This window comes from Heterorhizobium halophytocola (genome assembly GCF_017873095.1).
GTDB lineage: Bacteria > Pseudomonadota > Alphaproteobacteria > Rhizobiales > Rhizobiaceae > Allorhizobium > Allorhizobium halophytocola.
In genome coordinates, this window is the sequence record NZ_JAGGJU010000010.1 from 57,672 (window position 1) to 165,857 (window position 108,186).

Annotated in this window: 120 protein-coding genes and 1 tRNA gene (2 of these 121 running past the window's edge); 48 read left to right on the top strand and 73 right to left on the bottom strand. The window is 61.1% G+C overall.

What is annotated here, in order from left to right:
• From J2Z17_RS17545 to J2Z17_RS17590, 10 genes are all read right to left on the bottom strand, one after another.
• Positions 1 to 443: the 5' portion of a hypothetical protein gene (locus J2Z17_RS17545; protein ID WP_209946943.1), read on the bottom strand. It extends 187 nt beyond the left edge of the window; only the first 443 of its 630 coding nucleotides appear in the window; the start codon lies at positions 441 to 443; the stop codon falls past the left edge of the window.
• Positions 443 to 3,292 carry a glycosyltransferase family 4 protein gene (locus J2Z17_RS25545; protein WP_209946944.1) on the bottom strand — a complete coding sequence of 950 codons (2,850 nt, stop codon included), beginning with the start codon at positions 3,290 to 3,292 and terminating at the stop codon, positions 443 to 445. Before J2Z17_RS25545 ends, J2Z17_RS17545 begins: the two co-directional genes overlap by 1 nt.
• Entirely contained in the window at positions 3,289 to 4,029 is a 741-nt protein-coding gene (locus J2Z17_RS17555) for a motility associated factor glycosyltransferase family protein (protein WP_209946945.1), read from the bottom strand. The genes J2Z17_RS25545 and J2Z17_RS17555 overlap by 4 nt, the downstream gene beginning before the upstream one ends.
• Before the next feature lie 147 nt (positions 4,030 to 4,176).
• Positions 4,177 to 4,485, bottom strand: coding sequence for a hypothetical protein (locus J2Z17_RS17560; RefSeq protein ID WP_209946946.1), 309 nt, complete (start codon positions 4,483 to 4,485; stop codon positions 4,177 to 4,179).
• An 80-nt stretch (positions 4,486 to 4,565) separates the two neighbouring features.
• Positions 4,566 to 5,150 carry a hypothetical protein gene (locus J2Z17_RS17565; RefSeq protein WP_209946947.1) on the bottom strand — a complete coding sequence of 195 codons (585 nt, stop codon included), beginning with the start codon at positions 5,148 to 5,150 and terminating at the stop codon, positions 4,566 to 4,568.
• Positions 5,151 to 5,326: 176 nt separating this feature from the next.
• The gene (locus J2Z17_RS17570) at positions 5,327 to 5,635 is read right to left on the bottom strand and encodes a hypothetical protein (protein WP_209946948.1); all 309 of its coding nucleotides are present in this window, start codon (positions 5,633 to 5,635) and stop codon (positions 5,327 to 5,329) included.
• The gene (locus tag J2Z17_RS17575; protein WP_209946949.1) at positions 5,614 to 6,015 is read right to left on the bottom strand and encodes a hypothetical protein; all 402 of its coding nucleotides are present in this window, start codon (positions 6,013 to 6,015) and stop codon (positions 5,614 to 5,616) included. The genes J2Z17_RS17570 and J2Z17_RS17575 overlap by 22 nt, the downstream gene beginning before the upstream one ends.
• Positions 6,015 to 6,296 carry a hypothetical protein gene (locus J2Z17_RS17580; protein ID WP_209946950.1) on the bottom strand — a complete coding sequence of 94 codons (282 nt, stop codon included), beginning with the start codon at positions 6,294 to 6,296 and terminating at the stop codon, positions 6,015 to 6,017. Before J2Z17_RS17580 ends, J2Z17_RS17575 begins: the two co-directional genes overlap by 1 nt.
• A 3-nt stretch (positions 6,297 to 6,299) precedes the next feature.
• Positions 6,300 to 7,115, bottom strand: a complete 816-nt coding sequence (locus J2Z17_RS17585) for an N-acetylmuramidase domain-containing protein (protein ID WP_209946951.1) — start codon at positions 7,113 to 7,115, stop codon at positions 6,300 to 6,302.
• 386 nt (positions 7,116 to 7,501) lie between these two features.
• Entirely contained in the window at positions 7,502 to 7,960 is a 459-nt protein-coding gene (locus tag J2Z17_RS17590) for a MarR family winged helix-turn-helix transcriptional regulator (RefSeq protein ID WP_209946952.1), read from the bottom strand.
• Between the two features lie 165 nt (positions 7,961 to 8,125).
• Here J2Z17_RS17590 and J2Z17_RS17595 point away from each other — a divergent pair, with 165 nt between their 5' ends.
• Entirely contained in the window at positions 8,126 to 8,323 is a 198-nt protein-coding gene (locus J2Z17_RS17595; protein ID WP_209946953.1) for a hypothetical protein, read from the top strand.
• On the opposite strand, the gene J2Z17_RS17600 is transcribed toward J2Z17_RS17595, so the two are convergent.
• The 12 genes from J2Z17_RS17600 to J2Z17_RS17655 form a co-directional block, all read right to left on the bottom strand.
• Positions 8,320 to 9,345 (bottom strand): phage late control D family protein, encoded by a 1,026-nt coding sequence (locus J2Z17_RS17600; RefSeq protein ID WP_209946954.1) that lies wholly within the window; start codon positions 9,343 to 9,345, stop codon positions 8,320 to 8,322. The two genes, J2Z17_RS17595 and J2Z17_RS17600, sit on opposite strands and share 4 nt — an antisense overlap.
• Complete coding sequence (locus J2Z17_RS17605) at positions 9,345 to 9,572, bottom strand: tail protein X (RefSeq protein WP_209946955.1); 228 nt, start codon at positions 9,570 to 9,572, stop codon at positions 9,345 to 9,347. The genes J2Z17_RS17600 and J2Z17_RS17605 overlap by 1 nt, the downstream gene beginning before the upstream one ends.
• Entirely contained in the window at positions 9,572 to 10,003 is a 432-nt protein-coding gene (locus J2Z17_RS17610) for a phage tail protein (RefSeq protein WP_209946956.1), read from the bottom strand. Before J2Z17_RS17610 ends, J2Z17_RS17605 begins: the two co-directional genes overlap by 1 nt.
• Positions 10,003 to 12,327 (bottom strand): phage tail tape measure protein, encoded by a 2,325-nt coding sequence (locus J2Z17_RS17615; RefSeq protein WP_209946957.1) that lies wholly within the window; start codon positions 12,325 to 12,327, stop codon positions 10,003 to 10,005. The genes J2Z17_RS17610 and J2Z17_RS17615 overlap by 1 nt, the downstream gene beginning before the upstream one ends.
• A 186-nt stretch (positions 12,328 to 12,513) precedes the next feature.
• The gene (locus tag J2Z17_RS17620; protein WP_209946958.1) at positions 12,514 to 12,816 is read right to left on the bottom strand and encodes a phage tail assembly protein; all 303 of its coding nucleotides are present in this window, start codon (positions 12,814 to 12,816) and stop codon (positions 12,514 to 12,516) included.
• 3 nt (positions 12,817 to 12,819) lie between these two features.
• Complete coding sequence (locus J2Z17_RS17625) at positions 12,820 to 13,344, bottom strand: phage major tail tube protein (RefSeq protein WP_209946959.1); 525 nt, start codon at positions 13,342 to 13,344, stop codon at positions 12,820 to 12,822.
• 20 nt (positions 13,345 to 13,364) lie between these two features.
• On the bottom strand, positions 13,365 to 14,573 hold the full coding sequence (locus J2Z17_RS17630; RefSeq protein ID WP_245224192.1) for a phage tail sheath protein: 1,209 nt from the start codon (positions 14,571 to 14,573) through the stop codon (positions 13,365 to 13,367).
• Between the two features lie 158 nt (positions 14,574 to 14,731).
• On the bottom strand, positions 14,732 to 15,325 hold the full coding sequence (locus J2Z17_RS17635; protein ID WP_209946961.1) for a DUF4376 domain-containing protein: 594 nt from the start codon (positions 15,323 to 15,325) through the stop codon (positions 14,732 to 14,734).
• Positions 15,326 to 16,882, bottom strand: a complete 1,557-nt coding sequence (locus J2Z17_RS17640) for a hypothetical protein (protein WP_209946962.1) — start codon at positions 16,880 to 16,882, stop codon at positions 15,326 to 15,328.
• A 15-nt stretch (positions 16,883 to 16,897) separates the two neighbouring features.
• Positions 16,898 to 20,089 carry a DUF4815 domain-containing protein gene (locus tag J2Z17_RS17645; RefSeq protein WP_209946963.1) on the bottom strand — a complete coding sequence of 1,064 codons (3,192 nt, stop codon included), beginning with the start codon at positions 20,087 to 20,089 and terminating at the stop codon, positions 16,898 to 16,900.
• Between the two features lie 13 nt (positions 20,090 to 20,102).
• Entirely contained in the window at positions 20,103 to 21,197 is a 1,095-nt protein-coding gene (locus tag J2Z17_RS17650) for a phage tail protein (RefSeq protein ID WP_209946964.1), read from the bottom strand.
• Complete coding sequence (locus tag J2Z17_RS17655) at positions 21,197 to 22,066, bottom strand: baseplate assembly protein (RefSeq protein ID WP_209946965.1); 870 nt, start codon at positions 22,064 to 22,066, stop codon at positions 21,197 to 21,199. Before J2Z17_RS17655 ends, J2Z17_RS17650 begins: the two co-directional genes overlap by 1 nt.
• A gap of 148 nt (positions 22,067 to 22,214) precedes the next feature.
• Between J2Z17_RS17655 and J2Z17_RS17660 the strand changes: the two genes are divergently transcribed.
• Both J2Z17_RS17660 and J2Z17_RS17665 read left to right on the top strand, forming a co-directional pair.
• On the top strand, positions 22,215 to 23,993 hold the full coding sequence (locus tag J2Z17_RS17660) for a methyl-accepting chemotaxis protein (RefSeq protein WP_209946966.1): 1,779 nt from the start codon (positions 22,215 to 22,217) through the stop codon (positions 23,991 to 23,993).
• A gap of 121 nt (positions 23,994 to 24,114) precedes the next feature.
• A complete protein-coding gene (locus J2Z17_RS17665; RefSeq protein ID WP_209946967.1) occupies positions 24,115 to 24,396 on the top strand; it encodes an ArsR/SmtB family transcription factor in 282 nt (93 codons plus the stop codon).
• A 48-nt stretch (positions 24,397 to 24,444) separates the two neighbouring features.
• Here the strand turns inward: J2Z17_RS17665 and J2Z17_RS17670 are convergent, their stop codons facing one another.
• The 14 genes from J2Z17_RS17670 to J2Z17_RS17735 form a co-directional block, all read right to left on the bottom strand.
• Positions 24,445 to 24,840, bottom strand: a complete 396-nt coding sequence (locus J2Z17_RS17670) for a GPW/gp25 family protein (RefSeq protein WP_209946968.1) — start codon at positions 24,838 to 24,840, stop codon at positions 24,445 to 24,447.
• Positions 24,827 to 25,036 carry a hypothetical protein gene (locus J2Z17_RS17675; protein ID WP_209946969.1) on the bottom strand — a complete coding sequence of 70 codons (210 nt, stop codon included), beginning with the start codon at positions 25,034 to 25,036 and terminating at the stop codon, positions 24,827 to 24,829. The genes J2Z17_RS17670 and J2Z17_RS17675 overlap by 14 nt, the downstream gene beginning before the upstream one ends.
• 11 nt (positions 25,037 to 25,047) lie before the next feature.
• Complete coding sequence (locus tag J2Z17_RS17680) at positions 25,048 to 25,566, bottom strand: baseplate assembly protein (RefSeq protein WP_209946970.1); 519 nt, start codon at positions 25,564 to 25,566, stop codon at positions 25,048 to 25,050.
• Positions 25,556 to 26,356, bottom strand: a complete 801-nt coding sequence (locus J2Z17_RS17685) for a hypothetical protein (RefSeq protein ID WP_209946971.1) — start codon at positions 26,354 to 26,356, stop codon at positions 25,556 to 25,558. Before J2Z17_RS17685 ends, J2Z17_RS17680 begins: the two co-directional genes overlap by 11 nt.
• Entirely contained in the window at positions 26,353 to 26,736 is a 384-nt protein-coding gene (locus tag J2Z17_RS17690) for a hypothetical protein (protein ID WP_209946972.1), read from the bottom strand. Before J2Z17_RS17690 ends, J2Z17_RS17685 begins: the two co-directional genes overlap by 4 nt.
• A 2-nt stretch (positions 26,737 to 26,738) precedes the next feature.
• The gene (locus J2Z17_RS17695; RefSeq protein WP_209946973.1) at positions 26,739 to 26,951 is read right to left on the bottom strand and encodes a hypothetical protein; all 213 of its coding nucleotides are present in this window, start codon (positions 26,949 to 26,951) and stop codon (positions 26,739 to 26,741) included.
• A gap of 81 nt (positions 26,952 to 27,032) precedes the next feature.
• Positions 27,033 to 28,061: a major capsid protein gene (locus J2Z17_RS17700; RefSeq protein WP_209946974.1), complete on the bottom strand. Its 1,029-nt coding sequence runs from the start codon at positions 28,059 to 28,061 to the stop codon at positions 27,033 to 27,035.
• A 15-nt stretch (positions 28,062 to 28,076) separates the two neighbouring features.
• On the bottom strand, positions 28,077 to 28,448 hold the full coding sequence (locus J2Z17_RS17705; RefSeq protein ID WP_209946975.1) for a head decoration protein: 372 nt from the start codon (positions 28,446 to 28,448) through the stop codon (positions 28,077 to 28,079).
• Between the two features lie 33 nt (positions 28,449 to 28,481).
• Positions 28,482 to 29,552: a head maturation protease, ClpP-related gene (locus J2Z17_RS17710; protein WP_209946976.1), complete on the bottom strand. Its 1,071-nt coding sequence runs from the start codon at positions 29,550 to 29,552 to the stop codon at positions 28,482 to 28,484.
• Positions 29,553 to 29,564: 12 nt separating this feature from the next.
• Positions 29,565 to 29,819 carry a hypothetical protein gene (locus J2Z17_RS17715; protein WP_209946977.1) on the bottom strand — a complete coding sequence of 85 codons (255 nt, stop codon included), beginning with the start codon at positions 29,817 to 29,819 and terminating at the stop codon, positions 29,565 to 29,567.
• A complete protein-coding gene (locus J2Z17_RS17720; RefSeq protein WP_245224193.1) occupies positions 29,812 to 31,473 on the bottom strand; it encodes a phage portal protein in 1,662 nt (553 codons plus the stop codon). Before J2Z17_RS17720 ends, J2Z17_RS17715 begins: the two co-directional genes overlap by 8 nt.
• Positions 31,470 to 33,587, bottom strand: coding sequence for a terminase gpA endonuclease subunit (locus J2Z17_RS17725; protein ID WP_209946978.1), 2,118 nt, complete (start codon positions 33,585 to 33,587; stop codon positions 31,470 to 31,472). Before J2Z17_RS17725 ends, J2Z17_RS17720 begins: the two co-directional genes overlap by 4 nt.
• Positions 33,584 to 34,207: a hypothetical protein gene (locus J2Z17_RS17730; RefSeq protein WP_209946979.1), complete on the bottom strand. Its 624-nt coding sequence runs from the start codon at positions 34,205 to 34,207 to the stop codon at positions 33,584 to 33,586. The genes J2Z17_RS17725 and J2Z17_RS17730 overlap by 4 nt, the downstream gene beginning before the upstream one ends.
• Positions 34,208 to 34,387: 180 nt before the next feature.
• Entirely contained in the window at positions 34,388 to 34,987 is a 600-nt protein-coding gene (locus J2Z17_RS17735) for a hypothetical protein (RefSeq protein ID WP_209946980.1), read from the bottom strand.
• A gap of 63 nt (positions 34,988 to 35,050) precedes the next feature.
• Between J2Z17_RS17735 and J2Z17_RS17740 the strand changes: the two genes are divergently transcribed.
• Positions 35,051 to 35,413 (top strand): PRC-barrel domain-containing protein, encoded by a 363-nt coding sequence (locus J2Z17_RS17740; RefSeq protein ID WP_209946981.1) that lies wholly within the window; start codon positions 35,051 to 35,053, stop codon positions 35,411 to 35,413.
• Between the two features lie 225 nt (positions 35,414 to 35,638).
• Here the strand turns inward: J2Z17_RS17740 and nusG are convergent, their stop codons facing one another.
• Complete coding sequence (gene nusG, locus J2Z17_RS17745; protein ID WP_245224194.1) at positions 35,639 to 36,334, bottom strand: transcription termination/antitermination protein NusG; 696 nt, start codon at positions 36,332 to 36,334, stop codon at positions 35,639 to 35,641.
• A gap of 4 nt (positions 36,335 to 36,338) precedes the next feature.
• Complete coding sequence (locus J2Z17_RS17750) at positions 36,339 to 37,490, bottom strand: helix-turn-helix domain-containing protein (RefSeq protein ID WP_209946982.1); 1,152 nt, start codon at positions 37,488 to 37,490, stop codon at positions 36,339 to 36,341.
• A gap of 86 nt (positions 37,491 to 37,576) precedes the next feature.
• Between J2Z17_RS17750 and J2Z17_RS17755 the strand changes: the two genes are divergently transcribed.
• Entirely contained in the window at positions 37,577 to 37,828 is a 252-nt protein-coding gene (locus J2Z17_RS17755) for a DUF982 domain-containing protein (protein WP_209946983.1), read from the top strand.
• A gap of 11 nt (positions 37,829 to 37,839) precedes the next feature.
• On the opposite strand, the gene J2Z17_RS17760 is transcribed toward J2Z17_RS17755, so the two are convergent.
• The 5 genes from J2Z17_RS17760 to J2Z17_RS17780 all read right to left on the bottom strand — a co-directional run bounded on the left by J2Z17_RS17760 (position 37,840) and on the right by J2Z17_RS17780 (position 40,900).
• Positions 37,840 to 38,133 (bottom strand): hypothetical protein, encoded by a 294-nt coding sequence (locus J2Z17_RS17760; RefSeq protein ID WP_209946984.1) that lies wholly within the window; start codon positions 38,131 to 38,133, stop codon positions 37,840 to 37,842.
• Positions 38,130 to 38,432, bottom strand: coding sequence for a hypothetical protein (locus J2Z17_RS17765; protein WP_209946985.1), 303 nt, complete (start codon positions 38,430 to 38,432; stop codon positions 38,130 to 38,132). Before J2Z17_RS17765 ends, J2Z17_RS17760 begins: the two co-directional genes overlap by 4 nt.
• The gene (locus J2Z17_RS17770; protein WP_209946986.1) at positions 38,429 to 39,733 is read right to left on the bottom strand and encodes a hypothetical protein; all 1,305 of its coding nucleotides are present in this window, start codon (positions 39,731 to 39,733) and stop codon (positions 38,429 to 38,431) included. Before J2Z17_RS17770 ends, J2Z17_RS17765 begins: the two co-directional genes overlap by 4 nt.
• Before the next feature lie 109 nt (positions 39,734 to 39,842).
• Positions 39,843 to 40,310: a phage regulatory CII family protein gene (locus J2Z17_RS17775; RefSeq protein ID WP_209946987.1), complete on the bottom strand. Its 468-nt coding sequence runs from the start codon at positions 40,308 to 40,310 to the stop codon at positions 39,843 to 39,845.
• Between the two features lie 326 nt (positions 40,311 to 40,636).
• Entirely contained in the window at positions 40,637 to 40,900 is a 264-nt protein-coding gene (locus J2Z17_RS17780; protein ID WP_209946988.1) for a carph-isopro domain-containing protein, read from the bottom strand.
• Between J2Z17_RS17780 and J2Z17_RS17785 the strand changes: the two genes are divergently transcribed.
• The 8 genes from J2Z17_RS17785 (at position 40,899) to J2Z17_RS17820 (ending at position 45,384) form a co-directional block, all read left to right on the top strand.
• Positions 40,899 to 41,693: a LexA family transcriptional regulator gene (locus J2Z17_RS17785; protein WP_209946989.1), complete on the top strand. Its 795-nt coding sequence runs from the start codon at positions 40,899 to 40,901 to the stop codon at positions 41,691 to 41,693. The genes J2Z17_RS17780 and J2Z17_RS17785 overlap by 2 nt on opposite strands.
• Before the next feature lie 456 nt (positions 41,694 to 42,149).
• A complete protein-coding gene (locus tag J2Z17_RS17790) occupies positions 42,150 to 42,332 on the top strand; it encodes a hypothetical protein (protein WP_209946990.1) in 183 nt (60 codons plus the stop codon).
• Positions 42,333 to 42,404: 72 nt separating this feature from the next.
• Entirely contained in the window at positions 42,405 to 42,941 is a 537-nt protein-coding gene (locus J2Z17_RS17795; protein WP_209946991.1) for a hypothetical protein, read from the top strand.
• A complete protein-coding gene (locus J2Z17_RS17800; protein ID WP_209946992.1) occupies positions 42,941 to 43,129 on the top strand; it encodes a hypothetical protein in 189 nt (62 codons plus the stop codon). Before J2Z17_RS17795 ends, J2Z17_RS17800 begins: the two co-directional genes overlap by 1 nt.
• Positions 43,126 to 43,746 carry a hypothetical protein gene (locus tag J2Z17_RS17805; RefSeq protein ID WP_209946993.1) on the top strand — a complete coding sequence of 207 codons (621 nt, stop codon included), beginning with the start codon at positions 43,126 to 43,128 and terminating at the stop codon, positions 43,744 to 43,746. The genes J2Z17_RS17800 and J2Z17_RS17805 overlap by 4 nt, the downstream gene beginning before the upstream one ends.
• Positions 43,743 to 43,991: a helix-turn-helix transcriptional regulator gene (locus tag J2Z17_RS17810; protein WP_209946994.1), complete on the top strand. Its 249-nt coding sequence runs from the start codon at positions 43,743 to 43,745 to the stop codon at positions 43,989 to 43,991. The genes J2Z17_RS17805 and J2Z17_RS17810 overlap by 4 nt, the downstream gene beginning before the upstream one ends.
• Positions 43,991 to 45,070 carry a tyrosine-type recombinase/integrase gene (locus J2Z17_RS17815; RefSeq protein ID WP_209946995.1) on the top strand — a complete coding sequence of 360 codons (1,080 nt, stop codon included), beginning with the start codon at positions 43,991 to 43,993 and terminating at the stop codon, positions 45,068 to 45,070. Before J2Z17_RS17810 ends, J2Z17_RS17815 begins: the two co-directional genes overlap by 1 nt.
• Before the next feature lie 80 nt (positions 45,071 to 45,150).
• Positions 45,151 to 45,384 (top strand): hypothetical protein, encoded by a 234-nt coding sequence (locus J2Z17_RS17820; RefSeq protein ID WP_209946996.1) that lies wholly within the window; start codon positions 45,151 to 45,153, stop codon positions 45,382 to 45,384.
• A gap of 30 nt (positions 45,385 to 45,414) precedes the next feature.
• Here the strand turns inward: J2Z17_RS17820 and J2Z17_RS17825 are convergent, their stop codons facing one another.
• The 4 genes from J2Z17_RS17825 to J2Z17_RS17840 form a co-directional block, all read right to left on the bottom strand.
• A complete protein-coding gene (locus tag J2Z17_RS17825) occupies positions 45,415 to 45,831 on the bottom strand; it encodes a MarR family winged helix-turn-helix transcriptional regulator (protein ID WP_209946997.1) in 417 nt (138 codons plus the stop codon).
• Between the two features lie 360 nt (positions 45,832 to 46,191).
• Complete coding sequence (locus J2Z17_RS17830) at positions 46,192 to 46,608, bottom strand: MarR family winged helix-turn-helix transcriptional regulator (protein ID WP_245224195.1); 417 nt, start codon at positions 46,606 to 46,608, stop codon at positions 46,192 to 46,194.
• A 537-nt stretch (positions 46,609 to 47,145) separates the two neighbouring features.
• On the bottom strand, positions 47,146 to 48,177 hold the full coding sequence (locus J2Z17_RS17835) for a helix-turn-helix domain-containing protein (protein WP_209946999.1): 1,032 nt from the start codon (positions 48,175 to 48,177) through the stop codon (positions 47,146 to 47,148).
• A gap of 685 nt (positions 48,178 to 48,862) precedes the next feature.
• Positions 48,863 to 48,947: transfer RNA gene (locus tag J2Z17_RS17840), tRNA-Leu, on the bottom strand.
• 190 nt (positions 48,948 to 49,137) lie between these two features.
• On the opposite strand from J2Z17_RS17840, the gene J2Z17_RS17845 reads away from it, so the two are divergent.
• Both J2Z17_RS17845 and J2Z17_RS17850 read left to right on the top strand, forming a co-directional pair.
• The gene (locus tag J2Z17_RS17845; protein WP_209947000.1) at positions 49,138 to 49,728 is read left to right on the top strand and encodes a YqaA family protein; all 591 of its coding nucleotides are present in this window, start codon (positions 49,138 to 49,140) and stop codon (positions 49,726 to 49,728) included.
• A gap of 12 nt (positions 49,729 to 49,740) precedes the next feature.
• Positions 49,741 to 50,250, top strand: coding sequence for a disulfide bond formation protein B (locus tag J2Z17_RS17850; RefSeq protein WP_209947001.1), 510 nt, complete (start codon positions 49,741 to 49,743; stop codon positions 50,248 to 50,250).
• Between the two features lie 40 nt (positions 50,251 to 50,290).
• On the opposite strand, the gene J2Z17_RS17855 is transcribed toward J2Z17_RS17850, so the two are convergent.
• Together J2Z17_RS17855 and J2Z17_RS17860 are read right to left on the bottom strand one after the other, a co-directional pair.
• A complete protein-coding gene (locus J2Z17_RS17855; RefSeq protein WP_209947002.1) occupies positions 50,291 to 50,848 on the bottom strand; it encodes an HNH endonuclease in 558 nt (185 codons plus the stop codon).
• A gap of 87 nt (positions 50,849 to 50,935) precedes the next feature.
• Entirely contained in the window at positions 50,936 to 51,613 is a 678-nt protein-coding gene (locus J2Z17_RS17860) for a DNA-3-methyladenine glycosylase family protein (RefSeq protein WP_377300140.1), read from the bottom strand.
• Between the two features lie 47 nt (positions 51,614 to 51,660).
• Between J2Z17_RS17860 and gluQRS the strand changes: the two genes are divergently transcribed.
• Positions 51,661 to 52,542: a tRNA glutamyl-Q(34) synthetase GluQRS gene (gene gluQRS, locus J2Z17_RS17865; RefSeq protein WP_209947135.1), complete on the top strand. Its 882-nt coding sequence runs from the start codon at positions 51,661 to 51,663 to the stop codon at positions 52,540 to 52,542.
• Here gluQRS and J2Z17_RS17870 read toward each other — a convergent pair.
• The gene (locus J2Z17_RS17870) at positions 52,507 to 53,412 is read right to left on the bottom strand and encodes a YihY/virulence factor BrkB family protein (RefSeq protein ID WP_209947003.1); all 906 of its coding nucleotides are present in this window, start codon (positions 53,410 to 53,412) and stop codon (positions 52,507 to 52,509) included. The two genes, gluQRS and J2Z17_RS17870, sit on opposite strands and share 36 nt — an antisense overlap.
• 84 nt (positions 53,413 to 53,496) lie before the next feature.
• Between J2Z17_RS17870 and J2Z17_RS17875 the strand changes: the two genes are divergently transcribed.
• From J2Z17_RS17875 to J2Z17_RS17900, 6 genes are all read left to right on the top strand, one after another.
• Entirely contained in the window at positions 53,497 to 54,330 is an 834-nt protein-coding gene (locus J2Z17_RS17875) for an SDR family oxidoreductase (RefSeq protein WP_209947004.1), read from the top strand.
• Between the two features lie 29 nt (positions 54,331 to 54,359).
• Positions 54,360 to 54,557: a twin transmembrane helix small protein gene (locus tag J2Z17_RS17880; RefSeq protein WP_209947005.1), complete on the top strand. Its 198-nt coding sequence runs from the start codon at positions 54,360 to 54,362 to the stop codon at positions 54,555 to 54,557.
• A 12-nt stretch (positions 54,558 to 54,569) separates the two neighbouring features.
• Positions 54,570 to 55,148: a cob(I)yrinic acid a,c-diamide adenosyltransferase gene (locus tag J2Z17_RS17885; RefSeq protein WP_209947006.1), complete on the top strand. Its 579-nt coding sequence runs from the start codon at positions 54,570 to 54,572 to the stop codon at positions 55,146 to 55,148.
• Positions 55,149 to 55,323: 175 nt separating this feature from the next.
• Positions 55,324 to 56,073, top strand: coding sequence for an electron transfer flavoprotein subunit beta/FixA family protein (locus tag J2Z17_RS17890; protein ID WP_209947007.1), 750 nt, complete (start codon positions 55,324 to 55,326; stop codon positions 56,071 to 56,073).
• A 27-nt stretch (positions 56,074 to 56,100) separates the two neighbouring features.
• A complete protein-coding gene (locus J2Z17_RS17895; RefSeq protein ID WP_209947008.1) occupies positions 56,101 to 57,030 on the top strand; it encodes an electron transfer flavoprotein subunit alpha/FixB family protein in 930 nt (309 codons plus the stop codon).
• A 110-nt stretch (positions 57,031 to 57,140) separates the two neighbouring features.
• Entirely contained in the window at positions 57,141 to 58,034 is an 894-nt protein-coding gene (locus J2Z17_RS17900; RefSeq protein WP_245224196.1) for a 3-hydroxybutyryl-CoA dehydrogenase, read from the top strand.
• 13 nt (positions 58,035 to 58,047) lie between these two features.
• Here the strand turns inward: J2Z17_RS17900 and tlpA are convergent, their stop codons facing one another.
• Positions 58,048 to 58,719, bottom strand: a complete 672-nt coding sequence (gene tlpA / locus J2Z17_RS17905; protein ID WP_209947010.1) for a thiol:disulfide interchange protein TlpA — start codon at positions 58,717 to 58,719, stop codon at positions 58,048 to 58,050.
• A 21-nt stretch (positions 58,720 to 58,740) separates the two neighbouring features.
• On the opposite strand from tlpA, the gene argH reads away from it, so the two are divergent.
• From argH to J2Z17_RS17925, 4 genes are all read left to right on the top strand, one after another.
• Positions 58,741 to 60,144, top strand: coding sequence for an argininosuccinate lyase (gene argH, locus J2Z17_RS17910; protein ID WP_209947011.1), 1,404 nt, complete (start codon positions 58,741 to 58,743; stop codon positions 60,142 to 60,144).
• 98 nt (positions 60,145 to 60,242) lie between these two features.
• The gene (lptM, locus tag J2Z17_RS17915; RefSeq protein WP_209947012.1) at positions 60,243 to 60,419 is read left to right on the top strand and encodes an LPS translocon maturation chaperone LptM; all 177 of its coding nucleotides are present in this window, start codon (positions 60,243 to 60,245) and stop codon (positions 60,417 to 60,419) included.
• Between the two features lie 13 nt (positions 60,420 to 60,432).
• The gene (gene lysA, locus J2Z17_RS17920; RefSeq protein ID WP_209947013.1) at positions 60,433 to 61,701 is read left to right on the top strand and encodes a diaminopimelate decarboxylase; all 1,269 of its coding nucleotides are present in this window, start codon (positions 60,433 to 60,435) and stop codon (positions 61,699 to 61,701) included.
• Between the two features lie 150 nt (positions 61,702 to 61,851).
• The gene (locus tag J2Z17_RS17925) at positions 61,852 to 64,509 is read left to right on the top strand and encodes a TIGR02302 family protein (RefSeq protein ID WP_377300139.1); all 2,658 of its coding nucleotides are present in this window, start codon (positions 61,852 to 61,854) and stop codon (positions 64,507 to 64,509) included.
• Between the two features lie 86 nt (positions 64,510 to 64,595).
• On the opposite strand, the gene J2Z17_RS17930 is transcribed toward J2Z17_RS17925, so the two are convergent.
• From J2Z17_RS17930 to J2Z17_RS17940, 3 genes are all read right to left on the bottom strand, one after another.
• Positions 64,596 to 64,958, bottom strand: coding sequence for a response regulator (locus J2Z17_RS17930; RefSeq protein ID WP_209947014.1), 363 nt, complete (start codon positions 64,956 to 64,958; stop codon positions 64,596 to 64,598).
• Positions 64,959 to 65,089: 131 nt separating this feature from the next.
• Complete coding sequence (gene hpt, locus J2Z17_RS17935; RefSeq protein WP_209947015.1) at positions 65,090 to 65,644, bottom strand: hypoxanthine phosphoribosyltransferase; 555 nt, start codon at positions 65,642 to 65,644, stop codon at positions 65,090 to 65,092.
• A 67-nt stretch (positions 65,645 to 65,711) separates the two neighbouring features.
• A complete protein-coding gene (locus J2Z17_RS17940; RefSeq protein WP_209947016.1) occupies positions 65,712 to 66,389 on the bottom strand; it encodes a hypothetical protein in 678 nt (225 codons plus the stop codon).
• A gap of 189 nt (positions 66,390 to 66,578) precedes the next feature.
• Between J2Z17_RS17940 and ftsE the strand changes: the two genes are divergently transcribed.
• The 4 genes from ftsE to J2Z17_RS17960 all read left to right on the top strand — a co-directional run bounded on the left by ftsE (position 66,579) and on the right by J2Z17_RS17960 (position 69,910).
• Positions 66,579 to 67,238 (top strand): cell division ATP-binding protein FtsE, encoded by a 660-nt coding sequence (ftsE, locus tag J2Z17_RS17945; RefSeq protein WP_209947017.1) that lies wholly within the window; start codon positions 66,579 to 66,581, stop codon positions 67,236 to 67,238.
• 58 nt (positions 67,239 to 67,296) lie between these two features.
• Complete coding sequence (locus J2Z17_RS17950) at positions 67,297 to 68,247, top strand: cell division protein FtsX (RefSeq protein WP_245224206.1); 951 nt, start codon at positions 67,297 to 67,299, stop codon at positions 68,245 to 68,247.
• A 79-nt stretch (positions 68,248 to 68,326) separates the two neighbouring features.
• Positions 68,327 to 69,028 carry a YdcF family protein gene (locus J2Z17_RS17955; RefSeq protein ID WP_209947019.1) on the top strand — a complete coding sequence of 234 codons (702 nt, stop codon included), beginning with the start codon at positions 68,327 to 68,329 and terminating at the stop codon, positions 69,026 to 69,028.
• 78 nt (positions 69,029 to 69,106) lie between these two features.
• Positions 69,107 to 69,910: a lysophospholipid acyltransferase family protein gene (locus tag J2Z17_RS17960; protein WP_209947020.1), complete on the top strand. Its 804-nt coding sequence runs from the start codon at positions 69,107 to 69,109 to the stop codon at positions 69,908 to 69,910.
• A gap of 9 nt (positions 69,911 to 69,919) precedes the next feature.
• On the opposite strand, the gene J2Z17_RS17965 is transcribed toward J2Z17_RS17960, so the two are convergent.
• Complete coding sequence (locus J2Z17_RS17965) at positions 69,920 to 70,453, bottom strand: gamma-glutamylcyclotransferase (RefSeq protein ID WP_209947021.1); 534 nt, start codon at positions 70,451 to 70,453, stop codon at positions 69,920 to 69,922.
• 45 nt (positions 70,454 to 70,498) lie between these two features.
• Between J2Z17_RS17965 and J2Z17_RS17970 the strand changes: the two genes are divergently transcribed.
• On the top strand, positions 70,499 to 71,506 hold the full coding sequence (locus J2Z17_RS17970; protein ID WP_209947022.1) for a DUF2125 domain-containing protein: 1,008 nt from the start codon (positions 70,499 to 70,501) through the stop codon (positions 71,504 to 71,506).
• A gap of 26 nt (positions 71,507 to 71,532) precedes the next feature.
• On the opposite strand, the gene J2Z17_RS17975 is transcribed toward J2Z17_RS17970, so the two are convergent.
• From J2Z17_RS17975 to J2Z17_RS17985, 3 genes are all read right to left on the bottom strand, one after another.
• A complete protein-coding gene (locus J2Z17_RS17975) occupies positions 71,533 to 72,465 on the bottom strand; it encodes a prephenate/arogenate dehydrogenase family protein (RefSeq protein ID WP_209947023.1) in 933 nt (310 codons plus the stop codon).
• The gene (locus J2Z17_RS17980) at positions 72,465 to 73,571 is read right to left on the bottom strand and encodes a pyridoxal phosphate-dependent aminotransferase (RefSeq protein WP_209947024.1); all 1,107 of its coding nucleotides are present in this window, start codon (positions 73,569 to 73,571) and stop codon (positions 72,465 to 72,467) included. Before J2Z17_RS17980 ends, J2Z17_RS17975 begins: the two co-directional genes overlap by 1 nt.
• An 84-nt stretch (positions 73,572 to 73,655) precedes the next feature.
• Positions 73,656 to 74,417 carry a class I SAM-dependent methyltransferase gene (locus J2Z17_RS17985; protein WP_209947025.1) on the bottom strand — a complete coding sequence of 254 codons (762 nt, stop codon included), beginning with the start codon at positions 74,415 to 74,417 and terminating at the stop codon, positions 73,656 to 73,658.
• Between the two features lie 85 nt (positions 74,418 to 74,502).
• Between J2Z17_RS17985 and gloB the strand changes: the two genes are divergently transcribed.
• Both gloB and J2Z17_RS17995 read left to right on the top strand, forming a co-directional pair.
• On the top strand, positions 74,503 to 75,273 hold the full coding sequence (gene gloB / locus J2Z17_RS17990) for a hydroxyacylglutathione hydrolase (RefSeq protein WP_209947026.1): 771 nt from the start codon (positions 74,503 to 74,505) through the stop codon (positions 75,271 to 75,273).
• Entirely contained in the window at positions 75,273 to 75,710 is a 438-nt protein-coding gene (locus J2Z17_RS17995) for a cupin domain-containing protein (protein WP_209947027.1), read from the top strand. Before gloB ends, J2Z17_RS17995 begins: the two co-directional genes overlap by 1 nt.
• Here J2Z17_RS17995 and yddG read toward each other — a convergent pair.
• On the bottom strand, positions 75,695 to 76,612 hold the full coding sequence (yddG, locus tag J2Z17_RS18000) for an aromatic amino acid exporter YddG (RefSeq protein ID WP_209947028.1): 918 nt from the start codon (positions 76,610 to 76,612) through the stop codon (positions 75,695 to 75,697). The two genes, J2Z17_RS17995 and yddG, sit on opposite strands and share 16 nt — an antisense overlap.
• Positions 76,613 to 76,643: 31 nt before the next feature.
• Positions 76,644 to 77,420: a DUF3108 domain-containing protein gene (locus J2Z17_RS18005; protein ID WP_342454427.1), complete on the bottom strand. Its 777-nt coding sequence runs from the start codon at positions 77,418 to 77,420 to the stop codon at positions 76,644 to 76,646.
• A 233-nt stretch (positions 77,421 to 77,653) separates the two neighbouring features.
• Between J2Z17_RS18005 and rpmB the strand changes: the two genes are divergently transcribed.
• Both rpmB and J2Z17_RS18015 read left to right on the top strand, forming a co-directional pair.
• Entirely contained in the window at positions 77,654 to 77,944 is a 291-nt protein-coding gene (gene rpmB / locus J2Z17_RS18010) for a 50S ribosomal protein L28 (RefSeq protein WP_209947029.1), read from the top strand.
• 116 nt (positions 77,945 to 78,060) lie between these two features.
• Positions 78,061 to 78,699 carry a queuosine precursor transporter gene (locus tag J2Z17_RS18015; RefSeq protein WP_209947030.1) on the top strand — a complete coding sequence of 213 codons (639 nt, stop codon included), beginning with the start codon at positions 78,061 to 78,063 and terminating at the stop codon, positions 78,697 to 78,699.
• 63 nt (positions 78,700 to 78,762) lie between these two features.
• Here J2Z17_RS18015 and J2Z17_RS18020 read toward each other — a convergent pair whose 3' ends face one another.
• Positions 78,763 to 79,755 (bottom strand): esterase-like activity of phytase family protein, encoded by a 993-nt coding sequence (locus J2Z17_RS18020; protein WP_209947031.1) that lies wholly within the window; start codon positions 79,753 to 79,755, stop codon positions 78,763 to 78,765.
• Between the two features lie 145 nt (positions 79,756 to 79,900).
• Between J2Z17_RS18020 and J2Z17_RS18025 the strand changes: the two genes are divergently transcribed.
• Positions 79,901 to 80,323 carry a hypothetical protein gene (locus tag J2Z17_RS18025; RefSeq protein WP_209947032.1) on the top strand — a complete coding sequence of 141 codons (423 nt, stop codon included), beginning with the start codon at positions 79,901 to 79,903 and terminating at the stop codon, positions 80,321 to 80,323.
• 40 nt (positions 80,324 to 80,363) lie between these two features.
• Here J2Z17_RS18025 and cobT read toward each other — a convergent pair whose 3' ends face one another.
• Genes cobT through J2Z17_RS18040 form a run of 3 tightly spaced genes read right to left on the bottom strand, consistent with a single transcriptional unit; the run spans position 80,364 to position 83,943 of the window.
• A complete protein-coding gene (cobT, locus tag J2Z17_RS18030; protein WP_209947033.1) occupies positions 80,364 to 82,250 on the bottom strand; it encodes a cobaltochelatase subunit CobT in 1,887 nt (628 codons plus the stop codon).
• A gap of 13 nt (positions 82,251 to 82,263) precedes the next feature.
• Complete coding sequence (gene cobS, locus J2Z17_RS18035; protein ID WP_209947034.1) at positions 82,264 to 83,256, bottom strand: cobaltochelatase subunit CobS; 993 nt, start codon at positions 83,254 to 83,256, stop codon at positions 82,264 to 82,266.
• Positions 83,257 to 83,316: 60 nt separating this feature from the next.
• The gene (locus J2Z17_RS18040) at positions 83,317 to 83,943 is read right to left on the bottom strand and encodes a J domain-containing protein (RefSeq protein ID WP_209947035.1); all 627 of its coding nucleotides are present in this window, start codon (positions 83,941 to 83,943) and stop codon (positions 83,317 to 83,319) included.
• Positions 83,944 to 84,037: 94 nt separating this feature from the next.
• On the opposite strand from J2Z17_RS18040, the gene J2Z17_RS18045 reads away from it, so the two are divergent.
• Positions 84,038 to 84,319, top strand: coding sequence for a BolA family protein (locus J2Z17_RS18045; RefSeq protein ID WP_209947036.1), 282 nt, complete (start codon positions 84,038 to 84,040; stop codon positions 84,317 to 84,319).
• A 19-nt stretch (positions 84,320 to 84,338) separates the two neighbouring features.
• Here the strand turns inward: J2Z17_RS18045 and J2Z17_RS18050 are convergent, their stop codons facing one another.
• Genes J2Z17_RS18050 through J2Z17_RS18060 form a run of 3 tightly spaced genes read right to left on the bottom strand, consistent with a single transcriptional unit; the run spans position 84,339 to position 87,356 of the window.
• Complete coding sequence (locus J2Z17_RS18050; RefSeq protein WP_209947037.1) at positions 84,339 to 85,643, bottom strand: HlyC/CorC family transporter; 1,305 nt, start codon at positions 85,641 to 85,643, stop codon at positions 84,339 to 84,341.
• On the bottom strand, positions 85,640 to 86,767 hold the full coding sequence (aroB, locus tag J2Z17_RS18055; protein WP_209947038.1) for a 3-dehydroquinate synthase: 1,128 nt from the start codon (positions 86,765 to 86,767) through the stop codon (positions 85,640 to 85,642). Before aroB ends, J2Z17_RS18050 begins: the two co-directional genes overlap by 4 nt.
• Positions 86,757 to 87,356 carry a shikimate kinase gene (locus J2Z17_RS18060; RefSeq protein ID WP_209947039.1) on the bottom strand — a complete coding sequence of 200 codons (600 nt, stop codon included), beginning with the start codon at positions 87,354 to 87,356 and terminating at the stop codon, positions 86,757 to 86,759. Before J2Z17_RS18060 ends, aroB begins: the two co-directional genes overlap by 11 nt.
• A gap of 152 nt (positions 87,357 to 87,508) precedes the next feature.
• On the opposite strand from J2Z17_RS18060, the gene J2Z17_RS18065 reads away from it, so the two are divergent.
• The 5 genes from J2Z17_RS18065 to J2Z17_RS18085 all read left to right on the top strand — a co-directional run bounded on the left by J2Z17_RS18065 (position 87,509) and on the right by J2Z17_RS18085 (position 91,264).
• Positions 87,509 to 87,661 carry a hypothetical protein gene (locus J2Z17_RS18065; protein WP_209947040.1) on the top strand — a complete coding sequence of 51 codons (153 nt, stop codon included), beginning with the start codon at positions 87,509 to 87,511 and terminating at the stop codon, positions 87,659 to 87,661.
• Between the two features lie 26 nt (positions 87,662 to 87,687).
• Entirely contained in the window at positions 87,688 to 88,635 is a 948-nt protein-coding gene (gene xerD / locus J2Z17_RS18070; protein WP_209947139.1) for a site-specific tyrosine recombinase XerD, read from the top strand.
• 62 nt (positions 88,636 to 88,697) lie between these two features.
• Positions 88,698 to 89,651 (top strand): acetyl-CoA carboxylase carboxyltransferase subunit alpha, encoded by a 954-nt coding sequence (locus J2Z17_RS18075; RefSeq protein WP_209947041.1) that lies wholly within the window; start codon positions 88,698 to 88,700, stop codon positions 89,649 to 89,651.
• Positions 89,652 to 89,807: 156 nt separating this feature from the next.
• Positions 89,808 to 91,016 (top strand): L,D-transpeptidase family protein, encoded by a 1,209-nt coding sequence (locus J2Z17_RS18080; protein WP_209947042.1) that lies wholly within the window; start codon positions 89,808 to 89,810, stop codon positions 91,014 to 91,016.
• A complete protein-coding gene (locus J2Z17_RS18085; protein WP_209947043.1) occupies positions 91,013 to 91,264 on the top strand; it encodes a sulfurtransferase TusA family protein in 252 nt (83 codons plus the stop codon). Before J2Z17_RS18080 ends, J2Z17_RS18085 begins: the two co-directional genes overlap by 4 nt.
• A 74-nt stretch (positions 91,265 to 91,338) precedes the next feature.
• Here the strand turns inward: J2Z17_RS18085 and J2Z17_RS18090 are convergent, their stop codons facing one another.
• Both J2Z17_RS18090 and J2Z17_RS18095 read right to left on the bottom strand, forming a co-directional pair.
• A complete protein-coding gene (locus J2Z17_RS18090; RefSeq protein ID WP_209947044.1) occupies positions 91,339 to 92,466 on the bottom strand; it encodes a CobW family GTP-binding protein in 1,128 nt (375 codons plus the stop codon).
• 34 nt (positions 92,467 to 92,500) lie between these two features.
• The gene (locus tag J2Z17_RS18095) at positions 92,501 to 93,610 is read right to left on the bottom strand and encodes a D-alanyl-D-alanine carboxypeptidase family protein (RefSeq protein WP_377300138.1); all 1,110 of its coding nucleotides are present in this window, start codon (positions 93,608 to 93,610) and stop codon (positions 92,501 to 92,503) included.
• A 142-nt stretch (positions 93,611 to 93,752) separates the two neighbouring features.
• On the opposite strand from J2Z17_RS18095, the gene J2Z17_RS18100 reads away from it, so the two are divergent.
• The 3 genes from J2Z17_RS18100 (at position 93,753) to dxr (ending at position 97,990) form a co-directional block, all read left to right on the top strand.
• The gene (locus tag J2Z17_RS18100) at positions 93,753 to 94,916 is read left to right on the top strand and encodes a M20 aminoacylase family protein (protein WP_209947045.1); all 1,164 of its coding nucleotides are present in this window, start codon (positions 93,753 to 93,755) and stop codon (positions 94,914 to 94,916) included.
• A gap of 1,254 nt (positions 94,917 to 96,170) precedes the next feature.
• Positions 96,171 to 96,578: a hypothetical protein gene (locus tag J2Z17_RS18105; protein WP_209947046.1), complete on the top strand. Its 408-nt coding sequence runs from the start codon at positions 96,171 to 96,173 to the stop codon at positions 96,576 to 96,578.
• Positions 96,579 to 96,805: 227 nt separating this feature from the next.
• The gene (gene dxr / locus J2Z17_RS18110; RefSeq protein ID WP_209947141.1) at positions 96,806 to 97,990 is read left to right on the top strand and encodes a 1-deoxy-D-xylulose-5-phosphate reductoisomerase; all 1,185 of its coding nucleotides are present in this window, start codon (positions 96,806 to 96,808) and stop codon (positions 97,988 to 97,990) included.
• A 94-nt stretch (positions 97,991 to 98,084) separates the two neighbouring features.
• Here dxr and hemA read toward each other — a convergent pair whose 3' ends face one another.
• The 4 genes from hemA to J2Z17_RS18130 form a co-directional block, all read right to left on the bottom strand.
• On the bottom strand, positions 98,085 to 99,299 hold the full coding sequence (gene hemA, locus J2Z17_RS18115; protein ID WP_209947047.1) for a 5-aminolevulinate synthase: 1,215 nt from the start codon (positions 99,297 to 99,299) through the stop codon (positions 98,085 to 98,087).
• A gap of 210 nt (positions 99,300 to 99,509) precedes the next feature.
• Positions 99,510 to 100,310, bottom strand: a complete 801-nt coding sequence (locus J2Z17_RS18120; protein ID WP_209947048.1) for an FAD binding domain-containing protein — start codon at positions 100,308 to 100,310, stop codon at positions 99,510 to 99,512.
• Between the two features lie 16 nt (positions 100,311 to 100,326).
• Positions 100,327 to 102,675 carry a xanthine dehydrogenase family protein molybdopterin-binding subunit gene (locus J2Z17_RS18125; RefSeq protein ID WP_209947049.1) on the bottom strand — a complete coding sequence of 783 codons (2,349 nt, stop codon included), beginning with the start codon at positions 102,673 to 102,675 and terminating at the stop codon, positions 100,327 to 100,329.
• 92 nt (positions 102,676 to 102,767) lie between these two features.
• On the bottom strand, positions 102,768 to 103,256 hold the full coding sequence (locus tag J2Z17_RS18130; RefSeq protein ID WP_209947050.1) for a (2Fe-2S)-binding protein: 489 nt from the start codon (positions 103,254 to 103,256) through the stop codon (positions 102,768 to 102,770).
• Positions 103,257 to 103,530: 274 nt separating this feature from the next.
• Between J2Z17_RS18130 and J2Z17_RS18135 the strand changes: the two genes are divergently transcribed.
• The 3 genes from J2Z17_RS18135 to J2Z17_RS18145 form a co-directional block, all read left to right on the top strand.
• Positions 103,531 to 103,794: a YMGG-like glycine zipper-containing protein gene (locus tag J2Z17_RS18135; protein WP_209947051.1), complete on the top strand. Its 264-nt coding sequence runs from the start codon at positions 103,531 to 103,533 to the stop codon at positions 103,792 to 103,794.
• A gap of 151 nt (positions 103,795 to 103,945) precedes the next feature.
• A complete protein-coding gene (locus tag J2Z17_RS18140) occupies positions 103,946 to 105,871 on the top strand; it encodes an autotransporter assembly complex protein TamA (protein ID WP_209947052.1) in 1,926 nt (641 codons plus the stop codon).
• Positions 105,872 to 105,907: 36 nt separating this feature from the next.
• Positions 105,908 to 108,186, top strand: the 5' portion of a protein-coding gene (locus tag J2Z17_RS18145) for a translocation/assembly module TamB domain-containing protein (RefSeq protein ID WP_209947053.1). 1,894 nt of this gene lie beyond the right edge of the window; only the first 2,279 of its 4,173 coding nucleotides appear in the window; its start codon is at positions 105,908 to 105,910; the stop codon falls past the right edge of the window.

Consider the following 108,186-nt stretch of genomic DNA (forward strand, 5'->3'; position numbering starts at 1 on the left):
CCGCGACCGTTCAGAGAGAACAGCACCTGCGCAGTTGCAGCTTGCTCAGCTGTCGCAAATCGACCTCTCAACCTGCACCATATTGTAGACTGATCGATTGGCAAGATCAGTGTTGCAGTCCTCATTGACCCTGACCACGCGCGACGTTCGCCATTTCGCTCGCTTCCCGGATACCAGCCTACGCCTTCGAGCTCCGGCAAGAAGCTGGAAATCACAGTGGTTATTGAGACCGGAGATTTCGCGATTTTTTTCTCAAATTCGGCTAATGAATCTTCGATGTCAAGAACAACTGGTCCAGGCATATTGCTATCTGCCTCCGACAAAATCTCTCTCCGCAGCGAGTCTAACTCAGGGAGCGCGTCAACTAAATGAGAAACTCTCCGTTCGAGATTAGTCAACAGCTGAAGAAGACGCTCTTTCCTATTTTCTTCAAGAAGGGCCATCAAAATACAATTCTTTCCATATCGTTTCTTAGCTTTGATCCATCTAAGTTTTCCCTCGCCCAATCGAGCGTAGCTCTTCCCAATTCCATACGTGCGTCGTCATCCTGCATGAGCAGTCGCACCTGATGGTAAAACTCCTCAAGCGAGGTCGCGATCAGACCATTAACCATATGCTTGACGCCACTTGTCTCCGCCACCCCGGCAAATGCAACAACGGGGCGACCAAAAGAGAGGCTCTCGGAGATTTTGATATTCTGCCCCGTCCCTAACGGTAGAGGGCAGACAGTGAACGAATTATTTTTGTACACTTCCCCCAGATCCTCTTGGAATCCAAGGATCTCAAGAGGCGCGTTCGTCCCGGCCGCGAGACCTACATCCCCTGCGACTTGAAAGCGCGCCTCCGGGATAAGTGCTTTAAGACGAGGAGCGATATGCCGCTCCAGAGCAGATAATCCGATTATGTTCAGCGGATTTCGTGAGCCCACAAACAGACATGTGCGGCCGTTGTCTTGCACATGCGAGGAATTGAAAGGGGGTACGAATGGGACCACCGAGCGGGGAGTTCGACAGCCAGCACCTTCAAGCAATGCGTCTTCATAACTTGAGATGCAGATAATATGGTCGAACGACTCACAATGTCTACTCTCGCGCTCCAACGCGCGCCCTGCCGATGCACGAAAGCGGGATAATTCAAACACCCGCTCATCAACCTCGTTACTTTCGTTAGGGAGCTTACCGCATATCAACTTGAGCTGAGCGAATAGAGCGCTGCGACGAGAAATAAGATCATGGGTATCCACCACGATCTTCGTGCGTTCCCGATCTGCCACATTGGCAAGCCAGCCGAAATATACATAATTCAAATGGATAGTATGAGGCTGAAAGTAGTCCACAAACCGTCGAAAATCCGCTGCGATATCGTTATCGTAGGTGTCGAAATAACCAGGATCCCCCGACTTGAGTTCAGCTTGGTATCGTTTTAAACCGACTGAAGAAGCCTCACTCAGTCGATGAAGCCATATGTCGGCTCCGAATTTCTGCCTGAATGCCGAAATGTTCTCGGCATCAAGACCAGCGCCACTCGGCATGGGACTGGCAAATACCTCCACTTCGCAACCTAATTCAAGGTAACCTTTTATCATTTGAAGCATTCGATTGTGACTCCCGTTCCTCGGGGGATACGAGAAATACGGAGCTACGAATGCCACCCTGTGTTTTGAGCTTGGACGCGGAGTGAGAGAGAATTTCGCATGGTGACTTGCATATTCAGTTGCAATGTCCGGGCGCCCTAGAAGGCGATGTATCTCAGCTAGCGTATTGCCAATTTCAGGGTCGCGACTTACTTCGAATTGTTCAGTCAATATTCGCGTAATTCGCTGAGACCCACCGACTATATTTTCAATCAACGAGGGGGATGCGCACACGTCCAGAATTATATGACGCCGGACGCCGTGCCGGCCTCGAAGAAATCGGCTTATCAGATCTAACCACTGATCGACAAAGTGTTCGTTGCCGACAAAATTGACACTGACTGTCAGGACTTTGCTAAGATCACCTGGCGCGGCATCGCTTCCAAACTTCGTCAGCCACTCAATAAGCGGCTGCCCGTTTTTGCTGTCGGAGCTGGCGATATCGAGTGCTGAAAGGCAAACCTCGAGCGTTTCGACCGATGGATTATCTATCTGGTAGTCAACATTATTACTTTGAATTTTTAAAGGCGCACAAGCATCAAGAAGGCCGATATATGCCTCCCTCATACGTTTAATATCATAGGTGGCTGACAGGGCCCTAGCAGCTTTCCCCATGTCCTTGCTCGCTGAAGGATCGGCCAATGCCTTGATTATACCTTGCGACAGCCCACCGACGTCGTTGACGGGAACAATTATACCGCTGCTTCCCTCCGCCAGGATCTCATCCTGCATTGCTGCGTTAGTCGTCACAATTGCGCAACCCAGAGCCATCGACTGCAGCAGTGTGAGCGACAAGCCTTCGCCCCTCGTGGGCAAAACAACTAATTCGGATTGTGCCAGATAAGTTTGTGGGTCGGGGACATGTCCAACGAACGAAACACTGGGGACGATATCCAGACTTGCCACTCGCCGCTTCAATTGGTCTAGCTCGGGACCGTCTCCACACCACACAAAATGTGCATTGGGGAAACGTTCCAGCACGGCTGGTATCGCCTCAAGGAGAATGTCGTAGCCCTTCTGTCGATGTAGCCTTCCCACGGTGACAACAAACGGTCCGCTTCGGCCAAGTTCTTTACTAAGCGAACGTGCGGAGTTCTCTCTGACATTTAAGTCAGTTCCATTCGGAATGACCGAGAAAATTGATGCATCCAGCTTGAACGCTCGAGCTACCTCGCGGCGGGTATGTTCAGAGATACATACGAATCTGACATTCTTCGCGGACGAGTAGAGTAGCTTGCGTTCCGTAATCGTTGTTGACAAGTTCATCGACGGAAAATGGAAAATGCATATGAACTTCGCTGTCGACCCATCCGCAGCCGAAAGAAGGCCCAGTGCAGTTTTCGGCGAAGGAGACGCAATAATTACGTGCGTATGACGCCCGCCAGCTTCAGTTCCAAGATAGTGCCGCAGTACGCGTTCCTGGGTAACGAACTCTTCCGCACCGGCCGGCTGACGATTAGGTGCTATATCGAGGTCAAGCGTCTGCAAATTTTTTTCGGCACAACCAGTGTAAAAAGCGGCTGTCGGCAACTGAATAGGGAAGGCGATAGTTACAGAGCAGCCACATTTCTTGAAATGCTCAGCTATATCGAGCGTATGCATTTCAGTGCCACCGTATGCCGATGAGGGCACGACAAAAAGAATATTGTACGTAATCACGGAACCTCACTCAATGCCGGAAGAAAATCGACGCTCCCTAACGCATATTCCCGTTTCACCGAGGCTCCCCCGCAGTTTAAGTTACGCACACAGACTTTGAGGTGCCCCTCCGCATCTTTCTCGTAATCAAACTTGTTCCAGTGAGATCGAATATCCGTGGAAAAATATTCGCCTTTGGAATTGGTCATATCTATTCCTGCGAGCAATATCTCCGAGGCTCCGAGATGTCCTGCGATCTGAAGAGCCGGGATCAGCACGGTTTTTCCCAAGTACACGCCTGCGATTAGGTCTGTTGAGAAGCCTGTGTGAGTGTCAATCCCCATAGCAAACTTACCCGCGCTAATCGTTCTCGTAAGCTTTGGCATCAAGAAGATTAGAGGCGTGCCGAAAAGCGCTGATGACACATCAGGATTTAACACTTTATCTGTACTGCAAAAAGTTGTCACAGAGGATCTAGCGCTTGCGTCCGCCCTCAATTCAGCGAGCCGAATATGGTCTGTAATCACACTGAAAGCACGCTCGGGGCGCACCTTTTCGTGCAACATTATTGCGTTATTCAGATAAATAACGTTCTGCGATTCGAACCGCGCAACATCCTGCTTCACAAGAGATGGCCCAGTGCCGACAATCCACAGCCTCTCCCCGATCAAACTATTTTTTAAGGCTTCTATGTTTTCAACGCAAAGCTTCTGAAGTCGCGTATATTCTGCAATATTCTGACTGATTTCCGAATTCAATGCTTACCCCCTAGGTGCAATTCCCCCATTCGTGAATCAAAATTTGCAGCGCACCGACTCTTAAAGTCAAGCATGTATGGAAATATCCAGCATCCTGCGACCATCCGATTTCAGTGATCCATTGTTTGGCCCAGAGATAACTACGGGTTACGGCTCGATTTTGATCTTGGCGACGACCTTGGTCGCCTTGACGCCGGAAAGCCGCTCCTGTGTTGTCTGGCAGCCAGCCAGCGCCACGACCAGGATCAGCAATGTGAGTCGAGCCATCGCAGTTCCCCATACGTTGGAGTAGCCAAGCCGGCAGATTTGGCCGTCGGCGCCTCGATCGCCGCCGGCTGCTTGGCGCAGCCGCGCGCGGGGGGCCGCCTCAGTCGCTGCCTTCGTTGCGGCATCACGCAACTGCCGCTCTCGCTCGGTCACGGCATTAGCCGAGTCAAGCTCGGCCTGGACCGCCATGATTGGGGCCTCAGCATTAACCGCATTGGAGATCCGACCATTAATAGTTGGCCCGGCAGAAGAGCGAGGGAAATTATGCCCTAATCCACCTTGAAACTCATTCGCCGCTCGATCTTGTCGATCCGATCCCGCAGATCCAGCAGAATATCCCGCGCCCCATACACGCTCCCCTGCGCCTGCTTGATGTCGTCAACCTGCCGCTGCTGATTGGAAAAGCGCTGATCGTAGCTCTGCCAGACGCGATCGAGCTCCTCACGCGGCACCTGCGCGTCACGCACTTCCTTGATCGAGGCATCCATGCGGGCGCGATCTTCGGCAGATCGCGCCTGGCGCCATTCCATTTCCTGCCGGGTGATCGCTGCCTTGGTGAAGTCAGCGAAGGCAGTCTCCATCCGGTCCTGCCGACTGCTGAGCGTACCATAGACGAAAGTGCCGGCGGCAATCAGCATGGCCGAACAAACGCCGGCAGCCGACCAGATCACCGGCCATTGGGTCTTGCTGTTGTTCCGGAGCTCGTTCGAGAGCTGGGAAATCGCAGAGTTGATCGTCTGAAACCCGGTGTTCATGTTGGACCGGAGATCGACGATATCCTTGCCCTGATTTTCTACCCGCTCGCTCAGGCGCGCATACTGGGCCATGGGATCAAAGCCGTTAGCGGTTGTCATGTCTTGCTGGTCTCCAGATGCCATCTACGCCACTGCCCTTGCACGTTCGTATCTTTCTTCTGAGCCAACTTTCGAGATCGAAAACTTGCACTCCAACAAATTCACCCTATGTCAGTGGTCCTGCCGACTTGGACGCCGGCGGGGCCCTCTGGCCCGCGTGCCGCCCTCTCATAACTTCATGGCGCGCGGGCTTTTTCGGCCCCCGCGATCGCCGCCCGGTAATCGTCCCACCATTTCTGACAATCCGCCGACAGCCGGTCGCGGTTGTCGGCCAGGATTTCCCATCGCTTCTGCAGAACCACCCACGGCTCAGCAGCTTTCGGATAGGCGCGGCCCGTCTCGGCCACACAGGCCTCAGGAAGATCCGGAAGATCGATCGACATCTTGGCGACGGCCTCGGTCACTTTTGCCTCTGAGAGCCGGCCCTGCGTCGTTTCGCACCCGGCCAGGGCTATAAGCACGATCAAGGATGCGAGCCGTACCATTGCAGGTCCTCCTCCGATGGTGTGGAAAGGTTGCCGGCGGCCCTCGCCTCGCCGGCCAACCGCTCGATCTCGATCTGCCGATCGCCGGCAAGCTGCGCCGCCGCCTCGGCCCGCTTCCTGGCTTCCGTCGCGGCGCTGGTCGCAGCATCTCGCAGCGTTCGCTCCCGCGCGATCACGGCCTTTGCCGCATCGAGCTCGGCCTGTGTGGCTAGCGTCGAGGTCGCGGCGTCGACCGCATTCGCCACCCGCCCGTTGATGACCTGGCCGACCAGCGGCAGGCTAACACCCTCATAGAGAAGGATCAGCACCAGTGCCGCCATCGTCATCCCGATCAGCAAGGCGGCCGGGATCTTGATGATATCGGAGAGATTGGCGAACATCAGCGGACCTCCGGCGAGCCGTCAGATCGCGCAGCGTTCGTGTAGGGCAGAGCGCTCCTTGTCCTCCATATCGCGATCGCGTCCTGCACGGTGGCAAGTCCGCTGTAGCCCAGCACCAGGACGATCGTCACCCAGAGCCAACCTTCCGTGAGCATCTCGTTGACCCGCGTGTCCGCGTCCGAGCGCAGCAGATGCAATTGCCAGCAAGCAAAGGCGACGACAGGGAAGATGATCCAGCGCCGCCACTTCCAGCCGGGTTCTCCGCTTTTCTTGGCTTCCATGGCTCAGCTCCAATAATCAAGGTTGAGCATACGGCCGGTCTGTTTGCCGACTTTGCCGTCGACGACGAGGCCGTGCTCGCGCTGGAAATCGCGGACCTTCTGTGCCGTCATCGGCCCGAAGTCGCCGTCGGCATGGGCGCCGATCGCGATCTGAAGAACCTTCACCACGTCGCCTTTGTCGCCGACAGAAAGCAGACCGTCGGCCAGCGGGTCGTAAGCGGCAGAGGCGCCGATCGCGAGGCGTCGATAGGCACGATCGAGCTTCAGATCGTATTGGTTCTTTGCATAGGCCGCGCCATTGTAGCCATGAGCAAAGCCGGCCCAATCCTTGCGCCGCAACTTGCTGCCTAGTCCCTTACCAACGATGAAGCCGACCATGACATCGAGTTGCCCACCCTCGCTTTCCATGCATTTCTCGACCAGCGCCTGCGCAGACTTGAAGCCGCAAAGCTCGGCATTCTCGCCGAGCACCTGGCCGATGCCCCAGGACGGGGCCTTCAGTCCTGCTTCAAGATTGATAGCCGTCATCCTGCCAAGCTGATCGTAGCGGGCATCCTGCGTTGCCGGGTAGCGGCCGGGCTGCCAGGATGACCAGGCGAGACCGGCGTTGACCGCCCTCGCCCTCTCCTCCCCCTTCAGGTTGCGATAAAGCACGTGCGGTTCCGGCAGAATCACCGGCCGGTTCTTCGCATCGAAGCCCTGCCCCCGGGCTTCAACGACGGTCACGGCGCGGATCGCCGCCTCCTCGCAGCCGATAAGCGTGGCCGCACGCGCAAAGTCCTCGCCGGACAGCGTCCGGCCAGTGCCAACAAAATTCATAGCGATGTCCTTTGGGGAATGCGCCTCAGGCGCGGTGGTGATGCAGCGGAGCAGCCGCGGTTTGGATGCCTGTTGCCAAGGCAGCAGGATCTATTTCCGTTCTCCTGTGCCCGGCGTGATCTGAAGCCGCTATGGCCGCAATTAGAGGCAATAAGGTCGCCCACGCTCCGGCTGAATGCCTGGAGAGTATCGTTGAACTCAGAGGATGTGGGAGAGCAAGTACATGGTTTTCACTACCATGATCGGAGAGTCGATGGACTATCGAAAGCTGGCCGTATTCGCCCTGGTAGGCAGCACCTTCAGACTCAAATTCATGGATGTTCTGCGCCGCGCCTCCAGGCTAGCGGTCGCTGGAAGCCTGCAAGCAGTTTGCCAAGGCCTAAGCGCTATTCAACTTTCAGGGGGGCACGGCTGTGTAGATTCACAGCATCGGTTGCCTTCACGAGTAGCTTTTTGAACAGGGCCTGCTCTTTTAGATCCAAGCCGCCCAGGAGTTCAAACTGAACGTGATTGAAGATCTTTCGCACTGTCCCCAAGACCACGAGCCCGTCATCGGTCGCATAAAGGCGCCTTGAGCGCCGATCATGGGGGCTGATCAGGCGTCGTACATATCCCTTACTCTCAAGCCGGTCGATTGCCCCTCCAACTGTGACACGAGTGTAGGCAATGCGGCCGGACACCGTGGCCTGATCCAAGCCAGGATCTGACTCGATGGCCGTTAGAGCTTCGTACTGAAGCGGCGTTAAATCGTAACCGGCAGCAGAAACCGCCTCCAGGAATATTGCGATGGATGCCTGGTTCATCCGGCGGACAAAATGCGCCGGCATGTCATAAATATCGTGCATGAAGCTTTTCGGGAAAGAGGTTTAAGGGAGATTGGAGCCCTATGCTCGCAACGCAAAATAGCAAGCATCCGATCAAGTTCAATCCTCATTCATTGCATGGCAACCATGCAAGGCGCTACATTCACCTCCAGACTGAACCGCGAGTTCACAAAAAGGAGCCTGAGTATGGAGAGCGTCCAACTCAGCGACGATGAGCTGACTTGGCTTCGCGCCCTTCTCAAGGGAGGTGGCCAGATCATGCCTGAAGAAATCGCGAAGAAACTAGAAGAGGCAGGCCTGATCGAGCGCCGGATCATTGGAGAAGCGCCGAACACGCGTCAGGTCCTGATCATACGCCCCGCCCGCCGACGTAGCGTAAACTAGCCGGATCCCCGATTGTCCGAGCCCGCCCCACCCTGCGGCTGCTTCAGCTCCAGCGACGTCGTCGATCCGCCACTGCGATCGCATCTATGCGTCACCCCTGTGATCCGATAGACACCGTCGACACCGGGCCTGGCGCCGCCGAGCACAAACGTGCCTTCGGCCTGCGCCTCCGGCTCCAGATCGAGCTCGACTGAACCTTCGCCGCCGCCGCGTTTTGAGGCCGCCTGTTTCCCCTTAGCGATGTCGCTCGCCTGTCCCTCATCCGCCGCCACCGTGCGCGCTTCATCCTCCGCCTCGGCATCGAAATCGGTGTCGACCTCGATTTGCCTGAACGTCGCGCTCTTGCGATCAAAATACCGTGCCTTGGCCTTTTTGAACTTCGCCCGACCGGTCACCGGCGAGATGTCCCAGGAGATGACGTTTTTCCCAATGGTGCCTGCGATCGTCGGCAGAGCACCGCCGGCGGGTGATGCCCCTTCGCCGCGCTCGGCCAGCACCGCCTGGTCGCCGCGGATCTTGAACGTACCGCCGAGCTCGCGCGCCAGTTTCTGGCCAAGATGCAGAAAGCTCTCAGCATCGGCCGACCAGTAAGACCGCGTGATCGCAGCAAATGCCGGCGCGATGGTAATCCCGGCAAGCCCCGCTTTCTCGGCCGCCTTGCCGAGAAAGTCCGACAGACTGGCCTCATCCATATGATGCGATTGCAGCTGTTTGGCCTTCCCTTTGGTGTCGAAGCCCTTGGCGGTCACCGCGAGCTCGCGGCCACCACCTCGCGATCCTGATGAGCGAACACTGTCGATCGTTCCGTCGAATACCGCGACCCCCTGCAGGAAGACCTTCACCGAGGCCCCCTCGCCCGGCAGTTTCAACTGACCGCCGGTATCATCCAGGCTGAGGCTGCAGCTGTCGCTCGCCGTGCCATCCTTGTCCGTTACACTGATCTGCAACAGGTAGGGCCGCATGGCTGAGGTCATGTTCCGGCCATCGATGAAGACGGCCCAATCTACGGTCCAGGGCATCATCAGGCTCCAAACAACGAGACGACGCGGCGTTCAGCGAACGCATTCTTCACGGGCTTGTCGGGAACGGCGATGACCGTTCCGAGCGGCAAATAGGCGCCGAGCTCGGAAAGGCCCGGATTGTCCAGCAGTGTCTGCGCCAGAAGTGAGCGCCCCTCGACACCGTAGAGCTGATGCAACAGGAGTTCGACGGTCATCCCCTCTCGACGAATGGTGAATGTCTCTGACATCAAAGCGCTCCAAACAGCGAGAGGATTGTGCTGATGACGGATGTCGAGGCGCCCTCCGGCGACACCTTCACCAGGCTGATCTCGTGCGCCACGGTAAACCCGACGCCGTCGCGCATGATATCCCGGTGGTTCTCGCTGATGCTGTCGATGACAAACCAGCCCAGCCGCTTGCCGTCGCCCCGCAACACCGGAAGACGCTGACCGGACTGACGCAGGCCATGGGCCATTTCCAGTTCGGTCAGGCCACCCAGCCGATAGGGCAGAAGCTGACCGGACAGCGTCAGGGTGTCATCGCCCTCCCCCATGAACTCACGCGATGGCATGGCCCCGATCAGAGCCTTTGCCGCGAAGTCGGCGCGGGCGCTGCGCTGAACGTCGGTCACCGAAAACGGCTGTGTATCGATGGTGAGTGCTCCTATGCTGTACAACATCACGCCACTCCATAACCGAGGTCACCCTGCAGCCCATTGATCTCGCTTTTGAGCCGCCGGTTCAGGATCGCGATCAGTTGATCGGCGATCTGGCCCGGATCGGTGATACCGTTCAGGATCATCTTGATATTGACGGTCGGGCCGGAGCCGGGTGGCATCATGCCGGCGGTCTGCCGGGCATTATGAACGTAGCCGCTGCGTGATGCCGTGATCATCTCCGGCCCTTCCTCACCCACCAGGTATGTCCGTCCACCGACGATGGGGCCGCCGGCAGCGCGCGCACCGTGGGCCACGGGTGGCGCCGGCGGTGCCGGCCGGCCGCCAAGCCATGACGGCAGCTTTGGCAGGGAGATGACATTCGACAGGTTGATGCTTCCAATCGCATCCCGGATGCGTCGGGGAATGGCGCCAACCCAGGCTATGAACGCGTCGAACTTGGCCACCGCACCATCCCAGAGCGACTGGATTAGGCTGGCACCTGCCGCGGCCATATCTTGCGCGACCGCCAGGATCTTTGCCGGCAGGCCGACGACGGCAACTATGACATCGCCGACAGCCTTGCCGGCAGCCGCACCCCAGCCTGCCCAGGATCCGCTCATCTGGTCGACCGGTCCAAGCAGGTCGCCGATCCAGTTGAACAACTCCGACAGGCCATCGATGACGGGCTGGATCATCGGCATGACCGGCTCGATCGCTTTCATAAAGGCCTGCCCGAAGGCCGCAAATGCCGACGAGATCCCCTGCCAGTTGTTGTAGATCCAGGCGCCGGCAGCACCGATGGCCAGCAGTGCGATGCCGATACCAGAGCCGATCAGCGCCACCCGAAGGCCGACCAGGGCAAGCCTGACCAGTCGCAGCGGGTTGAGGGCGCTCATCAGGCCGGTCGCCATGATCTTCAGCGTCGGGCCGATGCCTGCGACAGACGATGCCGCAGCAAAGCCGACCAAACCGGTGCGCGCCGCCTTCATTGCCATGCCGAAGGGTGCCGCCACCAGGCCGACGCCGGAGATGGCAAGCTTGAGCGCCCGCAGACCACCGAGCCCGGCCAACAGCATGCCACCACGCATCCAGGCAAAGGAGAAGCTGGCGGCAAGAGAGGCAATGCGAAAGGCGACCAGCGCCGCCGTGGTGGCGACGATTGCCGTTGTCAGATGCGGATAGCGCTGCGCCAGATCCGACAGCGTGGTCACGATCGGCCCGAGCACGTCGACGATCTGATTGAGCGCCGGCAGAAGTGCGTCCCCGATAGAGACGGCCAGATCCGTCATGCGATTGTTGAACAACGCCATGCTGTTTGCCGTCCGCTTCGAGGCCGTCTCAAACTCCTGATTTGCAGACCCGGCATAGTTTGCCTTGTCCGCGACCATGGCCAGTACATCCGACAGTAGCTTGCCATTGGAGATCAGCGGGCCCAATGCCCGCGCCTCATCCCCGAACAGGTCAGAGATTGCAGCCGCCCTGGTTGCCGCCGGCAGCTTGTTGATCTTGAGGAGCACATCCTGCAGCGTGCCGACGGCATCCTTTTGCATACGCTTGGCGACATTGGTGGCCGAAAGTCCGAGTTTGTCGAAGACAGCCTCTTGCCGTTTGGTGGCACTGGCACCCTTGGTGAGCGCGCGGCCGACATTCAGCAGTGAAGTGCTCGCGACTTCCGCCTCGAAGCCGGCGCCTGTCATGGCAGCCCCGATTGCCGCCACCTGTTCGGCCGTCATGCCGAACTGGCTTGCCATCGGCGCCACGCGCTTGACCACCTGCAGAATCTGCGGCGCGCTGGCAGCCGAGTTGTTGCCGAGATAGTTGATGGCGTCGGCAAGGCTCTCGGTGTCGGCCACCGATCGCCCGAGCGCCGTCTTCAGCTTGGCGAGCGCCTCGCCGGTCTCACTGGCCGAGATATCCCAGGCCGTGCCGACCTTGGCTGCGACCTCGGCGAACCGCAACAGCTCGTCATTGGCAACTCCCGACTGGCCGGCAGCTGCAACAATCTGCGCAATGCCGTCGGCCGTCATCGGCATGCGAAGCGATAAAGCCCGGATCTGCTCGCCCATTGCCTTGAAGCTGCCTTCGCCGTCGAAGTCCACCACCTTGCGGATATCGGCCATGGAGGATTCGAAGGCCATGGCCGCCTTGACGGGTGCCGAGATCGCATGTGCCAGTCCATAGGCAACGGCACCTGCCTCCACCATCCGGCCGCGCATCTCGCCGATCCGCTTGTTGTTCGCCTCGATCCGGGAATGCATCCGGTCGATCGACGTCGCCACTGCACGCGCCGGCGCCGAGGCGCGGTCGAGCAAGGATATGATGAGCCTGGAAGTCAGGACGGACATGGAAGATCTCGCTCAGTGCGGCCGCAGGGGGCAAAACCGGGCCGCTCTATCGGCCCGGTGAACTGGTCGTTGGTGCTTCGGCGTTCAGAACCCGTGCGATCGAGGTGCGGTAGGATACGAGCTGATCGATATCCCACTCCTCGATGACATCGATCGGCGTATTACCGTGTCTGGCGATGCTGATGATTATGTCGCGCCATCGGACCGCGTGGCCCTCAGCTTCTCCTCGCTGAGCGCCTTGGCTGCAGACTTTCCCATAAGGGGAACGATCGCCTCCGAGATTGTCTCGAGATCCTCGATATCCAGTTCCTCGATGACCTTCAGGTCGACACCCGCCAGGGCCGCGAAGAGCAGATAGCCGGCTCGCGTCTGGTTGGCCTCGCCTTCGGCGATCAGCGCATCCTTCGCCTTCATCCGGCGAAAGCTGAGTGTCTTGATCTCCCGGCCATCAAACTGGACCGGGAATGAGAGATCGACAGATACACTCATGGATCAGGCCCCCAGTGCCCGGCGCTGGCCGGCATAGAGATCGTTGCCACCCACCCTCAGCACCCGCTCGAAGGCATCCACGTAGAAGAGTTCGGTACCGTCGAGCGTGAGCTCGTAATGGGTGACGTTCGCGAAGGTATGGGTGCAGCCCTGGAACTCGGCTGGATCGCTTTCGTCGGGCTCCCAGGAGGTGATTGCTCCTTCGATCACGGCGCGCGCTGCGACCACCGACCCACCGCCCGGTTCGCGCCGGGTATAGGCGCCGGCAAAGACCCAGCGTTCCGTCTCGCCCATGCCGGTAAAGATCTCGGTGTCGATGCCCTTGGCCGAGAAGGCAGGCTCCGGTGCCTCGATGCGCGGTAGTGCGAAGTTGACCGCCATCACACCGCCGCCCGGATTGTGTTCGGCGGTCGCAAACTTCAAACCGGGCATGGTGAGCTTGGAGATCGTCATTGCACGCGAGGTGTTCGACTGTGTGGCGCGCCGCACATCGACGGCCGTCAGAAGATAGAGAGAGGACTGTGCCATGTTAGGTGATCCTTTTTTGATCAGTTGACGGTCGCGAGGCGCGCGATGACGTCGGCCACGAGACCATCGAGCGCTGGCGCATAGCGGCGAACCTCGTGGCGTGCGAGCTTGAAGGCCGGAACCGGCTCGATGCCGAGGTTGACCGTGAGGTGGCCGAGCCGGATCTGTTCCGGACTGTTCTTGTCGGCACGGAACTCGACCTTGTATCCGAGGATGTCATCATCGGCCTGGTGATCGCGCAGCATGAACTTGATGCTGTTCAGCCAGGCCTCGACGATGCTCGGCGTGATGCGTTGACCGAGGAACTGACGGGTGATCTCCATCATCTTCACTGTCAGATAGTCAGCACCGCGCACCTGGTGGATCTGCTTCCACAGCTCCCCTGTCGTGGTGTTATCGGTGCCGATGAAGACGAAGCCGCCATCTGCGACCGCGCCATCGACGCCGCTCTCGCCGGTCGCCACGATCGACACCTCGCTTTCCAGCATCTGCTGTCCTTCGGTCGACCCGTCGAGCAGCGAGAAGGGAATGGTGCGCGACAAACCGGCCAGGCCGTAGATCGCCCGGTTGGCGAAGGGATTGAATGGTTTGCCGTCATTCTCATTGTCGACCCGCTGCATCAGGCCGATGACCCGTGGGCCCATCGGACGGGTGACGAGAACGTCACCGGAATACACGCGGGCCGCGACACCGACCGGCATGATGCGCTCGGAATTGAGGGTCTCGCGGGCATCGATGGCATTGGCAGCCGAGGTGTCATCGACATCGAGTATGCCGACGGCCAGCAATCGCTCGCATGCGGCATGGAGGGCTACAGCCACCGGCCCGACCGTGTCAGCATCGGCACGATAGGCGCCACGGCCGGCCCAGATAAGCCGTGGCGTGGCATTCACCGCAGAGGGAATGGCGGCAATCTCGGTGGGCGACAGGGCAGCTGCGATATTGGCCGCAGTGGCTGCAGCGTCCGCGCCCTCGGCCACCCGATAGATGGTGACGTCAGCGCCGGCATTGAGGCCGCTCAACTGCTGATTGATCGCGTCGACCGCATCGCGCAGCATGCCGAACCCGAGTTTTGCGACCATGGCTGCGTCACTGGTCGAGATCCGCACCGGCTCGCCGATCGGAAAGACAGCTGCGTCTGCGTCGGATGAAGTCTCGATCAGCAGCGCCTTGGAAAAATCCGCGCCGAGAGCCGGGACGGGCTCGTCGTCGGGACGCGAAAAAGTCATCCCAAAAACCGGGTCCGACATCATATGCTCCTATAAGTCATGGATGCCTTGCCGAAGGGCGGAACAGGCGGGAACGCTCTGCCAGGCGGATGCCGGCAGTCGAGATGGCCATCGGGCCGTCAGGGTATGTCAGAAGGCTCGGTGCTGACCGATTTCGTTTACGGCCAGTAGACGTCGTTGGTGGCGTAGTCGGCCGGTATCGGGTCCATGTTTTTCAGCGCCCGTCCTGCAAAGATATGCGCCTGCTTGTGCGCCATGGCGGCTTTGGAAAAGGCAAACATCGTCTCGGCGTCCATCGGATGCAGGCTGTTGTCTTCGGCAATCCAGGCGAAGTCGTGGTCCAGATCAGCCCATCGCAGGTCGCCGGCTTCGGCTCCGGCCGCGATTGCCAAGCCTGCCAGAGAGCCGGCGCCGGTGATGTTGGCCTCGTCTTCCGGACGGAATTGATACCGCACACCATCAAAAGTGAAGCCGAGGGCAATGCGCCGATCACGCTCCGCGTCGACGCTCTCGCCCCCGATTGGCGGCTGCACATATGGCTCAATCGAAAAGGTGCCGGCATTGTCCGCAAGCCACTTCCGAATGTTGGGGTTAAGGCCGAAGGTGTCGTCAGGCTGGCTAACGTAGAACGTTCGGTATCGGTCCCCCAATAAATCAATCAATTCAAGGTCAATTTTAAAGCATTCGGCTTCTTTCATCGCTGATACTGAAAAAACTTCAATGATTTGCGGGGCTGGGGTGTTTTCGATCATTTAGGCCACCCTTTGCGCTATATAATAATAGTCTCCGACCGTTCCCCGCGTCCGCCACGTACCGGACAAAGCAGAACCCGCATCTCCGTGACTGGCGTCCACGAATAGATAATTTTTATTGGTGTTCAGGCAGGGGATAAGTGTCGCGTTAATTGCGTTAGCCGCGCTTTTGTACACCGCTATAAAATGACCAACGGGATAGTTGGTGACAGTGGATGAAGACCCCGTGTAAACCTCCGCAGCAACGAAACCGAGCGCGTGGGAATGTGTCGTCGATGACACGCTGTTCGATGTGCTGTTTGTGATGCTGCTTGGCGTGCCGAGCGTGAACGTGCGGTTCGCCGCGAGATTGCCGCCACCAGACAGGCCGTTGCCTGCGGTCAGGGTGCGGGTGTCATAGACCACATCGTTGCCGGAGGCATCGAGATAGCGCCCCGCACGAATGATAGTGCCGGAAACAGAGCCATCGGAGAAAAACGAATAGGAGTTGTCCCCGTCATCGTAGGTGATGCCATCATAGTTGCTGCCGCCATTAAACCGCACACCGCCGTTTGCGATTATCTCCCCCGAGAGTGTCAAATTGCCGAAAGAGTAGTCGCCGGACAGACGGGCGTTATTGAGGGTGCCGGTCGCATTGGCGAGCGCCAGATAATAGCCCGGCGCCTGCCCACCGAGCTGGCTGGCATTATCTGCAAGTTGCTTTGCGGCATTTACCGCCCCTGTCACAAAGGCCGTATTCGCGATCCGCGTCGAGTTGTTGCCGGCCGCCTGTGTCGGGACAGTGGGGTTGCCGGTTAGTCCTGGTGAAGCCAGTTTGGCGTAACTACCAAGGGTAGTGGCAAGAGAGGTCGAGAAGTCATCCAGCGCATTCTGGACGAAGGCGGTGTTTGCAAGTCGGGTGCTGTCTTCGCCAAGGCCTTGCGTTGGCGCGCTCGGAGTGCCGGTGAACACCGGTGACGCCAATGGTGCCTTCAGCGCCAGTGCCTGATTGAGCGTGGTTGCGAAGTTCTCGTCCCCGCCCATCGCTGCCGCAAGCTTGGCAAGGGTGTCGAACTTGGCCGCCACTGGTCCAAGCACCGCCGCCTTGACCGCCTGAACGAATGCCGTGGTGGCGATGATGTTGCCATTGTCCGCCGTATCGGGCGTGGGTGCTGTCGGTGTGCCCGTCAGCGCCGGGCTTGCGAGCGGCGCCTTTTCCTGCAGCTGTTGTGTCAGGGCATCGGCAAGATCGTTGTCCCCGAGTGCTGCCTGCAGGTCCTGGACAACCTGGATGGCCGAGCTTGCCTCGTTGACAAAGGCATTGAGCGCCAGCTGCACATGGCCGGTGGTCGCGATCGTATTGTCGTTCGACCCGGCAGGCTGGGTGGGGGCCGTCGGTGTCCCGGCCAGGTTGGGCGAGTTGACACCGGCCTTTTGAACCAGCTGCCCGAAGATCGTCACGACATCGATGTCGATTGCCTGCAGGGCGTCGATCAGGTGCAGCACATCGTCCGCCGTCGCATTACTCGGATCTGGCAGGGGATAATGCTGGTTTACCGTTACATTCTCGACGGTCATCGTCTTGTCCCTCTTTTAGAAGCTGAAGGTTCGCAGATCGGCAATGGCCGGTCGGCCGGCCGGCGTGCCCGTCAGATCAAGACGTACCCGCCCACCCTGAGATGCCGTGTGCTCTTCAATCCGGTAGGTGTATTCGGTGAACCCGTCGTCGATCGGCACCGCGTTGACCAGCGTCGCCGCAGTCCAGGCATCGTCTTTTGCATCAGCTGCGACAGCCACACCGGCTCCCGGCGGGAGATACCCCGAGAACATGATGTCGATCCGGGCCGGGTCGCCCATGGTAAACGGCAGCCCGACATAGCGCCCGGAGCTGCGCAGCGTCCCAAAGATCACTGCAATATCGCGCGACAGGACGGGTGACGCCCGTTCACTACCGATCAGCACCGCGCTCACTTTGACGGTGCCGGAGTATTTGGCCGTCAGCTCAAGGGTCTGGTCTGCCTGGACCGAATAGGTCTTGGGGCCTAGTTGCACCTTGAAGATCACCGAACAATCGCTCTCCGGCAGGATCATGTCGGCCCTGACCAACAGGTCCGTCAGATCCTCCGCCGAGAAGGTGCCGACCTGGATGATCTTCTGCGTCGGGTTGAACTTCGCCGCATAGCCCCGGAAGGTCAGATCGCTATCGGGATGCACCAACCAGCTGACGCCGTTCGAGCCATCGAACCGGTCGCCGGTAATGTAGGGCTGGGCCGCCACCCATTTCTGGTTCGCCTTATCGAAGTCGCCGAGGGTAGCCGCTGCAATCGAGTGGTTGGCATCAGACGTCTTGATCACGAACGCGACGAACGTGTCCTTCGGCACGTAGCAGGGAAAGTCAAAGGCGATCTTTGTCCACGTGTTGGCGATCACACCAACCATGTTCAAGCGGGCGGTTGCCAAAACCGTGGTGGTCGGGACACCATTCTCCATGGTCACCAGGTCAACATCGACCGGAATGCTACGGGTGCCGATCTTGCAGAACTTCGCAGCAAACGCCGTGATGAAGCGGCCCTGGTTGACCGTGAAGCTCTGCGCCTGCGGATCAGGATTTGCCCCTTCGCCGACATCACTCTGTCGCCGCCAGCTGCGGTCCGGCATGGTCGAGAACCGCTCGAGCACCGTGGTGGTCTGCAGTGTCGTCGTCTCAAGACGCCCTTGCCCGCGGAATGCAGCACTTGTGCCAAGGCCCGCCGCGCCCACCGCATCGACCTTTTTAAGGCCGGCCGCGACATTCGCCGGGATGACGAAGGTTCCCGTTACCTTGCCTTCGCCATTTGCGACCGGCGCTGCAGCCGGGCGAACGCTGATACCATCGAACAACAGGGTCTGCAGCTTTTCCCCGGGCCCGAGGCCTTCGACCGTGTAGGCAACAGTGATCTGGCGGAGAAACGCAAGCTGCTCGCTCGATACCGTCTGCGATGTCGTCGACGAGCGGATGCGGGTCTGATTACCCGTGCCGAACACCTGGGTTATCGGCGACAGCGTCTGGGTATCGCTTTCGGTCCAGTAATCTTCCGTCGGCGTGATCTTCAGGGTCGGACCCGCCGGCGAGTAGTTCGCATAAGGGTTGATCAGTTCGCATGACGTCGAGAGATCCTGCGACACGACGACAGTGTCAGAATAGTCAAGCATGCCGATCGACGGCAGCCGAACGCTATGGATGGTCGGATCGATCGCCAGCTGCAGCGAGCCGTCAAAAGCAGCCGCATCCTGGGGCTCCCCGAGATCCCGGTAACGATCGTCCCAGAACGGATCGGTAAAGATCCCGAGCGTCGGCCCCGGTGCCCGCGAATTGGCATCGGACTTCAGGCGCTCGAGCAGCACCATGTCGATCGTCTGGGCAAGCCGGTTCTCCAGATAGTTGAGCCGCTTGAAGTCGAGCGCCCGCGTGCCATCGTTGTCGACGACCGGACGCCCGACCCAGGTGTTCTTGACCACGCAAAGCGCCAGCGCATCCGCAGGTTCGCGCGGTGGAGACGGATGCTCCGGCGATGGCTCACCCTTTTGATAGATAAAGCCCCCTTCGCCATCGACGAGGATCCGGTCGTGGCGCGGCAGCTTATAGCTGTAGGAGACGAACATGTCCGATCCCTGCACGCCGCCCGACACGGTGATGGAGGTATCGGTAAACCCGCCGGGTTCAACTGTCTCGAAGTAGCGGTATTTTACCGTGTAGGAAGAGCCGGTCGCAGGCTCGGCACCGCCCGGTGCCCAGCTGATGCTGTCTCCCTGCCGGGTATAGTCAGCAGGGGCGCCGTAGACCGTGGCGCCTTGCGACACCGAGACGATCGTCGTCACGCTCTCGTCAGGCAGCAGATCGGCCCCGCCGCCGGTCCCCTTGTTGATCGTAACAGTCTTTTCCTTGGTGATCGTGACGGTCGCAATCACAGCTATCGGCGTGTGCCGCGGGAAGATGGTGGTCGTGCCGGCAACCGAGAAGGTGTGCGGCTCCAGATCGACGGTGGCCAGATCCGGTTCCTCCTCGACCTCATAGCGGATATCGGCCTCGCGATTGATCTTCGCCCCGAGCACATTGCACACGCCAGCTGCAATCGAGAACACGCGTTTCGTGCCGTTCAGATTGAGTGCCTTCACCTCGCAGCCGCGGACAATGTAATTGCCGTGGGCATCGTAGTCGTAGACGCCAATCTGCTTTTGTACGCCCGTCAGGCTGGGAGGGGCGGCTTGAGAGATCACCACGCCGTCACGCAACAGCGCATAGCGGTAGAAGTCGCCTTCGGCTTCGTCGAATTCCGTCCCCCATTTGAGAGAGACGACAACCCGGATAGCGCCCTCTTCGCCGTAACTCTCGGTACCGGGAACAAGCCCATAATATATGTCGTCGTCGGCGGCCGTGACCGGCACTTCCGTCAACCAGACACCGAGTTCGACATCGCCGGCCATGGCAACGTCGTTGAGTGTCCTGGCATCGACCGTTCTTGGGGCACCTTTGATGTACAGGGTGCCATCCGAGATGAAGACACGGCCGGCGCCGGCGCTGACGATAATGTCACCGCCGGCAAGCCGGTCGCCGTCCTTGGCGATCAGATCGCCAATCTGCTTGCGCTTGCGCTCTTGCGTCGACAGGGCATCATTCAGGTCCGCCGCCTGGGCAACCGCGCCCTCGGCAAAATAGACACGATCGACATCAGGCCGATCGGCAGTGCGATCGCGCACGTTGACAAATTCCGGATGGAGGTCCGGATCGAAGACATTGGTGCTCATAAGAGGGATACCTTCAGATAAAGGTCAGTGTCAGGGTCAGGGTTTCCCTGACGGTCTGCTGGAATGTGTGTGCCCATGGGTTCGGGCCGGCATCCACGCCGGGGCCGGTGACGACGTCATCAGGCGTAAGCCAGGCCTTGAACGGCTTGACGCCATCTCGTAACCGCAGGTCGTAGACGACACCGATCGAAGCTGCAGTGGCGCCGGCACCATCGCCAAAACCCGTGCGGACCTGATAGGCGACGCTCGGTGCCACGATGCCCTCGGGCGCCATGCCTTCGAGCGGAGCGCGGATTACGCGGGCAAAGCCGATCGGCGATCCGGCGGCGTCGTAGAAAGCAACATATGCCTGTCTCTGCATCAACAGCCAGGTCTTGACGGTCGCCTCGAACGCCGTGCCGCTCCAATAGAGCATGGGTGTATTCCAGGCGAGCGTCTCAGACCATGTGCCGGAGGCGGCCGCCATATCCGCGAGCTCGTCCGTCCAGCCGAAGTAACTCCAGTCGTCAACGCTGCCCACAAGCTCAAGCGTATGCTCCCGGCCATGGCTCCATTTGACCGAGCCGCCATTCATCCTGACGCCGGAGCTGTCACCCCAAAGCGAGCCCCCGAACCGGCTATTGCCCCAGGAGAGCGCCCGCACGTCATAGCCATAGTATCCGCGGAAGAACTGCGATCTGGCCGGATCGGAAAGATCGGACAAATATTCCGCATCTTCAAGCCGTCGGGCTTCGTTGTCACCCGGCAACTGCCCCATGCCGAGCTGGTAAAGATGCCAGCGCCGGCGGCCGAGAACCTGATCCTCGACGGCATCGAGGTCATAGCCGATCCAAGCGAGTGACTTGCCGATAGCATCAGGCGTTCCCCGGATGCGCTGCCATGCCCGCGCCTGGTCGATCAGCACCTCGACGCTGTCGAAGTAGTCGGCGACGACACCGAGCCCGTATTCCTGCACCAGCCAGGGCGCCACACTCGCATTCAAGGGGCGGGCATATTTGAGGCCATGGATCGCCAACAGCGCCGGACCGAGCAGCTCCTCGGGCGCAACGGCAGCTTCCAGCGCTCGTTCGAGCTCCGTGGCATTTTGCGGTAACAATGTTTGAGGCATCAGCGTGCGCGGCCACGATAGTGAAGAGTTACAGCACCGAGCGCGATTGCCTGGTGGTCTTCAGCGACGATATCCATTGCAGGCTCCAGGATCTCGACCCGGGCCACGCCCCCGACCATCAATCGGGCGGCAAGCCAGCTGCGGTTGATGTCAAAACCGATACCGCCTTCAGAGGTCAGGGCCTGGCGCAACGCGCTCTCCAATCCATCGAAGACGGCCCTGGGCGTCTCGGGCAGCAGCCAAATATCGGCTGAGACGTCGATGACCTGTGATGTGGCGGCGACCACCTCGACGACGTCGCTGACACAACGGACACCTGCCCCCGTCACAACCGTCGCAACGGCGCCGAGCAATGCAGAAGACGGCACACCGCCGTCCTCGGAAGACAGAATGGCCACTTCCAGTTCGGGACCAAGCCCGGAACGGTAGACCGCGACTTCCGCAACATCCGTCGAGACCGACATCGCGTGATAGGCATACCATTCCTCAGACCCCGCCGAGGACCGGCCCTGATCCGCAAGCACAATGCGTTGACGGAGCCGCGCGTCGGTCTCAGCCTCCAACCGTGTAACGCCGTGATCGGCCGCCAGGTGATCGAGGTCTGCCCCTGTCGCGAACGCCAGCAGATTGGATCTGGCGGCATCGTTGGCGCGGGCTCGCATAAGCAGTTCGCGGTAGCTCTCGGCTTCGATGATCACTGTCACCGGATCTGTCTCCAGCATCGATACGTCATAATCAGGCAGGTCCGGGTTGGTGAGGCGAACCGCTTCCCATAGCGACTGGAATGTTGCCTTCTGCCGCGTGACGATTGCCTCGAAGTCGAGCTCCTCGATCACCCGAGGCATCGGCAGCAGGGCTAGGTCGATCATGGTGCTAAGTCCATTATCTATCTACGGGAATAAGGGTGAGCGCAAAACTCTTTGAAGGGTTTGCAATCCCAATATTAGATTACGTTAAATTAACTTATGGATGACAGATTATGCGTTCCGCGGTTAGGCGCGTTAATGAGGTTAAGAAATGCGAGTTGCATCCCTGTTTGCAAGTGATCTGTCCTATGTCATGCAGGCGTTCGATCGCTCTCAAGCAATCATCTCTTTCAAGCCAGATGGCACGATCCTCGAAGCAAATGAGAACTTCTGCAGCGCCCTCGGCTATGCGCGCGACGAGATCGTCGGCAAACATCATTCTCTCTTTGTGACCGTGGATGAGGCCAAGTCTCCAGAATATCAAGCTTTCTGGAAACGCCTGAATAGCGGTAAATTTGACCAAGGTCAGTATAAGCGCATTGGAAAGGGCGGCAGCGAGGTTTGGATCGAGGCGTCCTATAATCCGGTTATCCGCGGCGGCAAGGTCGTAAAGGTCGTAAAGATTGCGACAGACATCACGGGTGAAAAGCTGCAGAGCCTTGATAGCAATGGGAAGCTCGCTGCGCTCTCAAGAGCACAAGCTATTATCGAGTTTACACCTGAGGGCAAAATCCTGACGGCAAACCAGAATTTTCTGGATGCGCTTGGCTATAATCTGGACGACCTCGTCGGCAAACACCATCGCATGTTTTGCGAACAGGATTACGTTCAATCCGACGAGTATGCAGCATTCTGGCCAGGCTTGGCGAAGGGGAAATTTTACGACGACGAGTTCAAGCGCATCCGCAAAGACGGCAGTTCCATTTACATCCAGGCGACCTACAACCCGATCCTTGATGAAAATGGCAAGGTGCTCAAGGTGGTGAAATTTGCCACCGATGTCTCAGGACGCGTTACCGCACTGCAAGAAATCGGATCCGGTTTAGAAAGGCTGTCCGACTGCAACATCCGCTTTACCATCGATGAGCCCTTCGTCGACGAATTCGAGCACCTGCGCCACGACTTCAACGAGTCGCTGGCCCGCTTCCAGCAAACCCTCGAACGGGTCATGTCCCAGACCACCATGCTTTCGGCCAAAAGCGGAGAAATGAGTTCCAGCGCTAACGGTATTGCGTATCGCTCGGAACGGCAGGCTGCGGCCTTGGAAGAGACTTCGGCGGCACTCGAACAAATTACAGTAACTGTGCGGGAATCCGTTGGCCGAACCGGGGAAGCCAGAGATTTAGTCCGCGAAGCCCGGTCAGCCGCCACGAAATCAGTTGTCGTGGTCAATTCGACAGTTGAAGCTATGGAGCGGATTGAGGCGGCTTCGGAGAAAATTACAAATATCATCGACGTGATCGACGAGATTGCGTTTCAGACGAACCTCTTGGCGCTCAATGCCGGCGTCGAAGCGGCAAGAGCTGGAGATGCTGGTAAGGGTTTTGCCGTTGTTGCCCAGGAGGTGCGCGAACTTGCCCAGCGGTCTGCCGCCGCCGCAAAGGAGATCTCAAGCCTCATCGGCAACTCCACGAAGGAAGTGGAAGAAGGGGTCCGCCTGGTCGGAGAAACTGGCAAAGCGCTCAAAAGTATTGAGGGTTACGTTCAGGCTATCGACGGAAACATCGATGCGATTGCGGTTGCGTCGTCTGAGCAGTCTTCGAGCCTCACGGAAATCAATTCAGCCGTGAATTCACTGGATCAGATGACGCAAGAGAATGCTGGCATGGTGAATACGATGGGTGCCATTGCCGAAACTGTCGCCTCGGGCGCCGCCGAGCTTGAAGAGCTTGTAAAGCGCTTCAAACTCAATCGTCGCAAATGGATACGCGAGCCAGGCTCAGAGGCTGCCAAGCTTGGTCCAGAAAGCAGGGGTTATGGCAGAAACAACATATATCAGCCCAAGCGCGATCACGGTACACCGGAATCCACAATAAGGCTGGTTTCGTAATCGCCAACGCGAACTGGTGCTACGGCGGCGAAATGAAGTTTTCGCCGCCGTATTTTAATAGATTCTTAAATATTAGAGGCGTTTTTATCAGCGTACGGTAAAACAACGAGATTAGCTGGCCATGCAGATCGTAGACGCCAAAATCGTCGATCAAATTAGTTCGACGCTATCTGCACTCTCGAATTCGAGCCGTTGGCAAATTCTGACACTCCTAAGAGAGCGAGAGTATGCTGTCGGGGAAATGGTCTCGATTATTGGGATCTCCCAGTCGTCTCTGTCTCAACACCTGGCAAAGCTGCGGCGTGGCAAGCTGGTTTCGGTACGAAAAGAAGCTCAGACATCATTTTACGCCTGCAGCGATCTCCGCGTAAATCGCATACTTGATGCACTTAACGAGCTCTAATAGCCGCACTTTCAATTCGTCTAAGCCTACGACCAACCAGTCGCGCGACTACGTGCCGCTAACCGTCACGCCCCGTCCGAGCCCAATGGTGAACCCGACGACACGTTCGACGGTGAAGTCACCGAGATGGCCGCGCGGCCGATAATCCGCCTCGATCAAAATCCCCACTTGCCCCAACCGGATCTGGTCGACAGTCCCGGAGGGCACGATCCGTCTGACGGCCAACCGCGGCTCCCAGATATCAATGGCGGTGGCCACCAGCTGCATCCAACTGGTAAACAGCGACGGCGTGACCGCGCGGCCGAGCAGTTCGACGACGCCTGCCCCGAACTCACGGCGCATCACCCGGCTCGACAGGCGGGTGGTGAGAATGACCTCGACGCCTTGATAGGCCGAGGTGAGGTTGTCGATCGATCGCCCAGTGCGGCGATCAATTCCCGTCATCGGCTTTCACCGCCTTGACCGGCGCCTTGTCGGCAAGCGCGAGACGCCCGAGACCGAGATCATATGCCGCCTGTTTCGCGGTGAGCCGGATGGTCTTGGCGCCGGGCCTCACCTTCGCGCCATTGATCACGGTGACGCCGTCACGAATGGTGTATTCGACCGCCGTGTCGGCTGTAAGATGGGTCAATTTAGCCATTGTCTTTCCTTTCAGTTTGCCGGCACGGCGGTCGTCGCGCCGCCGGGCATAACCCCGCCATGGATATGCGTGGCTCCGATGTTCTTGCCGTCATGGGTGACATGACCGCCCGATATGGACAGTCCATCGCCGCTCACGGTGAGAGACACACCGCCCGCCTCGATCTTCAGCGCGCCGTCTGCCACGGTCACCGTCACGCCGGCGTCCTTGAACACATTGGCGGCCATGTCCGCATTCGGACTGCTATGTTCGTCGGAATACCCGCCGCGGAACACCAGCCCCTGCCGCGGATCGCCGCTCGGGTTGATCACACCGACGATCTGTCCTTTGTTCAGCGGAACAGAGGTCTTGCCCGTCTCCGGATGGGGATACCAGGGCGAGAGGTAGGGATCCTCGTCGGTACCACCGAGGCGCAGGCGATACCCCTTGTCCTTATCGATCTGCTCAACCGGTCCGACCTTCAGGGAATTTCCAACGGCAGTTTTCAGCATCTCCAGGTCGAGACGCATGGCGACAAATTCATTGATCATCCGTCACCACCGTCGTCGTCAGCCTCTCGACAACAACCGTATTGATCGTTGCTGCGGCATCATCGAGCGGAACCTCGCCCAAGGCGGCGGCTTCGGCCAGCGTCAGCCCGCGTATCCGCTGCAGCATTTGTCGATCATCCACACCACCGCACATGACGGCGCGCATGGTGGCAGCCTGCGCCTGATAGGATGCATCGTCGCTCCCTTCGAGGGCTGCAACGAAGCGCATCAGTGCTGACTGGTCGGACAAGACTTCGCCCTTGATCGGATCGTCTGCCAGCATCACGGTCAACCGGATCTGGTGACCGGCCAGACGCTGGCCGTCATCGGTGTTGCGGGCGCCGGAGAACTCGATCTTGCCAACGGCATAGTGCAGTCCCCGATAAATTTCCGCCCAGACATTCTCCGGATCGGTGAGCGCGTCAAAAATCTGCCGCTGCACGATATCGAGAAAGAACTCAAAGCTGCGGTCGGAGGCCGGAATGCCGATCCCGACAATCGTCGATGCGCCCGTCTCCTCGTCCAGCTCCGTCATCGCCGAGGCTATGGCAAGCTCGAACACCAGGTCGCATTCGCCGTTCTCGACCAGGGTACGACCAGTGACGTTCGCGTGCCGGCCCTCGGCCGTATAGACTGAGATGAACGGGGTATCCACGTCAGTGCGCAGCGTGCCGTCGGCTGCGATATCGAGCGCCCCGTTCGGGCTGTCGAGAACGTTGTCGCCGACCAGCGTCTGGCCTTTCAGGGCTTCGACTGCCGCGATCCTCAGCGCAATACGGGCAAGGCTCATTTCTCACCGAGCTCCAGGATGAGGCGGCTTTCGCCGCGATCGTCGATGCGCAGCACCTCGAACCAGGGCTGGCCTGTTCGGGCGAGCGCGCGCACGGTATCGCCCTGGCGGAACGACGGCCCCTCATACCGGGCAACATCGATATGCAATTGCGCCTTCCCGGCGACCAGTCGCGCATTCCATGACAGGGCATCGCCACCGGAGATGTTCGTTTCCTTGGCCGCGCCGACCCTGAGGACAGCCTCGATGTCCATCGCCGGGCGCGACGGATCGACCACGCCATTCTTCAAAAACGACAGGCGAACCGTCTCGGCAAAGCGGGCGTCGACATCGCTGACAAGCCTGTCACGGATGTCCTGGATACGGCTGGCAACGGGCATGATCAGTCGGCCGCCTGCAGGACTGCGATGATATCCGCCTTGGTGCGGGCGCCCTCGATATCGACGCCGCGACGCTCGGCTTCAACGACGAGCTCGTCCTTCGTCATAGACGAGAGATCGGCCGCGCCATCCTCTGCGCCTGTATCGTAGGACATGCCGGCTTTCAGGAATTTTCCGCCATAGTAGCCGGCCTCTGTGACCATCTTCACAACCATCGTCTCATCCTCAAATTCAGAAGTGTCATAATCGCGGCCGCCGGTGGATCGGCGACCGCACGTTCAGATCTGGTAGGCTGATTACTTCGCCTTGGCCGACATCAGCATTTCAGGGCGGGTGCAGATGAACAGCGGATAGCTGTAGAGCTCGACCCGGTCCCATTCGTCGCGGCCGGACTTGTCCTCCAGCACCAGGCCGTAGAACTCCTGGCCGCGCTTGTTGAGATAAGGCTTGAACTCGGATGCCGGCGCCCAGCCAACCTGGAAGGCGCCGCGCGCACCGATCGGGAAGAACCGCGCTTTGTCACTACCGATCGCAATCGTCGCACCGTCGTCGGTGCCCTGGTAGTTGATGAACACGATCCCCTCGATCTCGATCGAGGAATAACCCTCGATGTTTTCGAGCGTCGGCGCCCGGTCGGTACCGATCTTCGTTTCCTTGATCTGATCGTGGTTGACCAGCATATCGAAGAACGTGTCGCCGACCAGCGAGCCGACCTTGGTGCTTGGCGTCCAGGCCCCCTTTGCCGCCTTCTGCATCGCACGTTTCAGGTCACGGCACTTCTTGCGCACATCGGTTGCCGGATCATCGAGCTCGAAGTCGATCTCGGCCGGCGGTGCAATCCCCCAGAAGTCGAACCAGTCGATTAGCACAGTGGCACCATCGGCATCCAGAACCTTGCCCTGCACCGCCCCGAAGCGCATGTGCTCCCAGGTGAGCTCCATGTCATCCTTGATCTGACCGGTTCTGCTGGTCACCTCGTCGGCGACCTCGGCCGTCTGCTGATCGAAGGGCAGTGCGAGAACGCCGGCGAGCTCGATCGCAAAGATCGTCGAGCCCTTGGCCAGACGCACCGCGTCCATGGTGCGCAACCTCGCGCCACGCGGGATAAGCTCCTCCGGCGGCGCACCGTTGGCCGATGTCGGGATCAGGGTGAGCACCCCGTTCATGTCGGCAATGCCGATCGTGCGCGACCGCGAATAGATCGGCTGGAATAGTCCGAGCGAGCCCAAAAGCTGCGGCTTGAACTCGACGCGCTCGACGATGTCCTCCTGGACTTCGATCGCGCCCCAGGCATTCTGGTTAAAAATATCAGCGACTAGTGCCATTGGCTTTGCCCCTCCTTAACGGGCGACGATGCCCAGCGCCGCCAGGGAGGCAAGGGCTGCGGTTTTCTGGATGTCAGTGGTGCCGTCGACCCAACCGAGCACATCGGCCTGGATCTCGGTATCGCGCGCCGTCACGGTGCAACGGACATCGGCGCTCGTAGCGTCGCAGCCCTCATAGAGAACGGCTCTGGCCGTCTCGCTGCCGTCGCCACCGGCCGGGTTGAACGGCACATATTTGGCTGTAGCCGTGACCTGGCCGAGCACAGCACCGGCATCGATCTTGCCGCTACCGCTGGCAATGACGATCTGCTCGCGCGAGCGATAGCCCGAGGCTTCCGACACGATGTAATGCGCCGTGCGCTTCAGGTCCTGGGTGAGAATGGTCATGGATTGAACTCCTTGGGGTAACTGCCGGCAGCCTTAGCGGCGCTTGTTGAGACGATCGGCGGAGGCCGACAGGATCGAGCGGTCCCCCTTGGCCTTCGGAGCCGACGGGCCGCGACCGTTCAGCCCCTCGCCGTTCAGACGGCGGCGCTCGTGCTCGGCCGCGTCATCGTCGACCACCGATGCGGTCACCTTCGGAGCGGCAGCCAAAATGGCCTTGGCCGCCTCAGCCGTGATGCCCTTTGTGCTCGCCAGCACCTTGGCCTGGTCGGCACGTCCCTCGGCCTCGGGCAGCGCCATGATGGCGTCCTGGCGCTCACGCTCGGACTTATCTTCCGTCAGGCTTTCGATCGTCTTTGCCTGGGCATCAGACTTGGCCTTCATCTCGGCGAGTTCGGCGGCAAGCTTGTCCGCCCGTTCTTTGTCAGTCATGGATGGCTCCTGTTGGTGACTGGTGGGAGCGGCGGACGCCGCCTTCGTACCGGCATCGGCAAGATGCCAATTCTTCTGTTTCGCCATCGCGGCGAGCTTTTTCGGCGCATGCGCATAGGCTTCGTGATAGGCAAAGGCCGCGACGGGCTGAGACCGGGTTTCACCGACCGCGTCGGCAAAGCCCTCATCGACTGCCTCTTCAGCGGTGAACCAGCGCTCCTGCTTCATGATCGTGCGGCAATCTTCCGCCGTCTTCCCGGTCTTGGCGGCATAGACACGCGCGTAACTCGTTGACAGCGCCTCCAGCATCTCCACGCTTTTGTCGTGGGCCTCGGAATTGCCAAAGGTGATCGTCGCCGGATCGTGCACCATCAGCGCTGAGCCGATCGACATGGTGACGAGATCACCCGCCATGGCGATCAGCGATGCCGCGGACGCCGCAATGCCGTCGACAATGACGTTGGTCCGGCCGGGCCGACGCGACAGCAGCGCGTGAATGGCGGCACCTTCCGAAGCAATGCCGCCACCACTGTTGATGATGACGTCGAGCGCGTCGTCTTCATTGACCTGTGCCAACGCCAGGACGACATCACTGTGGGTAAAATAATCGCCCCAGCCGAAGTCGCCGACATCCCCGGTGAGCGTGAGCCGGTTGCCCTCAAGTATCGCAGCCATGTTTGAGATCCTTCAGTAGAGGCGCATCACGCCGCGCTTGGCGAACCGCGTGCGGGCGGGTTTCAGCCCGCGGGCAAGCATGCATTGCGCCTTGGCTTCGCGGAGCGCCCACTGGACGTCCTGCAACGAGGCATTGGCGTAGCGCATCATGTCGGAGCCAAAGCGCGCCTCCGTCACCATCTCGCCGGAGATCAGCGCCATCTCGACCTGGCTGAGTTTCACAGCCCGTGCGCACCAGTCGATATCAAGCGGATCCGGATCAGCCATCTGTCTGTTCTCCTTGAGCCGGATCGCGCCGGCCATCGGCCGCGCCACCGAGCGGCCCCGCCCCGCTTCCACCCGTCGATCGGCCATGCGGGGCTGTCACACCGATTGTCTTGAACTTTTCAGCTTCGAGCGCGATCTGCTCCGTCTCTTCGTCCCAGTCGAGACCGCGCTCGGCATAGATCCGCTGCAGAGTCGTCGATCCTGTTTCGAGCGACACCTTTTCGGCGAGCGCATCCTTGTAAGGATCGGCTGACGGCTTGGCAGGGCCGCGCCATTCTGCCCACACCACTTTCTGCCGGTTGGCGAGAAACGCCCGGTAGCCGCCCTTCAGCGGAATGCGTCCCTCGGCAATGCCCTCCTCAAGCCACCGCTCGTAAAGCGCCTGGGTGAAGGGTCCGACAATCCGCTCGCGACGGCGAAGTGTCACCGGCCAGATCGTCGACACCGCCATGCGCACCGACGAATAGCCGGAATTGGAATGGTCCATCGCAAAGCTCTCGAAGGTGATACCGAGGCAGCGGGCCATTTCGCGCTGCATGTTCTGCGAGAAGGGCAGATACTGACTGCCGGGGGTCGCCGCCGTGTGCATCTGGAACTCTTCACCGGGCCCCAGATGGTTGATCCGGCCAGCATCGTTCATCGCGATGCCGTTTTCCTTGAGTGCGCTTAACCGCTGTCCCCAGAGGCCAACCATGTCCTCGACGATCCCGCCGACGAACTCCGACCAGTCGCCCTCATAGCCGACCGGCGCCTCCGTCTCGCTCAGCGTCTGCAACGCATCGAAGGCCTGTTCGGATGCTTCCGGGCTTTTGATCGTCGCGGCAAACGCCGTCTGCAGCAAGGCGGTCGTCAAGGTGGCATCAGCCAGCTGGTCATACTGCGCCACCACCTTCAAGGCAGGCGCAATCTCTGTGATTCCGCGCGGACTGTTCGGATTGCGACCGCGATCCATGACATGGCAGACATCGCCGGCGGCAAGATCGCGCTCGACCTCGATGCCACCCTCACGAGACTGGAACCGGTATTTGAGCGGGCGCCCGACTGCATCGAAGAAGATCCCGCCTTGCAGGCCCTCGATCTCCCTTGTGGTGCGCTTGCACCGGTGCGGCGGAATGAGGCTGACCTTCGTTCCGGTTTCCAGCCCGTGCAGCTCGCGCTGACGACGGCTTACAAAGTCGAAGGCTGCAAAACCCTCGCCGGTCGCAATCGCGGTTCTGAGCTGCGCATCCTGCATTTCTGGTACGGTCATCACGCCAGCCAGATCGCATTCCCGCGCGTTCCACGCCCAGCGTTTCCATTCCTTCTCGACCAGCCGGCACCAGTCGGCCTGTTCCCTGCCGCTATAGCCGAGACCCGACAGATCCGGCTTGGCATTGAGCTTGAGCTCGATACCAATGGTGTCGGCGACGATCTGGTCGACCGCGCCGGCAATCCAGCCGGAGTTATGGATAAAATCGAGCGCCAGCGCCGAGGCCCGCTCGGCCGCTTCGAACACATCGAGCCTGGCGTCGCGTGTCACGGCACGGCGCATCGACAGCACACCAGCACGGTCGCCGCGCAGGTAGCGCATGGTCGCTTTCGTTGAAGCGGCGACTGCCGGCGCCGGGAATGCCGTGGCGCCGGCCTTCACCCGCACGACGGGTTTGCTGGTCATGAATACGCTCCCCATCTCTTGCGTGGGCGTTTCGGTTTGTCCGGATCGACAGGCTTGCGCTCAGGCTTTGGCTTGGCGAACGGGTTTTCGTCCGCATAGGCGAACAGGTCTTCAGGCTCTTCCACGACCCCATGCGTGTCGCGCACCAGGTCCGCCCATTTATCCAGCGTCAGACGCCGCTTGCTTTGCAGATGCCAGCCAAGGGCAAAGGCGTAGACCGTGGCGTCGAACCAGTCGTTTGCCTGTCCCACCACCTTTTTCCACTGCCGCCCGGCTTTCGGCTTGATCAGCCGGCGAGCGCGTCTGCTGACACTTGCCCTCGCCTCCTCGTCAGCATCGACGAGGCGCTCGGCCGTCAGCTCCTTGGCAAAGGCGCCGTCACAAAGATCGGCGCCGAAGTGGATCGTGTTGCGCGGCCACTGCCCGCCCTCCGACGCGCCCTGCACCAGATTGGCAAGGGCCGCTGTCACCGCCGTCTTCACGTCGAAGAGGCCGACCGGGTAGAGCATCACTTTCGCGATGATCCGCTTGCGCTGATCCTTGATGTCGCGCTTCGACGGTGTTCCAAGCCATGGCAGGCCGACGGGCTCACGCCCATCGAGTGCATAGACGTTCGGGCGTCCCGAGCAGAACCGGTAAACCCGATCCGTCGCCCAGCCGGAGTCTACGCCCGACAGATCGATCGCCTTTTCCGACCCGCCGGCCGTGCGGTATGTCCGCTGCAAGGCGTCGGCCAGGCTGATCCACGGCTCATCCGACTGGTCGGGCGAGCCCTCGAAGGTCTCGCGATCGATCAGCTGGTACTGATCGCGCGGCCCGATCGCATAGACCGCCCACTTGATACCGTAGGTCTGGACGTCGGCCGCCGAGACGATCAGAGCCGCCCAGGGCGGCAAGACACGGGATGGACGCTGCGCCTCGCGCACAGCATCGACGATCTTTTCCCATTCCACCGTCACGCCACCGGGATCGTAGGGCTCGGCAAGATCTTGCTGGAAGAAGGTCCTGAGCTTGGTGACGTCGCCTTGCGACGTTTCCCAGCGCTGCCAGAGTTCTGACCAGCGCTCTTTCGGGGCGTATGCGGCCCACAAATGATAGCTCGGCTGCCAGTCTCGGCACCGTCCCTCGCAAGGCGGACAGCACCAGGTGTCGATATCGCCCGCCGCGATCGTCAGCGGTACCGTCTCGCCATCGTCGAGCGACCGGCGCGCAATCCATTGGCCGCGTGCGGTCATCTCAGGCTTATGACCATCGACGATCACACCGTCACAGGCCATGCAACGAAAGTGGACAGGCAAATCTTTGGCTCGATCTGCCGCCCGCATCATGTCGAACACAAGTGGCTGATAGGCGTCGCAATGCGGGCATGGCACATAATAATGCCGCTGGTCGCCGGCCTCGAAGTCGGCAGTGATATCGCACTCGCCGGCAATTCCGGGCGTCGAGCCCTGCCATTCCTTGGCGAGATCACCATACATCTTCTGGCGGGCGCGGGCCTGGTCGCGCGGACTGCCGCGCCCGTCGACATCCTTCGGATAGCCGGTCACCTCGTCCATCGCCAGATATTTGATCGAGACCATCTGCAGACCCTTGGAAGAGCCCGCATTGACGATCTGGCAGAAGCCGCCGGCATAGCGCTTGAACGAGGTGGTCGAACCCTGTTCGTCGCGGCTCGACACGGGAAGCACCTTATGGGCTATGCGCTTGGAGGCCTCGATCGTCGGCTGCAACTTGACCCGGTTGAACTTTGTGGCTTCTTCCAGGGTCGGCAACACGATCATCATCGAGCCCGGCTGCTGGTCGACGATGAAGCAGAACCAGTTCTCGATCGCCGTCGACTTGCCGAGCTGGGCCGCCCATCTCGCCGCCACCCGCCGCGCCGGGTGATCCGGATGCAGGCAGTCTTCCGGCTCGCGAAGATAAGGCACCCGGGCAATCCGGAACGGGCCTGGCCAGGGCGATCCCGATTCCGGCGAGACCTCACGGTACCGCTCGGCGTGCTCGGTGATCGTCAACTCTTCCGCTGGCCGACTGGCCGCCGCCAATCCCTTGAACAACGCAACGGCCCCGTCGGGCAAATGCGGAAAGCGCGCCCGGATATCGTGAACGGTCATTGCAGAGCTCGTGTCTCCGTCTCTTCGTCAAAGCCCGCCTCGCTTGCATCTTCCTGCCGGCGCATGGCATCGAGCCGCTCCAGGATCTGGCGATTGAAGACGCCGAGGCCTGCCCGCGTGAAGGTCTTCAGCGCCAGGCGAACGGTGCGCTCGTCCCAGCCATATTTGAGCGACAGCGTCTGCCCCTCGCTCTCGATCGCGCGCTCGAACGCGCCGAGCATCATGGCAACCGCATCGCGTCCCGCCTGATCGACCTCATCGATCGGCGTGACCTCGCGCCGGCGCTTGGCAAGATCCATCTCGCGCAGCTCGGCCTCGGCCTGTGCCTTGCGGGCAGCGCCATTCGATTGTGTTCCGGTAAACCGGTCGCCGCCGGTAGAAGCTGTGGCCCTGGACGATGGCTGGCCAGGTGCAGGTGCGGCGACGCGGATCCGGATGTTCTCGGCCCGGTGCGCCACCAGTGCATTGAAGTCGACCAGGTTCGATTTGCCGTCGGCCTTCAGCGGCAAGGCCTCGCCATGCTGCTTCAGGTAGCGCGACAGTGTCGACCGATCGATGCGGTCGCCTGTAACTGTCAGCCGCTGGGCCGCTTCAGTGATCGAGATCCACTCCTCTTCCATCCCGTTGCTCTCCCGTGCATCACGTGTGCTGCACGTGTATCCGTGTACCGCTTGCGATGAAGCGCACTGGCAAAATCGCGCAGTAGCGCGCCCCCGTGTCTGATCGAAAACGCCGAAACGGTCCCTGAATGGGGGGCCGCCGGCGGGGGCGAGGGGCGCATCCGAGGGGCGGTCCGCTCCTCAGGGTGCCAGCTTGTCGAGGGCCGCCTCGACCCGCTGACGTAGCAGCGGTCCGGCGATACGGTTAAACGCGGCCTTGGTGGCGCCGCTGGTCATCTCCACCGGGATGACGACACCCGATCTGGCATAGGTGACCTTCTTGCCGCGACTGCCATCCGAACGGCCTCCCCACCCGGAGCCAGCCCTCACCATCACATGCCCGTTCCATTTGCTGACTTCGCGACGGTTGGGCCATTGACCGCCCGTCATGAAAGCACCGGGATAGAAGGTTTTCTTGCCAAAGGCATTGGCCCAGACACCGCCGTCTACTTCCTTAGGCCCTAAGTATTTGAGCCGGATGTTTCCGCCGCGCGTCACCATGTCGTAGGAGAGCCGGCCCCTGCTCGCCTTGGTCGGATCACCGACCGCCTTGACGATCGTCTTGCGCGGCAGCCCCGTCTGCTTGGTCAGGTTGCGGATCACCTGCGTCTTGGCCCTGTTACCCACCTGGTTGACGATCCGCGGCAGGACCTTAGGAAAGCGCTCGTTCAAAAGATGGATGCGTTTGCCGAACGTGCGGACGTTGGCGTCGGCCCAGCGGATTTTAAGAAGATTGGCCATGACTGCCCAGGCTATGGAACATAGGTTTACGCCCTTCCGTTTGCACGCAGAGGGAGAAACGACATGACGCAAGAATATGAACCCAATAATCTGAACGTGATCGACAGCGATCAAGTGCAGGGGATCAAAATCTTTGGTTCGAAATCGGAAAAGCTCGGATCGATCGACAAGCTAGTCATCCATAAAGCGAAGGGGCACATCTGCTTCGTCATACTGAGACCCAGCGATGAATTGGAGATTGGAAGCGATCTCTATCCCATACCCTGGGATACACTGAGCTACGACGAGACGGCAGATAGCTACCTGACAGGGCTCTCAAAAGATCAACTCGAAGGGGCCCCCCGATACCACTCTGATCGAACATGGACCGAAGACCAGGCCGCGCATATCCACGACTACTACGGCGTTTCGACATATTGGTTTTAGAGCCGACCGCTGTATACAAAAAAGGCGGCCTTTAAGCCGCCTAAAGTTTAGCTGCTGGGAGGAGAGCAAAGCTTACGCACTGACCCTGAATCGGTGCCCATCTGGGCTTGATCAGGGCTGGGGATGGTAGCGCTGTTCCCTTGGCTTAATGGAGCCTGTTCTGGCGGGATCTCGTCCCGACATCGGAGGGTGCACTGGTCCAACTCGTCCAGTGGCCAATTGGTCTCACAGCTTTTTCAAAAACGCAAGTGGCATGCTGTCGATATCGAATGCTCTTCCCTCGACATGGATGCGCACACTCGCTCTCGGTTCCCGGCTCCATTTGACGGCCGTCACAACGCACGCAAACTCCGCAAACGGCCCGAAGCTGATTTCCGCCCGGTCCCCCTGCCCGATCGATTTGTCTGCTGGCATCCGCGATACATCTGCCCGTTCCAAAATACCTTTGAAAACAGAGATATGCGCATCAGGAATGACATAGCAACCAACCGAGCCGCCAACCAATCCGTAGATGCGATTGCTCGCCCGGCACAAGGCTGAGAATGCTTCCGCAGAAGGCACACAACGCACGAAAATGTAGCCGGGGAAGAACGGGCGGAAGCTATCAATCTTGCGCCCCTTTTGCACCCGAGAAAGCTTTTCGGTCGGCATGAAAGCTTCAACGTTTGCTTCGGCAAGCACAGTTTCCACAGCCTGTTCCTTACCAGTTTCTACCCGCAGGCAGAACCAGTGCGCCGAATTGGGGTGTGATTCGATCATGTCGCGCGACGCCTTCCTGAGTTTCGAATTCATGATTCTGGCCGTTCGGCTCTTGGCTTGGCTCGTCGCATAAGCCCTGGTTCGGTCATCGGGTCGGAGCTCCGCCTCGCTGAGCGGCCTATAGCCGAGCTTCTCGCCCTTGATCTTCTTTTCCTGCATCATCGCCTCACTCCGCCGCTTCGCTCGTGCCATCGTTGAAATTCGCCAGATAGGTGCACATTGCCTCGTCGGGGCTTCCCGGTGGCAGGAACCAGTATTTGAAACTCGACACTGGCCAGGGCCACGCCATCTGCTCGAAATACGCTTTCCAATTCAGCCACTCGCGGCTCTCGCGCTCGATCGAGACGAAGGCCTGCGAAAGCTCTTCGACCTGCGCAAGCACCGAGGTTGCACGCGGATCGTCAGCCATGGCTTTCGCCCTCGGCCAGCCATGGCTCATCTGCCGCCTGCGCCTATATTCGGCGGCAAATTCCGCGTTGTGCATCTGCCGCTGATCAAAAGCGTTCGGCGCCGGCCATTTCGTCGACATCGGCTTGGAAAATTCGGCAAGGAAGCTCGCAAACCAAGCCTTGGTCATTGCCTTGTGGACCTGCGTGCTCTCAGACGGCACCGCAGCAGCTGCCACGTCGTTGAAAAGCTTTTCTGCAAAATACGTCGACGGCGCTGGCGTATGAGATTTCTTTTGCGAACGCAGGAGCGCGATCCATGCATCACGGCGCTGTTCAGCAAGAGACCGTTCCTCGGCAGTCAGTTTGAACCATTCCCGCTTGGAGTTTTCCTTCGGCATGCCGTCGAACCCGGGCCAGCCCTTGATCGTTCGCCAAAACGCTTTCTCGATCGCTCTCCGACGTTCCTTCGAGCCATCGCTTCCGCGCGCCTCTCTCTCCATTAACGGTTCTACTAATGGTTCTATTACGGTTCGGGTGTCATGGTGACACCCGTCTCTGTCGTCAATGTCACCCCTATCGTCGTCAGTGTCACCCGTCTCACCCCCGTCAACGGGTGACATGGTGTCACCCCTCCCCTTACCTTCTTCTAACTTTTCGACGACCGCGATGTCGAAATCATAGCGGGTCGCCTGCCCCGGTCGGCCGCTAGCCTCCTGCACGACGACGAGCAGACCTTCCTCGACGAAATCTGCGAGAATCCGCTGCACGGTACGCTCTGAAAGTTCCGTTTCACGCGACAGCCGTGCCACCGTCGGCCAGATCCCGCGCCCGTCGTCGTCGGCAAAATCCGCTAGGCGCAGGGCCATAATCTTCCGGCTAGAAGAGCCGAGTGACGCCTTGAACATGCGGGACATGATCAGAATGCTCATTCTACGTCCCCGAAAAACTGCGTGTTGAACTCTGCCTCCCTTAGCAAGTAAGTTTTGCCCTCGATCCCAACGAAAGAGAGCGAGCCATGGCAATTCCACGCTGGAACGCGCCGGTCGATGTCGGCGTCGATCCCCTTGCAAAGCGGACAATCTCCAGCCCGCTTGAAGCGTTGGCATTTCTGACGGAGGAATGGCCGGGGCCGCATGATGATGCCTACGGAGCTGCCTTGCTGGCTTGCAATGCCGCGGTGGCCGGAACGCTGGATGCGGGGACCGCAAGGACCGAATTCAACAAGGCCTTGGACCGTCATCCTGATATATTGCCCAAGATCGGTTAGCGATTGACCTTTCATCGCCCCGCCCTCCCGGCCACGCTTTCCGCCAACCGCACCCGCGCCGCCTCGCACATCTCGTAAGCCGCCAGCGCAAACCATCCGTGCTCGTCGGCGTTGCGCCGTAGCGCCGTCAGGCGCGCGTCTATAAAAGCCAGAGCCTCCGGCCAGTCCCGCGCCCGAAACCGCGCCTTGATTGTCGCCTGATAGGTCAGCAGCAACGCCGGCGAGATCCGCCAGAGCCAGTCGGCCCTTTCCGCATCGTCACCCAGTGCGTCGAGCTGCTCGAAGAGCGGCATTTTCTCGTTCAACGGTCTGTCTCCTGGAAAAGCCGGATTGCCGGATCCATGCCGAGCGCGTCCCAGATCCGGTGCGCGTCGGCGGGTGAAACGGGCTGGCCAAGCCATGCCCTGTCGAAAATTTCTCTGGAAATCTGCGCCTCCCGCATCACGCGGGCGCGCTCGCCCTTCTCGGCATTGCGTCGATCGACGTCGTCATGGCGCCGCACATGAGACCACCGCGCCGCGAAGTCACCGGCATGAAGGATCTCGGCACGCAGAAAGGTCGCGAGCTCGGCCGCGTCATAGCGAAGTGCAAACGGCGAACTCATGACGTCACCGCCTGTCGCAGCCGATAGCCGCCCTCGGTCGCCCCTAGCAGCCCCTCATCAAGCAGTGCTTCGATCAGCGCGGTCGCCACGCTGGAACTGGTGCCGAAGCCACGGCGCAAACTGACCGCGTCAAACACCACCTGCCCCGCCATCCAGGCAAGCGCCTGCTGTCGCGTGGCCTCTGCCCGTTCCCGAGGTGTCCTGCGCGGCGTCTCCCGCGCAAACTCGTCCGCAGGCCTGAAACCGATCGGCGGCACATGACCGCCGGCACCCGGCAGCAGAGGGTCAGCGCTCTCATAGGCTTTCCAGTCCACCCGAATGATCCGCGGATAGCCTTCGCCGTAGCTGCCGTCGTGATTGCGTTCCCAGACAAACCAGGCGCAATTCATCTGACTCGATGCCTTCGGCCCGTCCCATCCGTCCCGGTGCATCATCGGCAGGCGCCGTGTCAGCACATAGATCCGGCTCGGCGGATGCTCGTCCATGACGAACCGCCGGTCATCGTCCTCGAAACCAAACATGAAATTGCTGTTGAGCAGCATCGCCATCTTGTTCGGCCGGTGCTCACGCAGCGCATGGGCGATAAAGGCATTGGCCACGCCATAGGGCGGGTTTGTCACGATATCGGGACCGACTGACCAGAGCTTGCTGAGGCCAACAGACAGCAGGAAGTCCCCAACCGCCTGGCGCGTGCCATCCCTGGTTTCGATCCCACGAGCGACGACATCCGAGATCGCCACCCGGTAGCCGGCGTCTTCCAGCGGCCGCAGGATCGCGCCTTTGCCGACGCTCGGTTCCAGCACATTCAGTCCGAAGCTTTCCAGCGCCAACAGCGTGCGGATCGCCTCGATCGGCGTCTCGTAGAGATCCTCGCCGCGCGCCTCTTTCGTTGCGGTCTTCGTGCCGATCGCATGCGCCGCCGCCTTTTTCAGACTGGCCCGGCTCGGCTCCAGCCCTTGCGCGAGCTGCGCCTTGATGATGCGGTCGATGAAACCCGGCCCCGCGCGCTCGGCATTCCTGAGCTTTCGCAGCTCGACCAGCCGCCGGCGATCCAGCCCGATGTCCTCAAGCGAGAAATTGTCCGCGCCCTCGGACATTTTGGGGCGCCCGACACGTGCCAACTTTCCACTGGCCTGCGCCTCGTCAACGGCGTCCGCGATCCGGATCTCGGCGTGCTTCTCGATCAGCAGCGCATCGGCCTGCATCTGCCTCGACGTCTCGATCAAGCGATGCGACGCATGCACCTTCTCCGCGTAGCCGGCCGCTGCTTTCGCCTCGTCATAGGCGCCGATCGCCAGCATACGCGCCGCCGCCAGATCGCCGTCGTCGAGCAGCGCCCGCGCATGCCGAAGCGTCGCGAGAAGATCGACGGATGTGCCGTGGTCAACACGGGCAAGCGCATTCATCGGCTCAACCCTCTTCGCTCAGTTTATCGATGACGAAGTGCACGGCCCGCATCAGCTGCCGCAGCTTGCGCAACAGTTCGCGGCGCTCGAAGCCGTCGATCCGTCCGTCGGCAAAGGCCGCTCGCGCCAGGCGCCAGAGATCCGTCGCCTCGTCCATGATCAGCAGCGCATCCGATTCGCTCAGTTCCGCCGCCAGTTGCGCGCGCGACGCGAGCGGCACCAACTGGTAGCTCAGAACCTGCGCCATCGCGGAAAGGATCACCGGGCTCTTGGCCCGCCGGTCCGCCTCGATGGCAACATCGATCGGGATCAGCTTTTCGGCATACTCGTCATTGAAAGACGCATATTTCGAAAGCGTCGAGACATTGACGCGCGTCATCAGCGGAAACGCCGTCACGCCGCCGCCCAGCGTATAGGCAGCCTCGGTCGAAGCCTTCAGGCTGCGGATTTCGATGTCGGAAACAGTGCGCACGAAAGCACCCCTGAGTTAGGTCAAGGAAAGAGAAAAGCGAAAGGATTCCGTGAGAACCGCGCGAGCCCGGCTTAGGCTCGGCCCATCAGATCAAGGAGGACCGCATGCCCAATCCCAGGGAAAAAACCGCCGGAGCGGTCCGCCATTTCGCACATAAAGCCCCTGAGAGGGCGCCGTGCCCCGTCCGAAGGCTCGTCGCCGTGAGGAGAATGAAAAATCCTTGCCGTCCCCGCACCGCACGAGGAAAGGCGCAGAGACGGCAAGGCCAATCCCGCCGCGGGAGTGCGGCCCGGGTGTCAGCGGGAAGGGAGTGGAAAGGGGGCCGGTCATTGGGCCGACTCTGGCAGAATAGTCTGATCTACAACCTCGCCCTTTCGGCGCGCGGCACAGTTCGCGCGATACAAGTCGTCAGCCCCATAAGCCGTAAGTGCGAGGATGATTGACCAATGACGATCCGGTATACCGGTCTTCGCCCACTTATAGACGGCATCGCGCGAGATCTTTGCATTGCTGGCAATCGCGAGACGCTCAATTGACGACGGGCCGCCAGCTTCGGCGATGATCGTGGATATGGTCGGAGGCTCATTCATGCAGTCTCCTTTAATGGATTTAAAATCCACAAACAACTCAAAGAAATCCAAACCTGATTTTTTTTCCGAAATTATGATGGCCGGCATGACAGAATGGTGGGAACGACTAGAAAAAAAGCGTGAAGAGCTCCAATGGAGCAAGGCGGAACTCGCGCGCCGTTCCGGCATCAACTATGACAGCATCAACAAGTACCTTCGTGGCGATATTAGCCAACCACGTGGCAACATCCTATCGACTCTCGCCGAAACCCTAGGCGTCAGTGCGATCTGGCTACGTGAAGGAATAGGGGCGGAGGATACCGAGGCACACCCCTCCCCTAGCCGGCTTGTTTCGGTAATTGTTGCCGGGCGGGTTGAGGCCGGCGCCTTTCGCGAGGTTGATCAATTCGACCAGTCAGAGCGCATTGTTTTGTCGATGCCCGCAGACGACCGCTTTCCGAATGCACGCCTAATGGCGTTTGATGTGTCGGGCGACTCAATGAACGATCTGAAACCCCGTCCGATCCTACCAGGTGATCGCGCTATCTGCGTCGCCTATGAAGACACCGCTCAAGAGATGCCCCTGCGAGACGGAATGGTCGTTGTTATCGAGAGAACGCTCGGCGGCGGGCATATACGAGAATGGTCAATAAAGCAGGTCGAAATTTACAAAGACCGTACAGAATTTCATCCACGCTCGACGAACACCAAACACAAGCCGATCATCGTGCCGAACGATATAGATGCCGACGACGGAAGCCACGTCGAGGTGATCGGGCTAGTCCGCCGCATCGTCAACGATCTGCCGCTTTAGCTAGCGCGTCACAGCGAAGACCCGCCCAATAGCACTGTCACAATGCGAGCACTTGAAGCGTAGGTTGGCGAGCAATCCGCTCCCTAGCAACTCTTCTACATCCTCAGGCGCATCATCGACCTGAGGAACGCTAACGATGCGCGAGGCCTCCCTCATGCAATTTTCGCATCGTATGTGGAGCTCGTAATTAGCCTTACACGTAAAATTATACATAGAACATGTTCTCCGTCTGTTCCTGTTTGCGAGCATCAAGCGGCCGAGTCGAGTCAAAAATAGAGAATGGATTTTATTTCCAATTTAGATTGACGTTTTAACTTTATGGATTTAATTTCCACATTGTCCCGCCGCGTCCCCTCCCCTCGGCGGGCACCGCAAAAGCGGCCGGCGCTGGTCTACCCCTCCTCGAAAGGACCCGTGCCGGCCGTCGCGTCAACCGGGAAGCTTTAAGGAACACTCATGACCCCGAGACAACAAGAAACCGCCCGCCGCATTGCCGACAGCGCACTGGAGCGTGGTCAGGGACCCACCCGTGAGGAAGCCCGGCGCGAGTTCGGGCTCCGGGATGGCCAACTGACCGACACGGTCATAGACGAGGCCGCACGTCTCTATGTCGCCGGCACCGAGCGTCGCGTCGCCTGATCCGCTCCGGTCTCCGCAGCCGCCTTCCAAGGGCAGCGCTGCGGTTTCCCGAACGGACGATGGAGATCCCTGATGACATCGCAGATACGCATTCCCCTGTTCACCCGCCGCATCCCGCGCCGGCCTGTCGAGATCCAGCCGATGACACCCTTGCAGACGCTGCCCCGCAGCCAGGCTGCGATCAATCGCCGTTTGACTTATGCCCTCGGCGCCGTGCTCGCCTTTTCCCTACCCACGGCCGTCGCCCACCTATGGGCAAGCGCGGCATGGGCACAGGAGGCCGACGACGTTGTCGGTCTCGCCGTGCAGGATTCGGCAGTGCCCTTTCTGCTGACGGTCCCGGGTGTCGTCACCGCGACCATTCTCGCCGCCTGCGGGCTGGCCTCGACAATCTATGCCTTCGCCATCCTGCTGCGACCCCGCCGGTCCGGCCGCGGCGAAGAGGTGCGCGCGGCAATTGCCTTCGCGCTGACACTCCCCAGTCGCAACGTCCGTCCTTTTCTACATGCTTTCAACGATGGCGACGTCCAAGCGCTGTCCATCTGCTGGCCCGAATGGACCGCCTTTCAGTGCCGGTGGCTGATGACGGAACCGGATTGGACAAAGTGATGCGGACAGAAATCTCTCATAGCCATCCCAAACCGGCATCGGGTCAGTTGCGCAGCTGGAAGCCGCTGCAGAAGACCGTGCTGCAGAGGACATGCGTCGTGCCCGGCGGCATTTGCACCATCCAGGTCTCCGTTCCCAGCATTACCATGCACACCAATGCGCTGGCCAAGACCAGGATACGGCCATGAATCTCGCGACGGCACGCAGTCTGTATCTAAAAGCCCGCAGTAGCATCGCGACTGCGTCGCCGGAATACACCCGCCTGTTCGATCACAACGCCCACCGCCCGCAGATCGGCGCCAGGGATCCCCTCACCCGACTGGTGGCGCCGATCGCCACCATCCTGCGTCCCTGCCACGTCGATGACGAGGAAGTGCTGTTCAACAGCCGCGACTATATCGAGGCCTGCATTCTCGTGGCCGAACAGTCCTTCGACGAAGTGCGACGGCTGAAACGCGAGGTAGAGCAGTTGCAGGCGAAGCGTCAGCGCGAAGCCGGCCGCAAGGACTATGCCGCGCAATGCGCCATGGCCTGCGACAAGCCGGCATTTCGCCAATGGCTCGCCGACGTCCATGGCGCCGACATTTCCGACCGCGAGCGCATCGCCACGCGCCTCCGTTCGATCCTGAACATCCGCTCGCGCGGCGAACTCAACATCGACGAGAGCGCCGCCGCCCGCTGGAAATCCCTGCAGGCGGATTTCGAGGCCTCGCTGAGGACACGCCGCAAGGGCATCCGACACCAACAGACCATTTTCGACCACAGCAGCCATCCAAACACGCAATGTGAGGAGATATCACGATGAAGGCGAACAGGCCCGAGGTCTTGCCCTTGTCATTGCCGCCGCGCGGCCTCGCCCGTGAGCAGGCAGCAGCCTATGTCGGCATATCGACAAGCCTCTTTGACCGGCTGATCAGAGAGGGCACCATGCCCAAACCGAAAAGGGCCAGTGGGCGCACCGTCTGGGATCGCCTTTCGCTGGACCGTGCCTTCGTCCGCCTGCCCGGTGGAGATGAGCCGGAAGAAGATGACTGGTTGACGGAGGTCTGATGTCGAAGAAATTCTCCAGGAAATACGTCGTCGAGGACAGGACGGACGGCGTGCTGCGGTTCTATTTTCGAAAGCGAGGCCAGCGAAAGGTTCGGCTCCCCGGCCTGCCGGGCAGTGACGAATTCAACGCCATGTACTACCGCGCCTTGAATGGCGAAATCGACTTCGGGCCAACCGGCCCGAAGATGTCGACCAAGGGCACGCTGCGCTGGCTCTGCGAACAGTATTTCCAGAGTGCCGAGTACAAGCGCCTGGACAAGAGCACGCGCCATGTCCGCAAGCTCGTGGTCGAACGCATGTGGGCGGAGCCGATCCGGCCCGACTCGACACGGATTTTCGAGGACATACCGCTGTCTGCAATCACTCCGCGGGCTGTGCGCACGCTGCGCGATCGGCGCGCGGACAAGCGCGAAGCCGCCAATAGCCGCATCAAGGCCCTGAGGGCCATCTTTGCATGGGCCTGCAAGCCGGACGTCGAGCTGATGAGCAGCAATCCAGCCCGGGACGTGCCGTATTTCCCGCAGGAAGGCGACGGCTTCCATTCCTGGACAGAGGAAGAGATCGCTCGCTTCGAGGAAACGCACCCGATCGGCACGAAGCCGAGGCTGGCCATGGCGCTGCTGCTCTACACCGGCCAGCGCCGCAGCGACATCATCCTGTTCGGTCGCCAGCATGTCTTCAACGGCTGCCTGCGCTTCACCCAGTTCAAGGGCAGGAAGAGGAAGCCGGTCACTTTGGAAATCCCGATCCATTCCCGGCTGCAGAAAGTGATCGATGCCTCGCCATGCGGCGAGATCACGTTTCTGGTCACCGAGTTCGGCAAGGGATTCACCGCGCCAGGTTTCGGCAACTGGTTCCGGGCTCAATGCGACAAGGCGGGCCTGAAACAGTGTTCGGCGCACGGCTTGCGCAAGGCAGCATCCGCACGCCTGGCCGAGAGGGGTGCGACAGAGAAACAGATCATGGCGATCACCGGCCACTCGACCTCCAAGGAAGTCACACGCTACACAAAAGCTGCAAGCCAGAAACGGCTGGCAGAGAGCGCAATGGTTCTGCTGGACGAAAGCACCGACGACTGATTGCAAAAGCGGACAACGCCCTCGCTTTCCTGATAGACCCTTGATCCAGGCCGCCGGTATGGACGCGCAAGGAAACGCATATGCTATCGCAGAAATTCATCGTCATTCCCTACAAGAAAAGCAGGGGCGGAATGACGCCCGGCGAAATCAGACAGGCAAGCAACGCCGGCTCCGCCGAGAAGATAGCGACTGCCATGTCTGAGCGACATCCCGGTGTCGCGGCCTATTCGGTCATGGTCGACAACGAAACCGGCGACATGACGTCACCGACGTTGATTGTGTCTTTCGGGGAAATTCCGTCTTTGGAAGACTGAGCAGTCAGCACTGCTGGCACGGCTCGCAAATCAATCGCGTGACTGGTCTGGCATAACCCTGGTAGCTTTTCTCAACATGCGCACAAACGCTGCCTGTTCATCCTCATTGAGGCCATCCATCAGCAGCACCTGCATATCGCGTAAAATTGGGCGGACCTGCTGCAGCAAGTCGCTTCCGGTATTGGTTACGAAGAGTGATAAATCATCTCCTTCGCCCACGGATCGGATTAGCTTGGCATGCGCTATCCGTTCGACAGCTGACTTCGTATCCGCCCGATCGAACGCTACATGGTCAGCAAGTCTTCTCGCATCCAGGCCCGGATGGTCGTTGATTGTTTGAAGGGCGGCACACTCGGCCGCCGTAAGGTTATAGCCTCGCCTGTGCATTTCTTCTGCAAGCAGGGAGGCGGACGCTTGTGTCAAGCGCCTGAGTAGCAGACCCGGCATACTTCCCCTCCAGAAAACACATATTCTAAATTAGAGTACTTACATTTTCCAGGATTACAAATAATAATTCGCATATATTTCTGAGGGCGACGTTTCGCCGCCCTCCATCTCAGAATTACCAACTGCGAAAGTCCGAATTAAAATTGATTTCTAATGTAGAAATCATAGATAAATCCAGCACTTTACTTTTCTTGCAGGAGAAAAATTGGCGCCCTCCTCGACAACTATCTCGGCTTTGATTCGTATAGCAGGCGACGCTGCCTTTCAAGCCGCCTCAAAAGCCATGAAATAACCGCGAAAGCTCAAAAGGGGAAGAAATTACTTAAAATCTTGCGTCTAAACCGAATATCCAGGCGCCAATTAGGTCACTTTAAGCGGGGCTCTGCTATTCTCGTTTACTGCATCAGTCGCCTTTCGAAGGAGACTCATGAACGCTTCTCTTTCATTGGCATCGAGGCCCTGAAGTAGCAGATCCTGTGTATGCCGAACTATGGGGCGGAGCTTTTCAGTGATTATAGAGCCTGCGTCGGTCAAAAAAAGCTCGCGCGCCCGTCGGTCAGTCGGGCTAATTCGGCGGCGGACTAATTGTTTCTTCATTAAACGCTCGATCACGCCTCCCACGGTGACCCGGTCATGGGCTAGATTGTTGGCTAGCGTTGCCTGGTCCATACCCGGTCTGTCACCGATAGCCTGCAACGCAATATATTGAACGGGAGTGAGATCGTATCCCTGTGCCTTGGTCTCTTCTATAAACATCGAGACCGATGCTTGGTTCATTCGCCTCACTAGGTGAGATGGTAACTCCTGAAAATCCCGCATTTGTGTGCCCTTCAGCTTTTTGACAGGCCACCCGCTGGCCTTAATTGAAGATATAGTCGAAATTTTCCGGACTTAAATTATATCTTAGACTCTTGGAAAAGATCGAACACTTATGCTCGGTAAGCGTTGCCCCCTAAGAAGCGTGGACGGTCTCAAATTCCCATTTGAAACGATCTACGTCTTTTAGGCGCAGCTACACTGCACGCCTCAAATAACGGAGGACGAGGATGTCAGTTCCCCATCTAAATCACGAAGAACTCATCTGGTTAAGAGGGCTTCTCCGAGGAGGTGGCCAGCTAATGCCGGAAGATATCGCAATCAAATTAGAGCGAATTGGGCTGGTTGAACGACGAATCGTGGGTGAAGCCGCCTCTGCTCGACGCGTTCTGGTTGTGAGCGCTACTGCGGATAAGCGACGTGCGAGAAACCTAGTTCGCCTGACAATGACGCACTAAAGTTTTACTCATTAGCCATTGTTAAGATGGCGGCATCCCCTCAGGCACGCATCAGCCAGTCGACAAAAGTGCTGCCGCCATCATTGGGCCCTCTCTGATCGATCTCCGAAGCGTCACGCGCTTCGCTTGGCCGAAAGCCGTAGCGTTTCTGGAATTGACGGCTAAATGAGGAAGGATTGACGAAGCCGTATTCGTAGGCGATCGAACTTATTAGCTTGCCTTCATTTATTTTCGCCAAGGCCTGTTGGCAGGCAGCCAATCGACGGTTCTTTATGAAAGTCGCCACACCGCCATGATTTTCAAAAAGATAGAACAGATTGCGCCGAGATAGGCCGAGCCGTGCGCAGATCATGTCGGGCGTCAGATCCGGCGACTTAAGGTTTTCAGCTATGAAACGCCTGACACGGTCGAACTGGGTGGCCGCTATGGGGGCCTTGGCGGCCTCCAGGTTCGCCGGAGTCTGACGCACCATTGCTCTGACAAGGGATCCGAACGCTTCGTTCAAGGCCACGCCATCTGTAACAGTTAGCATGTGTGCCCGGTTTTTCACTGACAAGAGAAAATCTCCGATGATGCCAGACATCGGTCCCGCCACCCGCAAGTGCGAAGCCCGGTCGAGTTCCTCCGCGATGTCCCAAAAATCATCGCGGCTGAAAAATAGACTCGAATATTCCGCGCCTTCCAGCTTGCCAGCAAACGGAGCTGCATAGGAATAAAGCGCAAGGTCGCCAGCCTTGGCGCCAAATCCTCTGTGGTGACTGTCCACCTTCAGCCTTCCCTGCGTCACAAGGCCGAGGCACCAATGATCCAGCTGTGATTTGCGGATAGCATTTGGGCCATAATCGAGGGTCAGGGAAGGAAGCGTATAATTGGTCAGGAACACCGAGCCTAATTGGAAGACTTCCGAACTCGCAAGAAACCCTGTCCTATGCGGTGCCGTCGCCTGTATGTCGGTCATCCCCTTGCTGAACGCACGCCAGGCATCAAGCTGCTCGTGCAATCCGTAAGATGCCGTCGAGAATTTGAGAGTTGGAACGGCTTTACCATCCGGCGCCATGGAGCTTTGCGTCATTTCGAATACTCTTCAGAAGCGACGACCAAAAACTTCAGTTCCACAAAATCATACGGCGTCGCACACACGGTATGGTTCAGCACCGCAGGCTTTTCACCTGAGTGCTCGTCCGCTAAATCGCCACCGGGACAGCCGTTCCCAATCGAAAATTGGCGTCAAGCCACCGGAAATGCCAGATATGAATAAGACCAAGACAGCCATATTTTTATCGACAAAACGCGCAATTGAATTCTCTCTGCGTGCAAAATGAGACGCCGCTCGTAAAAACAGCTTTGTCTCAAATGCAGCGGTCGCAGAAACCTTGAGCGTGCACTCCGTATAAGGCGGCTATCTTTCTATTTCCATCCAACCAGACCCAACAAACGCATTTGTGATCAAATGCGGGAAATTTTAGATTTTCCAGTAGCGGCAAGCGTTGGCGGGCAACGGCACGACAATGGACGATGCGTATATGCCGCACGATCCACGATTTCATCACGCCGAGAGTTGTCCCAAACCAACCATCATCATCGAATGTTCTAGGTAGCGTCCACCCTCAGCCGATAGGCATCCACCGACAGACGAAAAATGCCTCGCTTAGCAGGCCTGAAGCGTGAACAAATGTGTCCAGCTTTTCGGGGGGTCGAAAATCGTCTGGACAACCAGCGGCATTTTATAAAATAAAATCAATGCCGTAAAAAAATGGTGGTGCCCCATGCCGGAATCGAACCAGCACTCCTTTCGGAACTCGATTTTGAGTCGAGCGCGTCTACCAGTTCCGCCAATGGGGCCCGAGCGATCTCGGAGATCGAAACTGCGGGTCGGACTATACGAATGGCCATGCCATGGTCAACAGGCTTTTTGACCGCCTTCTATTTCACGCAATTGTTTGTAGGCTGGCGCTCTCGGAATAGCGCGGGGTGATTTACACGAGCCCGCCACTTTCCTATGACCCTTGTGCGCTCAAACCGGAAACCGTCAATGCTGCGTCGAATTTACGACTGGACCATGTCGCTGGCATCTCGCAAGTCAGCGGAAGTCTGGCTCGCCATCATCGCCTTCGTGGAAAGCTCGGTCTTCCTGGTGCCCGCGGACGTGCTGTTCATCCCCATGACGCTTGCCCGGCCGGAGCGGGCCTGGCGCTATGCGTTGACGGCCACACTGTTTTCAGTGCTCGGCGGCATCGCCGGCTGGATGCTCGGCTACTATGCCTTCGAGACGATTGCCCGCCCGATCCTCGAATTCTATGGCAAGGCCGAGGCCTTCGATAGCCTGCGCACCGGCGTCGACTACAAGACGGTGCTGCTGCTGCTTGTCACCTCCGGCCTCGCGCACCTGCCGCCGATCAAGGTGGTCACCATCCTGGCCGGCGTTGCCCATGTCGACATCGTGCTTTTCATCGTCTCGGCGATCCTTGCGCGGGGCGCCCGATTCCTGCTGATCGCCTGGCTGCTCAGACGCTACGGCGAACCGATCCGCCATTTCATCGAAAAGCAGATGGGCCGCATCGCCCTTGCCCTGGCGGCCTTTGCCATTCTCGCCTATCTCGCCTACCGCTTCCTTGCCCACTGAGAACCCCGCCCCATGGACACGACGCAATCGCAAAATCGCACTCTTGCCGCCCTGCTGGTCACGGTCGGAATGATCGTGGTCATCGGCTCGGCGCTCGCCTTCGAGCATATCGGCGGCTATATCCCCTGCCATCTCTGCCTGATCGAGCGGAAACCCTATTATATCGGGATCCCCCTCGGCGTGCTGGCCGTGGTCTCGCACATGCTGAAACTGCCGGTCTGGATCACCCGCACTTTGCTGGGGCTCATCGCCCTGCTGATGATCGCCGATGCCGGGATCAGCGCCTATCATGCCGGCGTGGAATACAAGTGGTGGGACGGACCGTCGAGCTGCACCTTCGATGCGACGTCCGGAGGCGGTGGCGGCGGAGACATCCTCAGCCAGCTAAACGACGTCCATGGTCCGAGCTGCTCGGATGCGGCGATCCGCATTCTCGGCCTGTCGCTTGCCGGCTGGAACGTGATTGCCGGCCTGGTACTTTCAGCCATTGCCGCCTTCGGCGCAAAGCAGAAGGCCGCCTGACGAGGGCGGCCTTGAGAGCAGGAGACGGCGGTCGGCCGGATTAGGGCTGCAATTCGCTGTCCCAGTAGAGATAGTCGATCCAGCTGTCGTGCAGGTAGTTCGGCGGAAACAGCCGGCCGTTGTTGTGCAGATCGTGCACGGTGGGCCGGTAGGGTTTCTGCGACGGAAACATCTGCGCCTGGCGCGGCAGCTTGCTGCCTTTCCTCAGATTGCACGGCGAACAGGCCGCCACGACATTTTCCCAGGTCGTCTCGCCGCCATGGGCGCGCGGGATCACATGGTCGAAGGTCAGGTCGTCATGGGTTCCGCAATATTGGCACTGGAAGCGGTCGCGCAGGAAGACGTTGAACCGGGTAAAGGCCGGGTTGCGGGTCGGCTGGACATAGGATTTCAGGCTGACGACGCTCGGCACACGCATGCTGAAGCTGGGCGAGCACACCGAATGGTCGTATTCGGCGATGATGTTGACGCGATCGAGGAACACCGCCTTGATCGCATCCTGCCAGGACCAGAGGGAAAGCGGATAATAGCTAAGCGGCCTGTAATCGGCATTCAGCACGAGCGCCGGCAGGGAACTGGGAGAAACAGCAATCGTCAAGGGCATCTCCTAGATCGATTCGTCATCTACTCCTTCTATATTAGGTCCGTTGTTACAGGATTGTGAAGCCAAATAAATACGGGGCTTTCAGGCCTGCGACAGATTGGCCCCGGGGGTCGCCTCGCGACCGGTGTTCAGCGCATAGAACGCCCAGAACAGACGGGCGGCCACCGCGCGCCATGGCTGCCAGCAAAGCGCGATTTCGCGGACCGCGGCGATATCGGGCCGCTCGGGCAGACCGAAGGCAAGCTGCACGGCGACCCGGAGCGCCAGATCCCCCGCCGGGAAGATATCCGGATGTCCGCCGCAGAACATCAGATAGACCTCGGCGGTCCAGGGGCCGATCCCCGGCAGCGCGACGAGTTCGGCAAGTGCTTCATCGGCCGGCAAGGCGGCGATTGCCAGGAGGTCGATATCGCCCGCTGCATCCCGCGCCGCAAGATGCCGCAAGGTGCGGATCTTCGCCCCCGAAAGGCCGATCGAGGCAATCTGCTCGTCCGGCAGTCCGGCAAAACCGGCAGCGGTCGGCGGCGTTCCGGTGGCCGCCACGAGCCGGCGCCATATGGCATCGGCACTTGCCCGCGACACCATCTGCGATACGACGATATGGGCAAGGCCCGCAAAGCCGGGTTCGGCAAGCCGCAGCGGAAGCGGACCCGTCAGCCGGCTGATCGGCTGGAGGCGCGGATCGCGCAGGATGAGAGCGTCCAGGCCTCGCGCCACGTCGGCGGACGATCGGATGGGTGTCAGGAGGTCGGATGTCACGCACGGTACCGGCTTGGTGAAAGAAGATCTTCGTGGCAGAAGAAATCATGATCGCCGACATCCGTCAAAAGTCCCGCTTCCGTTTTGCCCCGAGCCCCAACGGTGCGCTGCATCTGGGTCATGCGCTTTCAGCCTTGCTGAACCACGACATGGCGGCCGCGGAGCAAGGAGACTTCCTGCTGCGGATCGAGGATATCGACATCAACAGATGTACGCCCGAGCTGGAGCGGGCGATCCTGGACGATCTCCACTGGCTCGGCCTTGGCTGGGACGGGCCCGTTCGACGGCAATCCGAGCATCTCGCCCATTACCGTGCGGCGCTCGACCGGCTGATTGCAGAAGATCTCGCCTACCCCGCCTTCTTGACGCGCGGCGACGTGAAGGCGCAGGTCGCCGCTGCCGAGCAGGTCGGCGCGGCCTGGCCGCGAGACCCGGACGGCGCACCGCATTATCCGGGCGAGGACAGAGGCCTCGACGCGAATGTGCGCGGCAGGCGGATCGCGGCCGGCGACCGGCATGCCTGGCGGCTCGACATGCAGGCAGCACTTGCCAGGATAAAACAGCCGCTTGCCTGGACGGAAAGCGGTGAGGCCGAGCGGGGCGAGATCGAGGCAGATCCGTCGGCCTGGGGCGACATCGTGCTGTGGCGCGCGGATGCGCCGTCGAGCTATCACCTGTCGGTCGTGCTGGACGATGCGCTGCAGGGCATTACCCATGTGGTCCGCGGTCTCGACCTCTATCATGCAACCAGCGTGCATCGGCTGCTGCAGGTGCTGCTCGGCTTGCCCGCGCCGCTTTATCATCATCACAGGCTGGTGCTTGCCGACGACGGTCGAAAGCTGTCGAAGAGCAACGGAGATGCGGGGCTGGCGGCCTTGCGGGACACCGGCGCCTCACCGCTCGACATCCGCCGTCTCGTCGGGCTCTAGCCCGTCCGCCGCAGCAGGTTCGATGACGGCAGCGGGTATGACGGAGAATTTCAGGAAAGCCGCATTCACCTCTGCGCCGATCAGAAAGATCACGGCGATCATGTAGAGGAAGACGATGACGATCATGATCGATGCCAGCCCGGCATAGGTGGCCGCGTAATTGGCGAAATTGCCGAGATAATAGGTGAAGATCAGGCCGCCGATCATCCACAGGAAGATCGTCAGGCAGACGCCGGGCAGCACGTCGATCAGCCGCCGCTTGCCGGCCGGCAGACCGAGATGGGAAACCACCAGTCCGATGACGAGGACGGAGATCGTGCCCATGATCCGCCAGGTCGACAGCGTCGTCAGCAGGCCCTTCATCAGCGGGAACCAGGTCTCGGCGAAACGCAGCGCGATCGGCACGGCGACCAGAAGCGTGCTGAGAAACGCCAGCACGACGACGGCGAGCAGCACATAGCCGAGGCTGACGAGACGGGTGATGTACCAGGCGCGGGGCTCGGATACCCGATAGGCGCGGTTGAGCGCGATCCTCAGCGCCTCCACCCCGTTGGAGGCGAAATAGGCAGCGGCCAGCACCGAGATCGTCAGCAGGCCGCCGCGCGGAATGGTCAGGACCCGGATCAGTTCGTCCGACAACGGCGAGGCGATCTCCTCCGGCCAGGTGTCGAAAATCAGGTGGATGGCGGTCTCCGTGAAGCTGTCGGCACCGAGAAAAGCCGCCATGGCTGCGCCGAAGATCAGGAAGGGAAAGACCGCCAGCAGGGCCGAAAGCGCGATATGGCTGGCCATCGCCCAGCCATCATCCTCGCTGAAATGAAAAATGGCATCCAGTATCACTCGGACGAGCGTTTTCGCGACGGCTCGCATTCCATCCCCTTGTCCTTGGCCAGGATCGTTTGCCAGGCCGAATCGAATATGGGAAGGGTAACCGCTTTTTGAAGGAGGCACTGCATGACCGGCCAGAAAACCATCATCGTCACCGGCTGCTCCTCCGGAATCGGCGCCTATGCGGCGCGCGCGCTGAAGAAGGACGGCTGGCGGGTCTTTGCCACCGTCCGACGCGAAGAGGATCGCGAGGCCTTGCGCGCCGAGGATATCGAGACCCTGCTGATGGACTATACCGACGGCGACAGCATCGCCGCTGTTGTCGAGGAGGTCACCCGGGCAACCGAGGGGCGGGTCGATGCGCTGTTCAACAATGGGGCCTATGGCCAGCCGGGCGCGGTCGAGGACCTGTCGACCGACGTTCTGCGCCAACAGTTCGAGACCAATGTCTTCGGCTGGCATGACCTGACGCGGCGGATCATTCCGCTGATGCGGGCCAGGGGCACGGGCCGGATCGTCCAGTGCTCGTCGATCCTCGGCATCGTCCCGTATCGCTATCGCGGCGCCTATACAGCGTCCAAATTCGCCATCGAGGGCCTCAGCGTGACGCTGCGGATGGAACTCGACGGCAGCGGCATTCATGTGAGCCTGATCGAGCCAGGCCCGATCGACACCCGCTTCACGGCCAATGCGCTGAAAAAGATCGAGGAAAACATCGATCTGAAAAACTCCGCGCATGCCAAGGAATACAAGCGCCAGCTTGCCCGCCTCGATGGCAGCGGCCCGGTCAACCGGCACAAGCTCGGACCCGAGGCGGTCTACGATGTGCTACGCCACGCCTTGACCGCCAAGCGGCCGCGACCCCATTATCTGGTCACCAGGCCAGCCAAGCAGGGTGCGCTGTTGAAGCGTCTCCTGCCCGCCGATCTGTTTTATCGGGCGATGCGGGCGCTGGACTGAGGATCATACGGGGGGAGAACGAGAATTTCATGTCCGGTTTTACGAGTATTTTGGCGCTCATCGTCATGGGGCTCGTCGTCCTCGTGCTGGCGCGGGGATTGTTCAACATGATGCGGGGCGGCAGCGGCAACACCTCCAACAAGCTGATGCGGCTGCGCGTTCTGTTGCAGGCGATCGCCGTCGGGCTGATCATGCTGACCCTGTGGCTGACCGGCGGCGGCAGATAAGATCAAGGTATCATGGTCAAGCTCAACAAGATCTACACCCGCACCGGGGATGACGGTACGACAGGACTGGTCTCGGGACCGCGCAGGCTGAAGCACGACCTGCGCGTCGAGGCCTATGGCACGATCGACGAGACGAGTTCGGCGATCGGGATCGCGCGCCTGCATCTCGCCGATCTCCCCACCGTCGATGCGATGCTGATGCGCATCCAGAACGATCTATTCGATCTGGGAGCCGATCTCGCGACGCCGCCGACGGACGAGGTGCTCGGCTACGAACCGCTGCGAATCGTGGCTGCCCAGGTCGATCGGCTGGAGCAGGAGATCGACGCGCTGAACGGCGAACTCGATCCGCTTACCTCCTTCGTCCTTGCCGGGGGCTCCCCGGCTTCTGCCTATCTGCATCTGGCGCGCACCATAGCCCGGCGTGCCGAGCGGCTGATCGTGGCCTTGACGAAAAGCGAAGGCGAGGTCGTCGGCGCAAGCGTCGTCATGTATGTCAACCGGCTTTCCGACTTCCTCTTCGTCGCCGCGCGCTATGCAAACGACCGTGGTAAGTCAGACGTGCTGTGGGTGCCGGGACAGAACCGGTGAGAGCGTCGACAACGCGTTTGACGTTCACGTAAACGTAAATTATGCGTTTAAACCGCCTGTGCGACGGGACGCGTCGTTGTAATTGCGAAAAAAATGCGTATCCATGTCGCCAACTGACCATCGGAGGGCCACCCGAAAGCGCATTTTTCGGGCCAGGCAATGAAGGAAGGAACCCATGAAAGTACTTGTGACCGTCAAGCGGGTTGTCGACTACAACGTGAAGATCCGCGTAAAGCCGGATGGCACGGGCGTCGAGCTTGCAAACGTGAAAATGTCGATGAACCCCTTCGATGAGATTTCCGTCGAAGAGGCCCTGCGGCTGAAGGAAGCCGGCAAGGCGGACGAAGTCGTCGTCGTTTCGATTGGTCCGGCAAAGGCCGAGGAGACCCTGCGCACGGGTCTGGCCATGGGTGCAGACCGCGCGATCCTGATCGAGACCGATGAAACCGTCGAGCCGCTCGCCGTTGCCAAGATCCTGAAGGGCGTGATTGACGCCGAGCAGCCGGGTCTGGTGATCACCGGCAAGCAGGCGATCGACGACGACAGCAACCAGACCGGCCAGATGCTGTCGGCGCTGATGGGCTGGCCACAGGCGACATTCGCCTCCAAGCTCGAGATCAAGGATGGTTCTGCCGACGTCACCCGCGAAGTGGATGGCGGTCTGCAGACGATCAACGTCAAGCTGCCGGCCGTCGTCACCACCGACCTTCGCCTGAACGAACCGCGCTACGCTTCCTTGCCGAACATCATGAAGGCGAAGAAGAAGCCGCTCGACAAGAAGACGCCCGCCGATTTCGGCGTCGATGTCAGCCCGCGCCTGAAGGTTCTGAAGACCGAGGAGCCGGGTGGCCGCAAGGCCGGCGTCAAGGTCGGATCGGTTGCCGAACTGGTCGACAAGCTGAAGAACGAAGCCGGCGTGCTCTAAAGCAGACGGACAAGGAGAACAGATAAAATGACCATTCTTCTTCTGGCAGAACATGACGGCCAGACCGTCTCGGACCAGACCGCCAAGGCCCTGACCGCCGCCGCCGCGATCGGCGGCGACGTGCATGTGCTGGTGGCCGGTGCCGGCGCCAAGGGTGCTGCCGATGCAGCCGCCAAGCTGTCGGGCGTCTCCAAGGTATTGCTCGCCGACGACGCAAGCCTCGGCAACAATCTGGCAGAACCGCTGGCAGCCCTGATCGTCTCGCTGGCCGGTTCCTACGACGTGCTGATGTCCGCCGCCACGTCGGTCGGCAAGAACGTCATGCCGCGCGTTGCCGCGCTGCTCGACGTCATGCAGCTTTCCGACGTCATCGAGGTCGTCTCGGCGGACACGTTCAAGCGTCCCATCTATGCCGGCAACGCCATCCAGACCGTGCAGTCGACCGACGCCAAGAAGGTGATCACCGTGCGCACCGCCTCCTTCCAGGCGGCCGGCGAAGGTGGTTCGGCGTCGGTGGAAAGCGTTTCGGCGGCAGCCGATCCCGGCCTTTCGAGCCATCTCTCGGATGCCCTGTCGTCGTCCGACCGTCCGGAACTGACCTCCGCCAAGATCATCATCTCCGGCGGCCGTGCCCTCGGCTCCTCGGAGAAGTTCCAGGAAGTCATCCTGCCGGTGGCCGACAAGCTCGGGGCCGCCGTCGGTGCATCGCGCGCTGCCGTCGATGCCGGCTATGCGCCGAACGACTGGCAGGTTGGCCAGACCGGCAAGGTGGTTGCCCCGGATCTCTACATCGCCTGCGGTATTTCCGGCGCGATCCAGCATCTGGCCGGCATGAAGGACAGCAAGGTAATCGTCGCGATCAACAAGGACGAGGAGGCACCGATTTTCCAGGTTGCCGATTACGGTCTTGTCGCCGATCTGTTCGAAGCGCTGCCAGAACTCGAAAAAGCGCTCTGACGCGCTTTTCGCATCAGCGAAAAGACTGGCAAATGACGCCGAGCGCGTCTATCAATTTGGCCGGGCCGTCGACGAGACGCCCGGCCAAATTAGTATCGTGACTGGGAAAGATGGAGAGAGCCGTGGAAGCGACGATCACCAATGTCGGCATTATCGGCGCCGGCCAGATGGGCTGCGGCATTGCGCAAGTGGCTGCGGCCGCGGGCTACACCGTCACCATCTACGACCTGTCCAAGGACCGGATCGAAGCCGGCCTTGCCACGATCAACGGCAATCTGGCCCGCCAGGTTTCCAACGGCAAGATGCATGAGGACGAGCGCATGGCCGCCCTCTCGCGCATGTCCGGCACCGCCGATGTCAACGATCTCGCCTCCATGGACCTGGTGATCGAGGCGGCGACCGAGGACGAAAGCGTCAAGCGCAAGATCTTCGCCCAGCTCTGCCCGGCACTGAAGCCGGAAGCCCTGATCGCGACCAACACCTCCTCGCTGTCGATCACTCGCCTTGCGGCGGCGACCGACAGGCCGGAGCGCTTCATGGGCATCCATTTCATGAACCCGGTGCCGGTGATGAAACTGGTGGAACTGGTGCGCGGCATCGCCACCGAAGAGACGACGTTCACGGCGGCGAAGAATTTCGTCAAGTCGCTCGACAAGACCATCACGGTTGCCGAGGACTTCCCGGCCTTCATCGTCAACCGAATCCTGCTGCCGATGATCAATGAGGCGATCTACACGCTTTACGAAGGCGTCGGTTCGGTCGATGCGATCGATACGGCGATGAAGCTTGGCGCCAACCACCCGATGGGCCCGCTGCAGCTCGCCGATTTCATCGGTCTCGACACCTGCCTGTCGATCATGCAGGTGCTGCATGACGGGCTGGCCGACAGCAAATACCGACCCTGCCCGCTTCTGGTGAAATATGTCGAGGCCGGCTGGCTCGGCCGCAAGTCCGGCCGCGGTTTCTACGATTATCGCGGCGAGACGCCCGTCCCGACGCGCTGACCGGCCACAGGTTTCACGCGCCGCTCTTGCTGCTGGCGGCGTCGACCAGGCGCTTGGCGTCCGGGCTGTCCCAGGCGGCAGGTCCGTTCATCGAGCCCAGCAGGCAGCCCTTGCCGTCGATCAGCAGGGTCACCGGCAGGCCAAAGGCCAGGCCTTCCTTCTTCATCCGGTTGAACACGCCCATGGTGTCATCGCGGTAGAGCTTCAGACTGTCGACGCCGATCTCGCTCAGGAAGGATTTCGGCTTGTCGGCCGGGCCGGTGTCGATATTGATCGCCACCACCTGGAAGCTTTCGCTGCCGAGATCCTTTTCCAGCGCGTTCAGTGCCGGCATTTCCTCACGGCAGGGAATGCACCAGGTCGCCCACAGATTGACGAGGCGGGTCTTGCCGGCTGTATCGGCAAGCGAGGCCTCCTTGTCGGCGGCATCGGTGAAGTTGAGGCCCTCGATTCGGCGGGGCTCGGTCGCGGCCACCATGGCGGCCACCTGCCCGGTCATCTTGTCCTTGAGCGCGGCAGCCTTTGCCACAGCACCTTCGCATTGACCGCCATCCGCGCTCGCCACGGCATTGCCAGAGCCCGCCTCCTTCACGTATACCGCCACCGCACCGGCGAGAATGCCGGCAATCGCCGCAATTCCAACCAGCTTGACTGAAGGAAGTCCGAGGGGTCTTTTTTGGGTCATAGCAGTCTCCAGGGGCATAACATGGCTGACGACACGAAGCAGGAAACATCCTCCAACCAGATGTGGGGAGGCCGCTTCGCGTCCGGGCCGGCTGCGATCATGGAGGAGATAAATGCCTCGATCGGTTTCGACAAGAAGCTGTACGCCCAGGATATCCGTGGCTCGATCGCCCACGCGACCATGCTCGCCCATCAAGACATCATTTCCGTCGAAGACAAAGACAAAATCATAGACGGGCTGAACACGATCCTGTCAGAGATCGAAGAGGGCCGCTTCACCTTCTCGCGCAAGCTCGAAGACATCCACATGAACATCGAGGCAAGGCTTGCCGACCTGATCGGTCCGGCGGCCGGACGCCTGCACACCGCCCGCTCGCGCAACGACCAGGTGGCGCTCGACTTCCGCCTGTGGGTCAAGGAAGAGCTGCAGAAGGCAGAGGCGCTGCTGAGCAGCCTGATCGCCGCCTTTCTCGATCGCGCCGAAGAGCATGCCGAGACGGTGATGCCGGGATTCACCCATCTGCAGACGGCCCAGCCGGTCACCTTCGGCCACCACTGCATGGCCTATGTCGAGATGTTCGGGCGTGACCGCCAGCGCGTGCGCCATGCGATCGAGCACATGGACGAAAGCCCGATCGGGGCAGCCGCCCTTGCCGGCACCGGCTTTGCCATCGATCGTCACATGACCGCCAAGGCGCTCGGTTTCCGCGAGCCGACGCGCAACTCGATCGACACCGTGTCGGACCGCGACTTCGCGCTGGAATTCCTGTCGATCGCCTCGATCTGCGCCACCCATCTGTCGCGGCTGGCCGAAGAGATCGTCATCTGGTCGACCCCGCAATTCGGCTTCGTGCGCCTGTCGGATGCCTTCTCCACAGGCTCGTCGATCATGCCGCAGAAGAAGAACCCGGACGCCGCCGAACTGGTGCGCGCCAAGACCGGCCGCATCAACGGCTCGCTGATCGCGCTGCTGACGATCATGAAGGGCCTTCCACTCGCCTATTCCAAGGACATGCAGGAAGACAAGGAGCAGGTCTTCGATGCGGCCGAGAGCCTGGAGCTGGCGATTGCAGCGATGACCGGCATGGTCTCCGACATGACCGTGCGCGCCGACCGGATGAAGGCCGCTGCCGGCTCCGGCTATTCGACCGCGACCGATCTGGCCGACTGGCTGGTACGCGAGGCGGGCCTGCCCTTCCGCGATGCCCATCATGTGACGGGCCGTGCCGTCGCTCTGGCCGAGGAGAAGAACTGCGATCTCGGCGAGCTGTCGCTCGAAGACCTGCAGGCGATCCATGCCTCGATCACCCAGGCGGTGTTCGACGTGCTGACGGTCGAAGCCTCCGTCGCCAGCCGCCGAAGCTTCGGCGGAACCGCACCGAGCGAAGTCAAGAAGCAGATCGCCTGGTGGCGCGCGCGCAACTGATCAACGCCAACGATCCTGCCCATAACGAGAAATAGGGTGCACAAGGCCAGAATTTTCCGCTAGAGCCTTGGCATCGCATTCGACTGGACCCGGCCATAATGAACACGTTCGTACGCATGCTTGCAGTGACCCTGGCGGTCGGCACCCTTGTTGCCGGCTGCGGGCGAAAGGGCGATCTCGATCCTCCGAACATGCCGACCGACCAGCAGAACAAACTTTCGACCAAGGAGCAGAAGGTTCCAGACCGGCCCTTCGTCCTCGATCCGCTTCTCTGACAGGTCTTAGCACGTGAACCATTTCGAATATCGCGACGGGGTCCTCTACGCCGAAAACGTCCCCGTGCCGGAGATCGCCAAGGTCGTCGGTTCGCCCTTTTACTGCTATTCCACCGCGACGCTGGAACGTCATTACAAGGTCTTTGCCAAGGCTTTCGACGGCGCCGACGCGATGGTCTGCTATGCGATGAAGGCAAATTCCAACCAGGCCGTGCTGAAGACGCTGGCGAAGCTCGGATCCGGGGTCGACGTCGTCTCCGAAGGCGAACTGCGCCGTGCGCTGGCAGCCGGCATCCCGGCCGAGCGGATCATGTTTTCCGGCGTCGGCAAGACCGTCTCCGAAATCGACCTGGCGCTTGAGGTCGGCATCTACTGCTTCAACATCGAGTCCGAGCCGGAACTCGACATGCTCAATGCGCGGGCCGAAAAGGCCGGACGCCAGGCGCATGTCTCCTTCCGCATCAACCCCGATGTCGATGCCAAGACCCATCACAAGATCTCGACCGGCAAGAAGGGCGACAAGTTCGGCATCTCCTTCGACCGTGCCCGCACCGTCTATGCCCGCGCCGCCGAACTGCCCGGCATCAAGGTCACCGGCATCGACATGCATATCGGCAGCCAGATCACCGATCTGCAGCCCTTCGAGGATGCGTTCCGGCTGCTGCGTGGTCTGGTGACCAATCTGCGCGAGGACGGCCATACGATCGACCACGTCGATGTCGGCGGCGGTCTCGGCATTCCCTACCGCGAGGACAATCAGCCGCCGCCGGAGCCGGATGCCTATGGCCGGATCGTCAAGGACCAGCTTTCCGGGCTCGACTGCAAGATCGTCACCGAACCCGGCCGACTGATCGTCGGCAATGCTGGTATCCTGGTGACCGAGGTCATCTACGTGAAGGATGGTGGCGAGAAGACCTTCGTCATCGTCGACGCCGCGATGAACGACCTCATCCGCCCGACGCTCTACGAGGCCTATCACGAGATCAAGCCGGTGGTGATTTCTGCGGCCAACGCGCCGCGCATCCGCGCCGACGTGGTCGGCCCGGTGTGCGAGAGCGGCGACTATCTGGCGCTGGACCGGGAAATGACCATGCCGAAGGCCGGCGACCTTTTGGCGGTCGGTTCGGCCGGCGCCTATGGCGCGGTGCAGGCCGGGACCTACAACACCCGCCGCCTCGTGCCCGAAGTGCTTGTCAACGGTTCGGATTTCCATGTGATCCGGCCGCGTCAGAGCTATGAGGACCTCATCGGGCTCGATTCTATCCCCGACTGGCTCGCCTGAGCGTCATCACTTTTTCAGTGAACGAACAGAAATTTGGGCGTCTCGCGAGACGATACCCTCGTCTTCGCCACAAAGAATGATATCTTTGACGGTGTGCAGCGCGCCGGGACGGATGTCCCGAAGGCACCAGCGGGCTGCAACGGAGACCTGATGATGATAGCACCAGGCCATTCAGCCGGAAGGAAGGGTGCCCTTTACGATCACCCCCGGCTTGCGCGTCGCGTTGCCGTCAAACGTTTCCTCGCCAGGACGGTGCTCTTTGGCGAGCGCATCCTGCCGCTCCTGCTGCCGGTGCTCTGCATCGGCGCGCTGTTCGTGTCCTTCGCCTGGCTCGGCGTGTTCCGCATGCTGCCGGACTGGGTGCGGCTGGCCCTGGTCTTCGTGCTGATCTTTGCCTTTCTCGCCTCCTTCCTGCCCTGGACGAAACTGCGCTGGCCGAGTGCCGCCGAGGCTGACCGGCTACTGGAGCGCCGCAACGGGCTTTCGCACCAGCCGGTGGCGGTGCAGGACGACGCCCCGGCCTTCGACCAGCCTTTTGCGCGCGCGCTCTGGGAAGAGCACCAGCGCCGCATGGCCGAGCGGATCGCCGCACTCGATGCAGGCTATCCCCAGCCGGATATCGCGCGACATGACCGGTTTGCCTTGCGCACCATTCCGGCATTGCTCCTGGTCATCGCGTTTTTTTATTCCGGTTCGAACGGCGCCGGCGGCCTTGCCGATGCCTTCCGCTGGCAGACCGCAACCGGCGGCGCGCCGGGTACGCGGCTCGATGCCTGGATCACGCCGCCCGGCTACACCGGGCGTGCACCGATCTTTCTGACCGGCCGCGAGACCACCGGCGACGCCTTGCCGGCCATTCCGCAGTTTTCGACCGTCACCATCAGGCTGAGCGGCGGCAAGGGCGACGAGACCGTAAGCTTCGCCCCGACCAAGGGCGAAGCGATCGACATCGCCGCGCAGGCGAGCCAGAAGGCAGGCGGGGAAGCAACCGCTGCGGCAGATGGCACCGCCGCGACACCGGCAAATACGACTATCGCCACGACCTACAGCTTCAAGCTCGAACAGGACGGGGTACTGGAGGCCGCCGACCGGCAATGGGCGCTCAGTGTCGTGACCGACCAAGCGCCGGAAATCATGCTGGACGGCAATCCGCGGCGCGCCGCGAATGGCGCCCTGGAAATCCCCTACCGCGCCAAGGACGACTACGGCGTCTATGGGGCCCTGGCGGAAATCGAGCCCGTGGACGCGCCGGACGCCGGCGCGATGCCGCTCTATCCCCCGCCGGACTACAAGATCAACCTGCCCCGGCAGAACGCCCGCGATGCCAAGGGTGTTGCAAGCCATGATCTGACCGAGAACCCGCTGGCCGGAAAGCGCGTGCGCATCACCCTGGTGGCACGCGACGGCGCCGGCCAGGAAGGCCGCAGCAAGCCGACCGAAATGGTCCTGCCGGGCAAGATCTTCACCCAGCCGCTGGCCGCGGCCGTCGCCGAAGAGCGACAGGTCTTCGCGCTCGACACCCGCCAGTTACCCCGCGCCATCGAACTTAACGAAGCCCTGACGCTGAGGCCCGACGAGACCATTCCCAATCTCACCCATTACCTTGCGATCGTCTCGGCGCGGGAGCGGATGAAACTTTCTCGCACCAACGATCAGCTGAAGGACACGGCCGACTACCTCTGGGAGATCGCCCTCGGCATCGAGGATGGCAATCTGTCGCTTGCCGAGCGCAAGCTGCGCGATGCCCAGCAGGCGCTCGCCGATGCGCTGTCACGCAATGCCGGCGACGACGAGATCAAGAAGCTGATGGACGACCTGCGTGCCGCCATGCAGGATTTCATGAAGGCGCTCGCCGAACGCCAGCAGAACGATGCGACGCCCAACCAGCAGCAGGCGCAGAACATGCTCCGCTCGCGTGACCTCGACAACATTCTCGACCAGATCGAGAATCTCGCCCGCTCCGGCAATCGCGACGCGGCCCAGCAGATGCTGTCCGAACTGCAGCGGATGATGAACAACCTGCAGACCGGCCGCGACCCGAACGGCGGGCAGCAGCAGCAGAACAGCGAGGCACGCAAGCAGATCGACAAGCTTGGCGAGCTGATGCAGAACCAGCAAAAGCTCATGGACCAGACATACCAGCTGGATCAGGCGCTTCGGGACCGGATGCAACGCGGCGATCCCGATCAGGACCAGGATGGCGAAAACGGTGAAAACCAGCCGGGACAGCAGCAACAGGGGCAGGAAAGTCAAGAGGGCGATCAGCACCAGGGCGGCCAGCAGCCGACCGACCAGATGACCGCCGAGCAGCTGCGGGAAGCCCTGAAGAACCTGCGCCAGCAGCAGGAAGGCCTCGCCAAGCAGCTGCAGGAACTGCAGAAGGGGCTGAAGGGCCTCGGCATCAAGCCGGGCGACAAATTCGGCGAAGCGCAAAAGCAGATGGACGGTGCGGGCAAGGCGCTCGGCAAGGGTCAGGGCGAACAGGCCGTCGAGGGCCAAGGCAAGGCGCTGCAGGCGCTGCGCGACGGCGCGCGCGACATGATGAACCAGATGATGCAGGCCATGCGCGGTCAGGGCCAGGGTCAACAGCAAGGCCAGGGACAGGGCAACCAGAACGGTCGCGATCCGCTTGGCCGACCACGCCAGACCACCGGCCCGGATTTCGACGAGCGGGTGAAAGTGCCGGACGAGATCGACGTGCAGCGCGCCCGCGAGATCCTCGAAGCGATCCGCAAGCGGCTCGAGAACAACAATGGCAGCCCGAACGAGCGCCGCTATCTCGAACGGCTACTCGACATCCAGCAATAGGCTGTCTGCCTCAAGACGAACATGAAAGCCGCGGGACATTGCCGCGGCCTTTTTCTGTGGGGTTGTCTTAAGGCGGGAGGCCGGCCTCAGGGGGCCAGGGCGCGGGCGACGGCCTTGCGGATTTCCGGCAGGGCGAAAGGCTTGGAGACGACGTCCACGACCTTTTCGGCCAGATCGTCGGCCCGTTCCCGCTGTTCGGCATAGCCGGTCATCAGCAGGATCTTCATCTCGGGATAATCGGCGGATGCGCGATGGGCAAGCTCGATGCCGTCCATTACCGGCATGCGGATATCCGACAGCAGCAGATCGAAATCGCTTTCCTCGACAAGGCGTTCCAGACCCTCGGCACCATCGGCAGCCTCGATCGTTTCATGGCCATCCATCCGCAAGGCGCGGGCGACAAACATCCGCAGGGAATCTTCGTCTTCGGTGATAAGGATCTTGGCCATTCGCGTCATAACTCCCGTCGGTGTGCGTGGGCGGAAATTCGCCCGGCAACCCTTGTCGAGTGGTTAAGATCTGTCGCTATCTCGCGTGCAATGGTTAACAGCTTCTGTCGAATTTTACCAATGCGAACGGCTCAGGGTGCATCCGGCGCATCGCCGGTGACGACACCGACAAACGGCAGTTCACGGAAGGCATAGGCGACATCCATGCCATAGCCGACGACGAAATAGTCGGGGCATTCGAACCCCACATGGTCGGCTTCGAGGTTCTCCTCGCGCTTCACGCTCTTGTCGAGCAGAACGGCAATGCTGACGCTCTTGGCGCCGCGCTCATACATCAGCTCCTTGGCAAACAGCAGTGTGCGGCCGGATTCCAGGATATCGTCGATCAACAGAATGTTACGGCCCGCCACATCGCTGTCGATGTCCTTGATGATCTTGACGCCCTGCGACACCGTGCCCCGGCCATAGCTCGACAGTGTGATGAACTCGACCTCCGGTGCCAGACCTGTGCTGTGCAGCGCGCGGATCAGGTCTGCTGCGAAAATGAAGGAACCCTTCAGCACCGCAATGACCAGAAGATCGTCGCTCGGGCCCTTGGCAATCTCGGTTGCCAGCACGCGATTACGCTCCGCGATCTGCTCTGCCGTGTAGAGCGGCTCGATAAGCTTTCCTCTGACAATGTGCATGGCGGGGCCCTTCATCGCTTGATCCGCGACGTCGATATCGCGATTGATCGCTCGGCGATAGCACAGCTCAGAGAGAGTGAGCAGCCGTCTGGTCGAAGAAAAGCTTCAGTTTCGGCAATTTTCCACCGGCATAGGGGATGCGCGCACTCATGCCACGGCTTTGGCCGGGCTTGATGCTGCCGCTTGGCGTTGCCACAAGCACCGAACCGACGACCGTGCCGTCCAGCGTCAGGTCGGCGCGGATCGGCGGCACGGACTGCTCGGATTGCGACCGGTTCTGCACGATGGCATTGATGCCCAGCACCCGCATTCCGTTGGCATCATGGGAGGTCAGCGTAACATGGTCGATGTCGAGCGGATGGGTGCTGGCAATGGCGGTTGCAGGCTCGGCAAGCAGGGTCGATAGCGCACCGCCGGCGGCAAAGACGGCGAGGCAGATCGCCGCGAGGATGCCGCTGAACAGGCGCCCGGACGAACTGCCGAGCAAGTGCGAGGCAAGCTGCGCGAAGGTGAGACGCGGTTCGATCGGGGCGGTTGCCCATGCGGGCTCCGGCCGGCGGTGGAAACCTTTTGCCTCGCAGCGGCGTTCGGTAAAGGAGCGGCGGGGTCCGTCGATGACGGTGATGAAGTCCGCATCGACGACATCGGCCCCGACCAGGGAACGTCGAACAGGCTGGCGTCGCTCGGGCAGGAGCAGATCCGGTTGCGGTTCCTGCGGCGGCTCTCTAAAACGAAACGCGTGCATGCAGCCCGCCTTTCCGCCTTGCGGCTTCATCTTTGCATTGAAAACAGGCAGCTACATACGTAAATTTAAATGGTTAATGCTTCGCAAAACATGGGTGCATGGCTGGCTTTTTACGGCGACATTTACCGGCCGTTAACCGAACAGGTTAACAAATCGCCCGAACCTTCGGTTGACTGACGGGATATCGCGTTGATCCATTTCGAAAATGTCGGCCTGCGTTACGGCATGGGTCCGGAAATCCTCCGGGACCTGACCTTCGACATTCCGACCCGCTCCTTCCAGTTTCTGACCGGGCCATCCGGCGCGGGCAAGACGACATTGTTGCGGCTGCTGTTCATGTCGCTGCAGCCGACGCGTGGCCTGATCCGCAGCTTCGGCCGGGACATCGCCAAGATCCCGCGCAACGACCTGCCGATGCTGCGCCGGCGGATCGGTATCGTCTTCCAGGATTTCCAGCTGCTCGAACACCTGACGACCTATGAGAACGTCGCCCTGCCGCTGCGGGTGCGCGGCAAGGACGAGGCGAGCTACAAGCAGGACGTTCTGGAACTTTTGAAATGGGTCGGGCTCGGCGAACGGATCAATGTCCTGCCCCCGGTGCTCTCGGGCGGCGAGAAGCAGCGCGTGGCGATTGCCCGGGCGCTGATCGACCGGCCGGAGATCCTGCTTGCCGACGAACCGACCGGCAATGTCGATCCGCCCATGGCCAAGCGGCTTCTGAGCCTTTTCCTCGAACTCAACCGGCTCGGCACCGCCGTGGTGATCGCAACCCACGATCTCGGCCTGATGGATCAGGTCGATGCGCGCCGGATGATCCTGTCGGAAGGACGGCTGGATATCTATGAGTGAGACCCGCCCAGCGCCCAAAGCTCCGCCCGAAAGCGGACCGCCCGCCCGCCGGGCACCCATGCGGGTGCGCAAGACCGCTCCGATCGTGCCCTCCACCAATATCCAGGGCAATGCGCTGATGGTGGTGATTGCCATCATGTCCTTCCTCGCCTGCCTGACGCTCGGCGCGGTTTCCATGGTCAAGGCGACGGCGAACGGATGGCAAAGCCAGATTTCCCGAGAAATCACCATCCAGATCAAGCCGGAAGACGGGCTCGACATGGAAAAGGCACTGGTCAAGGCAAAGGATCTGGCGCTGACCTTCGTCGGCACAAGGACAGGCCAGATCATGGACGAAAAGGCCACCGCGCGGCTGCTCGAACCCTGGCTCGGCACCGGTCTCGACATCAACGACCTGCCCGTCCCCCGTCTGGTGATCGTCACCATCGACGAGAGCAACCCGCCCGACTTCGCCGCCATGCGCGACATGCTGACGGCGGAAATCCCGCAGGCCTCGCTCGACGATCACCGCACCTGGGTCGACCGCCTCGTCTCGATGGCCCGCACCACCGTGATGATCGGACTCGGCATCCTCGGCCTGGTGTTTACCGCCATGGTGCTCACGGTCGTCTTTGCCACCCGCGGCGCGCTGTCCGGCAACCGCCATATCGTCGAGGTGCTGCATTTCGTCGGTGCGGAAGGCAGCTTCGTCGCCAACGAATTCCAGAAGCATTTCCTCAAGATCAGCATCAAGGGTTCGGCGGTCGGCGGCGTGCTGGCCGCCAGCGTGTTTGCGGTCGCAAGCTTCTGGCAGAGCCGCAGCCTGGCCACCCCGCAATCGGACCAGGCGTCCGCCCTGTTCGGCACATTCACCATAGGCTTTCTCGGTTATCTCGGCATTCTGGCAACGATCGTCATCATCGCGCTGCTAACCATGCTTACAGCCCGCCTGACGGTGATACGCACGATCTACGAGTTGGACCTGATTCGGTCCGATCCGGCACGGACCGACGGGCTGATGGGGGACTGACGCGTTTGGCCTCCGATTTGAAGAAGGCTTGCTTGGCGCACCGCAAGACGGCTAAGCAGCAAGGATGGACGCGGACAGAATGACGACAGGGCGGAAATCCAGGCCGGACGGGCAATCCAGCGATCACGTGTTCCGCCGTCGCGGACCGTTGCGTCGTACCTTGCGCTATTGCGGCTATGTCGCCCTGGTCTTTGCTGCCGTCTTTTGCGGCGGCTTTCTCATTTTCGTCGACAGCGTCACGAATCTCGAACCGCCGGCCGCCCCGGCCGCGGATGCGATCGTCGTCTTGACCGGCGGCTACCAGCGCATCGACCAGGCAGTCGAACTGCTGGAGCGGGGCGCCGGCAAGCGACTGCTGATCTCCGGCGCGCACCCGACCACCACCGCCGAGCAGATCCGCCGCACGACCAATGGTCCCGCCAAGCTGTTCGGCTGCTGCGTCGATGTCGGCTACGAAGCGCAGGACACGATCGGCAATGCCAACGAGACGGCGAACTGGATCCGCGATAATGCCTATCGCACGATCCTTGTGGTCACCAGCAATTACCACATGCCGCGCAGCCTGCTCGAATTGCGGCGTATCAACCGTGACACGGCGTTCATCCCCTACCCGGTTGTCAATTCCGACCTGAAGCATACCGACTGGATGTTCGATCCCAACGCGCTGCGCACGCTGCTGTCGGAATACGGCAAGTTCACCATCGCCTATGTCCGCGACATCACCGGTTGGCACGGCAGCACGGGTTTGCGTGATCCCGAGCTGGCGCCGTCGGCCCCGTGAACGCGGACAGCCGATGTCTTTTGCTTGCAAGATTTATCGTGTAGTTCCTCTGGCATTCCGAGAAAGGCCCGCGCGCTCATGATCCGTCTGCGTTCGATTGTGTTCAACACGCTGTTCTACGCCAATCTGATCCTCAGGATGATCATCCTGGCACCCTATTATTTCGTCGTGCCGCGCAAGCGCGCCTATCGGATTCCGAAGAACTGGGCAAAATCCAGCACCTGGCTGATGGAAAAGATCGTCGGCACCACCTTTGAGATCGAGGGGCTGGAGAACATTCCCGACGGCGGTTACATCCTGTCGCCGAAGCATCAGTCCTTCTGGGACACGTTTGCGCTGCTGCCCTATCTCAACGACCCGGTCTATATCCTGAAGCGCGAACTGATGTGGATTCCGCTGTTCGGCTGGTATGCGGCCAAGCAGAAGATGATCCCGGTCAATCGCGGCGCGCGCGGCAAGGTCATGGCCGGCGTGATGTCACAGACCAAGGACGAAATGCGCAATGGCCGTCAGCTGATCATCTATCCTGAGGGCACACGCCGTCCGCCGGGCGCCGATCCGGTCTACAAATATGGCATTGCCCGCCTCTACCGCGATCTCGACGTGCCGGTCGTACCGGTCGTCATGCATCCCGGCCTGTTCTGGCCGCGGCGCACGACGCTGCGTTTTCCCGGCCATTTCCGGGTGCGCATATTGCCGCCGATAATGCCCGGAATGGACCCGGACGCCTTCTTCGACAAGCTGCTGGCTGACATGGAAACGGCAAGCGACGAACTGCTGATCGAGACGGTGCGCAACAACCCCGATCTGCCCGTTCCGGCCAGCGCCGAAACACGGCTGAAGGCCCTTGGGGCCGGCGACCTCGTTCACAAGCGGCGCTGAGACGGCCGGTCAGGCCGACCGGTCGGCCACGGGAATGAGGCTCTCGACCTTTTCCAGCCAGTGGTCGCGGATGCCGGCTTCCCGCAGATGGGCGACCGTATTGGTGAGATAGGCGATATTAGGCCCGGAGCGCCCGACCGCCGATCCGACGACCCTTGCGGCTTCCGCCGGCGTGATCGCACCGGAATACTGCACATGCCGGCGATCGACCACGTAGGTCACGGCCGACACCGAACGACGATCCGCCAGCTGCACCGGAACCTGCCGCTCGAGATAGACGTTGGTGACCAGTTCGCGTTCGCGCAGGTAGTCGAGCGTTTCGGGCCAGTGATCGGAGGCCACCTTGAACGCCACGCCCTTGCAGGAGCCGCCTCGGTCGAGACCCAGCACGAGCCCCGGATTTTCCTGGGTGCCGCGATGAACCCAGGAGCGGACGCAGAGGGAGCGGTGATAACCGAAGGCCCGCCCCAGACTGCGCTCCTCATAGGGGAAACCCGGGTTCCACATCAGCGAACCGTAGCCAAAGACCCAAAATTCGTCCATATCGCCCATCACTAAGACGGCTTCCCATCCAAACCGGAGTATCCGATGGCCCAGCAAGCGCAGACATCGAAGACGAGCCGTAAGATCCTGCTTCTCGGCCTCGCGATCGTGGCCGTGTGCGTGGTCTATAGCGGAGCCTGGTATGTCGCCGCAACCACCCTGCAGGGTCGGCTGGAGCGGATCTTCAAGGACCAGAACCCCTGGCGGGCCAATGTCACCTGCGAAAACCAGGACCTGCGCGGCTATCCGTTCCGCATCGGCGTGTTTTGCGACACGCTGTCCTTCGACGATCCGAAACGGGGAATCTCCGGCACGTTCGGGGCGCTGCGCTCGGCAGCCCAGGTCTATGCGCCGGGCCACATCATCTGGGAACTCGACGGCCCCGGCCAGGTCCGGACCACCAACGGCGAGCTGATTTCGCTCGAATGGTCGGATCTGCGTTCCAGCGTCGTCACCGGCCTGACGGCGATCAAGCGCAGCTCCGTCGAAGCCAAGCAGTTTCATGCCACCATGACGCCACCTACCGGCCTGCCGATGGCTGAGGTCCGCAGTCCCTCGATCGAGACCCATGTCCGGGCGAATGGCGACGATCTCGACTATGCTGCCATTGGCCGCGACATCGAACTCAGCCTCGACGGCGGCAAGTTCACCCTGCCGCTGTTTTCGGCCAGCGTCGACATGACGCTTGCCGACCGTGCCGACCTTATGGGCTTTCGGGGCGGCGAGACGGATCTGCATGGCCTGAAGACGGAAATTCGAAAGGTGGCGATCGCGCTCGGCGAAAAGCAGGAAATTTCCGCAAGCGGCCCGCTATCGGTCGACGACAAGGGACGGCTTTCCGGCAATCTGCGGCTGGAAATCAACGGCGTGTCCGAAATCGCCAAGACGCTGAAGGATTTCGCGCCGGAGGCTGCAGACAATATCGATACCGGTGACAAGGTGCTGATCGCGCTTTTCGGCGGCGATCAGAAAGGCTCTGCCGAATTCAAGATCCGCAAGGGCGTGGTGACGCTCGGCATCTTTCCGATCTACACCATTCCCCCGATCCGGTAGACCAAGCGGGAAAACACCCGCGGCCGTCAGCTTTCCGGCGTGTCGAGCACGTGGCGGCCGAAATCCGGCGTGTCGACGTCCTGACCGGCTTCGACGATGGAGCGGCGAATGGAGCGCGTCCGGCTGAACAGTTCGAACAGCTTGTCGCCCTCCCCCCAGCGGATTGCCCGCTGCAGATAGGCCAGGTCTTCCGAAAAGCGTGCCAGCATTTCCAGAAGCGCATCCTTGTTGTGCAGGCAGACGTCCCGCCACATGGTCGGGTCGGAGGCCGCGAGACGGGTGAAGTCGCGGAAACCGGAGGCCGAATACTTGATCACTTCCGATTCGGTCACCGTTTCCAGATCGTCCGCCGTGCCGACGATATTGTAGGCGATGATGTGCGGCAGATGCGAGACGATCGCCAGCACCTTGTCGTGATGCTCGGGATCCATCTCGTCGATCTTGGAGCCGAGCGCTTCCCAGAAGCTTCGCAGCCGGCCAAGCGCGTCCGGATCGGTATCGGCAAGCGGGGTAAAGATGCACCAGCGGCCCTTGAACAGGCCGCGGAAACCGGCGTCCGGACCGGATTTCTCCGTGCCCGCCAGCGGATGCCCCGGAATGAAATGCACGTTGGACGGCATGTGCGGCGCCATCTGTGCGATGACCGAGGCCTTGGTCGAACCGACATCGGTCACGATCGCGCCGGCCTTCAGATGCGGTGCAATCTGTTTGGCGACGGCTTCCGAAGCACCGACCGGCACCGAGACGATCACCAGGTCGGCATCCGTTACCGCCTCTTCCGCCGCAAGCGTGTAGCCGGTGCCCAGATCGAGCTCCCGGGCACGCTTCAGCGTGTCGGCACTGCGGGTCGAGATGGTGACGTCACGGGCAAGGCCGAGAGCCTTCACGTCCCGTGCAATCGAGGATCCGATCAGGCCGATGCCGATTAGCGTGATCTTGTCGAACAGCGGTTCTGCCATCACGCCCGCCCCATGAACTCGCCGAGCGTTTCGATGACGCCGCGATTGGCCTCTTCGGTGCCGACCGTCATGCGCAGCGAATTGGCAAAGCCATATCCCTTCACCGCACGCAGGATATAGCCGCGGCTGGTGAGGAAGGCATCGGCATCGTCGGAACGCTTGCCGTCGACATCCGGGAAATGGATCAGCAGGAAGTTGGTGACCGACGGCGTCACTTTCAGCCCGATGGCCTCGAAGGCATGGGTAAGCTTGTCGAGCCAGAGCAGATTGTGCTCGATGGCGGTTTCGACGAAATCGCGATCGCGGATCGCAACCGCACCGGCGGCAATGGCCGGCGCGTTGAGGTTGAACGGCCCACGCAGCCGATTGACGGCATCGATGATGTCGAGCGGTGCATACATCCAGCCGATCCGCAGGGCCGCCAGACCGTAGATCTTCGAGAAGGTCCGGGTCATCACCACATTGCGGCTGTTCGACACCAGTTCGATGCCGGCCTCGTAGTCGCTTTCGCGCACATATTCGGCATAGGCCGCGTCGAGCACCAGCAGGACATGCCTGGGCAGGCCGGCCTGCAGGCGGCGCACTTCGCTGACCGGAAGATAGGTGCCGGTCGGATTGCCCGGATTGGCGATGAAGACGATCTTGGTCTTCTGCGTCACCGCGGCAAGGATCGCATCGACGTCGACCTGGCAGTCCTTTTCCTTAACCACGACCGGCGTGCCGCCGCTGCCGAGAATCTGGATCTTGTAGACCAGGAAGCCGTGCTCGGTGATGATCCCTTCGTCGCCGGCCGACAGATAGCACTGGCACAGCAGCCCGAGCAGTTCGTCGGACCCGTTGCCGCAGAGGATATTGGCGGTGTTGAGACCATGTACGGAGGCGATCGCCTCCCGCAACGCGGTAGCCTGGCCGTCGGGATAGAGTTCGAGATGGCCAACGCTCTGACGGAAGGCTTCGATCGCATGCGGGCTCGGGCCGAGCGGTGTTTCATTCGACGACAGCTTGAACACCCGGGCGACGCCCGGGGCATGTTCCTTGCCCGGCACATAGGCTGCAATGTCGAGAATGCCCTTGCGAGGAACAGGCTTCAGCGCGTCGTTGCTCATCGGATGATCTTTCCTGAAAATGTCTGGGCGACCTAGAGGTTTTGGCCTTGTCGATTAGACCGGATAACAGCACTTGTCGAGAGTTCAACTCTTGGCCGAGGGCTCGCGCGCCGAGCGTGTCGTCGGCACGCCCTGCGGCGCCAGAACCGGGACGAAGACCCGGCGCGAGGCGCGGGCGGCGACCGGCAGGCCCTGATAGAGACGCTTTTGTGCCTCGGCGATGATCACGCCGGAAAACACCGGCCAGATCGACCTGCCGAGCCGCTCGAAACTGCTGCGCAGCTTCAACAGCGCGCGGATGCGGGTCGGCGGAAAGAACAGCGCCTCGGAACTGGCACCGGGGGTAAAATTCGTCTCCCGAAACAGCGCCGTCAGCTGACCGCGCGAATAGGGCCGGCCCGACCCGAAAGGCGTATGCTCGAGCTGGGCCCAGACGCCGCGGCGGTTCGGCACGACGATCACCAGCCGCCCTCCGGGCGCCAGCACCCGCCAGATCTCCTTCAGCGTCTCGCGCGGATTTTCCGCGAACTCGAGCGAATGCACCATCAGCACCCGGTCGACGGAGGCGTCGGGCAGCGGCAGCTCCTCGTCGAACACCAGCACCGTGTCGGAGGCTTCGGCCGGCGGCCAGTTGACCGCCCCCTGCCCCGCCGGCATGAAGGCGAAGGTGCGCTCGGTATCGGCGCGGAAGCGATCGAGATAGGGCACGGAATAGCCGAGGCCCACCAGCCGTTCGTCGGGCAGACGGGCCCAGAGCGACGACAGCGCCAGCGAGATGGATTGCTCTGTAACCCGGCCCAACCTCGAATGATAAAACTGGCGTAGATCTACGATATCGACATGCATGGCATAATTGATAGCACCCGACGGTTGGACTTCAAGGCCGCAGCCATTAGATTCATCTCAAAGCAATCAAGGGCGGATCCGCATCATGAAAACACTCGAAATCGAAGTCTTTCCGTGTCGCAGCGACAATTTCGGCGTTCTGATCCATTGCCCGGAGGGCAATCTGACGGCGGCGATCGATGCGCCCGAGCTCGAATCGGTGGTCGCTGCGGCCGAACTGCGCGGCTGGCCGATCACCCATGTCTTCACCACCCACCACCACACCGACCACGTCGAGGGCAATCTCGGGCTGAAGGAACGCTATGACTGCGAGATCATCGGCCCGGTCAACGAGGCGATCGCCATTCCCGGCCTCGACCGCGCCATGGGCGACGGCGACAGCTTCCAATTCGGTGATTACACGGTCAACGTGATCGAGACGCCCGGACATACCGCGGGGCATATCTGCTATCATATCCCCGAAGCCAAGTTGCTGTTTGCCGCCGATACGCTGTTTGCGCTCGGCTGCGGTCGCCTGTTCGAACGCCCGGCTGCCGACATGTGGCATTCGCTGCAGAAACTCGCAGCCCTGCCGGACGATACCTCCGTCTATTTCGGCCATGAATACACGTTGTCCAATGCCCGCTTTGCCGTGACGGTCGATCCGCATAACGAGGCGCTGGCGGCGCGTGCCAAAGAGATCGAAGCCCTGAGGGCCGAGGGCAAGTTCACCATTCCGACGACGATCGGGCTGGAGAAACAGACCAATCCCTTCCTCCGGCCCGGCGATCCGGCGATCCGCGAGCATCTCGATATGGCCGACAAGAGCGACGAGGACGTCTTCGGCGAGATCCGCCGGCTGAAGGACAGCTTTTGATGTCGGCTGAAGCAGAAGCGATCATCGCTGCGCTGGAGCTTCAGCCGCATCCGGAAGGCGGCTGGTATTCAGAGACCTTCCGCGATGCCGGCAAAGGCGGCCGGGGCCACTCGACCGCCATCTATTATCTTCTGAAGGCAGGCGAACGCTCGCACTGGCACCGGGTCCGCGACGCGGCCGAAGTCTGGCATCACTATGCCGGAGGCCCGCTTGCGCTATACCGCTCGGACGATGGCGAGCGGGTCGAGACGATCGTGCTCGGGTCCGGCATCGAACGGGGTGAACGTCCGCAGGCGGTCATCCCCGCAGGCTCCTGGCAGGCTGCCGAACCACTTGGCAGCTTCGTTCTGGTCGGCTGCACGGTGGCACCGGGCTTTGATTTCTCGACCTTCGAGATGGCGGCGAGCGACTGGGCTCCGGGTCAGACATCGGCCTGACCGGTTGCGTCCGACGGCACGACCGGCCCTGCCTTGACCGCACGACGCCGGATCATGTCCTTTGCCGCGATCACGGCGCCGCCTGTGATCAGCAGGCAGGCAAAGCCCAGCGCCGGCGTCGGCTCGGCGAAACCGCAGGCGACGAGAATAAGTGTCGACAGCAGCGGCGCGGCATAGCTGGCGGCACCGAGGATCTGGATATCCCCCGCCTTGACCCCGTAGTCCCAGGCATAAAAGGCCGCACCGACCGGTGCGAGTCCGAGGCCGACCACCGCCAGCCATTGCGAGGCGCCTGTCGGCCACACGGTCGTCTCCAGCATCAGATGGCAAAGAAGAGAGAGCACCGATGTCGCAAGACAAAAGCCGGTGACCACATCCGTCGATGCGGCATCGTGACGACGGGTCAGCAGCGAATAGCTGGACCATGTCAGAGCGCACAGCAAAGCCGCACCGTAGCCCAGCGCATAGCGCGGATCGAAATCCAGGCCATGCTTGCCGATAATCAGGACAGTACCGGCAAGCCCGGCCAGTGCACCGACGAGATGATGCCATCCGAGCCGCTCGCCAGGCAAGAATGCGGAGCCGACCACGATCAGCAGCGGCCAGAGATAGGCGATCAGTCCCGCCTCGGCCGCCGGCGCGTTGCGCAGCGCGGTGAAATAGAGGAAGTGGTAGCCGAACAGGCCAACAATGCCGATGATCCAGACGAAGGCCGGCTGGCGCAACAGCTTCAGGCGCTCAGGCTTGGCGATGAAGGTCGCGATGCCCGGCAGGCTGCCGATGGCAAAGCAGATCGCGGAGAGCTGGAACGGCGGCATGGTGCCTGATGCGGCGGTAAAAAGCGCCAGGAAGGACCACATGACGACGGCCGAAAAACCGATCAGGGTTGCCCTGAACCGCATGCTCACTCCTCTGTCTGGAAACCGGCAGGACTCAGCCGTCAAAGCGGATGGCGCTGATGTCGACCGCCCCGTAGCGGGTCGGGATCACGGCGCGCACAGGAGCATATAGCGGCAGGTCGCCGGCTTTGGCAAACCAGATCTCCATGCCGGTCGAGCGCTTCAGGGCCTCGATGTCGTCGCGCCCCTGCTTGAAGCCCGCCTTCGGCACGTAGCGCACGCCGCAGACCACCGCCTCGGTGCTGACCTTGCCCTGGTCATAGACGCGCTTGCCCTTTGGCGACATCACAAGGTCGAGCCGGCTTTCTCCGTCGAAAACCGGCAGAGTGCGCGAGCAGACATCGCCGCTGGACGGCACCATCAGACTGGTCAGCGGATCCAAAACCGCCTGAAGGTCGGCCGGCGTGACCGGTACCCACGTCTTCGGCCGACGCTTCGGTGCGGGCGTGATATGGCTTTCGGTGACATTGCCGCCGGCCAGAAGCACTTTGTAAGTCTCGGTCTGCTTGCCCTTGCGATAGACGAGCGAATAGCTGCGCGGCTCGAGGCGCGCATCCGAGACCTTGCCGGATGTGGAGGTCTTGGCCGAGATCTCGGTGATCAGGTTGACGATGGCACCCGACTTGAACTCACCGGCAATCGAGTAATGGTCCTTGTCCATCAGCGTGATGAAGGACGCCTGCGCGATCGGAATGCCGGCCAACGTGATCTGGTACTCGGTACGCGACTGCGTGGCATCCTGCGCCATGGCCGGCGCGGCGCCCAATCCGAGGAGCGCGATGGCAATGAGACGGGTTGCAAACGTGGGCACTTATTAAGACCTCGACCAGACGGATAGCCCCTTCCGGGGGAAGGCCTATCTTTCGTGAAACTATGTCAATAAAATAGCGGGCAGGTGCTTCGATCGCACGAAAGCGCGCGCAATGGCTTGACTGGGACCGCCAGTCTGACTATAGAACCGCAACTTTCCAATAGACGAGTTGGATTGCCGCGCGGAATATTGTCCGCCGAGCCGATTCACGATGAAGAAGAAATAGGTGTAACATGTCCCGCAGTTGCGAATTGACCGGCAAGGGCGTCCAGACGGGCAACAATGTCAGCCACGCCAACAACCGGAGCCGTCGTCGGTTCCTGCCGAACCTTTGCGATGTAACCCTGATGTCCGACGTTCTCGGCCAGCGTTTCCGTCTGCGCGTCTCGGCAGCTGCTTTGCGCTCCGTCGAGCATCGCGGTGGTCTGGATGCCTTCCTGATGAAGGCCAAGGAAACCGAACTGAGCATGCGCGCTCGTCTGCTGCGCCGTCAGATCGCCAAGAAGACCGCCGAAGCCGCTTGAGGCTTTCAGCCGTCACGACATACTGTCGAAGCATGAAGGCTTGAACGGAGATATCCGGACAGGCCTTTTGCTTTGGTTTCATCCCTCCAACTGGTGGCATCACCCAGGATAAAAAAATGCCCGTCTTCCGCTATATCGCTATTTATACGGCCCTCATGACGGCCGTCGTCGTCGCCTCCAACATCCTCGTACAATACCCCTTTCCGGGCGTCCTGTTCGGGATCCAGCTGAGCGATCTGCTCACCTACGGCGCCTTCATCTACCCCTTCGCCTTTCTCGTCACGGATCTTGCCAACCGGCAGTTCGGCCCGTCGAATGCCCGCAAGGTGGTGTTTGCCGGCTTCGTTGTCGGCGTTATCCTCTCCTATGTGACGTCGCAGCCACGCATCGCCATGGCCTCCGGCACGGCCTATCTGGTCGGCCAGCTGCTCGATATCAGCGTGTTCAACCAGCTGCGCCGCACAAGCTGGTGGAAGGCACCGCTGCTCGGCTCGATGCTGGGCTCGGTCATCGACACGGTGATCTTCTTCTCGCTGTCCTTTGCCCCCGCCTTTGCCTTTCTCGGCGCCAATGACGATTTTGCCATTGGCTGGGCTCCGGTCCTAGGCGTCTTCAGCACCGAAGCGCCGCGCTGGATCTCCTGGGCGCTCGGCGACCTGACGGTGAAGGTTCTGGCCGGCCTGGTACTGCTGCTACCCTATGGCGCCCTGATGAGCACGCTGCGGCCCATGCCCCCGGCACGCGCCGCCGCCTGACGCCAGCACACTCGAAAAAAAACAAGCCGCGCCTCACCCGCGCGGCTTTTCTGTCAGTGGCGGTCAGTCTTGCAGCCGGAACTCCAGCATCAGATTGCGCTGGAGAATGGAGTGATTGTCGTCTGAGACCATGATCAGGCTGGCCGAACCGTCAGCATGCGGGATGACATCCAGTCCCTCCATGTTGTCGATACCGTCGCCCATGCCCGCCTGCAGCACGACCGCTCCGTCGAGCACCGCTCCGGGACGGATATCGCTGCCCTTGATCCGCCTGATGCGCATGCCGACACCGGTTGTGAGGGTGAAACGCCGTTCCAGCAACAGCAGATCGCCGTCGGGCAGGAATGCCCCGTCGGTCACGTCGAAATCGTCGCGCTGCACCACACGCAACTCGCCCTTCATCGGTCCATCGACGATGCCACCATAGAGACGACCTTCCGCGTCCACGCTCTTCTCCGAGATCGCCAGCAGGCCGCCTGCAAGCGGGCCCTCCTTCGGCGACGCCACAAGCGTTTCCAAGCCGCCATTGGCCCTGAGCTCCCGTACGGGAAACGGGATCGGCAGGCTGCGCTGCGGCCGGCTGTTCCGGAAGTCAGTGGCCGGGTAAGCATCGATGCGATGGCGCTGTTCGAAGCCGACGATGACGTCATCGCCTCGCAGTGCCACGCTCTCGGCATCCATCAGCCATTTGCCAGGCCGGCGCCGGCCCTCGCCGTCCAGCATGGGGGTGATGTCGCCGTCATCGATTCCCGACAGCCGACCTTCTCCATCCCGCGCAATCCGGCCGCTCAACCAGTGACCGGTGTCGAGAACCCCGATGAAATGCGTCCCGTCCGGGGTGAAGCGGACCGAGGACCACGCACCGAACAGCGGCTCCGTCGACCAGAGTTCCAGCCCGCCGACAAATGCGATCTTTGCATCCGTCGGCGCGAACGAGAAATGCGTGATCGGCTCGGCCTGGATTGTCAGAGATTGCGAGGCGGCGGGCCCGGCAAGAGCCAGCACCAGAGCGACACCGGCAAGCAGCGTGCGAGATTTCAAAACGGCCAAAAACATGCTCCTGCGGGCGCGGTGTCGCCCTTCTTAGGAAGCGCGACGGGCATGGTCAAGCAACCGCCGCGACGAGCAGATTTGCAGGCCCAGCCAGACGCAAGCTGTGGGCAATAGGGTCGTCACATTCTGCAAAAACAAGGAGAATGGCATGACCAGTTTCTTCGGCGTGTTCTTCGGAACCAACAGCATGCAGACCTATGGCGGCCAGACGGCCAAGGCGCCGGATTTCAACGCCTGGTTCAGCGGCGCCATGGACGACCTGCTCTCTCGCGATGCCGGGACGCGCAGCCCGCCAAGGCCCCTCGAGCACCAGGATATCGACCACCACGACCTGCGGACCAAGCTTCGCGAGCAATTGTCCGAATGGGCAGACATGTCCGTCGGGGAGCGCCTGCGCCAGCAATATCTCGACGCCCACGACCTCAGCGACGAGGCGCTGGAAGCCATGCCAGCGGACGAGCGGGCAAAGGTCGAAAAAGAGATTGCCGCCTATGTCGAAGACGGGCTGAAGCGGATGAGCGGCACGGACGATGCGGGTGCCGCACCGGACTCCCTGAGGCCAGGGGCCTGATCAGGACAAATTCTGCAACGCGCTAGAGCCGGTCGCGGGTTCATCGGGACCCGCGACGTCCCCTCTTGGAAATGTCTTCGAACAGACCAGCCAATTGTTCGGTCATGGCGCCCGCCAGTTCGTCGGCATCGACGATGGTAACGGCCCGGCGATAATAACGCGTCACGTCGTGCCCGATGCCGATGGCCAGCAGCTCGACCGGCGAGCGCTGCTCGATATTCTCGATCACGGCGCGCAGATGCCGCTCGAGATAATTGCCGGGATTGACCGACAAGGTGGAATCGTCGACCGGCGCACCGTCGGAGATCACCATCATGATCCGGCGCTGCTCGCGCCGAGCCAGCAGACGGTTATGGGCCCAGATCAGCGCCTCGCCATCGATGTTTTCCTTCAGCAGCCCCTCGCGCATCATCAGGCCGAGATTGCGACGGGCACGCCGCCACGGCGCATCGGCGGACTTGTAGACGATATGGCGCAGGTCGTTGAGGCGGCCGGGCGACGGCGGCTTGCCGTTGGCCAGCCAGTTCTCGCGGCTCTGGCCACCCTTCCACGCCTTTGTGGTGAAGCCGAGGATCTCGACCTTGACGCCGCAACGCTCCAGCGTGCGGGCCAGAATGTCGGCGCAGGTCGCCGCGACCGTTATCGGCCGGCCGCGCATCGAGCCGGAATTGTCGATCAGCAGCGAGACGACCGTGTCGCGGAACTGCGTGTCGCGCTCCATCTTGAACGATAGCGGCTGCATCGGGTCGATGACCATGCGCACAAGGCGGGCACTATCGAGATAGCCCTCTTCCAGGTCGAAATCCCAGGAGCGGTTCTGCTGCGCCATCAGGCGGCGCTGCAGACGGTTGGCAAGCCGCCCGACCGCCCCCTGCAGGTGCGCCAGCTGCTTGTCGAGAAAAGCGCGCAGACGCTCCAGCTCGGCTTCATCGCACAGTTCTTCGGCCGTGATGATCTCGTCGAAATCCTCGGTGAAGACCGAGTAATCGACCTTCTCGTTGAAATCGTCGAAAGGACTTGCCGGCCGGCGCATTTCGCCCGGCGTCTCGGAATCGTCGTCGCCTTCGTCGGAAAGGTCGTCCTCCGACATCTCGGCGCCGTCCATCTCGCCGTCATCGAGCTGTTCGTCGGAGGCCTCGCTCTCTTCGGCCGGCGCCTGTTCGGTGCCGGTCTCTTCCTCGCTCGAATTCTCGTTTTCCTCGTTCGAGCGTGGCTGTTCCTCTTCGGAATTTTCCTCTTCCTGGCCTTCCTCCGGCGTGTCGCCGAAGTCCTCGGCCATCTCCATGGCGCTCAGCATGTGGCGGATGACGCGGGCAAAGGCCTGCTGGTCCTCGATGGTGCCCTTCAGGCCGGTGAGGTCGTCCCCGGCCTTCTCCTCGATAAACGGGCGCCAGAGGTCGAGCACCTTGCCGGCGCTTGCCGGTGCCTTGTCCCCGGTAAGCGTCTCGCGCACCAGCATGGCGATGGCTTCGGCGATCGGCGCGTCTTCCTTGCGGGTGATTCCGGCGAAATTCGCCCGGGCATATTTCTCCGCGTTCATGGCCCCCATATTGGTGGCCATGCCGCTCATCCGGAGCGCTCCGATGGATTCGACGCGCGCCTGTTCGACCGCATCGAAAACCGCACGGGCATCGGTGCCGACCGGCGCCATGGCCGCATGCACCTTCTGGTCATGGCAGGCGATCCTGAGGGCCATGGAATCGCCGAGGCCGCGGGTGACCGCCACTTCCTCTGCCGTCGGTCGCTTGGAAAGCTCGGGCAGACGGATACGCTCGCCCGCAAGGCCGGGGCGCTCATTGGCGAAGGAAACCTCGACCTCGCCATTGGCCGCGACCGAACGGACGCAGCCCGTCACGGCGCGCCGGAAGGGCTCCGTGTCGACGATTGCGCCGGGTCTCGGACGGGAGTTGTCACCGCGTGCTGCCATGGGCCTGATCTCCTCAGGCGCCGAGAACGATGTTGGCGGCACTCTCCTTCAGCTCCGTCCCGAACACGCGCTGGTATTGTTCTGCCACCAGCGTGCGTTCCAGTTCGTCGCACTTGTTGAGGAAGGTGATGCGGAAGGACATGCCGATATCGCCGAAGATCTCGGCGTTTTCCGCCCAGGTGATCACGGTACGCGGGCTCATCACGGTCGACAGGTCGCCGTTGATGAAGGCCGAGCGCGTCAGGTCGGCAAGACGCACCATCTTGTTGATCGAATCGCGGCCGGCATCGCTCTTGTTAAAGCTCTTGACCTTGGCCAGAACGATATCGACTTCCTTCTCATGCGGCAGGTAGTTCAGCGTGGTCACGATCGACCAGCGGTCCATCTGCGCCTGGTTGATCTGCTGCGTGCCGTGATAGAGGCCGGTGGTGTCGCCGAGGCCGACGGTATTGGCGGTGGCGAACAGGCGGAAGGCCGGATGCGGGCGGATGACGCGGCTCTGGTCGAGCAGCGTCAGGCGGCCGGAGGATTCCAGCACCCGCTGGATGACGAACATCACGTCCGGGCGGCCGGCGTCGTATTCGTCGAAGACCAGCGCGACATTGTGCTGGTAGGCCCAGGGCAGGATGCCGTCCTTGAATTCGGTGATCTGCTTGCCGTCCTTCAGGACGATGGCGTCCTTGCCGACGAGATCGATACGGCTGACATGACTGTCGAGGTTGACGCGCACGCAAGGCCAGTTCAGCCGGGCAGCGACCTGCTCGATATGGGTCGACTTGCCGGTGCCGTGGAAGCCCGACACCATGACGCGGCGGTTGTGAGCAAAGCCGGCGAGGATGGCGAGCGTCGTGTCGCGATCGAAAAGGTAATCCGGATCCAAGTCAGGAACATAGGCATCCGCTTGGGTATAGGCCGGAACCCGAATATCGCTATCGATGCCGAAGACCTCCCGGACCGAAACGGTGGTGTCCGGAAGATTGGTAATATCAAGATCAATTTTGCTCATTGTCACTCCATGCCGGGGGAGGACCGGCCGCCTGCGAACGTCCAGTTCTAACCATGTCGCTTAACAGAAACCAGACTGCTTTAACAATTGATACGCCTGAATGACAGCCCGAAAACGCTCTTCAGAGCCCCGGTCTCCGCCATTCGCGTCGGGGTGATGCTTCTTCACCAGTTCCTTGTAGCGAGACTTGATTTCATCCGATGTCGCGGTGCCCTTCAGGTCGAGGGTGTCGAGCGCCTTGGCCTCCAGCGTCTTCAGCTTGCGGCCCTGCTGCTTGGGCCGGATGCGACCGGTGCCTTCCCCGACAAAACCGAAGGGATCCTTCAGCCGTGCCGCCGACGCGGCCGAGCCGGACCGCGCGGTCGAATGCAGGGGGCTCGCCTTGGTGGTCTTGTTGACCCCCATGGCCCAGGTCGGGCGATGACCGGTGATCGCCTCCTTCTGGTAGCGGGCAACCTCGGTGTCTGAAAGACCCGAGAAATAGTTGTAGCCCTTGTTGTACTCCTTCACGTGCTCGAAGCAGAAAAGGAAGAACTGGTCTTCGGCATGGCGGCCGACCGGCGCGCGATGCGCACCGGGTCTTTCGCAGCCATCCCATTGGCAGGTGTGGTTGACGACCTCGGCCTCGCGCTCGGCAGGTTTGCGGCGCGTGCGGATTTTGTCGAAGTATTTCGATTCGAGTTTCATCGGGTAATTATGGGGAGTTCATGAGGGGTGGACAAGAATTGACAAATCGGATTTCTAGGCGCCGGATAGGGCTATTTTTTGAACGTGAGCGGCGATGTCCATACAGCACACCATCGAGAGCAAATTGGCGGATGCTTTTGCGCCGGAACGCCTCCTCGTTCTCAACGAAAGTGCCCAGCATGCAGGGCATGCGCCCGACATCACCGGCGAGGGCGAGACCCATATGCGCGTCAGGATCGTCGCTGCGCATTTTTCCGGGATGAACCGGATCACCCGGCACCGGGCGATCAATGATCTGTTGAAAGACGAATTCGATGCCGGCCTTCATGCGCTGGCCATCGAGGCTGCCGCACCGGGCGAACAGACCCGCTGGTAACACCGCGACCGGCACCCGGTCACGACGGCACGCTGTCTTCGAGGGGACGAATGCGCAGCTTGGTGATGCGGTTCTTCTCCCGCTTCATCACGATGAAACGCTTGCCGTAGAACGTGAACGCCTGACGCTCCTCGGGGATCAGCTTGGATTCATGGATGACCAGGCCGGCGATCGTGGTTGCCTCCTCGTCCGGCAGGTTCCAGTCGAGCGCGCGGTTGAGATCGCGGATCGGCACGGCACCATCGACGACGATCGAACCGTCGGCTTCCTGGCGCACACCCTGCATTTCCAGATCGTGCTCGTCGGAAATGTCCCCGACGATTTCCTCCAGAATGTCTTCCAGCGTCACGATGCCCTGCACCTCGCCATATTCGTCGACGACGACGGCGAAATGCACCTTGCGGCGCAGGAAGGCGTTGAGCTGATCCTTGAGGTTGGTGGTATCCGGTACGAACCAGGGCTTTTGTGCGATCTTGACGACATCGATGGTCGAGGGATCGACCTCCGGTTCGGCCAGCGCCCGCAGCAGATCCTTGGCGTGCACGACGCCGACGATGTTGTCCGTGGAATTGCGCCAAAGCGGCATGCGGGTATACGGGCTTTCCAGAATACTGCGCACCACCTGATCCGGCGGATCGTCGGCATTGACCGCGCGCATGCCCGTCCGGTGGATCATGACGTCGGAAACCTCGAGTTCGCCGAGGTCGAGCACGCCGCCCAGCCGGTCACGGTCGGCCTTGACCACCGATCCCTCGCGGTGAAGCAGGTCCACGGCGCCACGCAGCTCCTCATGCGCGCTCAGCATCGAGGTATCGCGCGACAGGGTCACGCCGAACACCGCAAGAAGCGCACGCACGATGACATTGACGGCCGACGACAAGGGACCGACGACACCGACGAAGACGCGCACGATCGGCACTACCGAGAGGGCGAAACGGTCGGGCGACGAAATGGCCCAGCTCTTCGGCAGAACCTCGGAGAATATCACCAGCACGACCGTCATGACGATCGTTGCAAATGCCACGCCCGAATCGCCGAACAGGCCGAGAAACAGGCTGGTGGTCAGCGCCGACGCCAGGATATTGACCAGGTTGTTGCCGATCAGCAGCGCCCCGATCAGCCGGTCTCGCCGGGTAATCAGGGCATTGACGGTCGCTGCCCGCTGATCGCCATTGCTCTCGAACGTGTGCATGCGCGCACGCGACACGGCGGTCAGGGCGGTCTCGGAGCCCGAGAAGAACGCGGACGCCCCGATCAGCGCGATGATTGCCAGCACGATCAGCCAGTATTGCTCGACAAGGGTCCAGACAGTTTCGAGGGTCATTGGCCCAGTTTTTCCTCCAGAAATCGGATGACTTCAGACGATGGCACATCGTCTGCGACAAAGGCGCGGCCAATGCCATGCGTCAGGATGAAGGTGAGCTGGCCGCCCTTGACCTTCTTGTCCTGGCCGATGGCCTCCATCAGTTCCTCGACTGTCGGAGCGACGCCCGGAATATCGCCGATCCGGGTTGGCAAGCCGACAGACTTCAGATGTGCCTCGGCACGGGCCGCATCGTCCGGGCTTGCGAGATTGAGGCGGGCGGAAAATTCGTGTGCCAGTACCATGCCGATCGCAACGCCTTCGCCATGGACCAGACGGGCGCTGTCATATCCTGTGGCGGCCTCCAGCGCATGGCCGAAGGTGTGACCGAGATTGAGCAGGGCCCGGCGTCCGCTTTCGCGTTCGTCGGCCACCACGACATCGGCCTTGGCCTGGCAACTGACGGCAATCGCCTCGATCCGTTCAGGCCCACCGGCAAACACGGCCTGCCAGTTCGTTTCCAGCCAGGCAAAGAAATCCGGCTTGTCGATCAGGCCGTATTTGGCAAGTTCGGCATAGCCGGCGCGAAATTCGCGCTCGCTGAGGGTCTGCAGGGCGTCGCTGTCGGCCAGCACCAGGTCCGGCTGATTGAACACGCCGACGAGGTTCTTGCCGTGCCGGGTGTTGATGCCGGTCTTGCCGCCGACGGACGAATCCACCTGGGCCAGCAGCGAGGTGGGGATCTGCACGAAACGCACGCCACGGCGCACGATGCCCGCTGCAAAGCCGGTGAGATCGCCGATCACGCCGCCGCCAAGGGCGATCACCGCATCATTGCGTTCGATGCGGGCCGACAGAAGGGTGTCGCAGACTTTGGTCAGATGCTCGAAGCTCTTGGTCTTTTCACCGGCCGGCAGCGTGATCGAGGTGGCGTCGATGCCATCGGCCTCGAGACCGTCCATCAACTCTTCCAAATAGAGCGCACCGACATTCTCGTCGGTCACGATCGCCGCCTTGCGTCCGGAGATTCGGGTGGAGATCTCCCCGCCAGCCCGGCCGATAAGGCCCGGGCCTATCAGGATGTCATAGGCGCGCTCGCCCAGGGGCACATGCACCACACGTTCCGTCTTGGCTTTATCCGTCATTCGTCCTGCCGCTTTCATTGTCGTCTGCCGCCAGCCGTGACAGCACTTCGCTGACGATCACTTCCTTGCGCACGTCCCGCGACAATATGGTGATATCTGCGAGAGAGTAGATCGGGTAGCGCTGGTTCATCAGATTTTCGAGCACCTGCCGGGGATTTTCGGCCTTCAGCAAGGGACGGTGGTCGCGTTTGCTGACTCGCGCCCACAAGATGTCGAGATCAGCCTTCAGCCAGAGCGAAAGCCCGCCCTCTTCGATATGCTTGCGGGTATTCTCGTTGATGAAAGCGCCGCCGCCGGTGGAGACGACTTTCGGTCCCCCCTTCAGCAGGCGGCAGATCACCCGCGCCTCGAGTGCTCGAAATTCGCTTTCGCCATAGGCTGCGAAGAGTTCGCTGATCGTCATGCGCGACACGCGCTCGATCTCCGCATCGGTGTCGATGAACGGAAGCCCGAGCTGGGTTGCGGTCATCCGCCCGATGACCGATTTGCCGGCGCCCATCAGCCCGACAAAGATCAGGTTACGTCGCCCGAGCCCTGCACGAGCTTTCTCGGCAAGCGACGGAGCGGTTGTCGGAAAAACGTCAGTCATCGGCGCGCACACATCTCTTTTCCCACCGTATTGTGGTTTTCCTGCCTGTCCGTCAAGCGAACCCTCGGCAAACGCGCCCGGCCGCGCCGCGCCTTGCACTTGCCGCGACGCTTGGTCATATAGATGACTGAGGGATTAGACGAAAGACTGCCATGCCGACCTTGTTCCGTTTTCTGTTCCTGTGCGCAACGGTCGTCGGCATTGTCTATGCGGTGATGCTGGCCCTGGTCGTCTTCGTCACGCCGCATGACCGTGACGTCGTCGTGCGCATCCCGACCGAGAAGGTCAACCCGCCGGACCATTGAGCCGAGACTGGAGAACGACCATGGCCATGGGCGATCTGAGCTGGGCGCGCATCGAAGCGTTTCTGGAAATGATGAGCGCCGAACGGGGGGCTGCCACCAACACGCTTGCCGCCTATGAGCGCGATCTCGGCGACCTCCACGAGTTCCTGACTGGCCGCAAGGTCAAGGTGGGAGAAGCGGTAACGGCCGACCTCGGCGCCTATCTCGGCGACCTCGCCACGCGCGGCTTCGAACCCAGTTCGCAGGCACGGCACCTGTCTTCCATGCGGCAATTCTACAAGTTTCTCTATGCCGAGGGATTGCGCGCCGACGACCCGACAGCACAACTCGATGCACCGAAAAAGGCGCGTCCCCTGCCCAAGACGCTTTCCGTCGAAAGCGTCGAAAAGCTTCTGACGCTTGCCGCGGAAGAGGCGGCGCTGACCGACAAGGGACAACTTCAGCGCCTGCGGCTGCACGCCATTCTCGAACTGCTCTATGCGACGGGGATGCGCGTCTCCGAGGTCGTTGCCCTTTCCGCCCGCGTACTGTCGCAGACCCAGGACTTCCTGATCATTCGCGGCAAGGGCAACAAGGAACGGCTGGTGCCCTTGTCCTCGGCCGCCAGCCGGGCCCTCGTTGCCTATGGACGGGCGATGGCCGAGGCGAAAAAAAAGGGCGACCCGGACAGTCCCTGGCTTTTTCCCGCCGCCAGCAAGGAGGGATACCTGCCGCGACAGATGCTCGCCCGGGATCTGAAAAGCCTCGCCGCACGGGCCGGGCTGCCGAGCAGCGCGGTCTCGCCGCATGTGCTGCGCCATGCCTTCGCCAGCCACCTGCTGCAGAACGGCGCCGACCTTCGCGTGGTGCAGGAACTGCTCGGCCATAGCGACATTTCCACAACACAAATATATACTCACGTACTCGAAGAACGGCTGCGTCACGTGGTAGAAACGCATCACCCCCTTGCCAAACAGGGCAAAAAACTGGATTAGGACCGGCAAAACCGGTACCAACGCCCTGGCGACGACAGGCCACACCAGCGGAAGCGGAGTTTATGCATAATTATCTCGACTTCGAAAAACCGATCTCCGATCTCGAAGGCAAGATCCGGGAGCTGAAAAAGCTCGCGACCGAAGACGAAAGCATCGACACCTCCGAAGAGATCGGTCGGCTCGAGACGCGCGTGCGCGAAGCGATGGAAGACATCTATTCCAAGCTCAACCCGTGGCAGAAGGCCCAGGTGGCCCGCCACCCGCAGCGCCCGCATTTCGTCGACTATGCAGCAGCCCTGTTTACCGAGTTCACGCCGCTGGCCGGCGATCGCGGCTTTGGCGAGGATGCGGCGATCCAGGCGGGCTTTGCCCGCTTCGGCGGCAAGCCCGTGGCCCTGATCGGCCAGGAAAAGGGCAGCGATACCAAGTCGCGCATCAAGCACAATTTCGGCATGCCGAAGCCGGAGGGGTATCGCAAGGCGATCCGCATCATGGAAATGGCCGAGCGCTTCCGCATGCCGGTCGTCACCCTGGTCGACACGGCCGGCGCCTATCCCGGCGTCAATGCCGAGGAGCGCGGCCAGGCCGAGGCCATCGCCCGGTCCACCGAAATGTGCCTGAAGCTCAGCGTTCCGATGATCTCGATCGTCATCGGCGAAGGCGGCTCCGGTGGCGCGATCGCGATTGCGACCGGCAACCGCGTCTACATGCTGGAGCACTCGATCTATTCGGTGATTTCGCCGGAAGGTGCCGCCTCGATCCTGTGGCGCGATTCCACCCGCGCCCGCGAAGCCGCCACCAACATGAAGATCACCGCCGACGATCTGAAATCGATGGGCGTGATCGACGAGATCATTCCCGAGCCGGTGGGTGGGGCGCATCGCGACCCGGATGCCGTGTTGAATCGCACCCGTGACGTCATCGAGAAGGCGTTGAAGGAGATGTCGTCGCTCAGCGGTGATGCGCTTCGCAAGGCGCGGCGGCAGAAATTCCTCGACATCGGGCGGAACCTCTGACCGGGCCAGTCATAAAGCTGCTGCTTTTATAGATGATGGGTGGCGAGGGATTTCCCTTGCCATGGTTAACACTTTGTGAAAGGTGCCGCGCTAGTATCTAATACGCGGACCTTCCGGTTATACCGCGTCGTTTGTTTGAGACACGAGCCCGACAGCATGCGCCTGATACACTCAGCACTGGTTATCGTCCTTCTTGCCGGCGTTGCGGGCTGCAACGACACGCTCGACAGCTTCGATCCCTCGAAGATCAGCAACAAGGTCGAACAGCCCCTGCCCTCCAAGATCCTGAAGGAGATTGCGGAAAAGGGCATGGATCGCAATTCGCCGATCATGATCCGCATTCTCAAGGAGGAAGGCGTCCTCGAGGTGTGGAAGGAGAAGCGCAACAAACGCTTCGAAAAGATCACCGATTACCAGATCTGCGCCTGGTCCGGCCGTCTCGGGCCGAAGAAGAAGGAAGGCGACCGGCAGGCGCCCGAAGGCTTCTATTCGCTGTCGCCCTATAACCTCAATCCGAATTCCAAATACTATCTGGCGATCAATACCGGCTTCCCGAACCGTTTCGACCAGGCCAATGGCAGGACCGGCAGCAACCTGATGATCCACGGCGCCTGCTCGTCGTCCGGCTGCTATTCTATGACCGATGCGCAGATCCTCGAGATCTATGCCTTTGCCCGCGATGCCTTCAAGGGCGGCCAGACGACCATTCAGTTGCAGGCCTTTCCCTTCCGCATGACCGCCGACAACATGGCGCGCCATCGCCTCAGCTCCAATTATGACTTCTGGAAGATGCTGAAGACCGGCTACGACCAGTTCGAACTGACCAAGCGGCCGCCGGACGTGAATGTCTGCGAGCGGCGCTATGTGTTCAACCAGCAGCCGGACGCGAGCGTCAGCTTCTCGGCTGCCGGGGCATGCCCGCCGATGTCGACGCCCCCCGCCCTCGCCTCGGCGATGCAATCCTACGAGACCGCCTATGCCAAGGATTACGACAAGGCGCTGAAGAAATACGACGACAAGGTCTGGTATGACCCGACCGAAGCCGAGCGCAAGGCCATCGTCGCCAAGGAGCGCCGCAAGAACGATCTGGCGTATGCGCCGACGGGCTCCGCCTTGAAGGCGGGCCGACTGGTCAGCATCGAGGAATTCGAGAAGATCCAGACCGGCGGCACGAGTGCACCGCAGCCGGCCGCCGCCGCAACACCGGCGCCTGCCGCCGCCTCGACGGCCGAGACGGCACAACCCGCCGACAGCGCAATCCCGGTGCCCACTCCCGACCCGCGGGATCCGCAGGTGGCCCAGCAGGCGGCACCGCCGCAGCCGGAGGCGACCGCGAAGAAGCCTTTCTGGAAGCTCTGGAATTGAATAGCGGTTCGGCGGAGCCGAGACATCTCGACCTGAAGGGGCTGAAATGTCCCCTGCCCGTGCTCAAGACCCGCAAGGTGCTGGCCGGCATGGCGAGCGCCTCGGAACTGCTGGTCGAGACCACAGACCCCCTCGCGGTCCTCGATATCGCCCATTTCTGCCGCGAGGCGGGGCATCAGCTCGTGGCCAGCGAAAAGACCCCCTTCGGCCACCGCTTCCTGATCCGGCGCGGGCCGGACCTCGCCTGAAACACGCGTATTTCCGCAGCCGGCAGTGGCGCATTCACCGCGCGTAAGCGGTTCTCGCTCTGGCTGGGCTGGTTTCAGAAGCGCATGCCCGGCACCGCCAGCGGATTGCTTTCCAGCGCCTGTCGATCGGGACGATCCGGAGCCGGCTTGCCGACGAAGGCGTCGAACAGCTCGCGCACATAGCTTTCCGCAAGGCCGTCCGTGATCAGCACCAGCCGCGTCTCGCGCGAGGCGCCGTCAGGCCAGGCCGGCAGGCGCTCGGGCCGATGGAAGATGGATTGCACGCCGTGCAGGACCAGTGGCCGGTTCGGGTCATCCGCGAGGGCGACAATCGCCTTCATCCGCAGGATCTTGTCGCCATGGGTCGAACGCAGCAGATCGACGAACATCTCGATCGCCATCCGTTCGATCGGCTGGTCGTGGGTGATCGCATAGGACCGGATCGTGTGGCCATGGCGGTTGACGTCATGGTGATGATGATGGCCCTCATGCCCATGATGATGGTCGTGGTGGTGCGTATCGGCCTCGGCTTCGGAATGCAGCCAGCGGGCGACATCGGGCAGCTTCGTCGCCGGGTCATAGAGACCGGTTGCAAACAGCGCGGCCGACCCGGCCTCCGGCGCGTCGCCGTCGATGATCTGCGCCCGCGGATTGAGCGCGCGCAAGCGTGTCCGCAGACGTTCGGCGGTCTCGTCATCCGCCAGGCTCAGCTTCGATAGGACAAGCCGATCCGCCACCGCCACCTGCTTCATCGCTTCGGGATAGCGCTCGATGGTCTGCAGGGCATTTATCGCATCTACGACGGTGACCATGCCCTCGATCTCGAAATTCTGCGCGATGACCGGGTTGCCGATCACCGACTGCATGACGGGCGCGGGGTCGGCCAGTCCGGTGGTTTCAATGACGATGCGGCTGAGCGGACGGATGCCGCCGGTCTGCATGGCATCGGCAATCATGGCCAGCGTATCGACCAGCGCACCGCGCACGGTGCAGCAGAGGCAGCCGTCGGCAAGCTCGACCATCTGCTCGTCGGCGGCCGTCACCAGCAGGTGATCGATCCCGACCTCGCCGAATTCATTGATGATGATCGCCGCATCCTTCATCGCCGGGTCCTTCAGGACACGGTTGAGGAGCGTCGACTTCCCGGCACCCAGAAAGCCGGTGAGGATGGAGACGGCAACGCGGTCGTTCAAACCGGCCATGACGGTATCACTTTCGTTCGGAGTGCCGATCCACTCAAAATGTCGGCCGCGGAATGGGGATCGGCACATCGGCGATATCGGTGCCCTTGACCGCTGCCGGATTGTCCGGCGCCAGTCCCGGGATCAGGCCGGCAAACACCGCCTGCGGCGGATGGTCCATCTCGTGGATATAGGGCGAGGTAAGTTTCAGCCGGCCATTCTCGTCGCGGCCATCGAGGCGAGCCTTGCGGGCAGAGGCCGAACAGACCTTTGCACTGATGTCGCTGACGCTGTCGCGTCCAGCACCGTAAGGCGCCAGCGATGCGAGCCGCACGCCGGATGCCCGTTCCGTCAGCCCCTTTTGCAAAAGGTTGGCGGAAAGATCGGTGCGATCGGAGAGGCTGTCGGCGCCAAGCACCACCGAAACGACGGTCCGCCCGTTGCGGGTGGCGGTCGAAACCTGGTTGAAGCCGGATGCGCAGATATAACCGGTCTTCATGCCGTCCACCCCGTCGAAACGGCCGATCAGCATGTTGGAATTCGGATAGGTGCGCTTGCCCGTATTGACCGCCTCGATATCGAAATAACCGGCATATTCGGGAAAATCACGGCGAAGCGCCATGGCGAGCACGGCGAGATCGCGCGCGGTCGTGTATTGCCCGGCGCCTGGCAGGCCGTTCGGATTGATGAAATGCGACTGGCTCATGCCGAGCACGCGGGCCTGGGCATTCATCTGGTCGACGAAATTCTCCATCGTGCCGCCTACCGTTTCGGCAACCACGACCGCCATGTCGTTGGCCGACTTGACCAGCATGATCTTCAAAGCGCTGTCTAGGGTGAGCTTGGAGCCCGGCTTGTAGTACATCTTGCTCGGCGCCTGCGAGGCCGCCACGCTGCTGACGGTGGCAACCGTCGTCAGGCCGACCCGCTTGGCCCGCAGCGCGCTGAAGGCGACATACGCCGTCATCATCTTCGTCAGCGAGGCCGGATACCACTTCTGGAAGGCCTCCTGATGCTCCATGACGATACCGGATTTTGCATCGACCAGGATCATCGGGTTGGCATGGGCACCGGTACAGCTGGCCACCAGGCCGGCCACGATGCAGATGCCAAGTCCAACGCGCCGATGAATACCCGCGATCCTGTCTGCCTTGCGACTTTGCACCTCCGCCCCCTTTGCCTTCTGTGATTTGCGCTCGTATTGTCGAGGTATATCGCTTAGATAGTCAAGCCATGGCAAATGTCATCCATCGCGTCAATTTCGCGGCTTCCCGCCGCAGACGCATTCCACAAACAGGGTTGTGAGTATGCCGATTTTGAACCGGGCCGCCGAACTCCAGACGGATGTCACGGAGTGGCGGCGCCATCTCCATGCCAATCCGGAAATTCTCTATGACGTCGAACAGACGGCCGCCTTCGTCGAGCAGAAGCTGACCGAATTCGGCGTCGACGAGGTAGTGACCGGGATCGGGCGGACAGGGGTCGTCGGCGTCATTCGGGGCAACAAGGCGAGCACCCGCGCGATCGGCCTGCGAGCCGACATGGACGCCTTGCCGCTCGATGAGATCACCGGCAAGCCCTGGGCTTCGACGCAAAGCGGCAAGATGCATGCCTGCGGCCATGACGGGCATACGGCCATGTTGCTGGGCGCTGCGAAATACCTGGCCGAAACCCGCAATTTCGAAGGCAGCGTGATCGTCATCTTCCAGCCGGCAGAGGAAGGCGGCCGCGGCGCCGTGGCCATGATCGACGATGGCCTGATGGAGCGTTTCGGCATCGAGGAAGTCTACGGCATGCACAACATGCCCGGCATTCCACTGGGCCAGTTCGCCATCCGCAAGGGCGGCATCATGGCAGCCCCCGACAAATTCACCATCACCCTGCACGGTCGCGGCGGCCACGGGGCGGAACCGCACAACACCATAGATCCGATCGTCGTCGGCTCGCAGATCGTCGGCGCCCTGCAGGTGATTGCCGCCCGCAACGCGGATCCCCTGCGATCGGTCGTGGTGTCGGTCACCAAATTTCATTCGGGCACCGCCCATAACATCATTCCGGAAGACGCCGTTCTCGGCGGCACGGTGCGCACGCTCGACGAGAATGTCCGCGACCTCGCCGAAAAGCGCATCCGCGAGATCGCCGAGGGCATCGCTGCGGCCCATGGCGCCACTGTCAGCATCGACTATGAGCGCGCCTGCCCCGTTACCAGCAACCATCCGGAAGAGACGGTCTACGCGGCCGATGCAGCGATAGAGATCGCCGGACCTGCCAATGTCGAAACCGATGTCGATGCCAGCATGGCCGGCGAAGACTTTTCCTTCATGCTGCAGGCCCGTCCCGGCGCCTATATCTGGATCGGCAACGGCGACAGTGCCGGCCTGCACAACCCGGCCTACGACTTCAACGACGAGGCCATTCCGCACGGCATTTCCTACTGGGTCAAGCTCGCGGAGCAGCGCCTTAAAATCTGAGGGCCAGGGAAGCGGACGGGCTCCAAGACACGGAACGGCTGCGATATTGATCTTTGCCTTTGCTTCCAGTACGAGGGTCGCTGCAAGGAAAGAAGATGTCCACGTAGCTCAGCAGGATAGAGCACAGGATTCCTAAGTGAAATTGGGGGTTGCGAGGGGAAACCACGCAATCGATCTGCTCAAAGTCGGGGAACGCTTCGCTGGGCTTCCAGCATGCCAATCCCGAGCCAAGCGCCGGAGAAATCCGGTGAAGGTGTAGAGACTGGATGGGCAGCACCTAAAGGCCGCAAGGTCCATGGTGAAGGGACAGTCCAGACCACGAACGCCTGCCTCATAGGGCAGCGCGGCGGTGAAAGCCGAAGTGGTATGAATCCTGGGGTCGGAGGTTCGAATCCTCTCGTGGACACCATTCTTCCTTTGTCCATACCGGAGACATAGGTGCAAGACGGCACCCCTCTCCGAAAACGGGCACATCTGCCTATTCATGGCCACCGCACGACCTGCCGCGCGCACGTTCTCATTGCCGCACGTTTAGGGTGCAACGCCTGTGCATGCGTCAAAATGACCATGCCCGCGGCTCCCCCAACCGCCTGTCGCTCCACAAACCCGACATTTTTCCCGGCCAAGGAACCGCCACAGCATGCAGCAGATCAGGGAAGGTTAAAGACAGGAACACTGACCAGGCCGGCATTCTATTGCAGACAACACGATTGGGTCTTTGCACCAACCAGCCGAACGTCGATCAGGTGCTGAGGGTGTGGCGCGACTGGCCAGCCGTGACACCTTGACCGTCCGCATTAATCTTCTGTTCAGCCCGACCGAAGATTAAGGCAGCTTCGAAGATAAGCGATATCGAAAGCAGTTGAAAAATTCATTATTTTCATATCAACTTACGTACGCTCATTGTTTTCAAAAACGCATTTCCACCAGACCGTTAGAATGTCTTTCCCGAAAGCTTCACCGAATGTCCACCGCTCGATAACCGGCCTTTCAAACCGACTGTAACCGGGAATGCTCGACAGTCGGTCAGACACCCGCATGCCCTTCTCTGCGTCGCCCGCGACCGTCCGTATCGACGCGCAGGCGATCGGCCAACGTTTCGGTCGTCCGACCTGGAATGAGACACTACCTGCAATGCGGCATACACCGCGATTTTATGCCGGCGGCCCACAAGCGAAGTCTCCCGCGCTTTGACGGCCCGCCCTGGACCAGACCCTTTTTGAACCGCGCAAAACACAGGCACCGAAACCGACCATGAAAACGAAAATCAACATCGCCGCACTGGCACTGCTGATCGGCACAACGGCATTCGCGGATGCGGCCGATACCGCACAGGAACATAGCACTCTGGTGAAATCCATGATGTCGCAGAATACGCTGTCCAAGTGCCGCACCAAGAATCTGCAGGCCATGGCGTCCGAAATTCTCGAGCAGAACAATGGCTGCCCCAAGGATCTCGACGTCGGAGCGCTCGTCGACAAGGCGGCCGACAGTTGCGCCGCGGAATATGACGCGGCCTATGAGATCATGAACAAGGCCCTTTCCTACAGCACCGCAAACGCCGCCGATGCCAAGGTGGCAACGGACAAGCAAATGGCAACGGACAAGGCCAAATGGGCCGCCAAGTCCAGCCAGCCCCTGTTGGCCATCTGCCAGAAATAACCGGACCGCCAAGCGGTAGACCACCTGCGATATCGGAGACGGGAGGCTCCGGTCCTTGAAAAGGTCGACCGGACATCGCCGCCGGGCCTATCCATCCGGACAGGGCCGCAGCGGCTCGTCATGGCGGCGATAGTCCGGCGGTTCGGTCCGGATCGCGATGCTGGTGCCTTGTCCGCCTATCCGATCCCTTGTAGAGCCTTGGGCAGCAATCGACCGGACGCTTCATGATGCACAATGCCTATTCCGCAGCTCCCACGCGCCTGACCGTTCTCGGCTCCACCGGATCGATCGGGGTCAACACGCTGGATGTCATCAGACATCTGGGCGGGCGCCAGCGTTTCGAAGTGATGGCATTGACCGGCAATGGCAATATCGAGCTGCTGGCCGCCCAGGCACGGGAAACAGGCGCGCAGCTTGCGGTGACCGCCGACGAAAAGCTCTATGGGGCGCTGAAAGACCGTCTGTCCGGCACATCGACGCGGGTCGCAGCCGGCCAATCCGGCCTTCAGGAAGCGGCAAGCCTGAACGCCGAATGGGTGATGGCCGCAATCGTCGGCACCGCAGGACTTGCCCCGACGCTGACCGCGGCAGCCCGCGGCGCGACGATCGCGCTGGCCAACAAGGAATGCCTCGTTTCAGCCGGCAAGCTGTTCGTCGATGCCGTGAAGTCCGGCGGCGGCAAGCTTATTCCCGTCGACAGCGAGCACAGCGCGATCTTCCAATGCCTGGAAGAGCGCCAGCGCGAAGCGGTCGAGCGCATCATCCTGACGGCATCCGGCGGCCCGTTCCGCGCCTATACGCGCGACGAGATGGCCGATGTGACCGTCGAGAAGGCCCGCGCCCATCCCAACTGGTCGATGGGCCTGAAGATCTCGGTCGGCAGCGCCTCGATGTTCAACAAGGCGCTGGAGGTGATTGAAGCCAAGCATCTATTCGACGTGACGCCGGAGCAGATCGAGGTCGTCGTTCATCCGCAATCGGTGATCCATTCGATGGTCGGTTATGCCGATGGCGCGGTGATGGCCCAGCTCGGCAGCCCGGACATGCGGACCGCGATCGGCTATGCGCTGACGTACCCCACGCGTCCGGCGCTTCCCGTCGAACGACTCGATTTCGCCCGCATTGCTCGCCTCGATTTCGAGGCGCCGGACGAGACGCGGTTTCCGGCCCTCCGGCTGGCGCGGCTGGCACTGGAGCGGGGCGGACAGCAGGCCGCCATCATGAATGCGGCCGAAGAAACCGCCTTTGACGGCTTCGTCGATGGCCGCTTGCGCTTTCTTGAAATGGCGGAGATCGCCGAGGCGGTGATGGAAAGCATGACGGCCTGGCCGGACGCATCGACGATCGACGACGTTTTTGCCGCCGATCTTGAGGCAAGACGCTTGGCGACGATCGAGATCGGCCGCCGCTGATCCGGCGCTCTTCGACCTCCGGCTCAGGATAAAAAAGCCACCCCGGCGACGGAGTGGCTCTCAAGGCAAATCCTTGGAAATAGGCCTGTCTGGCTCAGGCAACCGCCCGCGCCAGGGCGCAACGCGACCACAACTGGTGCAGGGCGCTGACCAGATGATCCATGTCCTCGTTCGAATGCAGCGGCGTCGGCGTGATGCGCAGACGCTCCGTCTTCTTCGGCACCGTCGGATAGTTGATCGGCTGGACATAGACATTGAAGTTGTCGAGCAGGATGTCCGAGATCCACTTGCACTTGGAGGCGTCGCCGACCATCACCGGCACGATGTGGCTCGGATTGTCCATATGCGGAATGCCGCGCGCTTCAAGCAAGGCACGAAGGCGGCGGACCCGTTCCTGATGGGCGAAGCGCTCGATCTGGCTGGACTTCAGGTGCCGGATGGAGGCCACGGCACCGGCGGCAAGCGCAGGCGGCAGGGCCGTGGTGAAGATGAAGCCCGAGGAGAAGGAGCGGATGAAGTCGCAAAGCGCCGTCGATGCGGTGATGTAACCGCCCATGACGCCAATGGCCTTGCCAAGCGTGCCCTCGATGATCGTAACCCGGTCCATAAGGCCGTCGCGTTCGGCAACCCCACCGCCGCGCGGGCCATACATGCCGACCGCGTGCACTTCGTCGAGATAGGTCATCGCGCCGTATTTGTCTGCCAGATCGCAGATTTCCCTGATCGGCGCCATGTCGCCGTCCATCGAGTAGACCGATTCGAATGCGATCAGCTTCGGCGCCTTCGGATCGGCGGCCTTCAGCTTCGCTTCCAGATCCTGCAGATCATTGTGACGCCAGATGACCTTGGGACACTTGGAATAACGGATGCCCTCGATCATCGAGGCATGGTTCAGGGCATCGGAGAAGATGATCAGACCGGGGATCTTCTGTCCGAGCGTGCCGAGCGTCGCCCAGTTCGAGATATAGCCGGAGGTGAAGATCAGCGCCGATTCCTTTCCATGCAGGTCGGCAAGCTCTTTTTCAAGCAGGACATGATGATGATTGGTGCCCGAAATATTGCGGGTGCCGCCGGCACCGGCGCCACAGCTATCGATCGCCTGTTTCATCGCCTCGACCACGACCTGGTTCTGGCCCATGCCGAGATAGTCGTTGGAACACCAGACCGTGACGTCCTGCGTGCCATTTTCCGTATAGCGCGTGGCGCGCGGGAACTGCCCGTTTCGGCGTTCGAGATCGGCAAAAACGCGATAGCGCCCTTCCTCATGCAGGCCCTCAAGCTCGCTCTTGAAAAACGCTTCGAAATCCATTGCCTTACTCCAGCCTTTTGCCCGTTCTTTTCGGTCCAGTCTTGCAGACGGTCAACCCCTGCAGAGTAAATTCATTCTAAACTGCGACAATAGGCGCGTCTTCCTGAATTTTTCTAAATTCTTCGTAACCTGGCGCCGCGATCGCGGAATTGATCTGGGTCAAGTGCGCCAGAGAACAAGAGGCGGCGCCGTGGCGCCGCCTCGAAACGCTTAGCTTTCCGCATGCTCCAGCGCACGCTTTGTCATGACTTTCACCAGGTTGGCGCGATATTCCGAGCTGCAGTGCATGTCCGCCATCAGGTTGGCGGGGTCAACGCTGACGCCTGCAACCGCATCCGGCGACCAGTTCGCCGACAGTGCGGCCTCCAGGCCCTCATGGCGAAACACGCCCTCGGAGCCGGCACCGGTTGCCGCAACGCGGACGCCGTCGGCTCTCCTGGCGACGAATACCCCGGTCATGGCAAACCGCGATGCCGGGTTGGCAAACTTCGCATAGCCGGCCTTTTCCGGCGCCTCGAAGCTGATGGCGATGATGATTTCGTCCGGCTCCAGTGCCGTCTCGAACAGGCCGACGAAGAAGTCGTCCGCCGGTATCGCTCTTCGATCGGTGACGATGGTCGCCCCGAGCCCCAGTATCGCGGCGGGGTAATCGGCTGCCGGGTCGTCATTGGCGACCGATCCGCCGATCGTACCGAGCTTGCGTACGTGCGGATCGCCGATGCGGCTTGCCAGATAACAGAGCGCCGGACAGAGCCCTTGAATCTCGGCCGACCCGGCAACTGCGGCATGCGAAACGCCGCCGCCGATTGTCACCCTCCTGCCTTCCACCGAAATCGACTTCATCGACCCGACATGCCGGAGGTCGATGACATCGGTCGGATCGGCCAGCCGCTGGCGCATGGTCACGATCAGCGTCTGCCCACCGGCCAGATATTTCCCGTCCTCGGATGCGCCGAGAAGACTGACAGCCTCCTCGACGGAAGACGCACGGTGATAATTGAGCGAATGCATGGTGCCGTCCTTCCCTTCAGCCTGCAGCCTGCATGGCGTTCCAGACCGCAAGCGGTGTGGCCGGCATGTCGAGAGCATTGTTGCCGATAGCATCGGTGATCGCATTGATGAGCGCCGGCGGCGAACCGATCGCACCCGCCTCGCCGCACCCCTTGATACCGAGCGGATTGCCCGGACACGGCGTGCACTGGTGTGAGACGCTGAAGGATGGCAGGTCGCTCGCCCGCGGCATGGCATAGTCCATGAAGCTGGCGGTCAGGAGCTGCCCGCTGTCGGGATCGTAGCGGACGCCTTCGAGCATCGCCTGCCCTATTCCCTGCGCGATCCCGCCATGCACCTGTCCCTCGACGATCAGCGGGTTGATCAGATTGCCGAAATCGTCGGCTGCCACGAACTGGATGATTTCGGTGTGGCCCGTTTCCGGATCCACCTCGACCTCGCAGATATAGCAGCCGGCCGGGAAGGTGAAATTGCTCGGATCGTAGAAGGCGCCCTCCTTCAGGCCAGGCTCCATGCCGTCCGGCAGATTGTGCGCCGTATAGGCGGCAAGCGTCACCTGGAACCAGGGCAGTGTCTTGTCGGTGCCCGCCACCTTCAGCTCGCCGTTTTCGATGACGATATCGCTTTCATCTGCTTCCATCAGGTGGGCGGCGATCTTCTTCGCCTTGATCTCGACCTTGTCGAGCGCCTTGACGATCGCCGACATGCCGACGGCACCGGAGCGGGACCCGTAGGTGCCCATGCCCATCTGCACCTTGTCGGTATCGCCATGCACGATCGAGATCGTGTCGATCGACACGCCGAGACGGTCGGCGACGAGCTGGGCGAATGTCGTCTCGTGGCCCTGGCCATGGCTGTGCGAGCCGGTCAGCACTTCGACGGTGCCGACGGCGTTGACGCGCACCTCGGCCGATTCCCAGAGCCCCACACCGGCACCGAGCGCACCGACGGCCTGGGACGGAGCGATACCACAGGCCTCGATGTAGCAGCTCATGCCGATGCCGCGCTTCTTGCCCCGTCCGGCAGCCTCTGCCCGGCGCGCGGCAAAGCCGTTCCAGTCGGCCGCGTCCATCGCAGCGGTCAGCGAAGCCTCGTAGTCGCCGGCATCATAGGTCATGATCACCGGCGTCTCGTAGGGGAAGCTGCGGATAAAGTTCTGTCGTCGCAGTTCGGCCGGCGACACCCCGAGTTCGCGGGCCGCCGTCTCCATGGTGCGCTCCAGAACATAGGTCGCCTCCGGGCGCCCGGCGCCGCGGTAAGCATCGACCGGCACCGTGTTGGTATAGACGGTGCGGACATTGCAATGGATCGCCGGAATGGCATATTGCCCTGACAACAGCGTCGCATAGAGATAGGTCGGCACCGATGACGAGAACAACGACATATAGGCGCCGATATTCGCGATCGTATCGACCTTCAGGCCGGTAACCTTGTTGTCGGCATCGAAGGCCATTTTGATTCGCGACACATGATCGCGGCCATGGGCATCGGTCATGAAGGCCTCGGTCCGGTCGCAGGTCCATTTGACCGGCACGCCCGTTTTCATCGACGCCCAGAGACAGACGATCTCCTCGGGGTAGATGTAGATCTTCGATCCGAAACCACCGCCGACATCGGGTGCGATGACGCGCAGCTTGTTTTCCGGCGCGACATTGTAGAAGGCGCTCATCACCAGCCGCGCGACATGCGGGTTCTGGCTCGTGGTGTAGCAGGTGTAGTGATCTTCCGAGGCATCGTAGATGCCAAGCGTGGCGCGCGGTTCGAGCGCATTCGGCGACAGGCGGTTGTTGACCAGCGTCAGCTCGGTCACATGCGCCGCTTCGGCAATCGCCTGATCCGCCGCACTCTCGTCACCGATTTCCCAGTCGAAGATCAGATTGCCTGCCGCCTCCGGATGGATCTGCGGTGCCCCGGGCTTCAACGCCTGCTGCGCATCGGTGACGACCGGCAGTTCCTCATAGTCCACCTCGACGGCTTCGGCCGCATCGCGGGCTTCAGCCACGCTGTCGGCGACCACGATGGCCACGGCATCCCCGACATAACGCACCACGTCATGGGCAAGAGGGCGCCAGGCGCCCATGTTCATCGGCGAGCCGTCCTTGGAGTGGATCATCCAGCCGCAGATCAGGTTGCCGATCCCGTCGTCCAGCAATTGCTGTCCTGTCAGGATGTCGATCACGCCGGGCATCGCCTTTGCGGCCGTCAGATCGAGTTTGCCGATCCGCGCATGCGCATAGGGCGACCGCACGAAATAGGCATATTTCATGCCCGGCACGCTCATGTCGTCGGTATACCGACCCTTGCCGGTCAGGAAACGCTTGTCTTCCTTGCGCGCGACCCGTGCGCCAATTCCCTCTACACCCATCTTCACTCCTCCAAGAGATCGGGATGAAACCCGGCCTCACTGCCGGGACTGAACCGCCGCCGGCACCGGCGACAGTCTGAATTGGAGAATTTCTATTCGGCGGCTTCGCGCACCGAATGCATCGCCGCGTTGGCCGACAGAACGGCGCGCACGATATTGTGATAGCCGGTGCATCGACAGATATTGCCTTCGAGTTCGCGGCGTACCGCATGCTCGTCGAGGTCGCCGCCATGCCGCGCGATCATGTCGACCGCCGTCATCACCATGCCGGGCGTGCAAAAGCCGCATTGCAAACCGTGACATTCCTTGAACGCGGCCTGGACCGGATGCAGTTCGCCGTTCTTCGCCAGGCCTTCGATCGTGGTGATCTCCGCGCCTTGCGCCTGCACGGCCAGCAGGGTGCAGCTCTTGACCGAACCGCCGTCCATATGGACGACGCAGGCACCGCACTGGCCCGTGTCGCATCCGACATGCGTGCCCGTCAGGTTCAGCTTCTCGCGGATAAAATGAACGAGCAAAGTTCGCTCGTCGCATTCGCCAACAACTGAACGGCCGTTTACCGTCAGCTTTACTGTAGCCATTTTTCTCCTCCTCGTGCCTCTCCCAAGCACAGCCGCATCATTTTCCTTTTTTCTGTCCGGATCAACAATTGATACTTCCGGGTGAGAATATTCTCATCTCGCAATGCAGCAAATGTTACATCCCGGAAATTGAGAGGCCTGAGGCGCGGCGGCCGTGGACATTCGGATTTTGGACGATATGCTAATAGCGCAGCGAAAACGTTGCCTTGGAGCGAGTGTGCGCCGAGTTGTGGAAAGCTTAAGGGGCAGCTTTCGTTTCGAGAGGGAGATCCGAATGAAAAAGATTATCGCGCTGGTCCTGGTTGGCTTGTCGGTTGCAAGCTGCACCCAGACCGAAAAAGGTGCAGGCATCGGTGCAGCGTCCGGCGCCATCATCGGCGGCGTTGTGACCGGCAATGTTCGTGGTGCAGCCGTTGGCGCAGCCATCGGTGGCGTGACCGGCGCCGTGCTGGGTCGTGTGAGCGAACAGCCGGGCCAGTGCTACTACCGTGACCGCTACGGCCGTCGCTATATCGACAGCTGCCCGGGCGGCTACTGAGCCGTCATCCCGGAGCGGCGTTCTGCGCAGGTCGCCGCTCCCCACATCTCCCATCGCAAGACGCTGGACCTGTCCCGATCCTCAAGGATTTTGACAGATGTTTCAGGCAAGGTTCTTGTGTCGATTAGAATTGTCTGAGAAAACACTGCGCATGCGCAAGGCAGGGCCACGACCGATCAAACGTTCCGCGTCTCGGAAGGCGGGCACCGCTATCGCGGTTGCTGCCGGTCTGTGCGTGGGCGTCGGGCATGCCGGAGATGCATCGGCATTCGAGATCTTCGGACTGAAGTTTTTCGAAAAGAAGGACGATAGCGCCGAAGTCATCGATCCCGTCGCGTACAGCGTGACGCTGACAGTGGAAGGCGCCGACAAGGACCTCGAGGAAAACCTGCAGGGCAGTTCCCTTCTCGTGCAGAAGAAGGACGAACCCGTTTCCGGGGATCTTGGCCTGGTCATCCGGGCGCGCGAAGACCGCGACCGTCTGATCGCAGCGCTTTACGAAACGGCCCATTATGGCGGCGTCGTTGACCTTTCAATCAATGGCATTCCGATCGGGAAGCTGCCGCCCAATCCGAATTTTCCGCATCAGGGCCCGGTGCCGGTGACAATCCGGGTGGAGCCCGGCCCGGTCTTCACCCTTGGCCAGGTGCGCTTTACCGGCGACGCGGAACAGCTCGACCCGGCCAATTACGACCTCGTGCCCGGCGGCGAGGCCGGTTCGAATGTCATTCTGAAGGCGGCCGAAAAGATGGTTGCCGATCTGAAGACGCTCGGCCATCCGCTGGCAAAACTCACCGCACGCGATGTCGTCGCGGATCATTTCGGCAATAAGGTCGACGTGACGATCGGTGTCGAGGCGGGCCCGCAGGCGGATATCGGTCCGGTCGGCGTCACAGGCACCAAGGATGTCGATGCGGGCTTCGTCCGGCGCTATTCGCGTGTCAAACCCGGCGACAGCTATACGCCCGAGCAGCTCAAAAAGGCCGGCGACCGCCTGCGCGAACTCGGTGTCTTCTCCAGTGTCACGGTCAAGGAAGCCGATACCCTGGCCCCCGACGGCTCCCTGCCGGTGACCATCGAGGTCTCCGAGGGCAAGCAGCGCTATTTCGGCGTCGGCGCCACCGTGTCCAGCATCGACGGCTTCGGCGTTCAGGGCTATTGGGGCCATCGCAATCTGTTCGGTCAGGCCGAGCAGTTACGGTTTGATGGCGCAATCGGCGGCCTGGGCGAAACGACGGATGTCGGCAATCTCGACTACAGCGCCGGTGTCAGCTTCACCAAGCCCGGCGCCTTCTTCCCGGCCGCAACGCTCACTGCCTCGGTCAAGGCGTCTACGCAGGATAACACCTCCTACGACATCAACCTCGTGACCGCCCAGACCGGCCTCTCTTACGAGATGAGCGACTACGACACGATCAGCGGCGGCGTTTCGCTGGAATGGGCCAATGTAACGGACGCCTTCGGCGACAACGACTATCTGACGCTGTCGACGCCCTTCGAATATGTTCGCGACACCCGTGACAACAAGCTCGATGCGACCGGTGGCTATCGTGCCTCCATATCCGCCACGCCAAGCTACGAGATCCTCGGCAGCACGCCGTTCATCGACCTGCAGGGCTCGCTGTCTGCCTATCGATCGCTGACGGAAGAAGACAGGATCGTATTGGCCGGCAAGGTTTCGATCGGCAGCCTGTTCGGCAGCGGGTCGCTGGCCGACATCCCGGCCAACCGGCGCTTCTACGAAGGCGGCGGCGGCTCCGTTCGCGGCTATGCCTTCCAGGAAATATCACCCTATAATGGCGCCGGAGATGCGACGGGCGGCCGATCCTTCATGACCGGCTCGCTGGAAGCCCGCATTAAGATCACGGACACCATCGGCATCGTGCCGTTTTTCGATTTCGGCACCGTATCCGCCGCGAATTTTCCTGATTTCTCCGATATACGGGCAGGTGCTGGGGTAGGGCTTCGCTACGCGACACCGTTTGGACCAATTAGACTTGATGTTGCCATGCCGCTGAACAAATACCCCGGCGGCAGCGACTACGGCATTTATGCCGGGATAGGCCAGAGCTTTTGACGTCTCGGCCGCAGAGATGTGGAGATCGGCTAGCCCATGCCCGCTAATTCCCGCCCGATCCTTTGGATAGGCCGTCTGGTCGCCTGGACGCTCGGCCTGTGTGTCGGGATCGGTCTTCTGCTCATCGTTCTTCTCGGCTTCAGTTCGGCGGGCTCCGGGCTGCTGGCCGATGTCGCCGGCCGGCTGGCCTCCGGACCCGGCCGGACTGTCACGATCGATCACATCGGACCGCTGCTGACAGGAAAACTGCGGATCGGCTCCGTCGTCGTCGCCGACGAACGCGGTGCCTATGCCGAACTGCACGACCTGGCCATCGACTGGACGCCATCGGACCTGCTGAAGGGCACGTTCAAGGCCGAACGCATCGCGGTGGCTTCGGTCAAGCTCGACCGCTTGCCGCAACCGCCGGCTGACCAGCCGGTAACTGACAGCACCGACAGCGGCACGTTTTCGCTGCCGGTCAAACTCGACATTGCCAAGATTTCGCTGCCATCGATCTCGCTCGGTACGGCTGTCGCCGGCCGTCCCTTCGAACTTGCCGCCGATGGTGCGCTGAACGCCGACGACCAGGAGATCACCGCCCGGCTCGGCGCCGATCGGACCGATACGTCCGATACGCATCTTAATCTCAACTTATCCTACGTGCCGGTAGACAACCGCTTGGTGCTGGACGGCAGCTATGCCGAGCCCAAGGCTGGCCTTGTCGGGACACTGCTACGACTTCCCGGCCAGCCGGCGATGACGGTCGAACTGAATGGCCAAGGGCCCCTCTCCGACTGGGCCGGATCGCTGAACGCCGACCTCGACGGCAAACGCGTTGCAAGCCTGGATGCGACGCACCGGGTGGACGATGCCGGAACACGCCAGGTGACCCTGAGCGGCGGCGGCACCTTTGCCGCGCTCCTGCCCCCCTGGTTGCGCGAAACCTTTTCGGGGGAGACGACCGTCGATCTGTCGGCCAGTCTGAAAGGCGAGAACCAGGTTCTCATCGACACCGCGCGGCTCTCTACCGGCGACATGATCCTGACGGCCTCTGGCCAGTATGATCCCCAGGGCGACAACGACATCAGCGCCGACCTCGTCGGCGTCGGCGGCCCGCTTGCCCTGCGCTGGCCCCTCCAGGAAGGCGAACTGGCTCTGGCGATCCGCCGCATCGGCCTGACGGCCAAGGGCCCGAGCAGCAAGGTCGCGCTTCACATAAACGGCCAGATTGCTTCGCTCGACACGCCGCCCGCGTCCGTCGAGGGCATGACCTTCAGCGTCTCCAGCAACAGCTTCGATCTCGGCTCGCGCACGGGCGCTGCCAATGCCGTCATATCCGTCACCAAGACCACGTTCCAGCAGCCGGATCTCGAGCGGGCGTTGAAGGCTCCGCTGACGCTGAGGGCACCGCTGACCATCGAGACCGGAGCGATCAGCACCGAAGGCGCAACGCTGGAAAGCCAGAAGCTCGGCGGCACGGTCTCCGGCCGCTTCGACCTTGCGACCAATGCTATCACGGCCGTTATCGCGTTGAAGGCCGATCCCTCCGCGTTGCCCCCGCCCGCATCCTCCAAGCTGAAAGCGCCGGTCGAAGTCAGCGGCAAGGTCGACTATGTCAACCCGGACGATATTTCCGCCACCGACCTGAAGATCCGCTCGGACCTTGCCAGCATCGACGGCTCGGCCCGACTGGCCGATGGCAGCCTCGATGCCGATCTCACAGGCGAGATCGCCAATATCGGCGCCCTGCTGGAAAATGCCGAAGGCAAGGCGAATGTCACCGCCAAGGTGTCGGGGCCGCTGGACGCATTGCAGGCCGATGCGCAGGTCACCATCCCCTCGGCCACTCTTGCCGGGCGCAAGCTTGCAGACCTGTCGATTACCGCAAAGGGTGGCCTCTCCGATGGTGCCCCCGAAGGGACCGTGACGGCCAACGGGTCACTCGACGGCCAGGATATTGCGGTCAATGCCGATCTCGTCAGCGAGGATGGGCAGACGAAAATTCCGCAGCTCGAAATGACCGTCGGCAAGAACAGGATCACCGGCGCCCTCGCCTTCACCCCCCAATACCTGCCGTCGGGCGACATCAAGCTCGACCTGCCGCAACTCGATCTCCTGGCGGCTTTGGCCGGGCAGAAGGTGACCGGCGACCTTGCAGGCACCATTCACCTGGATTCCAGCGGCAGCAAGATGGCCGCCAAGGTCGATCTCAGCGGCTCGAAGATCCAGCGCGATACGCTGACGATCGCCAATCCGAAGGTCGGCGTCACCGTCGACGACCTCAAGGCTCTCTCGGCCGAAGGTGCGATCTCGGCCGACAAGGTGACCTCCGG

What these genes read in the sequence shown, in the direction of transcription:
- J2Z17_RS18075 (WP_209947041.1), top strand. Translation starts at nt 88,698, where the DNA reads ATGCATAATTATCTCGACTTCGAAAAACCGATCTCCGATCTCGAAGGC.
- J2Z17_RS18140 (WP_209947052.1), top strand. Translation starts at nt 103,946, where the DNA reads ATGCGCAAGGCAGGGCCACGACCGATCAAACGTTCCGCGTCTCGGAAG.
- J2Z17_RS17930 (WP_209947014.1), bottom strand. Translation starts at nt 64,958, where the DNA reads ATGGCCAAGATCCTTATCACCGAAGACGAAGATTCCCTGCGGATGTTT.
- J2Z17_RS17895 (WP_209947008.1), top strand. Translation starts at nt 56,101, where the DNA reads ATGACCATTCTTCTTCTGGCAGAACATGACGGCCAGACCGTCTCGGAC.
- gloB (WP_209947026.1), top strand. Translation starts at nt 74,503, where the DNA reads ATGAAAACACTCGAAATCGAAGTCTTTCCGTGTCGCAGCGACAATTTC.
- J2Z17_RS17720 (WP_245224193.1), bottom strand. Translation starts at nt 31,473, where the DNA reads ATGACCAGCAAACCCGTCGTGCGGGTGAAGGCCGGCGCCACGGCATTC.
- J2Z17_RS17805 (WP_209946993.1), top strand. Translation starts at nt 43,126, where the DNA reads ATGAATCTCGCGACGGCACGCAGTCTGTATCTAAAAGCCCGCAGTAGC.
- J2Z17_RS18135 (WP_209947051.1), top strand. Translation starts at nt 103,531, where the DNA reads ATGAAAAAGATTATCGCGCTGGTCCTGGTTGGCTTGTCGGTTGCAAGC.
- cobT (WP_209947033.1), bottom strand. Translation starts at nt 82,250, where the DNA reads ATGGCAGCACGCGGTGACAACTCCCGTCCGAGACCCGGCGCAATCGTC.
- J2Z17_RS18130 (WP_209947050.1), bottom strand. Translation starts at nt 103,256, where the DNA reads ATGGCTACAGTAAAGCTGACGGTAAACGGCCGTTCAGTTGTTGGCGAA.
- J2Z17_RS17830 (WP_245224195.1), bottom strand. Translation starts at nt 46,608, where the DNA reads ATGAACCAAGCATCGGTCTCGATGTTTATAGAAGAGACCAAGGCACAG.
- J2Z17_RS18020 (WP_209947031.1), bottom strand. Translation starts at nt 79,755, where the DNA reads ATGTTTTTGGCCGTTTTGAAATCTCGCACGCTGCTTGCCGGTGTCGCT.
- J2Z17_RS17795 (WP_209946991.1), top strand. Translation starts at nt 42,405, where the DNA reads ATGACATCGCAGATACGCATTCCCCTGTTCACCCGCCGCATCCCGCGC.
- J2Z17_RS17800 (WP_209946992.1), top strand. Translation starts at nt 42,941, where the DNA reads ATGCGGACAGAAATCTCTCATAGCCATCCCAAACCGGCATCGGGTCAG.
- J2Z17_RS17675 (WP_209946969.1), bottom strand. Translation starts at nt 25,036, where the DNA reads ATGGCTAAATTGACCCATCTTACAGCCGACACGGCGGTCGAATACACC.
- J2Z17_RS17780 (WP_209946988.1), bottom strand. Translation starts at nt 40,900, where the DNA reads ATGAATGAGCCTCCGACCATATCCACGATCATCGCCGAAGCTGGCGGC.
- aroB (WP_209947038.1), bottom strand. Translation starts at nt 86,767, where the DNA reads ATGACGGATAAAGCCAAGACGGAACGTGTGGTGCATGTGCCCCTGGGC.
- hpt (WP_209947015.1), bottom strand. Translation starts at nt 65,644, where the DNA reads ATGCACATTGTCAGAGGAAAGCTTATCGAGCCGCTCTACACGGCAGAG.
- J2Z17_RS17750 (WP_209946982.1), bottom strand. Translation starts at nt 37,490, where the DNA reads ATGAGCATTCTGATCATGTCCCGCATGTTCAAGGCGTCACTCGGCTCT.
- J2Z17_RS17715 (WP_209946977.1), bottom strand. Translation starts at nt 29,819, where the DNA reads ATGGCTGATCCGGATCCGCTTGATATCGACTGGTGCGCACGGGCTGTG.
- J2Z17_RS17700 (WP_209946974.1), bottom strand. Translation starts at nt 28,061, where the DNA reads ATGGCACTAGTCGCTGATATTTTTAACCAGAATGCCTGGGGCGCGATC.
- J2Z17_RS17740 (WP_209946981.1), top strand. Translation starts at nt 35,051, where the DNA reads ATGACGCAAGAATATGAACCCAATAATCTGAACGTGATCGACAGCGAT.
- J2Z17_RS17575 (WP_209946949.1), bottom strand. Translation starts at nt 6,015, where the DNA reads ATGTTCGCCAATCTCTCCGATATCATCAAGATCCCGGCCGCCTTGCTG.
- J2Z17_RS18050 (WP_209947037.1), bottom strand. Translation starts at nt 85,643, where the DNA reads ATGACCCTCGAAACTGTCTGGACCCTTGTCGAGCAATACTGGCTGATC.
- cobS (WP_209947034.1), bottom strand. Translation starts at nt 83,256, where the DNA reads ATGAGCAAAATTGATCTTGATATTACCAATCTTCCGGACACCACCGTT.
- J2Z17_RS17695 (WP_209946973.1), bottom strand. Translation starts at nt 26,951, where the DNA reads ATGGTTGTGAAGATGGTCACAGAGGCCGGCTACTATGGCGGAAAATTC.
- J2Z17_RS17785 (WP_209946989.1), top strand. Translation starts at nt 40,899, where the DNA reads ATGCAGTCTCCTTTAATGGATTTAAAATCCACAAACAACTCAAAGAAA.
- J2Z17_RS17595 (WP_209946953.1), top strand. Translation starts at nt 8,126, where the DNA reads ATGGAGAGCGTCCAACTCAGCGACGATGAGCTGACTTGGCTTCGCGCC.
- J2Z17_RS18065 (WP_209947040.1), top strand. Translation starts at nt 87,509, where the DNA reads ATGCCGACCTTGTTCCGTTTTCTGTTCCTGTGCGCAACGGTCGTCGGC.
- rpmB (WP_209947029.1), top strand. Translation starts at nt 77,654, where the DNA reads ATGTCCCGCAGTTGCGAATTGACCGGCAAGGGCGTCCAGACGGGCAAC.
- J2Z17_RS17835 (WP_209946999.1), bottom strand. Translation starts at nt 48,177, where the DNA reads ATGACGCAAAGCTCCATGGCGCCGGATGGTAAAGCCGTTCCAACTCTC.
- J2Z17_RS17585 (WP_209946951.1), bottom strand. Translation starts at nt 7,115, where the DNA reads ATGAATTTTGTTGGCACTGGCCGGACGCTGTCCGGCGAGGACTTTGCG.
- J2Z17_RS17960 (WP_209947020.1), top strand. Translation starts at nt 69,107, where the DNA reads ATGATCCGTCTGCGTTCGATTGTGTTCAACACGCTGTTCTACGCCAAT.
- xerD (WP_209947139.1), top strand. Translation starts at nt 87,688, where the DNA reads ATGGGCGATCTGAGCTGGGCGCGCATCGAAGCGTTTCTGGAAATGATG.
- J2Z17_RS17680 (WP_209946970.1), bottom strand. Translation starts at nt 25,566, where the DNA reads ATGATCAATGAATTTGTCGCCATGCGTCTCGACCTGGAGATGCTGAAA.
- J2Z17_RS17635 (WP_209946961.1), bottom strand. Translation starts at nt 15,325, where the DNA reads ATGATCGAAAACACCCCAGCCCCGCAAATCATTGAAGTTTTTTCAGTA.
- J2Z17_RS18040 (WP_209947035.1), bottom strand. Translation starts at nt 83,943, where the DNA reads ATGAAACTCGAATCGAAATACTTCGACAAAATCCGCACGCGCCGCAAA.
- J2Z17_RS17870 (WP_209947003.1), bottom strand. Translation starts at nt 53,412, where the DNA reads ATGCGAGCCGTCGCGAAAACGCTCGTCCGAGTGATACTGGATGCCATT.
- J2Z17_RS18015 (WP_209947030.1), top strand. Translation starts at nt 78,061, where the DNA reads ATGCCCGTCTTCCGCTATATCGCTATTTATACGGCCCTCATGACGGCC.
- yddG (WP_209947028.1), bottom strand. Translation starts at nt 76,612, where the DNA reads ATGCGGTTCAGGGCAACCCTGATCGGTTTTTCGGCCGTCGTCATGTGG.
- J2Z17_RS17770 (WP_209946986.1), bottom strand. Translation starts at nt 39,733, where the DNA reads ATGCTGGCGATCGGCGCCTATGACGAGGCGAAAGCAGCGGCCGGCTAC.
- J2Z17_RS18120 (WP_209947048.1), bottom strand. Translation starts at nt 100,310, where the DNA reads ATGCATTCGCTCAATTATCACCGTGCGTCTTCCGTCGAGGAGGCTGTC.
- J2Z17_RS17670 (WP_209946968.1), bottom strand. Translation starts at nt 24,840, where the DNA reads ATGACGGGAATTGATCGCCGCACTGGGCGATCGATCGACAACCTCACC.
- hemA (WP_209947047.1), bottom strand. Translation starts at nt 99,299, where the DNA reads ATGGATTTCGAAGCGTTTTTCAAGAGCGAGCTTGAGGGCCTGCATGAG.
- J2Z17_RS17590 (WP_209946952.1), bottom strand. Translation starts at nt 7,960, where the DNA reads ATGCACGATATTTATGACATGCCGGCGCATTTTGTCCGCCGGATGAAC.
- J2Z17_RS18090 (WP_209947044.1), bottom strand. Translation starts at nt 92,466, where the DNA reads ATGGCCGGTTTGAACGACCGCGTTGCCGTCTCCATCCTCACCGGCTTT.
- lptM (WP_209947012.1), top strand. Translation starts at nt 60,243, where the DNA reads ATGAACACGTTCGTACGCATGCTTGCAGTGACCCTGGCGGTCGGCACC.
- J2Z17_RS17605 (WP_209946955.1), bottom strand. Translation starts at nt 9,572, where the DNA reads ATGTCAGAGACATTCACCATTCGTCGAGAGGGGATGACCGTCGAACTC.
- J2Z17_RS17650 (WP_209946964.1), bottom strand. Translation starts at nt 21,197, where the DNA reads ATGCCTCAAACATTGTTACCGCAAAATGCCACGGAGCTCGAACGAGCG.
- J2Z17_RS17660 (WP_209946966.1), top strand. Translation starts at nt 22,215, where the DNA reads ATGCGAGTTGCATCCCTGTTTGCAAGTGATCTGTCCTATGTCATGCAG.
- J2Z17_RS17790 (WP_209946990.1), top strand. Translation starts at nt 42,150, where the DNA reads ATGACCCCGAGACAACAAGAAACCGCCCGCCGCATTGCCGACAGCGCA.
- argH (WP_209947011.1), top strand. Translation starts at nt 58,741, where the DNA reads ATGGCTGACGACACGAAGCAGGAAACATCCTCCAACCAGATGTGGGGA.
- J2Z17_RS17985 (WP_209947025.1), bottom strand. Translation starts at nt 74,417, where the DNA reads ATGCATGTCGATATCGTAGATCTACGCCAGTTTTATCATTCGAGGTTG.
- J2Z17_RS17620 (WP_209946958.1), bottom strand. Translation starts at nt 12,816, where the DNA reads ATGAGTGTATCTGTCGATCTCTCATTCCCGGTCCAGTTTGATGGCCGG.
- J2Z17_RS17630 (WP_245224192.1), bottom strand. Translation starts at nt 14,573, where the DNA reads ATGACTTTTTCGCGTCCCGACGACGAGCCCGTCCCGGCTCTCGGCGCG.
- J2Z17_RS17965 (WP_209947021.1), bottom strand. Translation starts at nt 70,453, where the DNA reads ATGGACGAATTTTGGGTCTTTGGCTACGGTTCGCTGATGTGGAACCCG.
- J2Z17_RS18125 (WP_209947049.1), bottom strand. Translation starts at nt 102,675, where the DNA reads ATGGGTGTAGAGGGAATTGGCGCACGGGTCGCGCGCAAGGAAGACAAG.
- J2Z17_RS17665 (WP_209946967.1), top strand. Translation starts at nt 24,115, where the DNA reads ATGCAGATCGTAGACGCCAAAATCGTCGATCAAATTAGTTCGACGCTA.
- J2Z17_RS17685 (WP_209946971.1), bottom strand. Translation starts at nt 26,356, where the DNA reads ATGAGCCTTGCCCGTATTGCGCTGAGGATCGCGGCAGTCGAAGCCCTG.
- J2Z17_RS17995 (WP_209947027.1), top strand. Translation starts at nt 75,273, where the DNA reads ATGTCGGCTGAAGCAGAAGCGATCATCGCTGCGCTGGAGCTTCAGCCG.
- J2Z17_RS17765 (WP_209946985.1), bottom strand. Translation starts at nt 38,432, where the DNA reads ATGAGTTCGCCGTTTGCACTTCGCTATGACGCGGCCGAGCTCGCGACC.
- dxr (WP_209947141.1), top strand. Translation starts at nt 96,806, where the DNA reads ATGCACAATGCCTATTCCGCAGCTCCCACGCGCCTGACCGTTCTCGGC.
- J2Z17_RS18080 (WP_209947042.1), top strand. Translation starts at nt 89,808, where the DNA reads ATGCGCCTGATACACTCAGCACTGGTTATCGTCCTTCTTGCCGGCGTT.
- J2Z17_RS17645 (WP_209946963.1), bottom strand. Translation starts at nt 20,089, where the DNA reads ATGAGCACCAATGTCTTCGATCCGGACCTCCATCCGGAATTTGTCAAC.
- J2Z17_RS17570 (WP_209946948.1), bottom strand. Translation starts at nt 5,635, where the DNA reads ATGGTACGGCTCGCATCCTTGATCGTGCTTATAGCCCTGGCCGGGTGC.
- J2Z17_RS17850 (WP_209947001.1), top strand. Translation starts at nt 49,741, where the DNA reads ATGGACACGACGCAATCGCAAAATCGCACTCTTGCCGCCCTGCTGGTC.
- J2Z17_RS17880 (WP_209947005.1), top strand. Translation starts at nt 54,360, where the DNA reads ATGTCCGGTTTTACGAGTATTTTGGCGCTCATCGTCATGGGGCTCGTC.
- J2Z17_RS17755 (WP_209946983.1), top strand. Translation starts at nt 37,577, where the DNA reads ATGGCAATTCCACGCTGGAACGCGCCGGTCGATGTCGGCGTCGATCCC.
- J2Z17_RS18100 (WP_209947045.1), top strand. Translation starts at nt 93,753, where the DNA reads ATGCCGATTTTGAACCGGGCCGCCGAACTCCAGACGGATGTCACGGAG.
- J2Z17_RS17925 (WP_377300139.1), top strand. Translation starts at nt 61,852, where the DNA reads ATGATGATAGCACCAGGCCATTCAGCCGGAAGGAAGGGTGCCCTTTAC.
- J2Z17_RS17900 (WP_245224196.1), top strand. Translation starts at nt 57,141, where the DNA reads ATGGAGAGAGCCGTGGAAGCGACGATCACCAATGTCGGCATTATCGGC.
- J2Z17_RS17825 (WP_209946997.1), bottom strand. Translation starts at nt 45,831, where the DNA reads ATGCCGGGTCTGCTACTCAGGCGCTTGACACAAGCGTCCGCCTCCCTG.
- J2Z17_RS17560 (WP_209946946.1), bottom strand. Translation starts at nt 4,485, where the DNA reads ATGGCGGTCCAGGCCGAGCTTGACTCGGCTAATGCCGTGACCGAGCGA.
- J2Z17_RS17940 (WP_209947016.1), bottom strand. Translation starts at nt 66,389, where the DNA reads ATGCACGCGTTTCGTTTTAGAGAGCCGCCGCAGGAACCGCAACCGGAT.
- J2Z17_RS17975 (WP_209947023.1), bottom strand. Translation starts at nt 72,465, where the DNA reads ATGGCAGAACCGCTGTTCGACAAGATCACGCTAATCGGCATCGGCCTG.
- gluQRS (WP_209947135.1), top strand. Translation starts at nt 51,661, where the DNA reads ATGATCGCCGACATCCGTCAAAAGTCCCGCTTCCGTTTTGCCCCGAGC.
- J2Z17_RS17640 (WP_209946962.1), bottom strand. Translation starts at nt 16,882, where the DNA reads ATGACCGTCGAGAATGTAACGGTAAACCAGCATTATCCCCTGCCAGAT.
- J2Z17_RS17600 (WP_209946954.1), bottom strand. Translation starts at nt 9,345, where the DNA reads ATGATGCCCTGGACCGTAGATTGGGCCGTCTTCATCGATGGCCGGAAC.
- J2Z17_RS17820 (WP_209946996.1), top strand. Translation starts at nt 45,151, where the DNA reads ATGCTATCGCAGAAATTCATCGTCATTCCCTACAAGAAAAGCAGGGGC.
- J2Z17_RS17615 (WP_209946957.1), bottom strand. Translation starts at nt 12,327, where the DNA reads ATGTCCGTCCTGACTTCCAGGCTCATCATATCCTTGCTCGACCGCGCC.
- J2Z17_RS17730 (WP_209946979.1), bottom strand. Translation starts at nt 34,207, where the DNA reads ATGGAAGAGGAGTGGATCTCGATCACTGAAGCGGCCCAGCGGCTGACA.
- J2Z17_RS17885 (WP_209947006.1), top strand. Translation starts at nt 54,570, where the DNA reads ATGGTCAAGCTCAACAAGATCTACACCCGCACCGGGGATGACGGTACG.
- nusG (WP_245224194.1), bottom strand. Translation starts at nt 36,334, where the DNA reads ATGATGCAGGAAAAGAAGATCAAGGGCGAGAAGCTCGGCTATAGGCCG.
- J2Z17_RS17725 (WP_209946978.1), bottom strand. Translation starts at nt 33,587, where the DNA reads ATGACCGTTCACGATATCCGGGCGCGCTTTCCGCATTTGCCCGACGGG.
- J2Z17_RS17625 (WP_209946959.1), bottom strand. Translation starts at nt 13,344, where the DNA reads ATGGCACAGTCCTCTCTCTATCTTCTGACGGCCGTCGATGTGCGGCGC.
- J2Z17_RS17810 (WP_209946994.1), top strand. Translation starts at nt 43,743, where the DNA reads ATGAAGGCGAACAGGCCCGAGGTCTTGCCCTTGTCATTGCCGCCGCGC.
- J2Z17_RS17565 (WP_209946947.1), bottom strand. Translation starts at nt 5,150, where the DNA reads ATGACAACCGCTAACGGCTTTGATCCCATGGCCCAGTATGCGCGCCTG.
- J2Z17_RS17875 (WP_209947004.1), top strand. Translation starts at nt 53,497, where the DNA reads ATGACCGGCCAGAAAACCATCATCGTCACCGGCTGCTCCTCCGGAATC.
- J2Z17_RS17815 (WP_209946995.1), top strand. Translation starts at nt 43,991, where the DNA reads ATGTCGAAGAAATTCTCCAGGAAATACGTCGTCGAGGACAGGACGGAC.
- J2Z17_RS18025 (WP_209947032.1), top strand. Translation starts at nt 79,901, where the DNA reads ATGACCAGTTTCTTCGGCGTGTTCTTCGGAACCAACAGCATGCAGACC.
- J2Z17_RS17580 (WP_209946950.1), bottom strand. Translation starts at nt 6,296, where the DNA reads ATGGAAGCCAAGAAAAGCGGAGAACCCGGCTGGAAGTGGCGGCGCTGG.
- J2Z17_RS17955 (WP_209947019.1), top strand. Translation starts at nt 68,327, where the DNA reads ATGACGACAGGGCGGAAATCCAGGCCGGACGGGCAATCCAGCGATCAC.
- J2Z17_RS17950 (WP_245224206.1), top strand. Translation starts at nt 67,297, where the DNA reads ATGCGGGTGCGCAAGACCGCTCCGATCGTGCCCTCCACCAATATCCAG.
- J2Z17_RS18060 (WP_209947039.1), bottom strand. Translation starts at nt 87,356, where the DNA reads ATGACTGACGTTTTTCCGACAACCGCTCCGTCGCTTGCCGAGAAAGCT.
- J2Z17_RS17655 (WP_209946965.1), bottom strand. Translation starts at nt 22,066, where the DNA reads ATGATCGACCTAGCCCTGCTGCCGATGCCTCGGGTGATCGAGGAGCTC.
- J2Z17_RS17610 (WP_209946956.1), bottom strand. Translation starts at nt 10,003, where the DNA reads ATGTTGTACAGCATAGGAGCACTCACCATCGATACACAGCCGTTTTCG.
- J2Z17_RS17980 (WP_209947024.1), bottom strand. Translation starts at nt 73,571, where the DNA reads ATGAGCAACGACGCGCTGAAGCCTGTTCCTCGCAAGGGCATTCTCGAC.
- tlpA (WP_209947010.1), bottom strand. Translation starts at nt 58,719, where the DNA reads ATGACCCAAAAAAGACCCCTCGGACTTCCTTCAGTCAAGCTGGTTGGA.
- J2Z17_RS17890 (WP_209947007.1), top strand. Translation starts at nt 55,324, where the DNA reads ATGAAAGTACTTGTGACCGTCAAGCGGGTTGTCGACTACAACGTGAAG.
- J2Z17_RS17705 (WP_209946975.1), bottom strand. Translation starts at nt 28,448, where the DNA reads ATGACCATTCTCACCCAGGACCTGAAGCGCACGGCGCATTACATCGTG.
- J2Z17_RS17845 (WP_209947000.1), top strand. Translation starts at nt 49,138, where the DNA reads ATGCTGCGTCGAATTTACGACTGGACCATGTCGCTGGCATCTCGCAAG.
- J2Z17_RS17690 (WP_209946972.1), bottom strand. Translation starts at nt 26,736, where the DNA reads ATGCCCGTTGCCAGCCGTATCCAGGACATCCGTGACAGGCTTGTCAGC.
- J2Z17_RS18105 (WP_209947046.1), top strand. Translation starts at nt 96,171, where the DNA reads ATGAAAACGAAAATCAACATCGCCGCACTGGCACTGCTGATCGGCACA.
- J2Z17_RS17735 (WP_209946980.1), bottom strand. Translation starts at nt 34,987, where the DNA reads ATGGCCAATCTTCTTAAAATCCGCTGGGCCGACGCCAACGTCCGCACG.
- J2Z17_RS17970 (WP_209947022.1), top strand. Translation starts at nt 70,499, where the DNA reads ATGGCCCAGCAAGCGCAGACATCGAAGACGAGCCGTAAGATCCTGCTT.
- J2Z17_RS17710 (WP_209946976.1), bottom strand. Translation starts at nt 29,552, where the DNA reads ATGGCTGCGATACTTGAGGGCAACCGGCTCACGCTCACCGGGGATGTC.
- J2Z17_RS18045 (WP_209947036.1), top strand. Translation starts at nt 84,038, where the DNA reads ATGTCCATACAGCACACCATCGAGAGCAAATTGGCGGATGCTTTTGCG.